The sequence below is a fragment of the Microbispora catharanthi genome, from assembly GCF_006334915.2.
In the GTDB taxonomy this organism is placed as follows: Bacteria; Actinomycetota; Actinomycetes; order Streptosporangiales; family Streptosporangiaceae; genus Microbispora; species Microbispora catharanthi.
Genome location: NZ_VDMA02000007.1, coordinates 228,062 through 342,188, shown reverse-complemented (window position 1 = coordinate 342,188; position 114,127 = coordinate 228,062). Strand labels below are relative to the sequence as shown.

Below are 114,127 nucleotides of genomic sequence, written 5' to 3'. Positions count from 1 at the left end.
GGCCGACCTCACCGTCGAGGGGTACGACTTCGCGCCCTCGTTCAGCATCTGGACCACCATCGAGGAGTGCCTCAACCCGCCGGTCGTCTACGAGGCCGGCCGGGGCTGGTTCACCACCCCGCCCTTCAGTGAGCCGGAGGTGTTCGACTTCCCCGAGGGCATCGGTCCGGTCGAGTGCGTCAACGTCGAGCACGAGGAGGTCCTGCTCGTGCCCCGCTGGATCGACGCCGAGCGGGTGACCTTCAAGTACGGGCTGGGCGAGCGGTTCATCGACACGCTGCGGACCCTGCATCTGCTGGGGCTGGACCGCGCCGAGCCCGTCCAGGTCGCCGCCGAGGGCGGCGCCGCCGTCAAGGTCTCCCCGCGCGACATGGTCGCGGCGTGCCTGCCCGATCCGGCGACCCTCGGGGAGCGCATGCACGGCAAGACGTGCGCCGGCACCTGGGTCAAGGGCACCAAGGACGGCGGCCCACGTGAGGTCTACCTCTATCACGTGGTCGACAACCAGTGGTCCATGCGGGAGTACGGCTCCCAGGCGGTGGTGTGGCAGACCGCCGTGAACCCGGTCGTGGCCCTCGAACTGATGGCGACCGGCGCCTGGTCCGGCGCCGGTGTCCTGGGCCCGGAAGCCCTGCCGCCCCGGCCGTTCCTCGACCTTCTCACCGCGTACGGCACCCCCTGGGGCCTGCGGGAGCAGTAGGCGACCGACGGTCAGGCCGAGCCCAGTTACGAAACAGGCCACTCCGGCCCAGAACCTCCACGAGAGCGGGCCCGAGGGCTCCCGCGTACGAGGCTGCCGGTGAAACGGACCCACGTGGAATGTCGCAGGCGTTCGGCAGGATGAGGCCGCATGGGCCTCAACATCGTCGTCGGCATGCTCGCCGAGTTGGACGAATCAGAGTTGGACACATCAGAGCCGGACGACCTGGCGGGCGAGCTCTGCGACGACTTCAGGGCGATCGGGCGAGCCCTGGCAGCGGCCGGGTTACCGGCGTGGACGGAGCCGGACGCCGCAGCCGTAGAGGCGGCCTATTTCGACATGTACGGCTACGCCGGCCTGCACACGCTCCGCCGTCTGGCCGCCCATCTCGCCTCGAGCGGAGAGCTGCCTCCTCCGGCCCCGATGGAGGTGGCCGTCGCGGATCCGCTGCTGAAGGACACCTATTCGCGGGGACCCCGCTACGGCGTCGAAATCGACGAGGGAACCCGCGTGATCGGCTCCGAGCACGAGGCGGGCTCCGCGTACGACCACCTGATCCACCACAGCGACTGCGAGGGCTTCTACGTGCCCGTCGACTTCGCGGCCGTGTTCTACGACAAGGAGATAAGCGGGGGATGGGTCGGCTCGTCGCAACGGTTGCTGGAGGAGTGCCGGGGCATCGCCGCACGGCTCGGACTGCCGGAGGACCTCGACCCCTGGGGTGACGAGGTGAGCGCGGCGGTAGAGGCCGACACCGAGGGTGCGGAGGGCTGGCGCCGGTACGGCGTGGAGTCGTTCACCTGCCTGCAGGTGATGGCCGCCGCCCGGCACTCCGTCGCGACGGGCGCGGCGATCGTCTTGTGCTGACGTTCAGCGGCCGAGGTGCCGGTCGAGGAAGTCGCGGACGGTCTCGGCGAGTTCGAGGCGCTGATCGGAAAGGGCGTGGTCGGTGACGAGCACGCGGTGCTCCAGGAGCGGCACCGGATGAGCGGTGTAGGCGGCCACCACGGGATCGTGGTGCTCGGCGGCGGGGGTGACGGTGTCGCGCCCGGCCGTGCCGACGAGCAGGACCGGCCGGTCGGCGAGCTTCGGGGCGAGCGCGGACAGGCTCCACGCCTCGCCCGCCGCGATCATCTCGTCCACGAGCGCCGCGCCGCTGGTCCCCTTCAGGGGAAGCAGGTCGTCGCCGAATCCCTCGACGTACGCCGCCCGCAGCGCCGCGTCCTCCCGGCAGGCGACCGCGACAGAGCCGAAGTCGAACGCCGACACCGACGCGACGGCGCTGACGCCCGAGTCGGCCGCCGCGGTCGTCAGCGCGGCGAAGCCGCCGAAGCTGTGCCCCATCAGCGCCAGCCGGTCCGGATCGAGGCGGTGCGCGGCGGCGAAACCCGGCTCACGTACGGTGGCCGCGACGCGGGCGGCATCCTCCAGCGCGCCGGCCCACGACCAGGAACCGCCGACGCCCCAGGAGCCGCGGTAGTGGAAGACGAGGGCGGCGTACCCCGCGCGGCGCAGGTGCTGGGCCAGGTCGAAGTTGCGCTCGTGCCCCGGGAAGCCGTGCAGCAGCACGACGACCGGATGCGGTCCCGGCCCGGCCGGCAGGTGAAGGACGCCCAGCAGGGTCTCGCCGTCGCTGTCGAACGTCACGGCGGCGTTGGCCGCGGGAATCTCGGGGGTCATCCGTCCTCACAGAGATCGAACCGATCGGTACGATCAGAGACTACCGGATTCGTCCGCAGTGCTCCCGTCACCGGAGGGGCGTCACGCGGCTTCCGCGTTGAGGACGCGCCCCGCGGGCTCGCGGGTGTGGACCCACGCCGGGAGCGCGGTCAACACCGCGATGGTCAGCAGGATGGCGAGCGCGGCGGTGAGCAACCACGATCCCGGGGGTGTGATCGGTGTGGCGAAGAACCAGTACAGGCCGAGCCCGACCGGAATGCCCGCCGCCACTCCGGGCAGCGCGGGCAGGAGCTGCGTGACGCAGTGCGCGGCGACGATCTGGCCGGGGGTGGCGCCGAGGGTACGGGTGATGGTCAGGGCGCGCCGGGCCTGCACGGCGGTGCCCCAGCTGAGCAGCACGGTGTTGAGCGTGGACAGCGCCACCAGCGCGAAGGTGACGGCGAGCAGCACCTGGCCGGTCTGGTCGGTTCGCACTTCGAGGGGGCCGAATCGCCTGACGGCGGGGGTCGCGTCGAGTTCGGCGTGGAAGGTGAGCAGCGCGGTGACCATGACGGTGGTGGCGGCCGTGCCGGCGGCGGCCAGGACGGCGCGGCCGGGCCGGCGGGCGAGCAGCCGGACGCCGAGCAGCAGCGCGGTGGGCAGGTAGGCCGTCACGGCGTTCAGGCGCGGGTGGCGCGTGAGCGTGTGCGCCGGGTCGGCCAGGGTCTGGACGGTGCTGCCCCGGGCGGCGCGTACGGCGGGACCGAGCGCACCGGTCACGGCGACCACGACGGCGAGGAAGACCGCGGCGAAGACGGTGACGGAGTCCGGAGGGCCGGCGGTGTCGAGCAGCCCGGCGCTGGGATCGATCAGGTGGGGCGCGGCCAGCGTCCCCGCGGTCAGTCCGAGCGCGGTGGACAGGAAGGTCAGCAGCAGGTGCGGCGCCAGCAGTACGGCGGTGACGGTGCCCGGGCCGGCGCCGACGGCCTTGAGCAGTGCGGCACGCCGGTTGTCGCGGGCATTGCGCGCGGTGGCGAGCGCGGCGAGGGTGACGAGCGCGGCCGCGGCGAGCAGCCAGCCGCCGACGACCAGGGCGGGCTGCATGTTCCTGATCATGACTGCGTCCGTTTCGAGGACGGTCTGCCAGTTGTGGGTGTTCACCCAGGAGTCGCCCCTGCGGTCGTCGGTGAACACGGTGGCGCTCCACCGGTGGGGATCCGCAGGGTCGGTCAGCTTCAGGTGGATCAGGTGGACACCGGGGGTGTGCCCCGCCGCCGCGTGAGCGTCGGCCGTGGTGAGCCAGATCCTGCCGCCGTAGTCGGACGGCCCGGGCCCCTGGGCCCAGTCGCTCCACGGATACACCGGGGTGGCCGCGCTGATCGCGATCCCGACGACCGGATAGCCGCGCTTGCCAATGGTGACGCGGTCGCCGACGCGCACGCCGAGCGCCTGCGCGAAGCCGCGCTCGACCACGGCGCCGCCGGGACGCACCCAGGTCCCGGAGGTCACCAGCGGCCGGTCCACGGCGGACGGTGCGTTCTCACGTCCCTCGACCGAGGAGTGCGCGGCCCGGCCGTGTGCCCGGATGGTGGTGTCGAACGCGAAGATCGGGTCGGCCTGCGCGGCCACGCCGGGCGTGTCCGCGAGACGTCCGGCCAGGCCGGACGGGTCCGTGTCCGTCGTGATGGCGGTGATGTCGGGGCCGGCGGTGGCCGCGCGGGTCTTCAGGTACGCCGTGGCCAGGGCGTTGCGGGCCGTCAGTCCGAGCGTCAGGGAGGCGATGGCGAGGGCGACGGCGATCAGGAACACGAGGGCCTCGGCGGGGCGGCGGCGCACGTCGTGCCGGATCAGACGCCAGGTCAGCAGCAGATGTCCCATGCTCAGTCCTCCCAGCGCAGCAGCGCGCCGAGCCCTGTGCCTCCGCCGTGGCCGTGCCTCGTGCCGCGGCCGTCGCCGTCCAGGCGGGTGTCGTCCGCCAGGGTCCCGTCGCGCATGGAGACGACGCGGTCCGCGGTGGCGGCGACGCGCTCGTCGTGGGTGACCATGACCAGGGTCTGGCCGGCGGCGCGCAGCTCGTCGAAGAGCCGGAGGATGTCGCGGGTCGCGGCGCTGTCGAGGTTGCCGGTGGGCTCGTCGGCGAGGACGACCAGCGGATCGTTGGCCAGGGCGCGGGCGACGGCGACCCGCTGCCGCTGCCCGCCGGAGAGCTCGGAGGGCAGATGCCGGGCGCGGCCGGCGAGCCCGACCTGCTGGAGCAGCTCCGCGGCACGGCGGCGGGCGGCCCGAGGTGAGGCGCCGGCGAGCAGCGCGGGCAGCTCGACGTTCTGCGCCGCGCTGAGTTCGTGCATCAGGTGGTAAGCCTGGAAGACGAACCCCACGGAGCGGCGCCGCAGTCTGGCCAGCGCCCGTTCGCCGAGGTGGTCGATGCGCCGGCCGCCGAGCCATACCTCGCCCTCGGTGGGCCGGTCGAGCCCGCCGAGGAGCTGGAGCAGCGTGGACTTGCCGCAGCCGCTGGGCCCGGTCACGGCGAGCGTCTGCCCGGCGGGAACGTCGAGGTCGACCCCGTCGACGGCCCACACCAGGCTCTCGTCCTCCCCGTACACGCGCGTCAGGCCGACCGCCCGCAGCGCCGGCCCGGCCACCCCGGCGGGCCGGTGGCCGGCCGGTCCCCAACCCGGGCTTTCGTCCGTGTCACTGTGCAACGACCGGCCCGTGACCCGCGGCACGACTCTCTTCATCCGTTCCCTTTGCCTTCCCCGCGTGGGGCGCGGGCGGACCAGGCCCGCTCGCACGCCTCCAACCAGCGCAGATCGGCCTGCAGCCGGAGCGCGATGCCCTCCAGAAGCAGTCCGGCCTCCGAGTCCGTGTCGTGAGCAAGGGCGGCGTGCTGGGCCTCGGCGAGGCTGCGCATCAGCTCCCGCCGCCGCGCGTCCACGAGCGCGAGCGGATCGGCCAGACCCGACTCCGCGGCGGCCACCAGCTTCAGATGGAACTCCGCCACGTCCGCTCTGGGCCCGGCGCTCTCGGCCATCCATGCGGCCACCCGCTCCTGCCCGGCCGCGGTCAGCGCGTACACCTTGCGCCGCGGGCCGCGCATCGGCGCGTCCTCACGCTCCTGGACGACCAGGCCGGCCTTCTCGAGCCGGGTGAGCGTCACATAGATCTGCCCCGCGTTCAGCGTCTCGCCCAGCGGTCCGAGCGCGGTCACCAACCGCTGGCGCAGGTCGTACCCGTGCGACGGCTCCTTGGACAGCAGCGCCAGCACCACGTCCTGCATGGGCCACCCTCCTCTGCGACCCCTCAATAGATAGCGGTTAGCCAAAACAGCGTCAACCCGTTCCCGGACCTCGTCGGCGGGGGACGGGAACGGCCCCGCCCGCGCCGAGGCGCGGGCGGGACCGGGATGAGGCGCCTACCGCGTCAGGCCCGTCTCCGGACCGGTCACCTGGGCGTAGCCCGCGGGGCGGCTGGTGAAGGCGCCCCTGCCCTGGGTCCGGCCGCGCAGCCGGGTCGCGTACCCGAACAGCTCGGCCAGCGGCACGGTCGCGGTGACCACGACCGTGCCCGCCCGCGTGCCCGCCCGCGCCGCCGAACCGGTGACCCGGCCGCGTCTGGCCGCGAGGTCGCCCAGCACGCCGCCGACGGCGTCGTCGGGCACGGTGACCGTGACCTCGGCCAGCGGTTCCAGCAGGGCCATCACACCGGCACGCAGCGCCTCCCGCAGCGCGAGCCGCCCGGCCGTGCGGAACGCCATCTCCGAGGAGTCCTTCGGGTGGGTCGCACCGTCGGTCAGCGTGACCCGCAGGCCGGTCACCGGATGACCTCCGAGCGGGCCCTCGGCGAGGGCGTCCCGGCAGCCGGCCTCCACCGCCCCGACGTATTCGCGCGGCACCCGGCCGCCGGTGACCGTGGACCGGAACACGAAGCCGGCGTCGTGCTCAAGCGGCTCCACGTCGAGCACGACGTGGGCGAACTGCCCGGCGCCGCCGTCCTGCTTGACGTGCCGGTACAGCAGGCCGGACACCCCGCGGACGACCGTCTCCCGGTAGGCGACCCGGGGCCGTCCGACGGCGACGTCGAGCCCGTGGGTGCGGCGCAGCTTCTCCACCGCGACCTCCAGGTGCAATTCGCCCATCCCCGACAGCACCGTCTGGCCCGTCTCGGGGTCGGTGCGGACCGACAGCGAGGGGTCCTCGTCGGCCATCCGGGCCAGCGCGGTCGCGATCCGGTCGGCGTCGCCGCTCCCGCGCGGCTCGACGGCCACGGAGACCACCGGTGAGGCCGTGACCGGCGGCTCGAGGACCAACGGCGCTCCGGGAGCGCAGAGGGTCGCTCCGGCGCGGGCCGCCTTGACCCCGGCCACCGCGACGATGTCCCCGGCCGTGGCCCGGTCCGTCTCGGTGTGCCGGTCGGCCTGCACCCGGAGGATGCGCCCGATCCGCTCGGTGCGCCGGGCGCCGGCGTCCAGCACGACGTCTCCTCTCCTGATCGTCCCCGAGTACACACGCAGGTAGGTCAGCCGCCCGGTGGGAGCGGCCTGCACCTTGAAGACCAGCGCGGCGAACGGCGCCGCCGGGTCGGCGGGCCGCTCCTGCTCGGGCCCGTCCCACGCGGCGCGTACAGGCGGCACGTCGGACGGTGCGGGCAGGTAGGCGACGACGGCGTCCAGCAGCGGCTCGACACCCCGGTTGCGGTACGCCGACCCGCACAGCACCACCACCGCCTCGCCACGCAGGGTCAGGTCGCGCAGGGCGGCGGTCAGGGTCGGCGTCGAGATCTCCGGCCGGGCGCAGAACTCCTCCAGCGCCGCCGGATGGAGCTCGGCCACCGTCTCCTCCAGCAGGCGGCGGCGTCGGCGGGCCTCGTCCCCGAGGGCTTCCGGCACCGGGCCCTCCGTGACCGTGTCACGGCCGGCGTCCCACACCAGCGACCGCATCCGCAGCAGGTCCACCACGCCGGTGAACCCGTCCTCCCGCCCGATGGGCAACTGGACGACCAGCGGGGTGACCCGCAGCCGCTCGCGGATCGACTCGACCGCCGTGTCGAGGTCGGCCCCGGCGCGGTCCATCTTGTTGACGAACGCGATGCGCGGCACGCCGTAACGGTCGGCCTGCCGCCACACCGACTCGCTCTGCGGCTCCACGCCGGCGACGGCGTCGAACACCGCGACCGCGCCGTCGAGCACCCGCAGCGACCGCTCCACCTCGTCGGAGAAGTCCACGTGCCCCGGGGTGTCGATCAGGTTGATCCGGTGGCCGTCCCACAGGCAGCTCACGGCCGCGGCGAAAATGGTGATCCCGCGGTCGCGCTCCAGAGGGTCGAAATCGGTGACGGTGGTCCCCTCGTGCACCTCGCCGCGCCGGTGGACGGCGCCCGCGAGGTAGAGGATCCGTTCGGTGACGGTGGTCTTGCCCGCGTCGACGTGGGCGAGGATGCCCAGGTTGCGGATGCCGGTCGGCGGGACGAGGTGAGTGCGGTTCAGGTCGGCGCGCATGGCCATGCCCTTCGGGAAGTGTTCCTGCGGTGGCGGGCGCGATTGGCCTGACGAGAAGCACCGGCCGGATTCAGGCCGGGCGGCGACCCCCCGGGCGACGCGATGGCAGGACCGCCGGGGAGACCGGCGGACGATCTGCGGAGCGGGCCACGTGGAATCGGCGCGCGAACCTACGTGCGGCACAGAGTGACCCAGAGCGGCACAGGGCAGCACAGGGCAGCACAGAGCGGCACAGAGCGGCACAGGGCAGCACAGAGCGGCCGCACGGCCAGGGGTGCGAAGTTCGTCAGGAACGTCCGGTGCCGGCCGCGCGGCGGGCACCGGGAAGCGACGTAGACACCAGGATCACCTCGTACCGTGACCGGAGGACGACGACCGCGATGCGCTGGCGCACGGTCAACTCCCCTCTCGTGGTCATGGCGCGCGCCGCGCCGTGGCGGCGCGCGTGATCAGTGGCGAGTGTACGGAAACCGCCCCGAGCCGGAAAACGGTTTTCCGCGCCGGCGCCCTTGCCCTCGCCTGACGCGGTCAGGCGAGCAGGGCGGGCGCGTGGTACGTCAGATGACGGTGGTGTCGCGGCTTTTGGTCGGACCGAACGATCCGACGGGCGGCCGCGAGGCCGTCATAGTGCGGCCGCCATGGCGCGCAGCCGGGCGTGCGTCCCGCCCATGGGGGCGGCGCCCTTCAGCACGGCCTTGGGCAGCTTGGCGGTCATCGTGTAGACCGTGTCCACGACATTGGCGACCGGGGTGAGCGCCGCCTGCGAGACGAGCTGGTAGGCGTCGAGCGTGGACAGCCCGGTCTCGGCGGCCAGCCACTTCGTGAGCTCGGCGTGGGCGATGCGGAACGCGTCCTCCAGTGGTTTCGCGGAGCCGGTGGCGATGATGAAGTCGTCGCTCTCCAGCCGGGGCCAGGGACAGGGCATCCCCTTGATCAGGTCGACGATCACGACCGTGTCCATGGCCGTCTCGACCGCGACCCCGCAGGTCTCGCCCTCGCCCTGGCGCGCGTGGCCGTCGCCGAAGGAGAACAGCGCGCCCTCGACGTTGACGCCGAGGTAGCAGGTGGTCCCGGCGCGCATCTCCGGGGTGTCCATGTTCCCGCCCCAGTCGCCCGGCGCGAGCGAGTTGCGCACCTCGCCCAGGGCCGGCGCCACGCCGACCGTGCCGTGCATGGGGTCGAGCGGCAGGTCCACCTCGTACGGCGACTCCAGCGCGCTGTAGCGGACGAGGCGGGCCTCCCGGTCGATCTCGTAGATCCAGGTGCGCTCCGGCAGTGCCTCGTGCAGCAGCGCGGTGGTGCCGGTGCCGGTGAGCGCGCCGAAGAAGGGCACGGTCGTGCTGACGCCGCGCGCCTCCCTCGGCTCGATGGACACGAAGTGGACGGCGAGGGTGTCCCCGGGCTCGGCCCCTTCGACGTAGAAGGGGCCGGTCTGGGGGTTGATGAACCGCGGGTCGCAGACCTCCGAGACCCGGTCGCTCGCCGACCTGACCCGGCCGGCGAAGCAGTCGCGGGTCCAGGTGGACAAGGCCGTGCCCGGTTTGATCGACATCACGGGCGCGGCGCCGCCGAAGGTGTAGGTCAGGCCCGCCGGGTCCGCGTCGGGATCGAGGTCGTACGACACCACCATGATGTGCTCCTTCAGTCGCGCTCGACCGTGTCCTCGAGGACGATCCGGCCGATGATCTCGTACTTCACCGGGTTGCGGACCTTGAGATAGAGGGCGAAACCGCCGCCGATCATCGCGACGGCGAGCACGATGTAGGGGATCAGTTTGAAGAACAGGGTCTTGGACGCGTCGCCCGCCGCCGCCTCCTGGTTCTGGAAGAGCAGGAAGACGACGTACAGCATGGCGAGGCCGCCGACCAGCGGGGCGAGCAGCGTGCGCCAGAAGCTCTTCGTCTCCGGGTGCTTCTTCCTGAAGTGGAAGTAGCCGATGACGGAGAACGAGCACATCGACTGCACGATGAGGATCGCCAGCGTGCCGAGCACGGCGAGCAGCGTGTAGATGTGGATGTAGGGGTCCATCCCGGCGAAGAAGAACGCCAGCACGATCACGACCGAGATGCCGGTCTGCACGAAGCCGGCGATGTGCGGCGAGCCGTGCCTGGGGTGGGTGGCGCCGATGGTCTTCGCGGTGCCGGGGAACAGGTTCTCGCGGCCGAGGGCGTAGAGGTAGCGCGAGGCGCAGTTGTGGAACGCCATCGAGCAGGCGAACGACCCGGTCAGGATCAGGATCTTGAACAGGTCGACGGCCCAGGTGCCGATCATCTCCTGCGTGGGGTTGAAGAAGATGCCGGCGAACTCCTTGGCGGCGATCTCCGGCGCCTTTACGCCGTTGGCCGCGACCACCATCCACGACACGAACGTGTAGAACAGGCCGATGCCGACGACGGAGACGAGCGTGGCCCGGGGGACGATGCGCTTGGGGTCGCGCGACTCCTCGCCGTACATGGCGGTGGACTCGAAGCCCACCCACGACCAGAAGCACATGAACAGGCCGAGGCCGACCGCGCCGGCGGCCAGGCCGTTGGTCGTGAACGCGTTGATCGGGTTGATCGAGGAGGCCATCAGCCCGTCGGGGCCGCCGCCGTGGAACAAGGTCACGACCGCGGTCAGGCCGAGCATGAAGATCTCGGTGACCAGGAAGAGGCCGAGGACCTTGGCGGTCAGGTTGATGTCGAAGTAGGTGAGGATCGCGTTGAGCGCCAGGCCGAGGAAGGCGAACCACAGCCAGTGGATCTCGACCCCGCCCATCGTCTTGAAGGTGTCGCTCGCCTGGTAGGCGAAGAACCCGATGATCGAGGCCTCGAACACGACGTACGCCATCGTCGCGAGCATCCCCGCGACCATTCCGGCGACCTGGCCGAGGCCGTGGGAGATGTAGCCGTAGAAGGCCCCGGCCGCGGTGATGTGCTTGGCCATCGCGGTGTAGCCGACCGAGAAGACGGTCAGCACGATCGTCGCGAACAGGTAGCCCGCCGGCGCTCCCAGGCCGTTGCCGAAGCCGAGCGCGATGGGCACGTTGCCCGTCATGGCGGTGATGGGGGCGGCGGTGGCGACCGCCATGAAGATGACGCCGACCAGTCCGACGGCGTCCTTGCGCAACCGGCTGACGCCCTGGGTCTCGGCGGATGTCGTCACCGCCTGTGTCTCAAAGGTGCTCAAAGCAGTGCCTCCGGGAGACCATGGTGGGGGTGGGGGAGATGTGCGACATGTCACACAAGGTGCGCAAATCGTGCCACTCCATGGTTTGCCCAGGCAAGACCCTTGGTGTTTCGTAGTCCTCACAACGAGAACCGTTGACGTTTAAGGTGTGACCGGTGTCTTATTTGGTCCTACCGATTCACAGACCGATGGGACCGGGATGCTGGACTACGGGCTGTTCACCTATGCGGACAAGGACGAGGTTCTCGAGAAGTCCTCGGCGTACTGGAACCCGGGGAAGACCCAGTTCTGGATCGACTCCGGTGTTCCGCTGGTCATCGACCGCAGAGAGGGCTACTTCCTCTACGACGTCTCCGGTAAGCGCCTGATCGACGTCCACCTCAACGGGGGCACCTACAACCTGGGGCACCGCAACCCGGAGGTCGTGGCCGCGCTGAAGCAGGCGATGGACCACTTCGACATCGGTAACCACCACTTCCCCTCGCTCGCCCGCACCGCGCTGGCCGAGGCGCTGATCACGACCGGGCCCGAGGGGCTGAGCAAGGTCATCTACGCCAGTGGCGGCGGCGAGGCCATCGACATCGCGCTCAAGACGGCCAGGCACGCCACCGGCAAACGCAAGATCGTCTCCATCGTGAAGGCGTACCACGGCCACACCGGCCTCGCGGTCGGCACCGGCGACGAGCGCTTCTCCCGGCTGTTCCTGTCGGAGCGGCCGGAGGAGTTCGTCCACGTGCCGTTCAACGACCTGGCCGGCATGGAGGAGGCCCTGAGGGGCAGGGACGTGGCCGCCGTGATCATGGAGACGATCCCCGCGACGTACGGCTTCCCGCTGCCCGATCCCGGCTACCTGGAGAGCGTCAAGCGGCTCTGCGAGACGTATGACGCGCTCTACATCGCCGACGAGGTGCAGACCGGCCTGATGCGGACCGGCGAGCTGTGGGGCATCACCAAGCACGGCATCAGGCCCGACATCCTCGTCACCGGCAAGGGCATCTCCGGCGGCCTCTACCCGATCGCGGCGGTCCTGGTCAGCGAGCGCTGCGCCGGCTGGCTGACCGAGGACGGCTTCGCCCACATGGCGACGTTCGGCGGCGGCGAGCTCGGCTGCTTCGCCGCCATGAAGACGCTGGAGATCTGCAACCGGCCCGAGACCCGCTCGATCGTCCACCACGCGTCCGACGTCATCGGCCGCGGACTGGAGCGGATCAGGGACGACAACCCGGGCTGGTTCACCGGCATCAGGCAGAACGGCCTGATCTTCGGCCTGGAGTTCGACCACCCCGAGGGCGCCAAGTTCGTCATGCGGCAGCTCTACGACAACGGCGTGTGGGCCATCTTCTCCACCCTCGACCCCCGGGTCCTGCAGTACAAGCCGGGCATCCTCATCGATCCCGTGCTCACCGAGGAGTTGCTCGACCGTACGGCCGTCGCGATCGCACGGGCCGCGAAGGAGGCTGGAAAGTGACGTCCGGGATGCTGGAGCGGGCACGCTGGGCCGCCCGGGCCTTCGCCCGGTACGACAAGGCGAGCGTGGACCGCATCGTCGCCGCGGTGGCCGGGGCCGGCGCCGCCAACGCGACCCGGTACGCCGAGTGGGCCGTGCGCGAGACGGGCTTCGGCGTGGCCGAGCACAAGGCGCTCAAGAACGTGGCCTGCTCCACCGGCCTGGTCGAGGAGTACGCCGGCCACGACTACGTGTCCCCGCGCACGGACGCGGCTCAGAAGATCGTCTCGATCCCGCGGCCGGCCGGGGTGGTGTTCGCGCTGACCCCCTCGACGAACCCGGTCGCCACCGTCTACTTCAAGATCCTGCTGGCGCTGATGACCAGGAACGCGATCGTCATCAGCCCTCACCCGATGGCGAAGGAGTGCTGCGCCGACGCCGCGCGGACGCTCGCCGCCGCGGCGGCCGAGGCGGGCGCGCCGGACGGCGTGATCCAGGTCGTCGAGGAGCCGGCGCTGCCGCTGATCGAGTCGATGATGGCCGACCCCAGGGTCGACGTGATCGTCGCCACCGGCGGCACTCCGGTCGTCCGGGCCGCCTACCGCTCGGGCAACCCGGCGCTCGGCGTCGGCCCCGGCAACGTCCCCGTGTTCGTGGACCGCACCGCCGACCTGGAGCCGGCCGCGCGGCTGATCGTGGACAGCAAGGCGTTCGACAACTCGATCCTGTGCACCAACGAGTCGGTGCTCATCGTGGAGGACGCGGTCGCCGACCGCCTCGTCCCGCTGATGCGCGGCGCCCACCTGCTGTCGCCCGCCGACCGTGACCGGGTGCGCGAGGCGGTCTTCCCCGGCGGCCGGTTCGACACCCGGTTCGTCGGCAAGGACGCGACCTGGATCGCCCAGCAGGCCGGCGCGCGGGTGCCGTCCGGCACCCGCGTGCTGCTCGCGCCGATCGACCGGCCCATGCCGGAGGAGCCGCTGGCGCACGAGAAGCTCTGCCCGGTGCTCGCCCTGCTGCGCGTGCCGTCGACGCGAGCCGGGATCGACGCGGCCAGGGCCGTGCTGCGCATCAGCGGCGCCGGCCACTCGGCCGCGATCCACAGCACCGACTCCCGCACGATCATGGAGTACGGCGCGGCCGTGCCGGTGCTGCGTGTCTCGGTCAACTCCGGCAACAGCCTGGGCGGCTCCGGCGTCCACACGAACCTGCCGATCTCCATGACGATCGGCACCGGCTACGTCGGCGGCTCGTCGGCGGGGGAGAACCTCCAGCCGGGCAACCTGGTGAACTGGACGAAGCTCGCCTACCACGTGGACGCGCCGTTCGGCGACTTCGCCGGGCTCGATCCGTGGTCGCCGCCAGACGGCCCGGTGCCGCGCTACCCCGAGCCGTCCAACGCGCGTACGGCTCCCGCCTCCCCGGCGGCCCCGGCGCCACAGGGCGACGTGCTGCGCGAGGAGATCAGGCGGCTCATCCTCGAAGAGCTCGCGTCGCTGGTGAGGTCGTGACATGGCCGAGCTGCGCTCCTTCATCTTCATCGACCAGCTGCAGCCGCAGACCATGTGCTACCTCGGCACCTGGATGCGCGGCGCGCTGCCGCGGCTGAACCAGGCCGCGCAGATCATCGAGATCGCCCCCGGGCTCGACATCGAGCCGCTGACCGACGTGGCGCTCAAGCACGCCGACGTGAAGGCCGGCGTGCTGGTGGTCGAGCGGCAGTTCGGCTACCTGGAGTTCCACGGGCAGATCGGGGAGGTGCGGGCGGCGGCCGACGCCGTGCTCGGCGCGCTCGGCGCGAGCGCCGCCGACGCCGTGGCGCCCCGCATCCTGGCCTCCGAGATCGTCTCCAGCCTGGACGGGCAGCACGCCTTCCTCATCAACCGCAACCGCGTCGGGTCGCTGGCCCTGCCGGGCGAGTCGCTGTTCGTCCTGGAATGCCAGCCCGCGTCGTACGCGATCCTCGCGGTGAACGAGGCGGAGAAGGCCGCGGAGATCAAGGTCGTCGACTACCGCATGATGGGCGCGACCGGCCGGGTGTACCTGTCCGGCCGCGAGTCCGACGTCCGCCAGGCCGCCGACGCCGCCCGCCGGGTGCTGGGCGACAGGGCGGGAGTCGTGCGATGACCGCGCTCCCGGCCGACGAGCTGCGGCTGCTGGTCCGCGAGGTCCTGCGCGACCTCCTTCCCGCGATCTCCGCCGCGACCGCGCCGACCGCGCCGGCCGGGAGCGCGCCGGCCGGACATGTGCCCGGTGCATCCGCCGAGACCCTCGGCCGGACGCCCGCGGCCGAACCTGTCGTGATCGGCGGCGACGACGACCTCAACGCGTTCGCGCTGCGGGTCCTCGACCTCGCGGCGGACCCGGCCCGCGCCGCCGCCCTGCGGTCGGGACGGCTGCGGTTCCGCCTGGCCGCCCCCGCACCCGAACCCGCCCCCGTGCCTGCCGCACAGCCCGCCCAGGAGGCCGTACGGCAGGAGGTCGTGCGGCACGAGAAGGGGGCCGTCACCGAGCGGCACGTGGCGGCGGCCGCCGCTGCGGGCGCCCGGCTGGTCCTCGGGCGCCGCGCGGTGCTCACGCCGCTCGCCAGGGAGCGGGCCCGCGCCTGCGGGCTCGCCGTGGAGAGGGAGGACTGATGCTGCGCGGCACCGTCACGTCGAGCGTGTGGTCCACCAAGCGGGTCGAGGGCATCCCGGCCGGCGCGTTCCTCGAAGTCGAACTCGACGGGGGAGCCCGGCTGATCGCCTTCGACGTGCTCGGGAGCGGCATCGGCGAGCGGGTCCTGATCGTGCAGGGCTCGGTGGCCGCCTCCTGGTTCCCCGCTGAGAAGTCCCCGCCGATCGACGCACTGATCATCGGCTCCATCGACGAAACCGTCTAACCGAAGGAGAGGCACATGGCCAACAACGCGATCGGCCTGATCGAGACCAAGGGCTACGTGGCTGCGCTCGCCGCCGCCGACGCCATGGTCAAGGCGGCCAACGTCACGATCGTCGGACGCGAGCAGGTCGGGTCGGGACTGGTGGCCGTCACGGTCATCGGCGACGTCGGCGCGGTCAAGGCCGCCACCGAGGCCGGGGCGGAGACCGCCTCGAACGTCGGCGAGCTGGTCTCCGTGCACGTGATCCCGCGCCCGCACGCCGACCTCGCCCGCGCGTTCGACCTCTCGACCGGTGAGTAGCGCCGCCCCTGCCCCCCGTTCCCGCGCGCGTGCCGCCGCCAAGGCGGCTCCCGCGGAGCGGCGTACGGCCGAGCTGCGGGTCTACCTGCTGGTGGAGAACCTGCGGCGGCAGTTCACCGCGGCCATGGCCGCGCCCACCCGGGCCCGGGGCTACCCGCCGTACGAGGGGCAGCACGCGCTGATCGTGGAGGTCGCCCCCGGCCTCGCGATCGAGCGGGTCATCGATCTCGCCCTGCGCGCCGTGCCGTCCGTCGAGCCGGGCATCCTGTTCGTCGAGCGCCAGTTCGGCGTGCTGGAGGTGCACGGCTCCTCACTGGAGCACGTACGGCGGGCCGGGCAGGCGATCCTCGACGGCATCGGCGCCTCGGCGGGCGACCAGTTGCGGCCCCGGATCCTCTACACCGACGTCATCGAGGACATCACGGACCAGCACGCGGTGCTCATCAACCGCAACCGGCAGGCCTCGATGGTCCTGCCGGGGGAGACGCTGCTGGTCTGCGAGATGACCCCGGCGCTGTTCGCGACCGTGGCGGCCAACGAGGCCGAGGCGGCGGCGCCGGACATCACGCTCGTGGACGTGCAGATGATCGGGTCCGCCGGGCGGCTCTACATCAGCGGCCGCTCCTCCTCGGTTCGTACGGCCAGGGACGCCATCGTCCGCGTGCTCGAGTCCGTCGAGGGCCGCGACCACTAGGAATCCGGGGGCGCGGGGGAAGATCTGACGGACACTTCCACAGGACCCTTTAGGAGAACGCATGCAGGTCCACGACCTGTCCGGCGGCGACGACGTCCTCGCCCGCATCGAGGGGGTCGCCCGCCGCGCCCTTCGGCACTACGACGTTTCCCCCGACGCCTCCGTGACGCTGCTCAACGTCTCGGAGAACGCGACCTTCACGGTCGGCGACGGCGGGCGCCGGGTGATCCTGCGGGTCCACCGGCTCGGCTACCACTCGCTGGAGGCCATCGCCAGCGAGCTCGCCTGGCTCGACGCGCTGCGCGACGAGGCCGGGATCGTCACGCCGCGCGTGCTGCCCGCCCGTGACGGGTCGCGCGTCGTCACCATGCGGGAACCGGGCTCCGAGCCCCGTCACTGTGTGATGTTCGAGTTCCTTCCCGGTGCGGAGCCGGCCGAGGACCGGCTGGTGGAGGAGTTCGAACGGCTGGGCGCGCTGACCGCTCGCATGCACCGCCACGCCCGCGCCTGGGCGAGGCCGGCGTCCTTCACCCGCTTCCACTGGGACCTGGACGCCGCCTTCGGCCCGCGGGCGCGGTGGGGCAGGTGGCAGGACGGCGTCGGCGTGGACAGGGAGGCGCACGCCGTGCTCGCCCGGCTTGAGGCCGAGCTGCGCCGCAGGCTGGAGCGGTTCGGCAAGGGCCCCGACCGGTACGGGCTCATCCACGCCGACCTGCGCCTGGCCAACCTCCTCGTGGACGGCCAGGCGGGGACGAGCGTCATCGACTTCGACGACTGCGGCCTCGGCTGGTACCTCTACGACCTCGGCGCCGCCGTCAGCTTCATCGAGCACCGGCCCGAGGTGCCGCACATGGCGGAGTCGTGGGTGCGCGGCTACCGGTCCGTGCTCGACCTCCCGAAGGAGGACGAGGCCGAGATCTGGACGTTCATCATGTTCCGCCGCCTCCTCCTCGTCGCGTGGATCGGCTCCCATTCGGCCGCCGACATCGCCGGGGAACTCGGCGCCGGCTACACCCAGGGCAGCTGCGAGCTGGCCGAGCGCTATCTCAGCGGATCACTCTAAGGAGTCCATGTGTTCACCCCAGTGGCCGGGCGGTCGGTCGTCGTGACCGGCGGCAGCAAGGGCATCGGCAAGGGCATCGCGCGGGTCTTCGCCCGCGCCGGCGCGAACGTCCTCGTCGCGGGCCGCGACGAGGAGGCGCTGAAGGCCGCCGCCGCCGAGATCGGCGCGTCGTACGTGGTCGCGGACGTGTCCAGGGCCGCGGACTGCGAGCGCATCGCCGAGACGGCGGCCGAGCGGCACGGCGGCGTCGACGTGCTGTGCGCCAACGCCGGGATCTTCCCCGACAAGAAGCTCGCCGAGATGACCGAGGCCGACATCGACGAGGTCGTCGGCGTCAACCTCAAGGGCACCATGCTCTGCGTCCGCGCGTCCCTGCCCGCGCTTGAGGCGTCCGGCCACGGGCGGGTCATCCTCACCTCCTCCATCACCGGTCCTTTCACCGGCCTGCCGGGCTGGTCGCACTACGGCGCCAGCAAGGCGGGGCAGCTCGGGTTCATGCGCACGGCCGCGATCGAGCTGGCGCCGAAGGGCATCACGGTCAACGCCGTCCTGCCGGGCAACATCCTGACGGAGGGACTGGCCGACCTGGGGGACGACTACCTGCGCGGGATGGAGGCCGCGATCCCGATGCGGCGTCTCGGCTCGGTCGAGGACATCGGCAACGCCTGCCTGTTCCTCGCCACCGACGAGGCGGCGTTCATCACCGGGCACTCGCTGGTCGTCGACGGCGGCCAGGTCCTGCCCGAATCGCAGGATGCGATGAGCGGATTGTAATTCGTTCTTAACCGCAGGGACCCGGCATCAGCCCTGGATAAGCGCATTCCCCACGATCCTCAGATATTAGATAGCTCTAAGCTGCATACTGTCTGTCGTGGCTGCAACCCTGCGGTCGAACAGCAACGTCATTTTCCGGTGCGCATTCCGTGTCGTGTGGTGCCCGAAGTACCGGCGGCGCATACTGGGCGGCCGGATCGAAGAACGCTTGAAGGAACTCATCCGCGAGGTGGTGGACGAGAAAGGGGCATGGCTGGTGCGAATGGAGGTCATGCCCGACCACGTTCATCTGCTGGTCGAGGTCGATCCGCAATACGGCGTTCACCGGCTGGTCAAGGCCATCAAGGGTCGCTCGTCCCGCGTGCTGCGTGAGGAATTTCCCCACCTGAAGTCCCAGCTCCCGACGTTGTGGACGAACTCCTACTTCGTGGCCACGGTTGGCGGCGCACCCCCGGCCATGGTGAAGCGGTACGTCGAGCAGCAGAAGGGCCGTTGAATGCTGACCGGCCGCCGCTACCTGCTGGCGTTCACCCCAGAGCAGGAGACCCTCGCCGAACTCATCGGCGACGCCTGCCGTGCGGTGTGGAACACCGCGTTGGAGCAGCGCCGGGCCTACCGGCAGCGTGGGGCGTTCACCGGCTATGTGGAGCAGGCCAGGCAACTGGCCGAAGCAAAGAAAGACTTCCCATGGCTGGCCGAAGCCCCATCGCACACGCTTCAGCAGACGCTGCGCGACCTGGAGAAGGCATGCAAGACGCACGGCACGTTCAAGGTCCGCTGGCGTTCCAAACGCAAGAGCCCGCCGTCGTTCCGGTTCCCCGACCCTAGACACCTGGCTGTCGAGCGCGTGTCACACCGGTGGGGCCGGGTGAGATTACCCAAACTTGGCTGGGTCCGTTTCCGGTGGACGCGTCCGCTCGGCGGTCGGGTCCGCAACGCCACAGTGCGGAAGGACGGCAGACGCTGGTACATCGCGTTCTGCGTGGAAGACGGGCTGGTGGAGCTCGCGCCGAACGGCAAGGCGCCTGTCGGCGTGGACCGAGGCGTCAAGGTCGCTGTGGTCACCTCGGGCGGATGGATGTGTGACCGCGAGTTCTTCACGCCCGGGGAGACGATTCGGCTGAAGCGGCTTCAGCAGCAGCTCGCCCGGCAGCGGAAAGAGTCCACGCGGCGCGCGGCCACACGGGCGAAGCTGGCGAGACTGAACGCCCGCATCCGCAACCGGCGCGCCGACTTCCTCGCCTGGACGGCGAATCGGCTGACCCGTGACCACGGGCTGATCGTGGTCGAGGACCTGAAGGTCAAGAACATGACGGCCAGTGCCAAGGGCACCATGGAGCGGCCCGGGTCCCGCGTTCGTCAGAAAGCGGGGCTGAACCGGGCCATCCTCGCCAAGGGCTGGGGCGGGCTGCTGACCGCCTTGGAGCACAAGGCGCGGTACAACGGCTCCCGCGTCGTGCGGGTGCCCGCCGCGTACACCTCGCAGCGCTGCTCGGCGTGCGGGCAGGTGGATGCGAAGTCCCGCGAGAGCCAAGCGGTCTTCGCCTGCACATCCTGCACCTACGCGGGCAACGCTGACGTCAACGCCGCGAAGAACATCCTCGCCGCTGGGCTGGCGGTGACAGGGCGTGGAGACCTCGCCATTGGGCGGTCTGCGAAGCGCCAACCACCCGAGACGAGGGCAGCGTGAACGCGCCTCAGCCACGGGAATCCCCGCCTTCGGGCGCGGGAAGGAAGTCAACTAATCGGGCCGATCCATGCTCTGTCATGGTTCGTCCCTGTGAGGCGGAAAGGGTGAGCAGGTGTCCCGCGACCTGGATGGCGAGAGCGCGGTCGAGGCGGTGCGGCGGGAGGTCCTTCGGCTCATCACGAGTGGCGAGCTCCGGCCCGGCCAGCGGCTCGGCTCGGAGCGCGAGCTGTCCACGCGCATGGGAGTCAGCCGTACGACGCTGCGCCAGGCGCTCGGGCTGCTGGAGCAGGCGGGCGCGGTGCGCCGGGTGCCCGGCAGGGGCGGCGGGACGTTCGTCAGCGGCGGCAAGGTGGAGCGCGACCTGTCGAGCGTGGTCGGCGTGCCGGCGCTGCTGCGCGAACAGGGCTTCACCGCAGGGTCCCGCGTGGTCAGGGCCACGATCGCGGGCGCCGACGAGGCGACCGCCGCGGCCCTGGGCATGCAGCCGGGCGACCTGGTGACCGAGATCGTCCGCATCAGGTTCGCCGACGGGGTGCCGCTCTCGCTGGAGCAGGCCCGGTTCCCCGCGCTGCGCTTCCCGGGACTGCTGGAGCAGCCCCTCGGCGGGTCGGTCTACGAGCTGCTCGCCGAGCGGTACGGCGTGCGCCCCGCCGACGCGCTCGAACGCATCGAGGCGGTGGCGGCGGGAGAGGAGGAGGCGGCGGTGCTCGGTGTGGAGCCCGGCGTGCCGGTCCTGGCCATCACCCGCACGACCTCCGACGAGCAGGGCCGGGCCTTCGAGTTCTCCCAGGACGTCTTCAGGGGCGACCGCACCCGCGTCCTCGTCCACGTGAGCGGCGCCACCGGCGCCACGCACTCCGCCCGCGAGCAGGGCAGGCTCGTGCGCTTCCCGGAGGTGACGGGATGACGGCACGCACGGATCCCTGGGCGGTGCGGGTGGCGAGCGCGCCCGTCAGCTTCGGCGTCTACCGCGCCGACGGCGCGCCGCTGGGGTCGCGGGAGTTGCTCGCGACGATGCGCGAGGCCGGGTACGACGGCACCGACTCCGGGCCGATCGGATACCTGGGCACGGCGCCGATCCTTCCCGAACGGCTCGCGGCGCACGGTCTCGGGCTGGCCGGCGGCTGGGTGGACCTGCGCTACGACGACCCGGACGGCTTCCGCGAGGACCTGGCCGCCCTCGACGCCGCCCTCGACGTGTTCACCGCCGTCGGCGACGCCGGGGCCGGGGCGGCCGATCCGCGGTTCGCGCCGCGGCCGACGCTCGCCTGCCCGGACCGGCCCGAGCGGTTCGCCCGTCCCGGTATGCCGGCCGACCCAAGGCTCTCCCTGCCCGACGACGACTGGCCCGCGTACGCCGGGCGGATCGGTGAGGCGGCGGCGCGCTGCCGCGACCGCGGCCTGGAACCCGTCTTCCACCACCATCTGGGCACCGACGTGGAGACACCCGAGGAGATCGAGCGGCTGCTCGGCTCGACGGACGTCTCGCTGTGCCTGGACACCGGGCACCTGTGGCTGGCCGGGGGCAACCCGGTGGCGGCCATCCGCGACTGGTCCTCGCGCATCCGCCAGGTGCACGTCAAGGACGCCTCCCGAGACGTCCTCGCCCGGATCCGCGCGGGCGGCGGCGACCTGTGGGACCTGGTCGCGGCGGGCGGCTTCCCGCCGCTCGGTCGCGGCGACCTGGACCTGCCCGCCGTGCTGGCCGAGCTGCGGCGGTCGGGTTACGAGGGCTGGATCGTGATCGAGCAGGACGTCCCGGCCTTCCGCGCCTCGGACACCGAGGCCCTGGCGCGGGCCGTCGCCGACCAGAGGGCCAACCGCACCGCCTTCGGCGAGGCCCTCCGCGCCGCCGGCCTCGCCTGATCGCGCCCCGTCTGAACCCGCCCCGCCCGGGCGCGCGCCAGAGGCAGGACTCGACGACGATGGCGGTATGACGACCGCCGCGAATTACGCCGAGTTCGCCGCACGAGAGGCCAACGGCGTGTCCCCGGCGTACGAACGCCTGGCGCTCGCGGTCTCCCGCCACCGCGAGACGCTCGCGCTGCTCGGCGCGCTCCCGCCGGCGAAGCGGCAGCCGAACCTGCTGTTCGCCGTCGTACGGTTCCTCGGCGGCCCGGTCGAGGACCCCGCCGCGTTCCTTGACTACACCGTGGGCAACTGGCCGGCGGTCGAAGCGGAGATGCGCACCCGGGCCACGCAGACGAACGAGGCCGGGCGGTGCGCGGTGCTGCTGCCGGTGCTCGCCGCGCTGCCGCAGCCGCTCGCGCTGCTGGAGGTCGGGGCCTCGGCCGGGCTGTGCCTCTATCCCGACCGGTACGCCTACCGCTACGGCGACCACCTGGTCGGCTCCGGCGAACCGGTCCTGGACTGTGCCGCGACCGGGGTGGCGCTACCGGCCCGCGTACCCGACGTGGTGTGGCGGGCCGGTCTGGATCTGAACCCGCTCGACGTGACCGATCCCGCCGACGTCGCGTGGCTCGACGCCCTCATCTGGCCGGAGCACGAGCGGCGGCGGGCCCGGCTGAGGGCGGCGGCGGCCGTCGCCGCGGCCGAGCCGCCGCTGCTCGTGCGCGGCGACCTGGCGGACGACCTGCCGGAACTGGCCGCGAAGGCCCCGGCAGGCGCCACGCTGGTCGTTTTCCACACCTCGGTGCTGTATCAGGTGCCGGCGCCGCGGCGGGTGGCGTTCGCCGAGGTGGTCCGCGGGCTGCCGGGGCACTGGATCGCGAACGAGGCCCCCGATGTGCTGCCGCACCCTGGTCTACCGCACCCTGGTCTACCGCACCCTGGTCTGCCGGAGCCGCCCGGCGCGGCGCTGTACAACGTGCTCGCGCTGGACGGGACGCCGCTCGCCTGGACCCTGTCGCACGGGCAGGCGATGGTCTGGTTCGCGTGACCTCGCCCACCGCCCGCCGCCCGCCGCCCGCCGCGGGGCGGCTTGTTTGTCGCCCGTCACTGCTATGAATTGCGCCATCTCCTGATCTTCACGGAAACGAGTCGTTCGATGGCGTCAGTGATGTTTCGCGACGAGACCGCGACAGGCCGCGCTCTGGCCGAGTTCTCCCTTCCGGACCTGCCCGACCGGACCACGGCCCGTGAGCTGGTGCGTCTGCGCGTCCGCGAGGAGGTGGCCCGTCACAACGCCTCTCCCGCGCCGTGCTTTCGCGGTCTGGTCACGCCGACGGACGCCGAGGCGGAGCTGAACGGCTACCGCATGCGCGCCACTCGCACGCTCGACTGGGAGAAGCAGGCCGACGCCGCCGAGGCCGCCTTCGCCCGCAACGGCTTCCTGCTGCTGGTCGGCGACTGTCAGATCGAGGACCTCGACACGGAGATCGACCTGACCGCCGATCCTGTGGTGTCGTTCGTCAAGCTCGTCCCCCTGGTCGGAGGCTGACGTTGGACGCGTGGGGCTACCTGAGCCAGGCCGACAAGGACGAGTTCGAGAGGCTGGATACCCGAGATCACCGGCCCCACGATCACCAGGCAGGTCCTGTCATGAACCTCCACGGCACGCCCCTGTCCCCGCGGGCGCGGTTCCTGCACGACCTGATGACGGGGGCCGCGAGGCTTGTCCAGCGGGAGCGGCTCCTGCAGGACCTGATGGCGGGCGTCACCACGCGTGCCGCCCAGGGGCTCGACGCCTCGCAGCTCAGCGCCTACGAGCTGGGAGCGCTGCTCCCCGTGGCATACCGCGTCGACCTGGAGTCCCGCGATGCCGTTCTGGTGCGGTGGGAGGTCGAAAGGGAGGCGAGTGAGCGTCAGCCGCTGTTCACGCCGGAGGCGTGCGCCGACCTGTTCGACGCCCTGGTCTGCCGACGGGCGGACATCCGGGTCTCAGTGGGCGCGCTGGTCCGGTGCCCCGCGGGCGCGCCGCTCGACCGGCTCGCCGATCCGGCCCGCGTCGTGGTGGAGCGCCTGCTCCGGGAGGATCGGCTCAATGAGCCCTTCTCGCTGCTGGCGGCCGCCGGGCTCGCCGGGCTGGACGCCCAGGCGGCCGAGCGGCTCACCGCCGGGCGCGGGCCACTGGGCGTGGCCGAGGTTGAGCTGCTGCTCGGCTGGGACCCCACGCAGCGGGCGCTGTTCGCCGAGTTCGCGCGGGAAAGCTCCCGCAACGCCCCACCGCCGCTGCCCGACGCCCGGGAGCGGTTGAGCGTCCTTCCGGGGTATGCCGCTTTCGCCCGCACCACCGTGGAGGCGGCCGCGGCCCGCGTCGACGCCATCCACGCCGGGGAGCTGCCCTACCGCGCGGAGAAGGCGTTCGGCGTGGGGGAGAAGCAGACGATCGGCCGCGCCGTACGGATCGCGCTCCTCCGGGACGAGCCCTGGCTGCCCGAGCCGCTGGAGCGGCTGGTGCGCGGTGTCGCGGTGGCGCCAACCAAGGCCAGGACCCTGCCCTCGCAGGGGGTGCTGTTCGAGATCGCCCGCGCGGCCGAGGACCACCCGACCCCGGAGGCCGTCACGGCCCTGCGTGCCGCCAGGGGCCTGACCAGGCACGCGGGGGTGCCCAAGCAGCTCGACCGCGTGCTCAAGCGCATCGAGCCCGCGCTGGCCGACCGGGTGGAGGTCGCCTTCCGGCTGCCCGATGGGCGCGTACGCGAGACGCTGGGCGAGCACACCGCGGTCATCGCGATCGAGGGCGAGGTCGAGCTGTCGTGGTGGCACGGCGACAGGAAGCTCAAGTCGGTCCCGGCCGCGGTCAAACGGGAGCACCCCGACGAGGTCAAGCGGCTGCGCGAGCTGGCCAAGCAGGTCCGCCGGCAGCAGAAGACCCTGGTCAGGGCGCTGGAGGCCGGGTTCGCCCACCAGGTCGCGCCGCCCTACCGGCGGCTCGAGGGACATCCGGTCGCGGACCGGCTGATCTGGGAGTTCGAGGTGTCGCCCGGCGTGTGGCGCAGCGAGCTCGGGCTGACCGTGCCGGACGTCCCCGTGCGGCTGTGGCATCCGGCCCGCGCCACGCCGGACGAGGTGCGGGCCTGGCGCGAGGTCGTGCAGGACAAGGAGCTGCGCCAGCCGTTCAAGCAGGCCTTCCGCGAGGTGTACCTGCTGACGCCCGCCGAAGAGGCGACGGCGACCTACTCCAACCGGTTCGCCGGGCACGTGGTCGGCTACCACAAGCTGTACGCCCTGCTCAAGCAGCGTGGGTGGCAGGCCCCCTATCTGGGGCCGTGGGACGGCGGCGGCGACGGGGGGGCCATGCGGGTGCTGGGCGGAGGGGGCTGGCGGGCGACGTTCCTCCACGACTACCTCTGGCACGAGGACGGATACGCCACCACCGGCGAGGTCCGCTTCCACCGGATGGCCGGGGACGGCTGGCGTGAGGCGCGGCTCGCCGAGGTGCCGCCGCTGGTGTTCAGCGAGGCGATGCGGGACGTGGACCTGTTCGTCGCGGTCGCGTCGATCGGCGCCGATCCGGAGTGGCTCGACCGGGGAGTCGACCGGCTGCGGGACTACTGGCAGTCCTACGGCTTCGGGGACCTGTCCGAGAACGCCCGAGTGCGGCGTGACGCGCTCGCCCGGTTGCTGCCGCGGCTGGCGATCGCCGATCGGTGCGCGCTGACCGATCGTTTTCTGGTGGTGCGGGGTGAGCTACGTACGTACAAGATCCACCTGGGGTCGGGCAACATTCTGATGGAGCCCAACGACGCCTATCTGTGCGTCGTTCCGCGGGGGTCGGGTGACCGGGTCTTCCTGCCCTTCGAGGAGGACGGCGGCATGCTGTCGGTCATCGTGTCCAAGGCCTTCCTGCTCGCCGCCGACACCGAGATCGCCGACCCCACGATCGTCCGGCAGATCCGTCCGTGACTCACTGCACGCGGCGCAGCCTGCGCAGGACCGCCAGGAGACCGGACCTCGGGCGCCCGTCGCCGTCGTCCTGCGCGACCGGCGGTGACGGCTCGCCGCCGGTCTCCGGTGCGGGCCGGGGCGTGCCGGCGAAGCTCGCGCTGAGCTCGTAGTTCACGGGCAGGGAGCGCAACGCGCGGACGAAGGGGGAGGGACGCCAGGGAAGCTGGTCGGCCGGAATCGCCGGCTTCAGCGCCGAGAACCGGTCGAGCAGGCGGCGCACCGCGATCGAGGACATCTGCGTGGCCAGCCGCTGGCTCGGGCACCTGTGCGGGCCCGCGCCCCACGCGAGGTGGGCGCGGGTGCTGCGGACGCTGTCGCGGGTGAGCGCTCCGGCGAACCGCGGGTCGGTGTGCGCGCCCGCGATGGACAGCATCACCGGGTCGCCGGCCGCGATCGTGAAGCGGCCGAGCTTCACGCTCGTCCTGGCGTAGCGGAAGGTCAGGTTGGCCAGCGCCGGGTTGGCCAGGGCGACCCGGTTGACCACCTCCTCGATCGCGCCGACCGACACGCTCTCCCTGAGCCGGGGATTGGTGATCACCTCGAGGATGACGTTGCAGATCAGGCTGCCGGTGAAGTCCAGGAAGCCGGACAGCATCATCAACTCGCGGGCGAGCTCCTCGTCGGTGAGATCCGGCTTCGCCTCGATCATGTACGACGGCAGGTCGTCGCCGCGCCGCTGCCGTTTGACCGTCGCCAGTTCGAGGAGGGCGGCACACAACCGCTGGTACGCCCCGGCGGAGTCGGGGCCGTCCAGCAGGCGCCACTGGTCCTCCACCATGTCCTCGCCCCGCTCGATGGTGACGCCGAGCAGGTGGTTGGCGACGAGCAACGGGAACGGCCGCCCATACTGGGCGGCGAGATCGGCCCGCCCGGTGGGCCCGGCCTCCGCCATCACGCCCACGAGGTCGTCGCAGTACCTCACCATGGCGCGTTCCAGCCGCTGCGCCTGCTCGCTCCCGGGATCCTGGAACGGCCGCAGGCCCGCGATCCAGGCGCCGCGCAGACCCCGGTGCCTCTCCCCGTCGTGGAAACCCGAGTTGTCGGCCTGCAGGAGGGCGAGCAGCGGCCAGTCGGCGGGAACGCGTCCTTCCGCGTACGCCCGCCAGTGGCCCACGCGCTTGCTCCACACGTCGCGCGCGTTCTGCATGATGTGCAGCACCTCGTCGTAGCCGAGCACGAACCAGACCGGCACGCCGAGGACGTCGACCGGGGCCACCGGGCCATACCTGGCGCGCAGGCGCTCGCGGACGAGGGCGGGATCGGCTTCGTAGTCCCCGGTGAGCAGGGACTCCAGCGGCAACGAGATGAGACCTTCCACGGCCGACGCCGACCATCTTTCGGAGACCAAGGCCTGCGCCTGCCTTTCCTGCCATATGTGGGGTACGGGCGGCGATCTTAGAGCGTCCGCCCGCGAATGTCAGCGCCCCCGGCCCCACGCGTGCTGCCGGATGGGGGCGGAGCGGCGACGTAGTGTGGCGGCATGACGCTGGAGCTCGACGGCAGGATCGTGAAGATCACGAATCCGGACCGCGTGGTCTTCCCGCGGACCGGGCACACGAAGCTCGACCTGATCTCCTACTACCGGGTGGTCGCGGAAGGGGCGGTGCGCGGAGTGGCCGACCGGCCGGTGATACTCAAGCGCTTCGTGCACGGCGTCGACCGCGAGGCGTTCTTCCAGAAGCGCGCGCCCGCCAAGCGACCCGAGTGGGTGGAGGTCGTCGAGCTGAGCTACCCCTCCGGCCGCACGGCGGACGAGGTGGTGATCCGCGACCTCGCCCACCTGCTGTGGACGGTGAACCTGGGTTGCGTCGACCTCAACCCCCATCCCGTACGGGCCCATGACCTCGACCATCCCGACGAGCTGCGGATCGACCTCGACCCCGTGCCCGGCGTGGGCTGGGAGCAGATCGTCCGGGTCGCCCTGGTCGCCAGGGACGTGCTGGAGGAGCACGGCCTGACCGCCTGGCCCAAGACGTCGGGCTCGCGCGGATTTCACGTCTACGCCCGCATCGAGCCGCGCTGGACCTTCCGCGAGGTACGGCGGGCCGCCGAGGCCGTGGCCAGGGAGATCGAGCGCCGGGAGCCGGACGTCGCCACCAGCCGGTGGTGGAAGGAGGAACGGCAGGGCGTCTTCGTGGACTACAACCAGAACGCCCGCGACCACACCGTCGCCTCCGCCTACTCCGTACGGCCGACCGGCCTCGTCTCGGCCCCGCTGGCCTGGGACGAGGTGCCCGGGTGCCGCCCGGAGGACTTCACGCTCGCGTCGATGCCCGACCGGTACGCCGAGGCGGGCGACCCGTGGGCCGGGATGGACGAGCGGGCGGGGTCCCTGGACGCCCTGCTGGAGCTGGCCGAGGCCCAGGGGCCGCGGCCGGACAGGCCCGCTGCCCCGCCCGGAGGGGGGCGGCGCCAGTCCGTCATGCCGCTCGTCGAGATCGCCAGGGCCGCCACGCGGGGCGAGGCGATGGCCGGGCTCGAACGATGGAAGGCCCGTCATCCCGGGGTGGCCCGCCTCCTGCAGCCGGCCGACGTCCTGGTCGACTCGATGCGCGGGCGCAGCTCGACCTGGACGAGGATCAGGGTCAACCTCCGGCACGTCCCCGAACCCGACCGCCCCGGCCAGGAACCGCTGGAGGTCGACTACGACCCCTGGGCGGGCCCGTAGACCTCCCACAGCTCGCCGAGGAAGAACCGGCAGAAGCGGGTCACGGCCGCCGTGCCGTCCGGCCCGGCCGTACGGAAGGTCGTGAGCATCCGCACGAGGTCGGACGGCATGATGCGCAGCGTCCCCGCGGCGACCACGGCGGCGTCCTCGTCCCCGTCCTCCTCGACGTGCCCCTCAAGCAGGCGGGCGTGCAGGGTGGAGGTGTCCAGCCACAGGCGGGTCGGCGCGCCCGGCAGGATCTCCTTGTGCCCGGCCAGCGTGCGGGGACGGCCGTCGGCGTCCCAGAAGCGCAGGCGGTAGCACATGCGCCGCTGCCCGGCCGTCTCCCCGGGGACGAACAGGTTGAACGAGCCCCGGGCGATCGGCCGCCTGCCCCCGCACAGGTCGGCCTCGATCCAGCCCTCGGCCCTGGCCTCGTGCTCGGGCTCGGTGAGGAAGCGGTCGATGTCGTCGATCGTGATCGTGAGACGGAAGGCGAACGGGCATCCTCCGGCTCCACTCCCGCGGGCCGTGCGGCCGGGCGGGCCGGGCGTCAGGATCCCCCGCATCTCCTCCACGAACCACAGCGAGGTCCGGCCCTCGAACACGCTCGGCTCGTCCGCGCGCCCGGCGGCGAAGGGACGGCCGCCGGAGACGGCCGTCGGCTCCGGGGCGGCCTGTGTTTCCGGTGTTCCCATCGTCTCCTGAACCTCCACCGAGCCGACCGGCACCGCACAGTCAGGCACCGCACAGTCAGGCACCGCACCGGCCTGTGCCGCCGGCCGCGCCGCCGCCGTTCCCACCGGCACGGCCTCCGCCCCCACCTCGATCGGCGGCACGGCGGACAACGCCACGGTCTCGACCCCCACGGCCTCGGCCCCCACGGTCTCGACCCCCACGGTCTCGACTGCCGCCGAAGGCGCGGCGAGGGACGCGCGGGACTCCAGGATCCGGGTGCTCATGCGGTCGGCGAGCGCGGCGATCGTCAGCGACGGGTTGGCGCCGACCGGCCCCGGCAGCGCCGCGCCGTCCGCGACGTACAGCCCGGGGAAGCCGAAGACCTCTCCGTACGCGTCGCAGACCCCCTCGCCCGGATGACGGCCCATCGGCGCGCCGCCCAGCGGATGCACGGTCATGACCCGCCTGCGCCACCACGGCGGGCTGTCGGCGTACTCCGCGCCGAGCACGTCGCCGATCCTGCGCATGATCGCACGCAGCCGCTCGTAGTAGTCCTCGCTGGTCTCGGTCGTCCAGTCCACGTCGAGGCGGCCGTCGCGCAGGCGCAGCCTCCCGTCGGGGACGTCGCGGCCCATGCCGAGCAGCGGCAGCGAGGTGCCCGACAGCTCGCCCCGGCCGATCAGGTCGGCGAACTCCGCCGACAGGTTGGTGTCGTGGGTGAGGATGTTGCGCAGCCGCCGCAGCAGGAACCGGGCGACCCTGCCCGGCCCCATGTCCGCGCCCTCGACCAGGTAGTCGACGAACTCGGGGTAGCCGCCGTCCTCGATGTAGGCGCCGCGCCCGTCCGCGCCGTCGTCGAGCCGGATCGCGCTGGTGATGACCGGTCCGCGGCTCGCCCGGATGGGCCGGGTCCTGCTCCGGTCGGTGGCCCGCAGCAGGAACGCCAGCATGTCCCCGTTGCCGCAGAAACGGCTGCCGATCGTCCCGCTCAGACCGGGGAAGGCCGCCCGGTTCTTCAGCAGCAGGTATGACGTGCCGTACGTGCCGGCGGCCAGGACGAGCCGGTCGCAGCTGATCGTGTGCGGCCCGGTCCACCGGGGCGGCCCGTCGCCGTCCTCGCGCGCCTCGTCCCCGCGCGGCATGTGCTCGACATACTGCACGTCGTAGCCGCCGCCCATGCGCGGCCTGATGCGCCGCACCTCGTGCAGCGTCCGCAGGTCGGCGCCGTGGTGCCGGGCGGCCGACAGGTAGGTGTGGTCGAGGCTGTTCTTCGCGCCGTCGTTGCAGCCGAGGTCGCACTCGCCGCACAACCGGCACGTACGGCGCGGCACACCGTGCAGGTTGCCGTACGCCGGGCCGGTCAGCGGCGCGCCCTGGCAGGGCTGCGCCCCCGGCGACGGCGCGAAGCTGACGGCCAGCGGCGGAAGCCGCCAGTCGAGCCCCAGCTCGGCCGCCGCGTCCCGCATGGCGAGCGTCTTCAGCGTGTCGTCGAAGCCGGGATGGCTCAGCGGGTAGGGCGAGACGCCGATCATGCGCTCGACCGCGTCGTAGTGCGGTTCGAGGTCGGCTCTGGTCACCGGCCACGACTCGTAGCCGCCGCCGGGCAGCGCCTGCTCGTGGACGAACCAGTCCTCGTCCTTGCGCAGCATCACGTTGGCGTAGATGAGCGAGCCGCCGCCGAGGCCGCTGGCGACCACCGAGTCGCAGTCGGAGAAGCTCCAGATGTCGAACATCCCGTACAGGCCCTCGGCCGGGTCCCAGAAGGCGCGGCCGAGCTGGGCCGGGCCGCGCGGGAAGTCGCCCGGCGCGTACGCCCTGCCCCGCTCCAGCACCACCACAGACAGCCCGGCCTCGGCGAGGCGGCAGGCGGCGACCGCGCCGCCGAAACCCGAACCGACCACGACCGCGTCGACGTGTTCCATAGATGTCTCTCAGTGACGCGGTCAGCGACCGCTGTGTCGCTTCAGGAAGTCGAGGATGTGCGGGAAGACGTCCCGGTGCGCGTTCTTTCCGATCAGGGGGTCGATGTGCCCATAGCCGGGCAGGATCCGCAGCTCGTGCCGCCCCGGCGCCGCCTTCGACAGGACGTGGTGGCAGACGATGTTGGAGTCGGTGAAGACGTCGTTGTGGTCGCCCGTCACGAACAGGATCGGCGTGTCGACGTCGGCTGCGTTGACCAGGTAGTCGTCCGGCAGCGCGGCGAACCTCGGGTCGCCGGTGTCGTACTTCACCGCGCGACCGGCCGCCACCATCTTCCGCACGTGCCGGTAGTAGTGCAGGTCGCTGGCGCCGTTGAGGTCGGCGAGCCGCTCATGGAGGTGCGTGCTCGGCGTCAGGTTCCCGTGGCGGTACATCGCGGGCCTGCCGCTGCCCCACATGAAGCTCTGCATGTGGCAGGCCGCCTCCCGGCACTCGGGATGGAAGTAGGAGACGGCGCGGGCCAGCAGCCACCGCCGCGTCAGCGAGGGCGCGTCCCTGAACCGCGGGTCCAGGTAGGACAGGCCCGTGCCGTACTCCAGCAGCGCGGGACCGAGGGCGAGCTTGAGGCGGGCCCAGGGGTGCACCCGGGGCGTCAGCGCGACGCTGTTGGCCACCACGCTGGCGATCCCGCTCACGGCCCCGGAGAACAGGCTCATGTGGAAGGTCACCGACCCCAGGCAGTGGGCCACCACGTGGATCCGCCGCGCCCCCACGTGGCGGCGGATCTCGCGCAGTGCTGCCGGGTGGTCGTACTGGGCGATGTCGTCCAGCGTGTGCCTGCGGGTCTCCATGGTGTACGGAAACCTGTTGCTCATCCGGAAGTCCAGCGCCCACACGTCGCCGAACCCGCTGTCGTGCAGGAACCTGACCAGGTTCGTGTGTTCCGGCATGATGAACATGTCGCTCGACGAGGTCAGTCCGTGCACGAGCAGCACGACGTCGTCCTGCGCCCCCTGCGCCGGCGTGTCGTGGCTGCGGAACCGGGTGAGCTGTAACCCCAGCTCGTCCTCGGTGGCGAACGGATGAACCGTGACCTCGGCGTCCCGCACGCCGTCGAGCGTGAACCGGGGTATGCGGTGTTCCATTCGATCGCCTTTCTGCCGGGGCTACGATCCCAGGACCAGCCATAGCGGCGACATCGTGGAAAACCCGTACTTGTCGGCACTCACCGCGTGAGGGCGGTCGCCACGCCGACCCGGGAGGTGACCTCCAGCTTGGTGAAGATCCGCGACAGGTGCGTCTCCACCGTACGGACGCTGAGGAAGAGCCGCTCGGCGACCTGCTGGTTGGTCAGTCCCTCGGCGACCAGCAGCGCCACCTCCAGCTCCCGGGGGGACAGCCCGAATCTGGCCGCCTCCCCGCCCGCGGCCGTGGTCGCGCCGCCGCCCACCCGTACGCCGAGGCGGCGCAGCTCGCGCTCGGTGCGCGCCTTGAGCGCGCGGGCGCCGCAGGAGTCGAAGACCTCGGCCGCGGCACGCAGGTTCTCCCTGGCGCGGCTCCGGCCGCCAGGCGTCCCGAGGTGCGCGAGCCCGGCGGTGAGCAGGGCCCGGCCGGCGTCGAGCCGCCGCTCGCCCGCGGCCAGCAGCCGGGCCGCCTCCTCCGCGGCCGCGGCCGCCGCGGCCGGGTCCTGACGGGACAGCGCGTGCGCGCGGGCGAGCGCGGCGAAGCCGCAGTAGGCCGGCAGGCGTGGTTCCTCCAGCCGCACGGCGAGCGCCGCCCACTGCGCCGCCCGCGCGGACGCCTCCGCGCCGGCCTCCCTGCCCGCCTCCGTGCTCGTCTCTTGGGAGGCGTCCGCGTAGGCGAGCGTCTCGCACGCCTGGAGCAGCGTCCCCGGGTCCACCCGCGGCGACTCGAACCGGTTGCACGCGTCCAGCACCGCCTCGACGCCGTCCGCGAACCGGCCCGCGTTGACCAGGGCCTGTCCCCGCGCGTAGCGGGCCGTGGCCTCCCAGGTCTCGCCCGCCCCGACGCCGCACCGCACGGCCTCCTCGCCGGCGCGCAGGGCCGCCTCGTCGTCGCCGCTCCACGACTCGGCCAGGCAGAGCTGGGTGAGCGCGAAGACGAGCTGCTGGCCGGAGTCGAGCAACCGGGCGCCCTCGACGGACTCCTCGGCGGTGGCCCTGGCCTCCGCCAGGCGGCCCGTCGCCACCAGCGTCTTGGCCCGGCCCGCCAGCAGGTTGGTCAGGATGTAGGTCTGCCCGGTCGACCGCGCGACGGCCGCCGCCCGGTCGAAGTGGCGCAGCGCCTCGCCGTACCGGCCCAGGTAGGACTCGGCCCAGCACAGCCAGGCGATGGCGTCCAGCCACTCGGACAGGTGCTCGTCAGGGGCGTCGGCGAGCAGCTTGCCGGCGATCTCGGCGTAGCGCAGCGCGTCGTCGGTACGGCGGGCGGCCAGGGCGGGCATCGGGCGCAGCGCCGCCACCGCGACCGCGAGCCCGGGCTCCCAGTCGTCGGCGTTGTCGGGCATCAGGTCGAGCACGGCCTGGGCGGCCCGGAAGTCCACCCGCATCATGCTCTCGGCGATCAGGCGCATCCGCATCGGCACCGCGGCGGCCGCCCGCGGGTTGGGCATGCGGCTCAGCTCGTCGAGCAGCAGCGCCCTGGCCTCCTGCGGGCGGTCGAGCTGGCGCTCCATCAGCGCGCAGACACGGGCCGCGCGACCCCTGCGGGGGTAGTCGTCGTCGGGCAGCATGCGCAGCAGCGCGCGGGCGGTGTCGCGGCCCTCGGCCAGCCTGCCGCTGATCCCCTGGGCCCAGCTCAGCTCCAGCATCAGGGCGAGCCGGTCCTCCCGGGCCGCGGCGTCGTCCGGCATGAGCCGCAGCGCCGCCTGCAGCCAGTGCGCCGAGGTGGCAGGCGCGTGCGCGGTCACCGCGCGGGCCGCGGCCACCAGCACCTCAACCGCCGGCTGGTCGCCGAACGACCCGGAATGCTCCACGTGGTGGGCCTGTACGGTCGCCGGGGCGCCCAGCTCCGCCAGGTGGGCCGCGATCCTGGCATGGGCGCCCAGGCGCCAGCCCGCCGCCGCCGACTCGTAGACGGCGCGCCGCACGAGGGGGTGGCGGAAGCGGAACCGCGCGCCCACGCTGCGGACGATGTCGCGTTCGACCAGTTCGTCCAGCGCGGCCAGCGTGGCGGCAGGCGGCACCTCGGCGGCCACGGCGGCCACGGCCGGCTCGAACTCGTCGGCGGCGACCGCGGCGGCCTGGGCCACCAGCAGCGCGCCGGGGGACAGGTCGCCCAGCTCGACCTGAAGGGCGGCGAGCACGGTCGGCGGCAGCTCGGTCACGTCGGTGCCGTCCATCCGGGCCAGCGCCTCCAGGTAGAACGGGTTTCCGCCGCTGGCCTCGTACAGCGCCATGCCGCGTCCCCTGCTGACGTCGGGGCCGAGGAACTGCCGGACCTCGGCCGCGCTGAGGGGACCGACCACGACCTCGTGCCCGCGCGGGCCTGCCGCCGCGGCCAGCCTGGCCACGCGCGGGGCGGCCTGGGCCGGACGGTAGGCCACGGCCATCAGCACCGGGCCGGCGGGCGGGTGCCGCACGACGTGGTCGAGGAACTCGAGCGTGCCGTCGTCGGCCCAGTGGACGTCGTCGAGGACCAGCAGGAGGCCGGTGGGCCCGGCCAGCGCGCCCACCAGGTGCCGTACGGCCCGGTAGAGCCGATATCGGGCCAGGCCGCTGCGGTCGTCGGCCAGCGCGGGCTCGTCGCCGGCCGGGGCTCCGTCAGCGGCGAGGCCGGGGAAGACGCCGGACAGCAGGGCGGCCTGCCCGGACCCGACGGTCCGGGCGACCTCCTCCCGGCGCGCGTCGAGATGGTCGTCGAGCGCGTCCACCAGTGCGCTGTAGGGGAGCATCTGCTCATACTCGGCGGCGCGTCCCCACAGCGGGGTGAAGCCGTCCCCGCCGGCCATCGCCGCGAGCTCGCCGAGCAGCCGCGTCTTGCCCGCGCCCGGCTCGCCGGCCAGCGCGAGGAACTGGAACCCGTCGCGGCGGCTCGCGGCCATCGCGCCCCGCAGCGCGGTCAGCGCGTCCCGCCGTCCGACGAGTGGCACGGACGTGCCCGTGACGACCGAACCGGCCGTGCGTCCGTCCATTCGCACCCCACACGCGAACGCGCGGGCCGCCCCCGCCGGCCGCGCCGACAACACCCAGTAAATGCACTTTACAGATCACGAGACCCGGACAGGGGGCCGGTCCGGCATTGACACCCTATGGAAAGTATTCGAAAAGGAACCGGTCAGTTCGGGCGATTCCGGGATCAGGGGCGCATGGCACCGGGTACGGGACGCGTCGTTCACACATCGTCACCGCGGAGGTGCCAGGTGCTGGACCGGATCGCCGATCCCAGGGGGCGGCGCACGCCGTACGGACCTCCCGACGCGGTGGAACGGCTGGCCGCGGCCCTGCCGAGCCACATGCGCGACGCGCTTCCCCCGGTCATCCGCCTCGGCAGCCCCTGGCCGGTGCGTGTGGACGTGTTCCCGGAGGACGGCGTCGCCGAGCCGGGCGTCGAGCGCTGGGTTCCCGCTGTCTCCGCGGCGGGTTCCAACGGCGACGCCCTCGACCTGGCCGTTCGCGGCGGACGGGTCGTGGGCGTGCGCGGCCGGGCCGGCGACCGCGTCAACCACGGCAGGCTCGACCCCCGGGAGTGGCACGCCTGGCAGCCGCGCGCGGCCCGGCTGACCCGCCCCCTGGTTCGTGAAGGCGGGGCTCGTGAGGACGGGCGGCTGGTGGAGACGACGTGGGACGTCGCGATGGACCGCGTCGCCGCGAGGTCGCGGGAACTGCTCGCCCGCCCCGGCGGCTGGGGCCGCCTCGCCTTCCACACCGGCACGCGGCTGTTCCTCGAGGAGCACTACACCCTCGCCGTCATCGGCAAGGCGGGGATCGGCACCCCGCACATGGACGGCGACACCCGCTGGGGCGCGGCGGCGGCCGCGGCCGCGCTCGCGGCGAGCTTCGGCACCGACGGTCAGCCGGGCTCGTGCACCGACGTGGACCACTGTGACGCGCTCGCGCTGTGGGGACACGACTGCGCCGCCACCCATCCCGTGCTGTGGGAGCGCATGCTCGACCGGCGGCTCGGATCCAGTCCGCCCGCCATGATCGCGGTGGGCCCGGAGGGGACGGCGGCGGCAAGGGAGGCCGACGTCCACCTCGCCGTGCGTCCCGGCACCAACGTGGCCCTCCTCAACGGCCTGCTGCACGAGCTGATCGCCGGCGGCTGGCACGACGCGGCCTACGTCGCCGCGCACACCGTGGGGTTCGAACGGCTGTGGCGCATCGTCGAGGCCTACCCCGCCAAGCGGGCGGCGGAGATCTGCGCGGTGCCGGTCGGGCAGATCGAGCAGGCCGCCGAGATCCTGGGCGCGGCCGAACGGCTGGTGTCGGCCGTGGGCCCGGCCTTCCTGGGCTCCAACCAGGCGACCGCCGCCGCCTGCCAGGTCAACAACGTCCACCTGCTGCGCGGCATGCTCGGCCGTCCGGGGGCCGGGCTGTTCCAGCTCGGCGGGCCCGGGTGCGACGCGCTGGAGGCGGGTTCGGCCGCGGACCTGCCCGGGCTGCGCAACTGGGCCGACGCGGGGCACGTGCGCGAGCTGGCGGACCTGTGGAACGTCGACCCCGCGGTCATCCCGCAGTGGGGGCCGGCCACGCACGCGACCCAGATCCTCAGGTACGCCGAGGAGGGGTCGGTCGGGCTGCTGTGGATCACGGCGTCCGATCCGGCGGCCACGATGCCCGGCCTCGACCGGATCCTCGCGAGGGAGGATCTGTTCGTCGTCGTCCAGGATCCGTACCTGACCGAGACCGCGCGGCTGGCCGACGTGGTGCTCCCGGCGGCGGTCTGGGGCGAGAAGACCGGCACCGTCACCGGCGCCGACCGCACGGTGCACCTGTGCGAGAAGGCGGTCGAGCCGCCGGGAGAGGCCAGGGCGGACCTCGACATCCTGCTCGACTACGCGCGGCGGATGGACCTGCGCGACCGGGACGGCCGGCCGCTCGTGCGCTGGACAGACGCGGAGTCGGCGTTCGAGGCGTGGAAGGCGTGCTCCAGGGGCCGTCCCTGCGACCACACCGGGATCACCTACGACCGGCTGCGGGCCGGCGGCGTCCAGTGGCCCTGCACGCCGTCCAGCTCCCACGGCATCGAGCGTCTGTACGCCGGGGGCCGCTTCGCCACCGGGCCGAAGGACTGCCAGACGTTCGGGGCCGACCTCGCCACGGGGGCCGAGTACGGCGAGGAGCGGTATCGCGCGGAGAACCCCGGGGGACGGGCCTTCCTCCACGCCGCCGACTTCGAGCCGTCTCCCGAGGTCGCCGACGACGAGCACCCCCTGGTCCTCATCACCCGCCCGGGGCCGCGCCGCTTTCCGGCCCGGCCGGCCCGTCTCGGCGACGCCGTGCCGGAGCCGTTCCCGGCCGAGCCGCGCCTGGAGGTCCACCCCGGCGACGCCGCGGCGCTCGGCGTCGAGGACGGCGACCTCGTCCGGGTCGAGTCGCCTCTCGGCATGCTGGAGGCCGTCGCGCGCCTGTCGGGCGTACGCCCGGGGGTCGTGGTCCTGCCGCTCGACGGGCAGGGCGAGGCCGCGACGCGGGCGGTGGCGGAGCTGACGCTCACCGCGTGGGACCCGGTGTCCCGCCGGCCGCTGCGCACGCCCGCGGCGGTCCGGCTGGTGAAGGCCGGGCGGTGCGGGGAGGCCGCCGTGGGGGAGGGACTCTACTCGGCCGCCGCCACGCGCCTCGGCTGTGGTGTGACCGCGCGGCCCGAGGTGACGGCCGCAGCCGGAGGAGGGGAGGCGCCGGAACGATACGAGGAGGTCTGACGTCCGCGATCGCCGGAGACGAGGTGGGTCGGCCTACCGGAAGGAAGCGACGAGACATGATCCTTGCAGGCACACGCACCGCTTGGGGGGACGCCGCCCGCGGGTGGGACGATCCGTGAGCGAGCATCTGGCGCGCTACCTGGAGACGCTGTCCCGCACGCAGCACGTGCTGTCGTCCGGGTTCCGCGCGCTGCGGCGCGGCCATCCCAGGGAGTCCGACCTGTGCGGCGTCTGCGAGCGCCTGGCGGCGCAGTGCCGTGACCACGCCGAGCGGCTGGAGCCCTTCCTGCGGAGGTACCGCTCGGGGGGCCTTCGCGATCCGCGTTCAGCGCAGTCGCGGGCGCCCGGGAAGCCGCCGGGGCTGGAGGTGCCGCACCTGGAGACCTCCGGTTTCGACGCCGGGGGATTCGATGCCGGAGCTTTCGACGCCGGGGGTTTCGATGCAGCGAGTATCGACGGCGGGGGTTTCGACGCAGCGAGTATCGACGGCGGGGGTTTCGACGCGGCGGGCCTGGAGCCGGCGGAGCTCCAGCGGGTGGTTCGCGGGGCCGTGGAACGGGAGTGGGCCGGCGCTGAGGGCGCGGACGCCGGGGCGGCGCGCCGCCCCCGCGTGACGCCGGGACGGGGCGGCGGGGACGGCGGTGGCCTCGCGCTGCTGCGGGACCTGCACGGGCTGTACCTCCTCGGCACCGAGTGCGACCTGTCGTGGAGCGTGGTCGCGCAGGCCGCCCGCGGACTCAGGGACGACGACCTGCTCGGCCTCGCGCGCCACTGCGCCCCCGAGACGGCCATTCAGTTGCTCTGGCTGCGCACCCGGATGCGCCAGGCCGCGCCGCAGGTTCTCGTCGTCCCACCCTGATAGTTCGAGGAAAGGGCGACAAAGCCCGTCATTAAGAGGAAATCCAGACAAGCGTCGTATGATTTCCGGTTAAATGGATTGTGTCCGAGTGGGGGTAATTGATAGAAGATTATCTCGGCGCCGGCGACCAGCAGGGATCGGCCGTGCCCATCGTGATACCGGTGCTCGTGGCGGGGGCGTACCGGTGGTGGCGGGAATGCTTCGCCGGAAAAGGCGAGCGCCGTGCCACGATTTCACGGCGGCGCCGGCCGCATTCGGCGGCCGGCGCCCTTGTGGATCATGCGACGCCCTGAGGACAGAGGCCGGCACAGCCCCCAGGCGCGTCCGTCCGTGGACGTCAGGCGGGTGGGTGAGGGATTCAAGCTGATTGAGGGAAGGCGGACCAATACGCCATGTGAGCCTTCCAGGTGAAGTCGAACCGGCTTCGACGGCGCGCCCCGGCTCGCGCTATTCGCCGGCCGCATCCCCCCTTCTCGGCGATGGCCTTGTAGCCGAGGAACTCCCATTCCGGCGCGCTGCCGGAGACGACCGGCAGGTCCGTGAACCGGATCGGCGGTGTCGGCCGCCCGCGTTCTCCTTCATATCGGCTTCCGAATAGAGGAGTCGGGCGCTGCCGGCCGCGCTGCCCGAGTCGTACGGGTCCGCCTTTTCCGCCTGCGCACTCGGGACGGCCCGTCCCTTGGGAGCCCGGCTCCGCAACTCGTCAAGCGACCGCCGCTCGGGCGCGATGGAGCCCGGCGACCCGTTGACGACGCTGGTCGTGCGATCGCGACGCGACCGGCTCCATGACGATCCGGGGACGGCCGCTCCATGCCGGACCCGCGTACGCCGCCCGATGTGACCAGGTGGGGAAACGACGAAACCCCGGCCAAGGCCGGGGTTTCTGTAGGTGGTGGACGATACTGGGATTGAACCAGTGACCTCTTCCGTGTCAGGGAAGCGCTCTCCCGCTGAGCTAATCGTCCGTGCCCGGATCTCGTCCGGACTCCGAGCGGAAGACGGGATTCGAACCCGCGACCCTCACCTTGGCAAGGTGATGCTCTACCACTGAGCCACTTCCGCAGCCATCGCTCGGGGTTTTTCCCGGCGACGCGTGAACAACTCTAGCGGATCCCGGAGGGTGCCGGTGCCAACTGCCTTCAATCCCCTGGCGCGCACGCGGCACGTGACCGAAGCGGGGCGAGACGTTGACCTGCGGGGGAGGCCGCGCGCAGGATGAGGCGGCAACCGTACGGAGGAGGGGGTTACGCGATGGCGAAGGTGCTCATCATCACCGGTGACGCCGCCGAGGACCTGGAGGTGATGTACCCGTACCAGCGGCTTCTCGAGGAGGGCTACGAGGCGCACATCGCGGCGCCGTCCGCCAAGAAGCTGCAGTTCGTGGTGCACGACTTCGTCGAGGGCTTCGACACCTACACCGAGAAGCCGGGCCACTCCTGGGCGGCCGACGTCGCCTTCTCCGAGGTGAACCCGGACGAGTACGCCGCGCTGGTGATCCCCGGCGGTCGCGCCCCCGAGTACATCCGCGGCGACCGGGACGTCCAGGAGATCGTCCGCCACTTCGCGGACGCCGGCAAGCCGATCGCCGCGCTCTGCCACGGACCGCTGATACTCGCGGCGGCCGGGGTGCTGAAGGGCCGCGAGAGCAGCGCGTACCCCGCCTGCGCGGTCGACGTCGAGAGCGGCGGCGGCACATGGGTCGACAGCGAGGCGCACGTCGACCAGAACCTCGTGACCGGGCGGGCCTGGCCGGACCACCCGGCGTGGATGCGCGAGTTCATGAAGGTGCTGCGCGCCGCCGCCCCGGCGGCCTGATCGTCGCGCTGACCCGCGGGGGCGGCTCTCCCCGGATCCGCCCCCCATAGCCTGCGACCCCGCGCGCGAGCCGTGCGGCGGTCCGCGTGGCGTGGGGCGAGGCGCTAGAGTCACCCGCCATGACCGGATCCGCCCCCTATCTCACCATGACGGCGGAGGCGTACGACGCCGTCGCCGTCCTCTACGCCGAGCTCTTCCGGGACTCGCTCGACCGTTTGCCGCTGGACCGCGCCGCGCTTGCCGCGTTCGCCGAGTCCGTGCGAGCCGACGGCGCCGGGCCTGTCGCCGAACTCGGCTGCGGTCCCGGCTATGTGACGGCGCACCTGCGGGGCCTGGGGCTGGACGCCTTCGGCATCGACCTGTCGCCCACGATGATCGAGCTCGCCCGTGAGGCGTATCCGGATCTGCGTTTCGAGATCGGTTCCATGCACGCTCTGGATCTCGCGGACGGCGAGCTGAGCGGCGTCGTGTCGTGGTATTCCGTCATCCACACGCCACCGCGGGAACTGCCGCCGTATTTCGCCGAGTTCCGCCGCGTCCTGGCTCCGGGCGGCCACCTCCTGCTCGGTTTCTTCGAATCCGAGGGCGACCCGGTGACGGAGTTCGACCACAAGGTGGCGCCCGCGTACCGATGGCCGATCGACGACCTCGCCGAGCTGGCACGCGAGGCGGGCTTCGCCGAGGTGGGACGGATGCTGCGCGAGCCTCTCGAAGGTGAGCGCTTCCGCCAGGGCCGTCTGCTGATGCGCAGGCGATAGATCCAGCTGGGGTCCGCCGCGGTGTGGCTACCACTCGCGCGCCGAGGCGAGCAGCACCTCCCGGACGAGGGAGACATGGGGCCGCTCCGGCGCGCCCGCGCGGCGGGCGAGAAACGGGGTGTTGATGGGCGGGTCGCCGGGGTCGAGGAGTGGCACGACCTCCCCCGCGCGCAGCTCACGAAGGCACAGGTAGCGGGGGAGGACGCTGATCCCGGCACCGGCGGCGACCGCGGCCAGCACGCCGCGAAGGTCCGGCACGACCACGGCCGGTGACATCGGCGGGCGCGTGCGGAACACGTGCCTCCAGTACCTGCGGATGATGGGCAGGTCCTCGGCGTAGGCGACCAGCGGGGCATCGCGCAGGGGGCCGGGATCGTCGCAGCCGACGGGACCGATCCGCGCGGCCCAGGACGGCGCTGCCACCAGTACGAACTCCTCGTCCATAAGCGGTTCTGCGACGACCGATCGCCCTCGCGGACGTACGGCGGACAGGACCAGGTCGAAGCGCCCGGCGCGCAGTCCGTCGAGCAGGTCGTCGGCGAGGCCGGTGGTCACCCGCAGCCGCACGCCCCGATCCACCAGCGGCGCCAGGGCGGGCAGCGCCCGTACGCACAACAGTTCGGCGGGACCGCCCAGATGCACCGGTTCGGAGGAATCGCTTCCCGACTGGCCCCGTTCCGCGACCGCGGCCAGCGCGTCGAGAGGCCCGGCGACCTGTGCGGCCAGTTCGTCGGCCACCGGGGTGGGCGCCACCCCTCGGGGCAGCCGTTCGAACAACTGGCGCTCCAGTTGCTGTTCGAGACTGCGTATCTGGGCGGTCACGGTCGGCTGGGACAGCCCCAGCAACTGCGCTCCTCCGGTGAGGGAACCGGCCCGGTGCACGGCGAGGAACGTGCGCAGCAGCGTGAGATCCAGCGGGCCCCGATCGTGGATGGTCCCATCGGAATCCCTATGGGTCATAGTGAGAAGGCTATTGGTCTTCCGATGGTGCGGCGACTTACTGTCCGACTGTCGTCGTCGGCGAGGCCGCCGACTCACCGCGCCTCGTGTACATGCCGAGGCCCGTCGAGAGAGTCACAGCAATGGCACAGATCCTTTTCGTCATGACCGGCACCGGCCAGTTGAGGCTGGCCGACGGCACCTCGCACCCCACCGGCTACTGGGCGGAGGAGTTCCTCGCGCCGTACCGCGCGTTCACGGAGACGGGGTACGAGGTCGTCGTCGCGACTCCGGGCGGTGTCGTGCCGCCGGTCGACCGGGCCAGCTTGGCGCCGGAGTTCAACGGGAGGCAGGAGGGCGCGGACGCCGTCGCCGCGGCGCTGGAGACCGCCGTGGAACTACGCCGTCCGATCGCATTGGAGAAGGCCGACCCGGGCGAGTACGCGGCCGTGTTCTACCCGGGCGGGCACGGGCCGATGGAGGACCTCGCGTCCGACGCCGACTCGGCCCGGTTGCTCACCGTGGCGATCGAGTCCGGCACGCCGCTCGGCCTCGTCTGCCATGGTGTGGCCGCCTTGGCCGGCACCGCGGACGGTGACGGGACCTCGCCCTTCGTCGGCTACCGCGTCACCGGCTTCACCAGGGCGGAGGAGGAGCAGGCCGGCCTCGCCGACCGGATGGAGTGGGTGCTGGAGGACCGGCTGGTGGCGCTGGGCCTGCGCTTCTCCGCCGGCGCGCCGTGGGCACCGCACGTCGTCGTCGACCGCACCCTGCACACCGGGCAGAACCCGGCTTCGTCCGCCCCGCTGGCCGCCGCACTGCTGAAGACGCTGAACTGACCCGGCCCCGGTCCTGTTGTGGCACTGCCTGCCGCCGACGCTCACGACACTGCCTGGCGCGGGACAATCTGACGATCAGGCCGTCATGCCAGTGTCCAAGTCATGTGATCACGTCCCGGAACACGGGCCGGTTCTGAGCGGCGGGAAGGACATACCCCTCCCGCCGCCTCTGTTCTTGCTGGACCTGCCGTTTCCTGTACGAGGCGCCCTTCTCCGTGCTCGCCTCGTTACGGCGAGGGAAGTTTGCGGGACTATTCAATTTCCCGAATTTGGCGACGTTTGCCGCCGGGCCGGAGCCTATCTAGATTATTCGCCCAGGTGTTGTGCGGACCAGTGTATTGCTGATACAAGTTCACGTGACATCCCGCATACTCGCGAACGGGGTATTTGTGAGAAAGTCGCAAAGCGTTCTCCTGGCATCACCGACGGTTTCTGCACGGTGACCAGGGAGGGGCAAAGCGCTGGTAGCCGCCCTGGTCGTGGTGGTGCTCGAGACGGGGGGCCTACCAGTGGCGACAGTCCGGACTGTTGGATAGTCGTGGTGGCGGCGGAGTGAGTCTCCGGTATCACCACGACCCGCGTCACATCTGACGATAGGGACAGTCGTGCGGGTTGATCCCGGCTCCTGATGAGTGTCGCGGCCGGTACGCACCCTGCCCTTCGACCGCGGGCGAGTGATTCAGCATGTCGCGAACCGCGCCCCGGCGGCGTCTCGCGAAACGTTTCCTGGCAACGCCTTCAGCATCCAGTCGGCATCGGTGCCGGTGGCGCTTGAACGAGTGCAGATCGTGCCGCTCGGGCCTTGGTATACACGCTGACGGGCGCGCAGCGGGTGAAGGTCATTGCTTATTGTGGCTAGGGCATCGTCACGGCAATCGGAAAGGCTGGATGTATGGCTGGTCCAACCGATGGGCGTACGCGGGGCATGCGGATGACCGGCCTGATCGGCCTGGCGATATGCATGACGCTGGCCGGGGTCGCCGTGTGGTTCCTTTCGACGTCCGCGCGGCGGGCGCACCGAATGCTGACGGTTCTCGGGAATGCGACGCAGGTCGCCCACCCGGAGTACCGGATGCGCTTACAACCTCCGGATGGAGTGTTCTCACTCACCCTCCCGCTGTCCTTCGAGCGGCAGTCGTCCGGTGACTCAAACGGCCGGCAGGAGGTGGTGGAGAACGCGCTGGGCGACCTCACCGTCGTCCCCTCGTTCCCCAGCACGGATATGACCGGTTATCTGCGGGAATTTGCCGGCGGCAAGGGGGTGGATCCTGTCGTGCGGGAAGCGGCGGAGCGAGAGGTCAGAGGACTCGGGAAAGCGGTGCGCGCGACGGCTCTCGTGGAATTGACGAGGCCCCTCGCCGAGCCGGAGCTCGTCGAGGAGATGAAGCCGTACGGCTTCGGTCCACAGGACATGGACAAGTACTTCTTCATGTCGTCGGCGGTCCCGGCGGTGGCGAAGCCGGTCTTCTGGTCGGCTCTCGGCGGTTGCGCCGAACGCGGATTGGGCGATTGCGACGAGCGCTCCGCGACGAAGCAGTTCCAGCAGTGGGTCGGCTCGCTGGCCGATGACGACCGGCACAACCTGCGCAGGCTCGGTCTTGATCTGAAGGTCTTACGCGACGCCGCCGCCGACGGCCATGTGTACGGTTTCGTCGTCAACTGGATGACGAGGGAAGACCTCTTGGGCCTGCTCGGGAAGCCGGATGTGCGCAACGTCTACGTCGTTGAGGCGGTGCCCCACTCCGATCGCGTGCCGCACTGAGTAGGAGGCGCCGATGACAGGGCGAACACGCAGGAAGCGGCCACTGGTTCTTCCCGTCGTCCTGATCGGGATGCTCGTGGCCGGGGTCGGCGGGTGCTCCGCGCGCACGGATGACGGGCACGCGATGGCTGTCTGGAGGAACCTCCTGGCGGTGACGAATCCCGATTACCGGGTCGTCCAATTCGGTGGAGCCGGCGACGACTACCGTGAGGGTTGGACCACAGTCGAAGCCCGGCGGCCGTCGCCCTCTACTGGCTCGGAATACGGGGGGTGGAGCACTCGGGTCGACGATGCCGAGGGCGCGGCGGACGTCTCGAGGAACCTGAGCGGGTGGAGCCTGACGGCCGCGCTCGTGAAGCTCGATGCGGAGCCGCTGCAGGACGAGGACGAGAGACGGCAGGTGAAGCGTGTGCTGCGGTCGCTCGGTTCGTCCGTGAAGGTCGAGGTGGTCGTCGGGTTGCGCGAGTCGCTGCCCGAGCCCGAGGTGACGAAGCTCACCGTCAGGACGCCGGACGTGCTGCTGTTCTCCACCGGGCCGAACGGAAAGCCCCTGTCCTGGGACGGCTCCAAGTACTGCGACTCCCGGGGCTTCGACGCCTGGTGCTCGTCGGGCGTCAAACCGTCACTCACCCAGGAGTTCGAGACCTGGGTCTCTCTGCTCGGGCCGGGCGACGAGAAGGCGCTGGCCGCCTTCGGGCTGCATCTGGACGAGCTCAAATCCGTCCCCGATCGTGGCGTTCACGGCTTCGTCCTCAGCGGGTGGCCCGCGGACCTGCTGCCCCTCGCCGACGATCCCAGGGTCATGTCGCTTCGCGTGGCCGACATCGTCCTGGAGGAGTGAGGCGCCCAAGAGGACGCGACCCGGGGCGATCTCCGGACTGATCCTGCCCGAAAACGGGCAGGAAACTTGTTAGTCGGCGTCCTTGCTGCGTTAGGGTCCTGCTCTGTGTCCACGGCACGGCATCCCTTCGAGGATCTGATCGGCCACCTCACCCGGACCACTTCATTGGGGCCGGGGGAGGCGGCTCGCGTGGTGGCCGACGTCCTGACGTACTTCGGCGAGCCCGCGGAAGAGTACGTGCGGCGCCGCCACGGCGAACTCAAGTCGAGGGGGCTGACGAACGACCAGATCTTTCCCAGAATCTCCGCCGAGCTCGCGGGAAGACGTGTCGCGGCACCGGAGCTGACCCTGCGCCAGCTCCGGCGGATCGTTTACGGATAGGAGCGGTTATGTGCGGAATCGTCGCTTACGTCGGGCCTAAGGATGCGGCGCCCATCCTGCTCGAAGGTCTCCAGCGGCTGGAGTACCGGGGCTACGACTCGGCCGGCCTCGCCGTCGTGAACGCCAAGAGCCTCAAGACGCGCAAGGTCAAGGGCCGGGTCGCCGACCTGGCGGCGGCGGTGCCCGCGAAGTTCAAGGGCACGAGCGGCATCGGCCACACCCGGTGGGCCACGCACGGCGCGCCCAGCGATGTGAACGCGCACCCGCACCTCGACCAGGAGCAGCGGATCGCCGTCGTGCACAACGGCATCATCGAGAACGCCGACGAGCTGCGCCGCCGCCTGGAGGGCGAGGGTGTGAAGTTCGAGAGCGAGACCGACAGCGAGGTGCTCTCGCATCTCATCGGGCGCGTGGTCAAGGACACCGACTCGCTGCGGGAGGCCGTCCTGCGGGCGCTGAAGAGCGTGGTCGGCACGTACGGCATCGCCGTCATCGACGCGCAGCGGCCCGGCGAGATCGTGGTGGCCCGCAACGGCAGCCCGATCGTGCTCGGCCTCGGCGAGAAGGAGATGTTCGCCGCCTCCGACGTCGCCGCGCTCATCCGCTACACGCGCCAGGTCGTCCACCTGGAGGACGGTGAGCTCGCGGTCATCAAGGCCGACGGGTTCAACACGTTCACCGGCGACGCCAGGGAGACGGCCAAGGAGCCGTTCACGGTCGACTGGGACGCCGGCCACTACGACAACGGCGGCTACGAGCACTACCTGCTCAAGGAGATCTCCGAGCAGCCCGACACGGTCGCCCGCACGCTGCGCGGCCGGCTCGACGACCGGTTCCACATCGCCCACCTCGGCGGCCTGAACATGGACGCCCGCGAGACCCGCTCGTTCCGCCGGGTGAAGATCATCGGCTGCGGGTCCGCGTACTACTCCGGCCAGATGGGCGCGCAGCTCATCGAGGAGCTGGCCCGCATCCCCGCCGACGCCGAGCCCGCGTCGGAGTTCCGCTACCGCAGCCCCGTCGTCGAGCCCGACACCCTGTACGTCGCGATCAGCCAGTCGGGGGAGACCTACGACACGCTCGCCGCCGTGCAGGAGCTCAAGCGCAAGGGCGGCCGGGTGCTCGGCATCGTCAACACCGTCGGCAGCGCCATCGCCCGGGAGACCGACGGCGGCATCTACCTGCACGCCGGTCCCGAGGTCTCGGTGGCCTCCACCAAGGCGTTCATCTCCACGGCCGTGGCGTTCGCGCTGCTCGCCCTGCACCTCGGCCGCGTACGCGACCTGTCGCCGGCCGACGGCCGCAGGATCTGCGAGGGCCTGCGCCGGCTCCCCGAGCAGATCAAGGAGATCCTCACGCTGGAGGACCGGATCAGGGAGCTGGCGAAGAAGTACGCCGACTCGCCGGGCATGATGTTCGTCGGCCGGGTGCGCGGCTACCCGGTGGCCCGCGAGGGCGCGCAGAAGCTCAAGGAGATCTCCTACGTCCACGCCGAGGCGTATCCGGCGAGCGAGCTCAAGCACGGCCCGCTCGCGCTGATCAGCCCCGAGCTGCCGACGGTCGCGATCGTCCCCGACGACGAGCTGCTGGACAAGAACCTCACCACGCTGGGCGAGATCCGGGCCCGGCACGGGCGGATCCTCATGGTCGGCCACCGCACCTCCGAGGCGGCCGACGACTGCATCGTGGTGCCCAAGAACGAGGTCGAGCTCGACCCCATCCTGCTCACGATCCCGCTGCAGCTGTTCGCCTACCACGCCGCCGTCGCCCTGGACCGCGACGTCGACCGCCCGCGCAACCTCGCCAAGAGCGTGACGGTCGAGTAGCCCCTCCGCTCCCCGTCCGGCTCGCGCCGGGGACGCGAGCCGGACGGTCCGGGGTTCGGCGCAATGCCGCGCGGCCCGGCGCCGATGTACGGGTATGCATGTGACCTACTTCGCGATGGCGCTGCCCGTCGTCGCCGTACTCGTGTTCACCCTGGTGCGGGCCGCACGCCGGAGCCGTGAGCAGTTCGGGCGCGTACGGCAGATCGCCCGGCAGCAGTTGCCCGAGTCGGCGCCGCAGCGGACCGAGCTGGAGGAGCTGGTGAACCTTCTCCAGGCGCGTCTCAATCGGACGCAGTGGGCCCAGTTGCTCCTTGGCGCGGTGATCGGATACGCCGTCCAACTCGTGGGCGACGCCCTGCTCGGCAAGTGAAGGGAAGGGGAGGGCCGGCGGAGTCCGGCGCGGCGTGACGAGCCGGTGAAGGGGTCGCCGCAGTCTTGTACGGGTGCCGGGTCTGACGAATCTGACATCTCTCGGGACGCGTATTCTGACGTCGGTCTCACGCCTGGCGACTTTTGTTGGCGGCGACGGCGGCGGAGACGATCGCGTCCTGCGTGCCCGCGCCCCTGACAGCAAGCGGAACCCGCCCGAAAGCGGGACGGCGCCCTCAGTCGAACCAGACGACCAGACGCACGCCTTCGGGCCCGAACCGCTGCGCCAGCGCCCGCATCACCGCGAAGACGTGCTCCCACCCGGTGCCCGGTCCCAGCACGTCCAGTCGCGTCACCGGGCCGTACTCGAGGGTCTGTCCCGAGATCTCCCAGCGGCCCGCGGGGGCCCCGACGGGCGAGGTGCCCAAGGGCGGCATGCCGTACCGCTCGACGACCTCATCGGGCCACCGGTCGTCGATCCGATACCGCGTGATCGAGTAGCCGCCTTCCGAGTGCACATCGAGCACTCCTCGGGCGGCGGGGCGGACGGTCATGTCCAGATCACGAAGCTCCGCCCATGAGACCCATGTGCTGCCATGAATGGCGGCATCCAACCGCGCGCAGTTCTCATAGTGGGTACGGACGGGTCCTGAAACGTCGGCCGGCAGGCCACGGCCGGCCGCGACAGGGGCCCAGTCAAGCCGGTTGCGAATGCCGAAGAGGCAACCGAGCGATGCGTAGTCATTGACGCCATAGAGCGGGTAAAGAGGCAGGGAAACGCTCCACGCGTCTCCCTCGTACCAGTCCTCGTCGGCGTGCGGGTGACGCATCTCTATGAATCCGTAGATGTCGGTGCCCATCCGGACAGGCTAGGGGTGTGGGCGCGAGGCGCGGGCTTTTCTGTGGGCTGTTTCGTCCTCGCGCAATCAACTGTGCGCTTTTCATAGCCCCGGAACCAGGCAATTCGGCGGCAGCATGTTGCCCGGGGATTGCAGCTTCCTGCCACCGCCCTCCCGCATGTCCACGTCCTCTGGCAGCAAGCGGCACGACCCTCGTGCTCCCGCAGGCCACCGCCGCGGCCCGCCTACCGATCACCGCAGCCGTAACGTCCGTTATGTGGTGACATGGTGTAGTTACTCATAGTCTGTGCGTGTAAGGGGCTCTTCGGGTAGGAGGGTGCCGACATGCGACGCCGTACGGTCCTCGCGCTGGGGGCCCTGGCCCTCGCGGGCGCGTGCGGCGTCCAGGCGCCGCCACATCGCCGGGAGCTCTCCCTGGCCGTCCCGGGCCCGCCCGGAGGCTGCGGGGACGGCGTCGCCGCCGGGTTCAAGTCGCTCGTCGAGGGGCGTGGCTGGGCCCGGGCCGTACGGATCAGGCGGGAGGCCGGCGACGGCGGGACGGCTCTCGCCCGGACGGGCGGGCCGCGGACCGACCTGGTGATCGCCGATCCCGCACTGCTGGCCGCCTGCGCGCTGGCCCGCGACCCCCTCCTGGTCGCCAGGGCCGTCCCGCTCGCGCGACTGACGGGGGAGTGGGAGGTGCTGGTCGCCTCGCCCGACTCGGGTTACCGCACGTTCGAGCAGTTCGCCGCCGCGCTGCTACGCGATCCCGGAGGGCCCAGGGTCGCGGGCGGCGCCGACCGCGGCCCGGAGCACCTGCTGCTCGGCATGACCGCGCAGGGCCTGGGAGCCGACCCGCGCCTGCTCGACTACGTCGCGTTCGGCAGCAGGGCGCAGGCCGTCGCCGCGGTCCTCGACGGGCGGCTCGCGCTCGGGTTCGGCAGCAGGCGCGAGGTCGCCCCTCACGTGCGCGCAGGACGGCTGCGGCCGCTCGCGGTCTCCTCCGCCGAGCGGCTGCCCGGGGTGGACGCGCCGACGCTGGCGGAGTCGGGCGTACGGGTCGTGTACGCCGACTGGACGGGGCTGATCGCCCCCCGCGGCACGCCGGGGCGGGACGCCCTGCTCGACCTGTGCCGGGCCGTCACCGGCACTCCCGGCTGGCGGAGCCTGTGCGACCGCAACGACTGGACGCCGATGTGGCTCGACGGCGACGACTTCAGCCAATGGCTCGTCGGCGAGGCGCGCCGCACGGCCCTGCTCCTCAATGATCTCGGACTCCGCTGAAAAACACAACTTGTAGGGGCGCTTGCGGGAAGGGCCACAAGATGTAGGATCCATCGCGTTGCTGGTTCACCCCAGGTGAGGCAAGAGGGAACCCGGTGCGAATCCGGGACTGCCCCGCAGCGGTGAGCGGGAACGACCGCCGTGAGCACCGTGCCTTGAGCACTGTGTTTGTCAGCACTGGGCGCGAGCGCGCCCGGGAAGCGACGGCCAGTAGGACCGGTGGGCGCGAGCCCGTCCGGACGCCCGCGAGTCCGAAGACCTGCCAGTGACGCGCGCGCATGGGCGCGCGCCCCGCGCCGGGCCCCGAGGGCGGGCTCGCCGCAACGTCACGGCACGGTTCCCTCTCGTGCGCGTGCGCCGCGGCATGCCTCCCCTCAGGTCCGGCCGGGACACGGAACGACGAGGAGAGGGCATCTGATGACCATCACCGACCCGGCCTCCGCGTCCGCGGACCCCGCTTCACGTGAGCGCGGCGGGCCGCGGGCTCCGGCGGGAGACCGCGGACCCGACGCCCCGCACGGCTCCGTCCCCGCCGGCGGCGCCCTGCGGCAGGCCGAGGCCCGCGCGGACGACGCGTGGGACGCGGCGGCCGTCCGGCAGGCGATCGAGGAGGCGGCGGCCGGGGTCATCGCCGACCCGGAGAACTCACGCCGGGCGGCCCGGCTGCTGAGCGGGCTGATCGCGGAGGAGACGGCGGCCGAGGGGGTGCGCACCTTCTCGGAGTCGGTCGCCGCCGCCCACGCCGCCGGGCTGCTGGGCGACGCCGTCGCCGCGTTCGTGGCCGGCGAGGCCGAGGCGCTCGACGCGCTGATCGACCCGGCGGCCGACGACCGGTTCGAGTACTTCGGGCTGCGCACGGTCTACGACCGCTACCTGCTGCGCCACCCGGTCACCCGGCGCGTGCTCGAACGCCCGCAGCACTTCCTGCTGCGCGTCGCCTGCGGCCTGTCTGCCACGGTGGCCGAGGCGGCCGAGCTGTACGGCCTGATGTCCACACTGGCCTACCTGCCCAGCTCTCCGACGCTGTTCAACTCGGGCGCGCGCCGGCCGCAGCTGTCGTCGTGCTTCCTGCTCGACTCGCCCCGCGACGAGCTGGAGAGCATCTACGAGCGGTACGGCCAGGTGGCGCGGCTGTCGAAGTACTCCGGCGGCATCGGCATCGCCTGGACGCGGGTGCGCTCGCGCGGATCGCTGATCCGGGGCACCAACGGCCTGTCCAACGGCATCGTCCCCTGGCTGCGCACGCTCGACGCGTCGGTGGCGGCCGTCAACCAGGGCGGCAGGCGCAAGGGCGCGGCCTGCGTCTACCTGGAGACCTGGCACGCCGACATCGAGGAGTTCCTGGAGCTTCGCGACAACACGGGCGAGGAGTCGCGCCGCACGCACAACCTCAACCTGGCCAACTGGGTGCCCGACGAGTTCATGCGCCGCGTCGAGGCGGACGGCACGTGGTCGCTGTTCGACCCCAAGGAGGCCCCCGAGCTGACCGACCTGTGGGGCGAGGCGTTCGACGCCCGCTATCGCGAGCTGGAGGCCGCCGGGCGATACGTCCGGCAGGTGCCGGCCCGCGCCCTGTACGCCCGGATGATGCGCACCCTCGCCCAGACGGGCAACGGCTGGATGACGTTCAAGGACGCCGCCAACCGGGCCTCCAACCAGACCGCGCGGCCCGGCAACGTCATCCACCTGTCCAACCTGTGCACCGAGATCCTGGAGGTCACCAGCGACGGCGAGACCGCCGTCTGCAACCTCGGCTCGGTCAACCTCGCCGCGCACCTGACCCCCGAGGGCGACGCCGTCGACTTCGGCGGGCTGCGCGCCACCGTCCGCACCGCCGTACGGTTCCTGGACCGGACGATCGACCTCGGCTTCTACCCGACGCCCGAGGCGGAGGCGGCGAACCGGAAGTGGCGGCCCGTGGGGCTCGGCGTCATGGGCCTCGCCGACGTGTTCTTCGCGCTGCGCCTGCCGTTCGACTCGCCGGAGGCGCTGGCGCTGTCGACCCGCATCGCCGAGGAGATCGCGCTCGCGGCGTACGGCACCTCGGCCGACCTGGCCGCCGAACGCGGGCGCCACCCCGCCTACGAGGAGACGCGGGCGGCGGACGGCGTCCTGCACCTCGACCACTACCCGTGCGCCCCGGCGCATCCCGAGGAGTGGGCCGCGCTGCGGGCCAGGATCGCGCGGACCGGGCTGCGCAACTCCCTGCTCGTGGCGATCGCGCCGACGGCCACGATCGCCTCGATCGCGGGCTGCTACGAGTGCGTCGAGCCGCAGGTGTCCAACGTCTTCAAGCGTGAGACGCTGTCGGGGGAGTTCCTCCAGGTCAACCGGTATCTCGTGCGGGACCTTCAGGCTCTCGGCCTGTGGACCAAGCCGATGCGCGACGCGATCAAACTCAACGACGGCTCGATCCAGGAGATCGCCGCCGTCCCGGACGAGCTCAAGACGCTCTACCGCACCGCCTGGGAGCTGCCGCAGAAGGCGCTCGTCGACCTGGCCGCCGCGCGGCAGCCGTACGTCGACCAGTCGCAGTCGCTCAACCTCTTCATGGCCGCCCCCACCATCGGCAAGCTCTCCTCGATGTACGCCTACGCCTGGCGGTCGGGCCTGAAGACCACCTACTATCTGCGCTCCCGTCCGGCGACGCGGATCGCCCAGACCACCGTGCCGGCCGTCACCCCCGCCGAGGCGGTCGCCTGCTCCCTTGAGAACCCGGAGATCTGCGAGGCATGCCAATGAGAACGATGCTGCTCGACCCCGGTATGGACCTGACTCTGCGCCCGATGCGCTACCCGGGGTTCTACGAGAGGTACCGCGCGGCGATCAGGAACACCTGGACGGTCGAGGAGGTCGATCTCGCCTCCGATCTCGCCGACCTCGCGACCCTCGACGAGGGGGAACGGCACCTGATCAACCGGCTCGTGGCGTTCTTCGCCACCGGCGACTCGATCGTGGCCAACAACCTGGTGCTGAACCTCTACCAGCACGTGAACGCCCCCGAGGCGCGCCTTTACCTCAGCAGGCAGCTGTTCGAGGAGGCGGTGCACGTCCAGTTCTACCTGACCCTGCTGGACACCTACCTGCCCGACCACGACGAGCGGGTGAAGGCGTTCGCCGCCGTCGAGCACATCCCGTCGATCCGCGCCAAGGCCGAGTTCTGCTTCCGCTGGATCGACTCCATCAGCGAGCTGAACCGGCTGGAGACCCGGGAGGACCAGCGGGCCTTCCTGCTCAACCTCGTCTGCTTCGCCGCCTGCATCGAGGGGCTGTTCTTCTACGGCGCCTTCGCGTACGTCTACTGGTTCCGCTCGCGCGGGCTGCTCGGCGGCCTCGCGACCGGCACCAACTGGGTGTTCCGCGACGAGTCGATGCACATGGAGTTCGCCTTCGAGGTGGTGGACACCGTACGCCGCGAGGAGCCGGACCTCTTCGACGACGACCTGGGGGCCCAGGTGACGCGGATGATGGAGGAGGCGGTCGCCGCCGAGCTCGCCTTCGCCCGCGATCTGTGCGGCGACGGGCACGGCGTCATGAGCGCCGGCAACATGCGGCGCTACCTGGAGTACGTCGCCGACCGCAGGCTCACCCGGCTCGGCCTGCCCGCGCGATACGGCACGGACAACCCCTTCCCGTTCATGGAGTTCCAGGACGTGCAGGAGCTGGCGAACTTCTTCGAGCGCCGGGTCTCGGCCTACCAGGTGGCCGTCGAGGGTGACGTCAGTTTCGACGAGGCCTTCTGACTCATCCGGTTTTCGGCGCTCCCGTAAAGGGCAAAGGGAACGCCATGACGACGACAGGGGGCGCCGTCACAGCGGCAGCGTGGAACTGGGCGACCTTGGCGATCGCCGTGGCCGCCGCGATCGTCGCGGTGGAACTGGTCCGGCGGGTGCTGAAATCGCGCCTGATAGGGGAGCGGTGGGCGCTCGCCGGGCCGTTCGTGCGCAGGTGCACCTGGCCGGGCTTCGCCTCGGCCGTGGTGGGCACCGTCAAGGCGGCCTACGACCCCGACATGCCCGGGTCGGACTCCAACGGCTTCCAGCGCGTGCTCGCGCTGCTGCTGATCGCCTGCGTGACCTGGTTGATGATCCAGGCGGCGTACGCGGTGACCGACGTCGTCCTCGACCGGCTGACGCGGGTCGAGGGCGAGCGCAACCGCCGCGCCCGGCGCATCCGCACCCAGATCACACTGGTGCGCCGGGTGTCGGCGGCGGTCGTCGTGGTGCTCGCGCTGGGGGCGATGCTGTTCACCTTCCCGCAGGTGCGGGCGCTCGGCGCGGGACTGCTCGCCTCCGCGGGGATCGCCGGCGTGGTGGGCGGCATCGCGGCCCAGTCCACGCTCGGCAACATGCTGGCCGGGCTGCAGCTCGCCTTCAGCGACGCGCTGCGGCTCGACGACGTGGTCGTGGTGGAGGACGAGTGGGGCCGCATCGAGGAGCTGACCCTCACCTACGTGGCGCTGCGCCTGTGGGACGAGCGGCGGCTCATCCTGCCCGTGTCCTACTTCACCACCAATCCGTTCGAGAACTGGACGCGCCACGAGAGCCGCATCCTCGGCAGCGTGTACCTCCGGGTGGACTGGTCGATCCCGGTCGAGGAGGTGCGCACCGAGCTCTACCGGGCGCTGCGGGAGAACCCGCTGTGGGACCAGAAGGACTGGACGCTCCAGGTCACCGACATCACCCCGGAGGGGCTGGTCGAACTGCGCGCCCTGATGAGCGCGGCCGACTCGGCGAGCGCCTTCGACCTGCGCTGCGACATCCGCGAGCACCTGGTGAAGTTCATCCGCGAGAAGTACCCCGAGAGCCTCCCGCGCCTGCGCGTCGAGACCCCCGCACGCTGAGCGTCGCATCCGCCCTTGCCCGCCGGCCGCCAGACCGGTGACGGGTGTCAGGGGGCGTTGGACGGCCGCAGGAGCCTGCTCGCGCCGGCGATGAGCGCGGTGGCGAGGATCCAGCCCGCGGCGATCAGGCCGTTCGCCAGCCACTGGGTCAATCCGGCCGGCTCCCAGGCGCCCCGCTGCTCGAACACGCTCACCGGCACGAGCAGGTCGAGCGTGTAGACGAAGGCGTTGAAGTGGCGCGACTCGTCCAGCCCGATCTGGTGCGGCGGCCACTGCGTGAAGATCGCCGTACCCGTCGCGAGGAGCAGCGCGGCCCACAGGCCGGCGAGCCAGGGCCGGTAGCCGTAGCCGACGAGCCCGTCGAGCAGCCGGCCCCACAGCCGCCCGGGCACCCGCAGCGTCCGCCGCCGCGCCCGCTGCCTGGCCAGCAGCACCCGGCGCGCGTCAGGCTCGTGCCCGATCCGCCGGCAGTAGGCGGCCAGCTGCTCGTACGGCTGGGGGCGGTAGCCTCCGGGGTCGCGCCGCAGCCAGGAGAGCCGGTCCGCCAAGGTCGCGGGCCCGCGCAGCGACTCGTACGTCAGCCCGTTGAGCCGTACGTCGCCCGGGTAGCTCTCCGGACGGTCGAACAGCACACCGAAGCGGGAGTAGCCGAGGTTGACCTCGCCCTCGATCGACTCGGGCAGCAGGATGAGCTCGTCCGCCTGCATGTGGCTCAGGTGCAGCACCCGGCCCCGCGCCCGCAACACCGCCCCGTGGAACGACAGGACCCCGCCGATGCGCGCGCCGCGCAGCCGTACGGTTCCGTGGGCGGTGAAACCCGCGCCGAGCTCGGCCGCGGCGGCCTGCAGGTGGTCGGCGTGCACGGCGGGGCTGCCGTCCGCGGTGACGACGGCGCCCTGGAGGTAGAGCCCGCTGGAGAAGCGGGCGCCGATCAGCCGCAGGCCGCCCGTGGCCCGCATGTCGCGTAAGAAGGCGCTGCCGTCCACGACGAGCCCGCCGGCCCACAGCGCGACCGACTCCCAGGTCCGCGGCTCCTCCGATCCCTCGGGCCCGTTCCAGGAGCCCGCCTCCGGCGGGTCCGCCCCCGGTTCCCGGTATGGCGCCTCACCGGGGGTGCCCACCCGCGTGCCGGAGAGCCGGAGCTGCCCGGTCACGTGGGCGTTGTCCAGGCGCACCCCCGCGCGGACGACCGATCCGTCGAGGTCGAGGAGCCCGTCGACCGTGGCCCGGCTGGCCCGGAAGCGGAAGATGTCGCAGCGCCGCAGCCGCACGCCCCTGGTCCTGGCGTCGTTGAGCGAGACCGTTCCGGCGATGTGGCAGTCGAGCAGGTGGACCTTCGCCTCGATCGTGGCGTCGGACAGGTTGAGATCGCCGACGATCCGCGCTCCGGCGAGCCGGACGCCCGGCACCCGGCCCGATCCGCCGATGCCCCGGTCGAGCACCAGGGCGGAGATCACCTCCGCCCGGACCACCCGGGAGCGGCCCCACAAGCCTTTCGAGCCCCACGCGCCGCCGGAGGAGGCGTCCGTCTCCCGGCCATGGCGCAGGTCGACCCAGCCGCCGGTGGGGTAGGCGTCCCAGAGCCGTCGCTCGGCGGGGGTGAGCCGGCGGAAAGGGGGCCGCGATCTTCCCATAGGCCGACGATATCGCCGATCTTCGAAGGGGCCGGCGCTCCGGCGGACCGGCCCGCGAACGCTCCGCGTACCGCGGGGTGTGACACCGACAAGAGGAACGTCATGGACAACCACCTGAACGGGCGCGCACGGGCGCGCTCGCTGGGCGTCGTCGTCGGCGGGTTGCCGACCGGGCCGCTGAACGCGATCACCGATGTCGAAGGGGTCCTGGTGGGTCACACCACGATCGACGACGGCGCCGATCTCCACACCGGGGTCACCGCCGTCGTCCCCCGGCAGCTGACCGCCGGGCGGCGGAACCTGCCCGCGGCCGTCTACGCCGGCAACGGGTACGGCAAGCTGGTCGGCTCGACCCAGGTCGACGAACTCGGCGTGCTGGAGTCACCCGTCGTCCTGACCGCCACGTTGTCGGTGTTCCGGGCCGCCGACGCGCTGCTCACCTATCTGATGGGCCGCCGCCCGGACGGCATCTCCTTCAATCCCCTGGTGGGCGAGACCAACGACGGCTTCCTGTCCGACATCCGGCGCCGCCCCGTCGCCGAACGGCACGTTCTCGACGCGCTGGAGGGAGCGTCCGGCGGGCTGCCCGGGGAGGGATGCGTGGGGGCGGGCACCGGGACGACGGCCCTGGGGTTCAAGGCCGGCATCGGCACCTCCTCCCGGCGGCAGGTGGTGGACGGGGCTCCGGTCACGGTCGGAGCGCTCGTCCAGGCCAATTTCGGCGGCGTGCTGACCGTCCGCGGTGTCCCGATGCCGGTCGGCGAACTCATCCCGGGGGCTCGTCATCACGAACAGGCCGGTGGCTCCTGCATGATCGTGGTGGCCACCGACGCGCCGCTCGACGCACGCCGGCTAGGCCGCCTCGCCCGCCGGGCGGTCTTCGCGATGGGCCGTGTGGGCGCGTCGTACTCCAACGGCAGCGGCGACTACGCGATCGCCTTCACGACGGCGCCGCCGCGGCTCCCGCCCCTGCCCGACGAGGCGCTGAACCCCGTCTTCGCCGCGGTCATGGACGCGGTCGAGGAGGCGCTGCTCAACTCCCTGTTCACCGCGACGACCACCACCGGATTCCGCGGCCGCACGAGCCATGCGGTCCCCTACGACCGGCTCCCGGGCACGGACGGCCGGACCGCGCTCGCGTGAGCGCCGCCGGGCCCCCGGCGTCAGGAGCCCGGCGTCGGGAGCCCGGCGGTCAGGCGCCGCAGTCGCAGCAGCAGCCGTCCCCGCAGCAGCAGCCGTCTCCCGAGCAGCAGTCGGAGCAGTCGGAGCACGACGAGCAGCAGTCGCAGCATCCCGAGCAGTCGGGGCAGCCGTCGCAGCCGCTGCAGAAGCAGCGATCCATGCACTGCTCCTGCCGATACTCGCTCCACGGCGGGCGGTAGAGCCCGCAGGTCAGGAAGGTCGTCATCCCGGCCACCACCGTCAGCGCGATCCCCGGGCGCCCGCCCGACGGCTCCTCCGGCGGCCCGCCGGGCGGGGCGTCGAAGGGCGCGGGGGAGGTGTCCCCGGCCGGCATGCGGTGCGCCGCGCAGGCGGCGCCGTGGGCGCGCGGCCCGAACGCCCGGTCGACGGCGCGGCGGGTCTCGCCGCACAGCAGCGCCTCGACCAGGTGCCGCTCCTCCAGGTCGAGGTCGCGTACGGCCAGGCGCAGCCCGTGCAGCGCCTCCTCGCACACCCGCCGGGCCTCGGCGGGCGAGGTGCCGGTCGCGTCCAGCGGGTTGTACGCCCCGCGGGCCCGGTCCTCGGCGAGGTCCTCGACCGCGTCGATCAGGTGCGCGATCCGGCCGAAGAAGCGGCCGGCCTCGCGCAGGCTCTCGGCGTTGCCCGGCCGGCCCGCGAGCGTGGCGGTGTGCGCGAAGGCCGCGGCCACGGCGGTCTCGGTGGGCTCGGTGACGTCGAGCAGCCCGCACCCGGGGGACGCCTCCAGCAGCGCCTGGCGGGCGGAGACCTCGGTCAGGACGGCCGTGTCGAAGCCGATCGACTCCGCGCCGCGCCGGGCGGCCGAGGCCCAGGCGGCGGCCGTGGCGCGCATCGGGGCGCCGGTCACGCGCCGGGCCGCGATCCCGTCGCCGTCGGACGCGTGGTCGCGGATCTTGCCCGAGGCGAGGGCCAGCGAGACCACGGCGGCCAGGCGGGCGCCCCGGTCGTCCGACCGCACCACCTCCGCCGGCCGGAAGCCGCGCAGCGCGCAGGGCCCGGCGGTCCGCCGGTTCGGCCCGGCCCCGGCCCGTGACCGGGCCTGTGACTGGGCCTGTGACTGGGCCTCGGTCAGGACGGACAGGATGAGGCCGTCGTAGTTGGTCGCCATGCGGGCCAGATGTCCGTGCCGGTCCCGCAACGTCAGGCAGAGCCCGCACAGGTGCGCGCGCCAGGCCTCGTGGACGGACGGGCAGGAGTGGCGGGCACACGGCCGGAGGATCCCGAACACCCAGAGACTCCTTGGGGGTCATGCGTACGGGATCATCCCGTTGCGCGGCGATTATGCCACTTCGGGGCGGGACCCTGCCGGAGTAGTCGGGCGGGCGAGCTGGACAATCGATGGATGGAAGTTACCGACGGGTTCGAGCTGACCCTCGACGAGCACGTCGCCACCCTCACCCTCAACCGGCCCGCCAAGCGCAACGCCGTGACCGCCGCCATGTGGCGGGCGCTGCCGGGCATCCTGGCGGACCTCGCCGCCGAGCCGAAGGTACGCGTCCTCCTCCTTACCGGAGCCGGCGGAACTTTCTGCTCCGGTGCTGATATTTCGGAAATTCATGAGCTTGGCGATAACGACGATGACACCGGTCTTACTGTTGTCGCGGAGCGCGCACTGATGACCTTTCCCAAACCTGTGATCGCGATGATCGAGGGATACTGCGTCGGCGGCGGATGCCAGCTCGCGCTCGCCTGCGATCTGCGCGTCGCGGCGGCCGGGGCCCGCTTCGGCGTCACCCCGGCCAAGCTCGGGATCGTCTACCCGCTCAGCTCCACGCGGCGGCTCGCGGAGATCGCCGGGCCCGCCACCGCGAAGCTCCTGCTCTTCTCGGCCGAGCTCATCAGTGCAGATCACGCCTTGCGCACCGGTCTCGTCGACGAGGTGTGCCCGCCGGAGGACCTGCGCCGGCGCGTCCACGGCCTGGCGGCCACGATGGCCGGCAGATCCCGGCTGACGCTGGCGGCGGCCAAGCAGATCATCGACGGCCGGGCCGGGGAGGCCGAGGTGCGCGCCTGGCAGCGGGAGGCCAGGGAGAGCGGCGAAATGGCCGAAGGTGTCCGGGCATATCGGGAGGGGCGTTCCCCTGGATTCTCTTGGGATGCAAAATAGGCATAAACGGGACTCGCAGTGGTAATGACCCTGTGAGGTGTGAGATGTCGCAGAATCCATTCGCCAGGTTCGCCCGATGGCTGGGGCTTGATAGGAATCCGCTTCGACGCCGGTGCGACCGGGCCGAAGCGGTGGTCCGGCTTGCCGCCGTGCTGGGAGTCGTGGCCGCGATCGTGTTCGGCGTGATGCTCGGCATGCGCGAGTACGGCAACGGCCTGCGGACCGAGGCCCAGCAGATGCGCAGCCGACATCAGGTCGCCGCCACCCTGACGGGCGACGTGACGACGCCCCGGTTGTCGGTGGCCGGAGCGGCGGTCGGGCATGCCCAGGCCACCTGGGTGGCCCCCGACGGCACGGTGAGGGCCGGTGTCATCGAGGTCTCGCCCAGCAGGCACGCGGGTGAGACCGTGCGCATCTGGACCGACGGCAGAGGCGTGATCACGCCCAGGCCGCAGGACCGGGAGACCACGGCGGTCGCCGCGCTGACCGTCGGCACGGGCGTCCCGCTGGCCGCCGCCGCGATCCTCGCGCTGCTGGTGACCTGCACCCGCCTGGTCAACCAGCGCAGGGCCCGCCGGGTGTGGGAGGCCCAGTGGACCGTGGTCGAGCCCATGTGGCGGATCAACGGCCGCTGAGCCGCTCACACGCGGGCCGGCTCAGCGGTCGACGATCTCGTTCTTCCCGATCACGACCACACCGCTGCGGGTCACCGCGAAACGCTGGCGGTCGTACTCCAGGTCGAAGCCGATCCTGGCGCCGTCGGGGATGACCACGTTCTTGTCGATGATGGCCTTGCGGACGATCGCGCCCCTGCCGATCTTGACCGAGCCCATCAGCACCGAGTCCTCGACGTGCGAGTGGGAGTGCAGCACCACGCCGGGGGACAGGATCGAGCGCAGCGCGGTGCCGCCCGACACGATCACCCCGGGCGACACGAGCGACTCCAGCGCATGCCCCACCCGGTCGCCCTCGTTGTGCACGAACTTGGCCGGCGGCAGCGGATCGTTGCCGGTGTAGATCGGCCACCGGTCGTTGTAGAGGTTGAAGACCGGCTGCACCGAGATGAGGTCCATGTTGGCCTCGTAGTAGGCGTCGAGCGTCCCCACGTCGCGCCAGTAGCCGCGGTCGCGCTCGGTGGAGCCGGGCACCACGTTGTCCGCGAAGTCGTACACCTCGGCGCCGCCGCTCTTGACGAACATCGGGATGATGTTGCCGCCGAGGTCGTGCTTGCTGCTGGGGTCGAGGGCGTCCTCGCGCAGGGCCTCGATGAGGGACTGGGTCTTGAAGACGTAGTTGCCCATCGAGGCGAAGATCTGGTCGGGCGCGTCGGGCAGGCCCACCGCGTCCTTCGGCTTCTCGCGGAACGCGACGATCCGGCGGCCCGAGGGGTCCGCCTCGATGACCCCGAACTGGTCGGCCAGTTCGAGGGGCTGGCGGATCGCGGCGACGGTCACGTCCGCGCCCGAGTCGATGTGCTGGTCGACCATCTGGCGGGGATCCATCCGGTAGATGTGGTCCGCGCCGAAGACGATCACATGATCGGGCAACTCGTCGTAGATCAGGTTGAGGTTCTGGAACAGCGCGTCCGCCGATCCGGCGAACCAGCGCGGCCCGAGCCGCTGCTGCGCGGGCACCGGGGTCACGTAGTTGCCGAGCATCGACGACAGCCGCCACGTCCGGGAGATGTGCCGGTCCAGGCTGTGGTTCTTGTACTGCGTCAGCACCACGATCTGCCAGTAGTGCGCGTTCGCCAGGTTCGACAGAACGAAGTCGATGAGCCGGTAGATGCCGCCGAAGGGCACGGCGGGCTTGGCCCGGTCCGCGGTCAGCGGCATCAGCCGCTTGCCCTCTCCACCCGCAAGCACGATCGCCAGGACCTTCATAGGCAGGACCTTAACCCGCGAAATGGCTAACAAACACCAGGGACACCGGCAAACAGTGCGGATCAGGGACTCTAAGCTCACTCGTATGCGTGTCGATCTGCTGAGCCGTGAGTATCCGCCCGAGGTGTACGGCGGCGCCGGAGTCCATGTCGAGTACCTCGCGCGGGAGCTTCGCGGGCTGGCCGACGTGCGGGTCCGCTGCTTCGGTGCCCCTCGCGAGGAGCCCGGTGTGCGGGCCTACCCGGTCCCCGGGGGACTGTCCGGCGCGAACGCCGCCCTGCAGGTGCTCGGCGTCGACGTCGAGATGGCGGCCGGCTGCGAGGGCGCCGACGTCGTGCACAGCCACACCTGGTACGCGAACTTCGCCGGCCACGTCGCCAAGATGCTGTACGGCGTGCCGCACGTGATGACCACGCACAGCCTGGAGCCGCTGCGCCCGTGGAAGGCCGAGCAGCTCGGCGGCGGCTACACGCTCTCGTCGTGGGCGGAGCGGACCGCGCTCCACGCGGCCGACGCGATCATCGCGGTGTCCGAGGGCATGCGGCGCGACGTCCTCACGGCCTACCCGGAGGTCCCCGCCGAGCGCGTACGCGTGATCCACAACGGCATCGACACCGAGGAGTACGCGCCGTCCCGGGGCACCGAGGCCCTGGTCAGGCACGGCATCGACCCGGCCGTGCCGTACGTCGTCTTCGTGGGGCGCATCACCCGGCAGAAGGGCCTGGTGCACCTGCTCCACGCGGCCCGGTCGTTCGACCCGGCGGCGCAGCTCGTGCTGTGCGCGGGCGCGCCCGACACGCCGGAGATCGCCGAGGAGGTCACGGCGCTCGTGCGCGAGCTGTCGGCCTCCCGCAAGGGCGTGGTGTGGATCTCCGAGATGCTGCCCAGGCCCGAGGTGATCCAGATCCTCACGCACGCCACCGTGTTCGTGTGCCCTTCGGTGTACGAGCCGATGGGCATCGTGAACCTTGAGGCGATGGCGTGCGAGACCGCCGTCGTGGCGACCGCGACCGGAGGCATCCCCGAGGTCGTCGCCGACGGCGAGACGGGCCTGCTCGTCCCGATCGACCAGGGCGGGGACGGCGAGCCGCGCGACCCGGAGGCGTTCGCCGCGGCGCTGGCCGAGCGGGTGAACGCGCTGCTCGGCGATCCGCGCCTGGCCGCCGCGATGGGCGAGGCCGGGCGGGTGCGGGCGATCGACCACTTCTCCTGGCGGCGGATCGCCGAGCGGACCCACGAGCTCTACGCGTCGCTCACGGGCCAGGGATGATCATGGTGACGCCCGGATGCGCGCCCGGCCGGGTCAGCGCGTCCGGCGCGTCGTCCAGGCCGATGGTGTGGGTGACCAGCAGGTCGGGGCGGAGCACGCCCGCCGCGATCAGCTCCAGCATCGGGGGATAGGCGTGGGCGGCCATGCCGTGGCTGCCCGCGATCTCCAGCTCGTGCGCGATCACCCGGCCCAGCGGCAGGGTGGTGTGCCCGGGGAGCAGGCCCACCTGCACGTGGCGGCCCCGCCTGCGCAGGCTGCCGATCGACGCGGCGCAGGTGGCGGGATCGCCCAGCGCGTCGAGGGAGACGTCGGCGCCGCCGCCCCCGGCCGCCGCCCTGACCCGCGCGGCCGACTCCCCGGGAGAGTCTTCCTCGCCGATCCGGACGCACTCGGCCGCGCCGAACCGCCGGGCCAGGTCGAGCGCGGCGGGGGACACGTCCACCGCGACGACCCGCGCCCCCACGGCGGCGCCGATCATCACGGCCGACAGTCCGACCCCGCCGCAGCCGTGGACGGCGAGCCACTGGCCCGCCCGGACCCGCCCCTGCTCGACGACGGCGCGGAACGCGGTGGCGAAGCGGCAGCCCAGGCTCGCCGCGGTGGCGAACGCCATGCCGTCCGGCAGCCGCACGAGGTTGACGTCGGCGTGGTCGATCGCCACCAGTTCGGCGAACGATCCCCAGTGGGTGAAGCCGGGCTGGGTCTGCCGCTCGCACACCTGCTGGTTGCCGGTCGTGCACTCGCGGCAGCTTCCGCAGGCGCAGATGAACGGCACCATCACCCGGTCGCCCGGCCGCCAGCGGCTCACCCCCGGGCCGGCCGAGTCCACCACACCCGCCAGCTCGTGCCCGGGGACGTGGGGCAGGACCGTGATGTCCGCGTCGTGGCCCATCCACCCGTGCCAGTCGCTGCGGCACACCCCGGTCGCCTCGACCCTGATCACCACGCCGTCCGGCGGCGCCACCGGGTCCGCCACCTCGCGCACCTCGGCCCGCCCGCCGAACTCCTCGTACACAACCGCGCGCATGTCACGCTCCTTTCCCAGGCCGTACGCTAATCGGGTGATTGCGATCGACCGGGTACGGATGGCCTTCACCGACCGGCACGGCGGCGTGAGCGCCGGGCCGTACGGCACGCGCAACCTCGGCGGGGCGGTGGGGGACGACCCGGGGGCGGTCGCCGAGAACCGGGCGAAGACGGCCGCGGAGTTCGGGCTCGACCGGGTGGTCTTCATGCGTCAGGTCCACGGGACCGACGTCGCCTACGCGGAGCAACCGTTCGGGGACGAACCGCCCGCGCTGGACGGGGTGTTCACCGACCGTCCCGGGCTGGGCCTGGCGGTCCTGGTCGCCGACTGCGCGCCCGTGCTGGTGGCCGATCCGGTGGCCGGCCTGGTCGGCGGCGCGCACTCGGGACGGCCGGGCACGGAGGCGGGCGTGGTCCCCGCCCTGGTCGAGGCGATGGCCGCGCGGGGCGCACGGCCGGAGCGGATGGTGGCCGTGATCGGGCCGTCGGCCTGCGGGCTGTGCTACGAGGTCCCGGAAGACCTGCGCGAGCGCGTCGCCGCCCGCGTGCCCGAGACCTGGTCGCGGACCCGGCACGGCACGCCCGCGCTCGACATCCGGGCCGGGATCGCGGCCCAGCTCGCCCTGGCCGGCGTGGCCGACGTCCGTCACGACGACCGCTGCACGATCGAGACGGCGGACCTCTACTCCTACCGCCGTGAGCAGCGCACCGGGCGATTCGCCGGTTACGTCTGGCTCACCGGCGCCTGAGACCGCTCCGCCGCCTGGGACCGCTCCGCGACGGCCGCCGGAGGCCTCTCAGGCCCGTGCCCGCGGCTCCAGCCCGGCGTACGCCTTCCTGAGCAGCGCGTGCAGGGCCGCCCGCTCGTCCTCGTCCAGCGCGGCCAGCAGGTCGTCGCGCACCTCGCCGGCCTCGCGCAGGGCCGCCTCCAGCGTGGACCGCCCCGCGGGGCTGACGGCGACCCGGTATCGCCGCCGGTCCTCGGGGTCGCGCTCGCGCTCCACGAGGCCGAGCGGCACGAGCGTGTCCATCACCGCCACGAGGTCGCTGGGGTCGATGCCCAGTCGCGCGCCGAGCTCGCGCTGGGACGCCGGGCCGAAGTCGCGCAGCGCGGCCAGCACGGCCATGTCCCACAGGCCGATGCCGTGCCCGCGCAGCCGGTCGCCCATACGGCGTCGCCCGGCGATGCCCACCTTCGACAGCAGGAACGCGGTGATCCCGAGCAGGGACGGGGGAAGTTGCGGCACGTCGCTCACGAGAGCAGGATAGGGCACCACCAATAGTTGGTACTTGCCAAGGGATTTCCATGGACGCTCTCTATCCTCGCGTGCTCGCCTCCCGGTTCGCCGAGTGCTTCCGCTTCTACGACGGCCTGCTCACCGCGGTGGCGGGCGCGCACCTCGTCAAGGGCGCGGAGGCGGGGCCGTACGCCAACTGGGACCGCGACAAGGAGGCGGTGCTGGCCCTGCTCGACCGCGAGATGCTCGCGAAGGTCACCGGTGTGGACCTCGACGGCGGACGCGACGGGACGATGCTGGTCCTGACCGTGGACGACGTCGACCGGGCCGCCGCCGTGGGGGCCGCCAACGGCGGCCGGGTCGTGGCGCCGCCGAGCGCCCGGCCCGAATGGGGGCCGACCTGCCGCACCGCGCACCTGCGCGACCCCGACGGCAACCTGCTGGAGCTCCAGTCTTACTAGACCTCGTTTCACTTGCTGGGCACGATGATCTCGGAGTTGCCCGGGGCGTAGACGGTGATGCCCTGGGGAAGTGACTTGAGCTTGTCGATGTCGGCGCAGGCCGGGCACCGCTTGTACCCTGACTGGCGGGCGCGGTCGGCCTTGGCCCTCGCCTCGGCCGAGTCGACCTCCGCGAGCGCCTCGGCGACCCGGGCGCTCGCGGCCAGCGCCCTGGTGACCGCCTGCTGCACGTCCTGGGGCAGCGCGACCCGGACGAGGTTGAAGCGCATGCCGGTGAGGAACCGGCCGCCGAGCGTCTGGGCGAGGTCGTGCTCCAGCGTGGTGTTGACCGCGTTCTGCACCCGGGCGATGCCGCCGTTCGCGTCGTGCGGCTCCAGCCTGACCCCCTGCCGCGCCTTGTCGACCAGGGCGCAGGTGGGGACGAGCTCAGCGCACCGCATCGCGCCGATCTGGGCGCGCAGCGCGTTGTCGACCACCGGGCGCACGGCCTGGCCGAAGAAGGCGGCCCAGCCCTCGTCGCCGTCCCAGGCGTGGCGCTGCCCCCCGTCCTGCCCCCGGAAGGTGCGGGTGCCGAACTTGTCGTCGAACCGCTTGAGCGTGTCGTGGTCGAGGTTCAGCGTGAAGTACAGCGTGCCCTCGATGCCGAGGTCCACCCCGTCGCTGCTCGGCACCGTCACGACGTCCACGCCGAGGGTCGTGGCCCGCTTGGCGTCGGCCGTGATGGTGTAGAAGCGCTGCTGGGCGGGGTAGCGGTGCGCCGACGACCACAGGCCGGTCCACGTCAGGCCCGACGCGGGATCGACGATCTGCCGGATGCCGCTGTCGTCGAGCGGCCCGCCGTCGCGGATCACCGCGACCTCGCCGCCGTCGGTGCGCTCGAAGCCCGTGACCGCGCCGAAGAGCGTGACGAGCGCCGACGCGACGGCGGCGGCGAGACCGGTGACCCCGAGTGCCCGTATCAGTCCCATGGAGATCGCTCCTCTGGAGTGGGGGGTTTCCCTCCAAAGTAAAAATCGTTCAACAAGTCGACAAGAGACTTGGAGGGTGATTTTTGCGGGCGCCTTGCGAGGGGCTTGCAGCGGTTGCGGAAAGCCTGCGGCAAGAGGCGTGCAGGCGAGCGGGCCTATCACTGAGGTGCACGGCCCCGGCGGCGACGGCCGGACCGGGACCGCCGATCAGCACCCTCGTCCCGCAGCAGCACAGGAGACTGACATGAAGCGCACCCTGCTCGGTCTGGCCACCGCCACGATCGCCGGTCTGGCCGTCACCGCCCCCGTCACGCTCATGGCCGGCCCGGCCTCCGCCGGCGGCGACTTCGGCCCGAACACCTGCCTGGAGGGCTACGTCTGGCGCGAGGCCCGCACAGGCGACGTCGTCTGCGTGACGCCCGCGACCCGCACGCAGACCCTCGCCGACAACGCCGCCAAGGCGTCCCGCTGGACCTCCGGTCCGTTCGGCCCGCACACCTGCGTCACCGGCTACGTCTGGCGCGAGGCGTTCACCGGCGACGACGTGTGCGTCACCCCCGCGGCCCGCGCGCAGGCCAAGGCCGACAACGGCAAGGCGGCCGACCGCAGGGTCTCGGCCAAGCTGTGGATCACTCGCTACACCGTCCCGCCCGTGGACAACGGCGACGGCACCGCCACCAGCACCTCGGTCGACGACATCCCGCGCCTCAAGATCAACGGCGACCACTACAACTTCGGCCAGGTCAGGCTCTACATCCGGTACAACACCGGCAGGCTCTACTGGAGCGGCACGGTGAGCGCGAGCGCGCACAGCGGCTACGTCGGCGGCAGCTTCGGCAAGAAGACCGGCGTGTTCGACTGCTCCGGAGGCGGCAAGGCGGCCAACGCCTACGCGCAGGCCCAGGACGTCGTGTCCGGCCGCTGGTCGCCCCGCATTCCCGTACGCGTCGGCTGCGCCGTCCTGTAACCGGCGGCGCGAAAACGGCGACCCGGAGGACCGGCCCGGTCGGGCCGGTCCTCCGGCGCGTCGCGGGAGAGCCGTCGCCCAGGTCAAGGGATCTTCTGAAAGGCCTGGCGTTCCAAGCATCGTGATCGGGGTAGTCGGTGGTTCTGCGGGGACCCGCCGAGGCCGGCCCGCGACCCGGCCCCGGCGGGTCCCCACCCCCTGACGATGTGAGGACTGACATGGGAACCGCGACCCCGGTGCCGGAGACCAGGAGCATGAGCGGCGACGAACTGTCGGCCGACGACGCCTACGCCGCCATACGACGGTACGGCGGCTGGCACCTCATCCGTGACGCGTACGTCCGGTTCAGGTATGGCGACGGCACGAGCAACGCCCGCTCCTTCGCCTTCCAGACCTGCCTCGCGATCATTCCGGGAGCGATCGCCGTCGTGGGTCTGAGCTCGGTGCTGCACCAGGAAAGCTTCGGCCGGCTCCTCGAGCTCACCCTGCGGCAGCTGACCCCCGGCGCGGGCTCGCAGGTCATCCAGGAGACGCTCGACCAGAGCCACCACGCCTCGGGCGCGGGGGAGAAGCTGGCCCTGTGGCTCGGCCTGCTGACCGCGCTGGTGTCGCTGACGACCGCCATGGGCCAGTTCGAACGCGGGGCCAACCGCATCTACGGAATCGAGCGCGACCGCCCCTTCCTGGCCAAGTACGGCAGGGCGCTGCTGATGGCCGTCACTGCGGGCCTCTTCATGAGCGTCGGCTTCGTCATCCTGGTCGGCGGCGCCGCGGTCGGGGAGGCCGCGGCGCACGTCTACGGCTGGAGCGACACGGTGCAGCGGCTGTGGGGCTGGCTGCGCTGGCCGATCGGCTTCCTGCTCGCCGTCCTGTCGATCTCGGTGCTGTTCCGCTCCTCGCCCCGGCGCAAGCAGCCGGGGCACACCTGGCTCGCGGTCGGGGCCACGGTCGCCGTGCTGCTGTGGACGCTGTTCACCTGGCTGCTCGCGCTCTACACCGCCAGCAGCCACACCTTCGGCGCGACGTACGGCCCGCTCACGGCGGTCATGGCGCTGCTGCTGTGGTCGTTCCTCAGCTCGATGGCGCTCTTCCTCGGCCTTTCCTTCTCGGCACAGCTGGAGGCCTGCCGCGCGGGCCGCGGCGAGCCGGCCGAACCCGACCCCGGCCCCGCCCCGGCATCGCCGCGGGAGCGGCAGCCGGTCGGGAGCGGCCGATGAGCTGGTGGCGCAGGCGGCTCGACCCCGAGCACGGACTCGGCCTGCGGCTGACGGTGGCGACGGCGGCGCTGGCGCTGATCGGGGTGCCGTTCACGGTGCTGCTGGTCTTCGTCAAGACCTCCTTCGGCCCGCTCACCGAGATCGACGAGGGCGCGGCGCGGGACCTGCACGCCTACGCGATCGGCAACCCCGGGTTCGCCCGGTTGATGGAACTGGTCAGCGACGTCTTCGCGCCGCTGACCTGGCGGATCGCGGTCGGCGCCGCGGTCGCCTGGCTGGTCTGGCGCCGCGCCTACAACCTGGCCCTGTGGGCGGCCACCACGATCACGGTCGGCGGCCTGCTCGGCCTCGCCCTGAAGGTCATCGTCGCGCGGGCCCGGCCCAGCCTGCCGGACCCCGTCGCCATCGCCCCCGGCGCGTCGTTCCCCTCGGGACACACGGTCAACGCCGTGCTCGGCGCCGGGATCCTGCTGCTGCTCGTCCTGCCCCTCGTGCGGGAGCGCGGGCGGGTGCTCGCCTGGACGCTCGCCGTGCTGATCCCGCTGGCGGTCGGCTTCAGCCGGATCGCGCTCGGCGTGCACTGGTTCAGCGACGTGGTGGGCGGGCTGGTGTTCGGCGTGGCGGTGGTGACCGCCACGGCCGCAGCCTTCGAGACCTGGCGCCGCCGCGACGTGGGCCGCCGGCCCGCCCAGCCGTTACGCGAGGGCGTCGGGCCCGAGACGAAGAGGGAAATCGCCCCCGAAGGAGGACGAATTGGACGCCGTTCGTAATCGTGGCACGGCCCGGAGCGCCCGGTCCTCCTCGGCGCCCGCTCGAGGAGTGGCCGCGGAGGCGGCGCGGCGGGTCCTGCTCCCGCTCGCGCTCATGGCCCTGGTGACCCTCGGGCTCGGCCTGCTGCTCACGAAGGTCCTGGAGCACTCGACGCTCGTCGCGCAGGACGAGGCGGTCAGCCGCGAGATCGCCCAGGAGCGCACGCCGTTCTGGAACGAGGTGACCCACTACGGCTCGATGTTGTCCGACACGCCCGTGATCATCGTGGTGACGACGATCATGGCGATCCTCTTCCGGGTCGTCTACCGGCGCTGGCGGGAGTCGGTCTTCCTGGTGGCCGTCGTCTGCGCCCAGTCGGCGATCTTCCTGCTGGCGACCGTGTTCGCGCAGCGGGCCCGCCCGCACGTGCCGCATCTCGATCCCGCGCCGCCCACGTCCAGCTATCCGTCGGGGCACACCAGTGCCGCCGTGGCGTTCTACTGCGGCACCGCGCTCGTGCTGACCCTGCACACACACCGCCACGCGATCCTGAACGCGCTGTGGTGGCTGCTCGGCGCGGGAGCGGCCCTGGCGGTCGGCCTGTCCAGGCTTTATCGGGGCATGCACCATCTGACGGACGTGAGCTGGGGCTACGTGCTCGGGATCTTCTGCGTGGTCGTGCTCGCCCAGGCCCTGCTGCTGCGGCCGATCACGGCGTCGCGGCGCGCCGCGCCGAAGCGGGCCGTACGCGGGGCCGCGCTGACCTGACCGGCCCACACGGTCACCGGCTCACGGCCACCTGCGTACGGCCACTGCTCTCGGCCACCGGCTCAGCGGCGAGCCGGTGGCCGGGGTGGTCAGGCCGACATGCCGGTGAGGCGGCAGGCGTCCGCCCAGCGTGCGGGATCGATCGCAGCGGGGGCGGGTTCGGCGCCGGCCCTTGTGGCGGATTCGACGGCGGAGTCGACGGCGGTCCCGGCGTCGAATCCGGCAGCGGGACGCAGCAGGGCCCAGCAGTCGTCGATCGCGTCGGCCAGCAGGTCGCGCAGCAGCCGATCGGGGTCGGGCACGCACGCCTGAGCGATGCCCCGCACCGCGAGCTGCACGGTGTTGGGCGCGGCGTACCTGCGGAAGCCCTTGGGTGAGACCCGCACGCCACGCCCGAAGGTGTAGGCCCAGCGGGCGGCGTCCGGCACCTGGGCCAGCGCCTGCCTGCTGCGCTCGTCCAGATCCCCGGCGGAACGGCCCTCCAGCTCGGCGAGCACGTGCTCGGCCGACAGGATCGAGACCGCCATCGCGAGCTGGCGCTCGTGCGCGACGACCGGCAGCGCGGCCCTGGCCGAGCACAGGGCGATCCGCGCGTCGAGGCACGGATCGTCGCCCGTCAGGCCGATCACCGACGGGATCAGCTCGGCCAAGCGGGGCCGGGCGGCGTCGGAGGTGTGGTCGTTGACGAGGCGGGCGAGCCCGGCGAGCAGCGGGTGTGTGCACGACGGATGGTCGCTCCACCGCTCACCTGCGAGGTAGGACGCGAACTCCATGAAGCAGGCGCCCTTGCTGGGATTGCGATGCTTGCCACGAGAGAGCATGGGCATCGCTGGAGGCATCTGACCGTGCACGAGCTACTCCACGCTGAATCGCCTGTTGTGTCCCTTTCAGTGTGCGCCCGTTATCGGACGTTGAGAAGAAGCCTTACCTCGACTTGTCCCTCGCATGCCGGAACGCGCCGCGCCCTTCGGGTGCGGCGCGCGGATGCCCTGGTCGCCCACGTTGGGGAAGTACGTGTGGCGCAGGCCGACGCTGTACCCGCCCCTGCCGGACGGCCTGCTCGCCAAGGTGCTCACGATGGCCCGTCACCAGCCCGCTCGGAGGGCCGACGCTGGTGGAAGCGGAGGTGTCGGCACGCATGACATGCGTGCCGACATCCGGAACCGGATCGGAAAACAGAGGTGGAGACGGGATTTGAACCCGTGTACGCGGCTTTGCAGGCCGCTGCCTCGCCTCTCGGCCACTCCACCAGAGCGAGGCCCATAATCGTGACCTCTCGGAGCGGAAGACGGGATTCGAACCCGCGACCCTCACCTTGGCAAGGTGATGCTCTACCACTGAGCCACTTCCGCGTCCGCCTTGCGGCGACGTGGCTACTGTACCGGGTTTTCGGCTGCGGTGTGTACTCAGAACGGCCGGGCGCTCGGTCTGCGAAACGCGCGGTCGGCTCCCCGCTCGATCGCGGGCAGGGTCAGGAAGATCTCCAGGATCCGCGTGAGCCGGTGCACCTCGTTGCGGTGGAAGTCCGGCCCCTCCGCCCTGGCCAGCATCAGCGACAGCGCCAGCGGCGGCAGCGGCGCGACGATCACGTGCAGGCCGGACGGCAGCGTGGCGGCCGTCGGCCGGGGCGGGGTCTCCTCGGGGAACGGAATGTCCTCGGGTGCCCGCCAGCTCGCGTACACGGTGACGCGCGGGTCCTTCTCGGTCGCCGCCGCCGCCCAGTCGGCGCTGAACAGCACCGGCATGGAGTCGATCAGCGTGCCGAGCGCGCGGTCGCCCGCCGTGGTGAGGAACTTCAGGATCTCGAGCTCCGGATAGGTGCCGGGAGCCTCCCTGGTGCCCCAGATGCCCTCGATCCGGACCTCGTCCACGCCGTGCAGGGCCCGTACGAGGTCCTCGCGGGGGGCGGCGTCGGGCCAGTAGACGGTGAAGTCGTCGAGGGCGCGGCCGCCGCCCCGGTCGAGCACCGTCACCTGCGTGATGTCGGCACCCGCGGACCCGAGGACCCCGGTCACCTGGCTCAGCGAGCCCGGACGATCCGGCAAGGCGATTCTCAGCCGCAGCAGCATGACGACCTCCCCCACCGTTGGTCCAGGTCAGATTAACCGGGGCAAAAGCCTCACGTCCATGATCTTGTACGGCTCACCGCCGGCAGCGGGGACAATGAATGAGTGAAAGTCGGCGCGCTCGAGGTCTGGCCCCCGGTGGTGCTCGCTCCCATGGCGGGCATCACGAACATCGGTTTCCGCACGCTGTGCCGGGAGCAGGGCGGCGGCCTGTTCGTGTCCGAGATGATCACATCGCGGGCGCTGGTCGAGCGGGTGCCGCTGACGTTCCAGATGATCCGGTTCGGCGCGGACGAGTCCCCTCGCAGCATCCAGTTGTACGGGGTCGATCCGGCCGTCATCGGCAAGGCCGCGCGGATGATCGCCGAGGAGGACCTGGCCGACCACATCGACCTGAACTTCGGCTGTCCCGTGCCCAAGGTCACCCGCAGGGGCGGCGGGTCGGCCCTGCCGTACAAGCGGAACCTGCTGCGCGCGATCCTGCGCGAGGCGGTGGCCGGTGCCGGGCCGCTGCCGGTCACGATGAAGATGCGCATGGGCATCGACGAGGACCACCTGACCTACGTCGAGGCGGGACGGATCGCCGTGGAGGAGGGCCTCACCGCCGTCGCCCTGCACGCCCGTACGGCCCGCCAGCACTACGGCGGCACCGCGCACTGGGACGCGATCAAGCGGCTGAAGGACGCGGTGCCGGAGATCCCGGTGCTCGGCAACGGCGACATCTGGAGCGCCGACGACGCGCTGCGCATGGTCGCGGAGACCGGCTGCGACGGAGTCGTGATCGGGCGGGGCTGCCTGGGGCGGCCGTGGCTGTTCCGCGACCTCGACCTGGCCTTCCGGGGCTCGGCCGAGCGCGTCCGTCCCCGTCTGGGGGAGGTCGGCGCGATGATGCTGCGCCACGCCGAGCTGTTGTGCGAGGTCATCGGCAGTGAGTCGCACGGGCTCGCCGACTTCCGCAAGCACGTCGGCTGGTATCTCAAGGGCTTCGTCGTCGGAGCCGAGACCCGACGCGCCCTCACTTCGGTCACCCGCCTGCCGGAGATGGCCGAGCGGGTGGCCGAGCTCGACGCGGACCAGCCGTGGCCGGAGGAGGCCGACGGCCCGCGCGGCAAGAGCGGCGAGAGGTCGAAGGTGTCGCTGCCGCACGGCTGGCTCGACGACCCCGACGACATGACGATCCCCGGCGCCGGAGCCGAGGACCCCACCTCCGGCGGCTGAGCGCGCGGCTCTACGCTCCGTCGGGCGTCCCCCGTGAGGCGGGCCCGCGGCGGGCCCCCTCCCGCCACAACCACCGCGTGAGCAGGAGGACCGGCGGCACGATCGCGAGTGCGATCCCCGCGTGGGCGGCCCAGGCTCCCGCCAGGGTGGTCCCGCCCCACGACCCGTTCAGCTCAGTAGCACGCGCACTGCCCGACCTCCACCGATCCTCTGGAAGATCCACGCTAGGCGCTCCGGCCCGGAGACGGGCGGACAGGGGTGCGGCGCCCGCGCGTAGGCTCGGGGCATGACGAACGCGATCATCACGGCCCGCGGGGTCGGGCTGGATCTGGGCGGCGTGCCCGTGCTGCGCGACGTCGATCTCACCGCTGCTCCGGGCGAGGTCGTCGCCGTCATGGGGGAGAACGGCGTAGGGAAGTCGACGCTGCTGCGATGCCTGGCCGGCCTGCACCCCTCGCCGCGCGGCGAGATCGACGTTCTCGGCGGGCCGCCTGCGGACCTGCCGGACTTCTGGCGGCGGGTCGTGCAGGCCGGCGACGAGCCCGCCTGGTATCCGGGTCTGAGCGTCCGCGAACACCTGGAGCTGATGAGGGCCGTCCAGCAGGACGCCCGCCTGACGGCCGACGAGGCGCTGGAGACCTTCGAGCTGAGCGCCCGGGCCGATCTCGCCCCGTTGTCGCTGTCCACCGGCCAGCGGCAGCGGCTGTCGCTGGCGATGGCGCTGCTCCGGCCGAGCCGCCTGCTCCTGCTCGACGAGCCGGAGCGCGGCCTGGACGCCGGGTTCAGGCAGCGCCTCGCGGGGATCCTGCGCGGTTACGCCGCCGAGGGCGGCACGGTCGTGATGGCCACCCACGACGCGCGGCTGGCGCAGGACGCGGGAGCCCGTGTGATCACGCTGCGGGCGGCGTCGTGATCCCGGCGGCCGCGCGGACGCACCCCGCCCTCGCCTACCTCCGCGCCCGCCGTGGGCGGCCGGCGACCTTCTCGGACCGCTACACCGGCGTTTTCGGCCTGCTCGTCGCCGCCGCGGTGCTCGGCCGCCCGGTCGCGGAGGCGCTCGCCGGGCTGGCCCACCACGCCGACCCCGCGCGGCTCGGCCCCGGGCTCGCCCTGGTCGCGGCGGCCTACGCGGGCTTCCTCGCCCTGGCGCGGGCGCTCGGACCCGTCGTGCTGCCCGCCGCCGACGCCTCGTGGCTGGTGACGTCGCCGCTGCCCCGCCGGGCCGTGCTCGGCCGTACGGCGCTGCTCCTGCTGTCGGCGGCGGTGCTCGCCGGGGCGGCGCTCGGGCTGACCGCGCTGTCGGTGTTCGGAGCCCCCGATCAGCTCGGTGTGCGTCTCGCGGCGGCGCTGGTGCTCGGTGTCGCGGCGGGCGTGGGCGGCATGGCCACGGCGGTGCTCGGCCAGCAGTCCCCGGCGTCGGACGCCCGGCTGCAATTTCTGATCGCCGGGGCTCTTTCCGTGGCCGTGCTCGCGGCCGTCCTCGGCGCGGGCCCCGGCCGCCGGATCCTCGCCGCCGTCGCGGAGGCGCCCGCGTCCCTGGGCGTGGCGGCCGCGGGCGTCGCCTCCGTCGTGGCCGCCTTCCTCGTACGGCAGGCCTGGACGGCGCTCGCCCGCATCCCCGCCCACCGGATCCTGGCCTCCTCTACCAGGACGGCGCGGGTGACCTCGGCGGCGACCACGCTGGATCCCGGGATGCTCACCTGGGTCGCGGAGGACGCCCACTGGCGCGGCCGTGCGCTGCGTTCCCGCCCCTGGCCCCGCCTCCTGTCGCGGCTCGGCCCGGCGCCCGCGCTGGCCTGGCAGGAGTGGCTGCGGGTGGGCAGGCGGCCGGGCCGCCTTGCGGCGCTGCTCGGTGCGGCGGCCCTGCCCGCCGTCTGCGCGAACGCCATCGGAGGCGGGTCCGGAGCCGCAGGGATGCTGTTGTGCGGGGCGCTGACCGCTGCCGCGATGTGCACCGGAGGGGTCCGGCGCGACGGCGGCGACCCGGCCCTGGCCCGGATGCTGGCCGTGGACGGCAGGGCGGCGACGGCCGCCCGGGCCGTGCTGCCCGCGCTGCTGGCCGCCTCCTGGTCGGCGCTCGCCCTGGTGGGCCTCCAGGCCGCGGGCACGCTGCCGGCGGGGGCCTGGTGGGCGCTCGGGCCGGCCGCCGCCCCCGCGCTCGCGGCGGGCGCGCTGCGGATGGCCCGGCGGCGGCCCGTCGACCACTCCATGCCGGTCATCGACACCCCGGGTGGCGCGGTGCCGACGGGACCGCTGATCTGGGCGTTGACCGGCGTGGACCTCGCGCTGTTCGGGTCCCTGCCCGCGCTCTCCGCGCTGGCGTCGCGGCCCGCCTCGGTGGCGCCGTACGTCGCGGCGCAGGCCGTCGCCGGGGCCGCGGTGCTCGCCGCCTACATCCTGCGGCCGAGCCGCGGGAACCGCCCGTAGACGCGACCGGCCGGTAGGAGCGGGACTACGGCCTGTGACCGGACTGTGATCCGGATGATGACTCCGCGAAGTCAACTTCGGCGTACCTTGCGGTCAAGGGCTTGCCGCACCGCAGGGGAGACGCGTGACCGAGACCCGGCACGAGACGTCGGCGGAGAACCTCGTCGCCGAGTTCGACGCGGAGCGTCCCGCCCGGCGCCTGTCCGGACGCCCGGCGGCGCTCGTCACGATCGTCGCGCTGGCCCTGTCGCTCTACGCGCTCTACCAGACCTTCCGGCCGGGGGCGGTCCTGCCCTACCGGATGGCGTTCCTGGCCGTGGTGCTGCCGCTGGCCTTCGTCTGCTACAAGGCGCGGCGCCGGGGCGGTGGTGATCGGATCAGCCCGCTCGACTGGGGGCTCGCGGCGCTGTCCCTGGCCGTCTGCGTGTATCCGCTCGTCGTCTTCGACGACCTCATCCGCCGGGCGTACGCGCCGACGCCGCTCGACGTGGCGGCGGGAGCGCTGCTCACGCTGCTGCTCCTCGAGGCGTGCCGGCGGACCGTGGGCTGGATCTTGCCCGTCGTGTGCGCGGTCTTCTTCGCGTACGCCTACTACGGCGGCTACCTGCCCGCCGACTGGGCGCTCGGCCACCGGGGCTACGACCTGGACCGGATCGTGGCGGCCTTCACGATGGGCACCGAGGGTGTCTACGGCGTGCCCCTCGACGTCGCGGCGACGTACATCATCCTGTTCACGATCTACGGCGCGGTGCTCGACCACTCGGGGGCGGGGCGGTTCTTCGTCGACGTCTCCTTCGCCGCGTTCCGCCGCTCGCGCTCCGCGCCGGGGCGGACCGTCACACTCGCGGGGTTCCTGCTCGGCACGGTGAGCGGTTCCGGCGTGGCGACCACGGTGAGCGTGGGCAGCGTGGCCTGGCCGATCCTGCGCCGGGCCGGCTATCCGCGCGAGCAGGCCGGAGGAGTGCTGGCCGCGGCCGGCATCGGTGCGATCCTGTCGCCCCCCACGCTGGGCGCGGCGGCGTTCATCATCGCCGAATACCTGCGGGTGAGCTACCTGACCGTGCTCGTCTACGCCACGATCCCGACCGTCCTGTACTACCTGGGCGTCTTCCTCGCGATCGAGATGGACGCCCGCAGGTACGGCACGCGGGCCGTTCCGGTGGACGTGGGCGGTCCCTGGCCGCTGATCAGGCGCTTCGGCTACCACTTCAGCTCGCTGTTCGTGATCATCATCCTGATGGCCCTCGGCCAGTCGCCGTTCCGTGCGGTCGTGTACGCCACGCTGCTGGCCTTCGCCCTGTCGTTCCTGGACCGCACTACCGGCGGCGAGAACCGGCTGACCCCGCGTCGTGCCGTACGGGCCCTGGCGGCGGGCGCCACCGGCGTGCTGCCGGTCGCGGTCACCTGCGCGGCGGCGGGCACGATCGTCGGCGTGGTCACGCTCACCGGGCTCGGGCTCAAGGCCGGCTCGCTGATCGTCGGCCTGTCCGGGGGGAACCTCGCGGCCACCGCCGTGGCCTGCGCGCTGGCCGTGCTGCTGCTCGGGCTGGCCGTGCCGGTCACGGCGTCCTTCGTCATCGCCGCCGTGATCATCGGTCCCGCGTTGCTGAACCTCGGCGTCACCCCGGCCGAGGCGTACATGTTCATCTTCTATTACGCCGTGCTGTCCGAGGTGAGCCCGCCGACGGCGCTGTCGGCCTTCGCCGCCTCGGCGATCACGGGCGGCAACGCGCACCGCACGATGTGGGCCACCTGGAAGTACACGCTCCCGGCGTTCCTCGTGCCCTTCGCGTTCGTGCTCACGCCGTCCGGCGCGGCCCTGCTGGCCCAGGGGCCGATCGGCGAGATCCTGCTCGCCGCGGTCGTGTCCGCGCTGGCCGTGGCCGTCCTCGCGGTGGCCACCGGCGGCTGGCTCGCCGGCCCCGCCGGTCCGGCCGAGCGGGGCCTGTGCGCGCTGGCGGCGGTCCTGCTGCTCGTCCTGTCGCCCTGGCCCGTGCTGGCCGGGCTGGGCGTCGCGGCCCTGGCACTCGCCGTCCACTTCATCCGCAGACACAGGGAGGCGCATCCGTGAGGTTCAGGCTCGTGACGGCGCTGGCCGTCACCGCGGCACTGCTGGCCGCCGGTTGCGGGGGCGACCGGTCGGGCGCGGGGGGCGGCACGGGCGGCGGGACCCGCCTGTCGATCGCCACCGGCAACACCACCGGCGTCTACTACATGCTGGGCGGCGGGCTCGCCGAGCTGATCGACAAGCACCTGCCGGGCCACCGGGCGACCGCGGAGGCCACCGGCGCCTCGGTGGAGAACATCCAGCGGGTGGTCAGGGGACAGTCGGACATCGCCTTCACGCTCGCGGACACGGCCGCCGACGCGGTCAAGGGCACCGGCGCCTTCACCGCCCCGCAGCCGATCCGCGCGCTCGCCCGGCTGTACGGCAACTACACGCACGTGATCGCGCGGACCGACGCCGGGATCACCTCCGTCGCCGCCCTGCGCGGCAAGCGCGTGTCCACGGGCTCGCCGAACTCGGGAACGGAGGTGATCGCGCTGCGGCTGCTCGCCGCCGCCGGGCTCGATCCCGGCAAGGACGTCAAACGGCAGGCGCTGTCGCTGCCCGAGACCGTGCAGGGGCTCAAGGACGGCACCCTCGACGCGCTGGTGTGGTCGGGCGGGCTGCCCACCTCGGGCATCACCGACCTGGTGACGAGCATGGGCGACGAGGTGACCTTCGTGCCGCTGAACGACGTGCTGCCCGCCATGCGCGCCGCCCACGGCCCCGTCTACGCGGAGGGCGTGATCCCCAAGGCGGCGTACGGCACGCCGTCCGACGTGCCGACCATCGTCGTGCCGAACCTTCTCGTGGTGAACGCGGCGATGGACGCGAAGCTCGCGGAGGACCTGACCCGGCTGATCTTCGACCACAAGGCCGACCTGGAGAAGGTGCACGCGTCGGCCAAGGAGATCACCCTCGCCGACGCGCCGAAGACCGACCCCGTGCCGCTCCACGAGGGCGCCAGGAAGTACTACGGCTGACCGGGCGGGCACTGCGCTCGCCGCTCCGCGCCTGCCATCCCGCATGACGACGTCTTGAACCTGACATCGATGTCAACTTCTACCCTCTCGGCATGACGAACAAGCCGTCAACGAAGGAGGCGTCGATGAGCGACCTGACGGGCAAGGTGGCGCTGGTGACCGGCGGCAGCCGCGGGATCGGCGCGGCGATAGCGAAACGGCTGGCTCAGGCGGGGGCGGCGGTCGCGCTGACCTACGTCGAGGCGGCGGACCGAGCGCGTGAGGTCGCCGAGCAGATCGAGGCCCATGGGGGGAGGGCCACGGCGATCCAGGCAGACCTGACCCAGCGGCAGGCGGCGGCGGAGGCGGTGGAGCAGACGGTTCGGGAGCTGGGCCGCATCGACATCCTGGTGAACAACGCGGGCTTCCTCGCCTACGGCCCGCTGGCGGAGGTGTCCCCCGCGGACCTGGATCGGGCGCTCGCCGTGGACGTCCGGTCGGTGTTCCTGGCCGCCCAGGCCGCCGCCCGGCACATGGGCGACGGCGGACGGATCATCAGCGTCGGGTCGTGCTTCAACGGGCGCGTTCCCGGCTCGAACTTCGTCCTGCAGGCGACGGCCAAATCCGCGCTCGTCGGGCTGACGAAGGGGCTCGCCCGGGAGCTGGGACCGCGCGGGATCACCGCCACCATCGTGGACCCGGGCCCGATCGACACCGACATGAACCCGGCCGACGGCGAGACCGCCGGCTTCCAGCGCTCCCTCACGGCCCTGGGGCGTTACGGCGAGGCCGAGGACATCGCCGCCGCTGTGGCCTACCTGGCGGGCCCCGGCGGCCGCTACATCACCGGCACCGCCCTCGCCGTGGACGGCGGGTACACCGTCTGACGCCGGAGCCGTCCCCGGCCTCCACGGCTAGAGGCGGGTGAGGCCGGTGACGTGGAGGACGGCGTGTCCCTCCTCGTCGGAGGCGGCCAGGTCCACCTCGGCGCCGATGCCCCAGTCGTGGTTGCCGGCCGGGTCGTCGATGATCTGACGCACCCGCCACAGCTCCTTCTCCTCCTCGATGAGCAGGAGGGCCGGGCCGCGGGCGGCCGGGCCGGTGAGGACCTCGTCGTGCTCCTCGTAGTAGGCGTCCAGGCCCGCGCCCCAGTCGACGTCCGGGTAGAGCTCGACCAGCTCCTCCTCGCGGTCCAGTGCGGCGAGCTCCACCATCCGGAACATCGCGTTGCGGACCAGCACCCGGAAGGCGCGCGCGTTGGCGGTGACCGGGCGGGTCCGGGTCTCCAACTGCTCCTGCCCGGCGGCCAGCGCCTCGGCCGGGTTGGCCAGCTTCTCCCACTCGTCGATGAGGCTGGAGTCGACCTGGCGCACCAGTTCGCCCAGCCATTCGATGAGGTCCACGAGGTCGTCGGTCTTCAGGTGCTCGGGCACGGTCTTCGACAGCGTGCGGTACGCGTCGGCCAGGTAGCGCAGCACCGTGCCCTCCGAGCGGGCCAGCTCGTAGAACTGGATGTACTCGGTGAAGGTCATCGCCCTCTCGTACATGTCGCGCACGATCGTCTTGGGGCTCACGACGTGGTCGCCGACCCAGGGGTGCCCGCGCCGGTAGGTCTCGTACGCGCCGAAGAGCAGGTCGGCCAGCGGCATCGGGTGGGTGATCTCCGCGAGGCGCTCCATCCGCTCCTCGTACTCGATGCCGTCGGCCTTCATTTGCGCGACCGCCTCGGCCCTGGCCTTGTTGAGCTGGGCGTGCAGGATCTGCCGGGGGTCGTCCAGCGTCGACTCGACGATGGAGACCAGGTCCAGCGCGTACGTGGGGGAGGCCCGGTCGAGCAGCTCGAAGCTCGCCAGCGCGAACGTGGCCAGCGCCTGGTTGAGCGCGAAGTCCTCCTGCAGGTCCACGGTGAGCCGGGCCATGCGGCCGTGCTCGTCGGGCTCGGTGAGCTTCTCCACGATGCCGCCGGCCAGCAGCGAGCGGTAGATCGCGATGGCGTGGCTGATGTGGCGGCGCTGCGCCTTGCGGTCCTCGTGGTTGTCGGTCAGCAGCCGCTTCATCGCCTGGAAGCAGTCGCCGGGGCGGTTGATGATCGACAGCAGCATGGCGTTGCTGACCTTGAAGCGGGAGGTCAGCGGTTCGGGCTCGGCCGTCTGGAGCTTCTCGAACGTGTCCTCGCTCCAGCCGACGAACCCCTCCGGCGGCTTCTTGCGCGCGTAGCCGCGGCGCCGCTTGGGATCGTCGCCGATCTTCGCCAGCGCCCGCTCGTTCTCGATGACGTGGTCGGGGGCCTGGCAGACGACGTAGCCGACCGTGTCGAAGCCCGCCCGGCCGGCCCGCCCGGCGATCTGGTGGAACTCCCGCGCCCGCAGCCGCCGCACCTTCGTGCCGTCGAACTTCGACAACGCGGTGAACAACACGGTGCGGATCGGGACGTTGACCCCCACGCCGAGCGTGTCGGTGCCGCAGATGACCTTCAGCAGCCCCGCCTGCGCGAGGCGCTCCACCAGGCGGCGATACTTCGGCAGCATGCCCGCGTGGTGCACGCCGATGCCGTGCCGTACGAGCCGGGACAGGGCCCGGCCGAACCGGGTGGTGAACCGGAAGTTGCCGATCAGGGCGGCGATCTGTTCCTTCTCGGCCTTGGTGCACATGTTGATGCTCATGAGCGCCTGGGCGCGCTCCATCGCCGCGGCCTGCGTGAAGTGCACGACGTAAACCGGGGCCTGCTGGGTGGACAGCAGCTCCTCCAGCGTCTCGTGCAGGGGAGTGGTCCGGTAGGAGTAGATCAGCGGCACCGGGCGCTCGGCGTGCTTGACCACGCTGGTGGGGCGGCCGGTGCGGCGGGTGAGGTCGGTCTGGAAGCGCTCGACGTCGCCGAGCGTGGCCGACATCAGCACGAACTGCGCCTGCGGCAGTTCAAGCAGCGGCACCTGCCAGGCCCAGCCGCGGTCGGGCTCGGCGTAGAAGTGGAACTCGTCCATGATCACGGTGCCGACGTCGGCGTCCGCGCCGTCGCGCAGCGCGATCTGGGCGAGGATCTCGGCGGTGCAGCAGATGACGGGCGCGTCGGCGTTCACGGTGGCGTCGCCGGTCATCATGCCGACGTTCTCGGTCCCGAACAGCGCGCACAGGTCGAAGAACTTCTCCGACACCAGCGCCTTGATCGGCGCGGTGTAGAAGCTGATCTCGTCCCGGGCCAGCGCCGCGAAGTGCGCGCCGGCGGCGATCAGGCTCTTGCCCGACCCCGTGGGCGTGGACACGATCACGTTGTTGCCGGAGACGACCTCGATCAGCGCCTCCTCCTGCGCAGGGTAGAGCGTGAGCCCGCGATCGGCGTTCCACGACACGAACGCGTCGAACAGCGCGTCCGGGTCGGCGCCGGATGCTGAGCCGGACGGAAGACGGCGGAGGAGGCTCATGCTTTCGCTCACGCCTCTTATCCTGCCCAAGACGCACGACTGTTTCGACCGGCCCGACGTACGGCAAGGTGTGGCACAGCTACGTCAAAGGGGCGTGGCGCTGCACGAAGCCGCAGGTCAAACCCACAAACTAGCGGTATGGGGGAGAAGTGGGCCGGGCTCGCGGCGCGCCGGGAGGCGGCGGCCGACGTGCTGCTCGCCGTCGCCGTCCTCGCCTTCGCGGTGCCGGCGGTGATGTTCGGCCGCTCCTTCCCGGCCCTGCCGTTCCTCGCCGTGCCGTGGTGGGCCCAGATCGCCGCGGCCGGCGCGGCGGCCGCGTCCATGCTGACCCGGCGCAGTGCGGCCTGGCCGGTGATCGTGGCCACCGTCGCCTGCGCCCTGCTCGCGGGCCAGACGATGCCGCTGATGCTGGCGGCGTACTCGATGACGGCGCAGAACACGGTGCGCCGATGGCCGTGGGTGACCGCCGCGCTCGCGGGGGTCTACGCGCTGGCCGACTACGCGAGCCCCTACACCGACCGGCTGCCCGTCGCCGTGACGGTGCGGGCGGCCACGCTGATCTTCCTGCCCGCGCTGGTGGGCACCTGGGTGTGGCGCTACCGCGCGATGATCCGGGAGCTGCGGGCGGGCGTGCGGGCGCGCGAGGAGCGCGCCGCAGCCCAGGAACGCCGCCGCATCGCCGGTGAGCTGCACGACACGGTGACGCACGCGGTGACCGTGATGGTCCTGAACGCCGGCCTCATCCAGGACGCCGACGAGCTCGACGAGATCCGCAAACTGGCCAGGAACATCGAGGACAAGGGCGTGCGGGCGCTGACCGAGCTGCGCGAGCTGCTCACGGCGCTGCGGCGAAGGGACCTGCCGCCCTCGGCGGAGAGCGTCGAGGGGATACCGCGCCTGGTCGAGGAGGGCAGGGCAACCGGCCTGCGCGTCGCCCTGCACTACGACGTGCCGGAGGAGACGCTGTCGCGGCAGGCCGGCCACGCCTGCTACCGCGTCGTCCAGGAGGGCCTCAACAACGTGCGCAAACACGCGCCGGGGGCCGACGTGCAGGTGGTCTGCGAGGCCCACGGCGGCGTGCTGAACGTGTCGGTGGTCAACAGCGGCAAGAGCCGGGCCGTTCCGGTCCGGGTGCCCGCTGACGCGGGGGGCGGCTACGGGCTGCCCGGCCTGCGCGAGCGCGTCACCCTGGTGGGCGGGCGGCTCACGTTCGGCCCGACCGCCGAGGGCGGGTTCGCGCTCACCGCCAGCATCCCCTGCCATCCACCCGACCACCCCGAGCCCTGACCGTATGGCCGCGGAAAGACGCGCACAGCGGCCCGATCAGCAGACGGTCCCGGCAACCCGCGGAAGGAGTCGGCGGAGTGGGGCTCGGGCCGGGCTTTGGATCGGGGACACATCGGTAGCCGCCATCTGCCGGTCAGCCTCCTTCACGGGCTTGTCGTGCAGGTGCCGATCGCCGCGGACACGGGGCGGTCGCGCACGGGCATGGGCCTACAGGCCGAGGTCCTCGATCTCCTTAAGCAGGGCGGATCGGGAGTCGGGCGGAGCGGCACTGGCGGGAGGCGCACTCCCGGTCGTGCCCTTGGCCCGCCGGTCGCGGAACAGGTAGCCGCCGAGGATGCCGCCCGCGAAGCCGAAGACGTGGGCCTGCCAGCCGATGCCCTCGGCCGGCAGCAGCCCGGCGAACTGGTAGGCGAAGCACAGGCCCATGACCAGGCCGATGACGATGTCGATCAGGTGCCGGTCGAAGGCTCCGCGCACGAGCACGTACCCGAAGTAGCCGAACACCAGTCCGCTCGCGCCCGCGCCGACCGTGGAGGAGTCGGCGGTGAACCACGAGCCGAGCCCGCTGGCGACGGCGATCAGCCCGGTCACCCCGAGGAAGCGCCGTACGCCCCGGTAGGCCGCGAGGAACCCGAAGATGAACAGCGGCCCGGAGTTGCCCTCGATGTGCTCCCAGCTCCAGTGAAGGAGCGGCGCGGAGACGATCCCGGGCAGCCGCTCGACGTCCCAGGGCCTGATGCCGTAGCTGTAGCTGAGCGAGTAGCCCGAGGCCCAGTTGGCCACCTGCACGACCCAGATCAGCGCCAGGAAGCCGACCATGACCCACAAGGCCTTCCGGGCCTCGGCGATCATGATTTCGGCGGTGCGGCCGTCGCTCACAGAGCCTCCCCCGTCACTGAGGATCATGCGGGAAAGATACCGCCGACGGCCGCACGAGTCACTGGGTTCGCCGGGGGCGGCGGGCCGCCCAGACGGATGCGGGCGGCGGAGGCCGCCGACGAAGCGCCGCGTGCGGACGACGGGGCGAGCCGGGGGCCGGCTGGTTCCTGACCGCCCGTGCCCGGCGCGCCCCCGTGTGCCTACACGCGTTCGATGACGACGACCGGGATCTCCCGGTCGGTCTTGGTGGCGTACTCGTCGTATGCGGGCCAGGTCGCGGCCATCGTCCGCCACATGTCCGGTCGTTCCTCGGAGGTCGCCGTACGGGCGCGCGCCTTGAACCTGTCCCCCTTGATCTGGAACTCCACCTCGGGCTCGGCCTGGAGGTTGAGGTACCACAGCGGGTGCTCGTCTGCCCCGCCCTTGGAGGCGATCACCAGGTAGGCGTCGCCGTACGGCTGGTAGATCAGCGGGGTGCTGCGGAGCCGGCCCGACTTACGGCCCTTGGTGGTGAGGATGGCCACCGTGGTGCCCTGCCAGTCGTGGCCTTCCTCGCCGTCGGTCTCGATGTAGCGCTTGACGTGTTCCTGTCCGAAAAGCATGGTCGTTCACCTTCCCATCAGAGGGGGATCAACCGTCCGAGCCCTCGGCCAATTCCAGGGCGACCTGCAGTCCCGCCGCGGCCCGCTCCTCCTCTGTCGCCGATTCGTCGCGGATGAAGAACCAGGCCGCGTGCATCGCGAACAGCGCCATCGAGCGCCTCAGCCTGACCGGCAGCGGGTCGTCCGGCTCGCACAGCGTCTGCATCAGCTCGCCCATGCGCTCGCGCATCAGGTCGACCTTGGCATGGCCCTGCAGCGCCGTCTTGTTGCGGTCCATGAACTGCATGACCTCGTGGTGGCGTCCGCTGGTCATCTGGGCGGAGTAGCGGCGGATGACCTCCCCGCGGGTCTCCGCGGTGCGGGGGTGCCCGTTCGCCCACGCGATCAGCTCGTCCAGTGCCTTGACGCGGTCTTCGATCAGGCTGGCGACGATGTCCTCCTTGGTGCGGAAGTGGTAGTAGAGTGCCGCCTTGGTCACGCCGAGGGCCTCGGCTATCTCCCGGAGCGACGTCGCCTCGTATCCCTGCTCGGTGAAGAGCCTGATCGCGACCTCCTGGATGCGGCTGCGTGTGTCGGTATGAGCACCCATTCCCTGCTGTCCCCAAATAACTTGACGGCCGGCAAGTAAGGACAATACCGTGCCTCGGGCACTAGCCTGTCGGCAAGTAAGTAAATTCCTTTCAAGGGGGCACCCATGACCACGGAGACCGCGGCCGCGCCCGGCCGGTCCCGGGAAGTGATGATCGTCTTACCCGGTCTCATGCTGGCGATGATGCTGGCGATGCTGGACAACATGATCGTCGGCACGGCGATGCCGAGGATCGTCGGGGAGCTTCAGGGCCTGGACTACTTCACCTGGGTCACCACCGCGTACGTGCTGGGCACCACGGTCTCGACGCCGATCTGGGGCAAGCTCGGCGACCTGTACGGCCGCAAGAACATCTTCCTGAGCTCGATCGCCATCTTCCTGATCGGTTCCGCGCTGTGCGGCATGGCCGGCTCGTCGCTGTTCGGCGGCACCGGCGACGGCATGATCGAGCTGATCGCCTTCCGCGCGCTGCAGGGCCTCGGCGCCGGCGGGCTCATCGTCGGGGTGATGTCGATCATCGGGGACCTGGTCCCGCCCCGTGAGCGTGGTCAGTACCAGGGCATCATGGCGGCCATCATGTCGCTCGCCATGATCGCGGGGCCTCTCGTCGGCGGTTTCATCACCGACAACCTGAACTGGCGCTGGGCCTTCTACGTGAACCTCCCGCTCGGCGGCGTGGCGCTGATCTGGCTGATCCTCAAGCTGCACCTGCCCAGGCACCGCACCGAGCACCGCATCGACTGGCTCGGCGCGGCCATCCTCACCGTGGCGATCACCGCGATCGTGCTGATCACCTCGTGGGGCGGCCAGAAGCACGGATACCCGTGGGGCTCGTGGCAGATCCTGGGGCTGGCCGCCCTGGCGGTCGTCGCGCTGGCCGTGTTCATCCCCGTCGAACGGCGGGCGGCCGAGCCGATCCTGCCGCTGCACGTGTTCGCCAACCGCAACTTCACGCTGATCAACGTGCTCGGCTTCCTGCTCGGCTTCGCGATGTTCGGCGCGATCACCTTCCTGCCGATGTTCCAGCAGATCGTGCAGGGCTCCACGGCCACCAACTCCGGGCTGCTCCTGCTCCCGATGATGGCCTCGTCCATGGTCGTGTCGCTGTTCGTCGGCAGGGCGATCACGAAGACCGGGAAGTACAAGAGCTTCCCGGTGATCGGCGGCGTGGTCATGGCCATCGGCGTGTGGCTGCTTTCGACGCAGGACGTCCACACCCCCGCCTGGCGGACCGGCGTCTACATCGCCGTCCTCGGCCTGGGCATGGGCTTCCTGATGCAGACGACCATGCTGATCGCACAGAACAGCGTCGAGCAGAAGGACATCGGCGTGGCCAGCAGCGCCTCCACGTTCTTCCGCTCCATCGGCGGTTCGTTCGGCATCTCGCTGTTCGGCGCCATCTTCAACAACCGGCTGGCCGACGAGATCACCACCAGGTTCGGCGCCAAGGCGGCCACCCTGCTCGGCTCCGGTGGCGGTCAGATCGACCGGAAGGTCCTCGAGCAGCTTCCACCGCCCGTCAAGACGGGCTTCCTGGAGGCGCTCGCCAGCACGATCGGCACGGTCTTCCTGTGGTCGGTCCTGTTCGCCGCGTTGGTCCCGGTGATCGCCGCCTTCATCAAGCACGTCCCGCTGCGCAGCGGCGCTCCCGGCGCCGCCGACGGCGAGAAGGCGGAGCCGATGGCGGCCGCCGCCTTCGAGTGACCTGATTCGGAGCCGGCACGGCGCACGCCCCCGCGCGGGCGTGCGCCGTACCGCGTTTTCCGGGTCGGTCAGGCGGGCCGCTCGGCCCGGTCAGCCGACCAGTCGGTGTGGAAGGAGCCCTCCCGGTCGACCCGCCGGTAGGTGTGCGCGCCGAAGAAGTCGCGCAACCCCTGCAGCAGCGCCGCAGGCAGCCGGTCGCGGCGCAGCCCGTCGTAGTAGGCGAGCGCCGAGGAGAAGCCGGGCGTCGGCACCCCGATCGTCGCCGCCGTCGCCACAACCCGCCGCCACGACTCCTGGGCGTCTTCCAGCGCCTGGGCGAACGTCGGGTCCACCAGCAGCGTCGGCAGGTTCGGGTCCGCGTCGTACGCCGCCCGGATCCGGTCGAGGAAGCGCGCCCTGATGATGCAGCCCCCGCGCCAGATCGTGGCCATCGCGCCCAGGTTCAGGTTCCAGCCGTACTCCGCGCTCGCGGCGGCCATCTGGTCGAACCCCTGGGCGTAAGCCACGATCTTGGAGGCGTACAGTGCCCGCCGCACGTCCTCGACGAGGCCGGAGTCGCCGGCCTTGCCCGAGGGGCCGGTGAGCGAGCGGGCGGCGGCCCGCTGCTCGGGGTGACCCGACAGCGCCCGGGCGAACACCGCCTCGGCGATGCCCGTGACCGGGACGCCGAGGTCGAGGGCGCTCTGCACGGTCCAGCGGCCGGTGCCCTTCTGCTCGGCCTGGTCCTGCACGACGTCCACGAACGGCTTGCCCGTGGTGGGGTCGGTGTGGCCGAGCACCTCGGCGGTGATCTCGATGAGGTACGACTCCAGGTCGCCCTGGTTCCACTCGCGGAAGACGTCGGACAGCTCCTGAGGGGTCAGCCCGAGGGCCTGCCGGAGCAGGTCGTAGGACTCCGCGATGAGCTGCATGTCGGCGTACTCGATGCCGTTGTGCACCATCTTGACGAAGTGGCCGGCGCCGTCGGGGCCCACGTGCACGCAGCACGGCACCCCGTCGACCTTCGCCGCGATGTCCTCGAGCAGGGGGCCGAGGGTCTTGTAGGCCTCGGCGTCGCCGCCGGGCATGATGCTCGGGCCGTTGAGCGCGCCCTCCTCGCCGCCCGAGATGCCGGTGCCGACGAAGTGGATGCCCCGCTCGCGCAGCGCGGCCTCCCGGCGGCGGGTGTCGATGTAGTGGGCGTTGCCGCCGTCGATGATCATGTCGCCCGGCTCCATGACGGCGGCGAGCTCCTCGATCACGGCGTCGGTGGGCGCCCCGGCCTTGACCATGATGATCGCCTTGCGGGGCCGTTCGAGGGAGGCCACGAACTCCTCGATCGTGCCGGCCGGAAGGAACGCGCCCTCGTCGCGGTGCTCCTCCATGAACCGGGTCGTACGGCTCTCCGTGCGGTTGTGCACCGCGACCACGTGACCGTGGTGGGCGAAGTTCCGGGCGAGGTTGCGACCCATGGTCGCCAGGCCCGTCACTCCGATGTCTGCCTTGTCCATGACTACAGTCATACCGTTCCCAGGTAGGGGCGACCGGCCTCGGGTGGGCGTGTCCCGCGGCCGATCGCGGTGAGCTGCACCTATCAGTAGCCGATCAGTAGCCGTAGCCGCCGGACGGGTGGGAGTGTGACGGCGCCGGTCTGGCCGAAGTCGTGGCCGTGGACGACGGCGTGGGCGAGACGGCGCCCGCGGACGTGGCCGGGCGGATCAGGCCGAGCAGGCCGTGCCGAGCGCCTGAGATGCCGGCCGAGAACCACACCGCGTCGGTGCCGCCGTTGCCCGCCGTGCCGGGTTCGAGGTCCCACAGCCCCTCGACGGCGATCGCCCTGCCGTCCGCCCCGCGCAGCGGGCCGAGATAGCGACCCGTCCTCGGGTTGTACGCGTTGATCCATCCGGCGCCGAAGTTGCCCACCAGCAGCGCACCGGCGTACGCGCCGAACCCGGCGGGGGCGAGCGTCATCGCCCACGGCGCGTTCAGCGGGCCGCGGGAGGCGAGGCGCCGCACGAAGCGGCCGCTCGGGGTGAACCGGCTGACGAACCCGTTGCCCCGGCCCGCCACCGGCCTGCCGGTCTCGGGGTCCCGCTTGGCGTACGCGACGAGAACCGAGGTTCCGGCGATCTCGACGTTGAAGGGGGAGTAGCGCGCGGGCAGGAACGGGTCGCGGAACGCGCTGCGCGCCGGCCGCACCCTCCGGAAGTCGTCGTCGAAGACGTGGACGGCGCCGTGGGAGAAGGACGGCGCGAGCAGGAACGTGCCCCGGTCGGTGTTCATCAGCGCCAGGCCCTTGTAGTCGGCGCCGCGGGTGAACGCGGCGATGACCGCGTTGTGTGGATCGGCCTTGGCGCTCCAGGCGGTGATGGCGCCGCTCGGGCTGGAGAAGATGAACGAGGCGGGCGCGGCGCCGGCCTTTCCCTTGACCGTGAAGGCGTCGCCCGTGTACGCCACCTGGCCGGTCGGGGTGCCGCCGGGGATCGTCACCGTGGTGAGGGCCGCCCTGCCCGCCACGTCGGAGACCAGGTCGACCTCGGCGAACCGGGCGGGCGTGTGCGCCGTGTTCGCGGCCGGGTGCACTGGGTGGCCGGAGCCCTGCCCGGAGCGGGAGGCGTAGGGGGACGAAGCGGGATGGGCCGGTGCCGCTCCGACCAGCGCCAGCGCGAGCGGAGCGGCGCAGAGCGTGACGACACGTGCCCGCAGGGGGCCTCCTGAGAGTGGTCAGAACTGTGTCGGCATGCCCTTACGCCCGGAGATACGCCGCCGCCCCGTTCCGGGTTCACCCGACTTTTCCGCAGGTAGGGGGCGCGGGCAGGAGCAGGTCTGCCCTATCCTGACAAAACCCGCAAAGCAAGCGGGTTTTGTATAGACATGGTCGTCCGATGGCGAGGACACTTGGCCTCCCGCCGGGCCGCTGGTAATTCACTACAGCCAAGAGGGGCCGGTGCTGAGCCGGCCCCGCCCACCGTCGTCGCTCACTACGGAGAAGAGACGTGTTCGCACCGAAGCCGGAACGGTCAGTCGTCGCGGTTCCTCCGCCCGGAGACGGGCCCGGATTCTGGGCGGGCGCGCCCAGCGCCGTGAGCAGGGACGGATGGATCTACCTGGCCTACCGGCTGCGCCGGCCGCTCGGTGATGGGCGCGGGTACGCCGTGGAGATCGCCCGCTCCGCCGACGGCGAGCGGTTCGAGAAGATCCTCACGATCACCAAGGAGGAGATGAAGACCGAGTCGCTGGAGCGCCCGACGCTCGTGGTGACGCCGGAGGGCAGGTGGCGCCTGTACCTCAGCTGCGCCACGTACGGCACCAAGCACTGGCGGGTCGAGATGATCGAGGCCGCCGGGCCGGCGGAGTTCGACCCCGCCGACGCGCGGGTGGTGCTGCCCGGCGACCTCAAGACCGGCGTCAAGGACCCCGTGATCCTCCGTCACGGCGGAGTGTGGCACCTGTGGGCGTCCTGCCATCCCCTGGAGGACCCCGACGAGGCCGACCAGATGGTGACCGACTACGCCACCAGCACCGACGGCGTCGAGTGGACCTGGCAGGGGACCGCGCTCGACCGGCGGCCGGGCGAGTGGGACTCGCGCGGTGTGCGGGTGAGCGCGGTCACGTTCAGCGGCGAGACCGTCATCGCGTACTACGACGGCCGCGCGTCGGCGGAGGAGAACTACGAGGAGCGCACGGGCGTGGCCATCGGCCCCGACCCGTCCACGCTCACCGCCACCGGAACCGCCCCCGTCGCCCAGTCGGAGCACGCCGGGGGAGGACTGCGCTATCTGTCGATCGTGCCCGTGGCGGGGGGCCACCGCCTGTACTACGAGCTGACCCGCGCCGACGGGGGCCACGAGTTGCGCACGGAGCTGCGCTGACCGTCCCGAGAGCGATTCCGGCGCCAGGGGTGGCCATCGCCGTGAACATCCGCGGTGGTAGAGCGGGAGCCGAGTGGCGCGGGCGGCGGGCGGGGCCCGAGTGGGGGGTCACGCCCCGAGGGGATCGCCTCCCGGCGGGCCGTCCATGCCCGGCGGCCGGGCGGCCGGGTCGGAGGCGCTTCTGACGCGGCCGTTGCGGGCCTGCCGCTGGCCGGACGGCCGGGCTCCGACCAGGCCGCCCGACCGCTCCCGGGGGCGCAGCCAGTCGCCGAAGTCCTCGCCGAAGGAGTCGCCGCCGAGCAGGTCGCGCAGCAGCGCGATGTCGGCCGCGAAGTAGGCGAGCAGCTCCTGGCGCTGTGCCCAGGTGAGCGGCCGCCGGGGCTGCCCGTCGCGCTGCAGCACCCGTTCCAGCGGTGCGGTGAGCCGCTGGCCGAGCACCGGATCGCCGAGCCGGGCGAGCCGGGCCAGGATCCGGTGCCCGCGGCTGTGCCGTGGATGGGCCGTGACGTTCTCCCTGGGCACCTCGCTGACCAGCCCCTGCTCCACCCCGAGGAACGCGCAGATGCGATCGAGCGTGGCGGCGGGGCGGTCCACGAGGTCCCGGTAGCGGAAGACCAGCACCTGCTCGCGGGGGAACAAGGCGAACAGGTGCGCGAGCTGCTCGCCGTACCGGCCGAGGCCGACGTAGTGCCAGAACGGCGACCAGCCCTCGGCGATCCGCCGCTTCTCGGCCGCGCACGCCTCGATGACGTCGCCGATCGGCTCCAGGCCGGCCGACCACAGGTGGGTCCAGTTGGAGTGCGCACGCTCCACGGGGTCGCGCAGCGAGACGATGAGCTTCGCGGCCGGGATCGCCTCCCGGATCCGCCGCTGGGCCGCGCGGTCGTACAGGTAGAAAGGGGTGGACTCGCCGCGCAGCGCCCCGGGCGCCGCGTCCGCGAACAGCGCCTCGTAGTCGGCGCGCCGCCACACGTGCTCGCGGTAGGTCTCCGCGTCCCCCGGCCCGCCCTTCGCCGGAGGCGGGCCGTCGGTGAGGAAGAACTTCGGCTCCTTGACGGGAGACATGAACAGCCGCGGATGGCGGGCCAGCGCCGCGTGCAGGGCAGTGGTGCCGGCCTTCGGCGCCCCGATGACCAGGAAGTCGGGCAGGGCCATGGGAGTCCTCCTACTTTCCCGATTTATTTAGTTGGTTTTGCCCCTTCCTTGCCTTCGGAATCACCCGACGTCGGTGTAGTACCACCGAAACAGCCACCGATGCCGTATCGCGGCACGTATCTGGGCGCCACGGCTCCCCGCCCGGCGTCCGGAGGGCCGCCCCCCGGCGGGGAAGCCCGGGAGGATCGGGTCAGCCGGAGGTCGCGCCGGCCGAGCCGCGCGCCGCGACCACCGGCCCCACCCATGCGGCCGGCCGGCGACGGGCGAGCGCGGCGGCCCGCCGGTCGCCGTCGGACCAGAACTCGAACCACACCTCGTTGCGGCCGGCCTCGCGGACCAGCCCCCACCGGTCGGCCAGCAGGTCCAGCAGCGGCAGGCCGCGACCGCCCTGGCTCGACCCGCTGGGGAGCGGATGACCGGCGCACGGCGGCCCGGCCGAGCCGTCGTCCTCCACGCAGACCCGCACGCGGTCGGGCAGGCACGAGACGGTGACGGTAAAGGTGCCGCCGTCCCCGGAACGGGAGTGGACGACCGCGTTCGTCGCGATCTCGCTGGTCAGCAGCACGCAGTCGTCATGCCGGGGATGGCCGCGCCCGAGCGCGGCCGACACGAGCCTGCGCGCCCGCCCCACCTGGTCCCGCCCACCCGCGAGCCGGGCCACGCGGTTTCCCGCGCCGTCCCCCGAGATCTCCATGAGCTCCTCCCAACGCGTGACGGTGTGGCCGCCGCAGGAGAGGACGTCCGCCCCCGCGCCCGCGATGTCACGGGAAAGTAGGAGTGTCCTTGCCCCGCTATGCCGGGAAAGCGACCCCGCCACCCTCGTCCTCCGGGCGGCGACCAGAAGCCGGCCGCGCTGGAACCACGGGAAGGCCCGGCACAGGGGGGCAGACGACCCGGTCGGGAACGGTGTCGCCCCCACAGCGTGCGCACGGCAATGACGGCGTTTCGGCCGGCAACCTGCCCTGGCTGATGACCGCCGCCCTGACCATGGGACTGGTCGGCGACGTCTACCGGCCCGCCGCCTCGGCGCTGGTCGCCGAGACCACTCCGCCGCACCTGCGGCCGAAGGCATTCGGGCTCATGCACTGGCGGTCAACGTGGGCACCGCCGCCGCGGGCGCCATCGCCGGACTCCTGCTCGCCCACGGCTTCTGGCTCCTGGTCATTCTGGACGTGACCACCAGCCTCGCCTTCGCCGTGATCGTGGCCGTCGGCGTCCCCCGCGGCTACGACACCGCGAGCGCCAAGCCCGCCCGCGACGGCTACGCGATCCCGGCACGCGATCGGGTGCTGATGGCAGCGCTCGTCTTCCTGCTGATCGGCCTGATCCTTTACGCCAGGCCGCCTACGCGCTGCCCCTGGCGCTGGTCGCCTTCACCCTGATGCCGGCCGTCGCCCGTCGCGAACAGGCCATGGCGTCGCCGGCGTGAAATCCCGGCTCATACAGGCCGGCGGGACCGGTCCGTCCGGTCCCGCCGCCCCCTTCCCGTCGGTGAAGCCGGGCAGACTCCCCGTCAGGAGTCGTGCGCGGCCGCTCCCGATGCGGAGCCGTTCACGACGAGCACGCGCTCGCGCTCGGGCACCTCGATGGCCGGGAACGTGCCGGTGTCGACGATCCCGTGCTCCCGGTACGCCGCCTCGATCAGCGCGTACGCCTGGGGTTCGAGCTTCCACAGCGCCCGCCACTCCTTCGCCGCGAGGAGCGGGATGCCCACCTCCTGGGCGATGTCGGCGGCGCGGGGGACGTACTTGCGCGCGATCTGCTGGTCCCAGTACTGCCGGGCGGCCCGGAACTGGGCCGCGCGCTGGGCGGTGTCGACGACGGGCGGCGCCGACTCGGCCGGGACGTCCTCGTCCTCGTCGTCGATCAGCTCGGCGATGGTCGCGGCGGGCAGCGCCGGGGGAGCGGGCTGTTCGGGCTCGGGCGCCCAGGGGACCGGCGGAGCGAGGTCGATCAGCGCGGAGGTGTTGTAGAGCGCGCCGATCTGGGACAGCAGGGCCTCCTGCCGCTTCTCGTCCACGGCCAGGCCGGTGTACTCCACCGCCTGGTCCATCGCCTTGTCGAGCCTCGCCATCGCGGCGCGCAGCTTGCGGTCGGACGCCCCGGCCTCGCGCAGCGCGCGGAACCGCTTGGCGGCCAGCGCCACCCTGGTCAGCCTGCGGTGGGCGTCCACCTCGCTCGCCGTACGGTCGCTCGCCTCGGCCAGGCCGATCCGGACCAGCACGCGCTCGGGGGTGAGCCGCCAGTTGATGCGGCCCCGGCCGGTGATGCGGACCCGCTCGATGGCCATGCCGCGCTCCCACAGCCAGGCGGCCACGAGCGGCGCGGCGAGACGGAAGACGGCCTCGGCGACGCTGCGGGCGTCCATGCTCGACAGGACGGCCGACAGGGACGTCAGCACCCACACGGCCAGGCCGTCGATGCCGGCCGAGTAGTTCTCCCGCATGTTGCGGCGCGCGCGTACTGCGCTGGTGATGACGGCGACTTCGATGAAGGCGAACAACAGGAGCCGCAGCGGGCCGTCGAACCCGAGGACGTCGCCGGAGAAGCGCCACATGCCCTGGGCGGAGACGCCGGTGGCGATGCTGGCGGCGACGATGGTCAGAATGTCCTCGGTGGGCCGGCCGGCCGCCCAGCGGCGGAACAGGCGGATCAGGGCGCGCAGGGCGAAGAAGGCCAGGACCAGCAAGACCAGGGCGATGACGCTGATGATGATCGTTTCGACCGTATGGGCCGACGCGAAGGCGGTTATTTGGTCAATGGGGGGCATCAGTCACGGTCTCTCGACGTCCGATGGTTTTCCTCGAGATCATTCCAGAACCGCGTCGTCCTTTGGTGCGAAACACGTCTCTCCGTGAACACTCCGTCGCCGGGGGTTCGGAGCCGTTCTCAGATGTCCAGGGTTCTCAGATGTCGAGGTTGAGGCGGGCGATGGGCTCCACGAGCTCCTCCTCCTCGTAGCGCAGGTGCGACAGCAGCACGTCCGACAGCAGGTCCACCCGGTCGCGCACGGCGTCGAGCCGATCCGGGTCCTCGATCATCGCGACGAGGGCGGCGTCCAGCTCCGTCAGCACGCCGGCGATTACCTCGTGCTCCTGCTCCAGGCGGGCCACGACCGGCGCCAGCGACTCCTGCGCCGCCGCCAGCATCGGGAACATGTGCTCGTCCTCGATGGTGTGGTGGGTGGTCAGCAGGCGGCAGTACGACGCGCAGAACGTGCCGAGCGTCCAGTAGTTCTGCCGCAGGGTGAGCTCGTTGATCATGGAGCGGAGCGCGGCGGCGTCGGAGCGTCCCGCGGCGACCTGCTCCAGGGCGTCCCTGATCTGGGTCAGCTCCCGGCGCAGGTGGTCGTGGATGAGCACGAGCCGCCGGCCGTTCGCCTGCTGCCGAGCCGGGAGCGCGGCGATGTCCCGCTTGGGCAGCCGTGGCCGGGTGGCCTCGTCGAGCACCGCCCTCGCCGGTGTCGCCTTCGCGAGCTCGATCGGGCCGTCGGCGTCCTCCCGTGGCCCCCGGGCGCGCTCCCGCGACACCGCCTCGCGTACGGCGGGGGCGACCTCCTCGGCGAAGACCTTGAGGTCCCTGTCGTCGTCCACGGCCAGCACGAACACGCTCATGCCGTGGCGGAGCGCGAGTCCGGTGAGCTGCTCGGCCCACAGGGCCGGCGGCCCGTCCAGGAACCCCTTCCCGGCGACGCCGGAGAACCGGCCCTCGATGTTGTAGACGCGGCGGATCCCGGCGGGGTCGCGCCCGGCCCGCTCGGCCGCGGCGTCCAGGATCGCGCTCATCGCGCCCAGCTCGCCGGGCGCGGCATACCCGGAGGAGGGCACCCATCCGTCGCCGAGCCGCCCGGTCAGCTCCAGCATGCGCCGCTTGTACGCGCCGAGCCACAGCCCGATCGGATGCGGGGGGAACGGCCCCGGCCGCGCGCCCTCCAGCCGGTAGTGCCTGCCGTCGAGCCGTACGCCCTCGTCACCCGGGGTCCACAGCGCGCGGAGGACCGCGATGGCCTCCTCCAGCGCGTCCACGGCCTCGCCGGGGCTGTGGCGCGGGCCGCCCATGGCCGCGATGCCGTCCCAGAACGCCCCGGAGCCGAGCCCCAGCTCGACCCGGCCCCCGCTCAGGATGTCGAGGGACGCGGCGGCCCTGGCGAGCACCGCCGGCGGCCGCAGCGGCAGGTTCACCACGTCGGGGAACAGCCGCACCCGCTCGGTGCGCCCCGCGAGCGTGGACAGCAGCGTCCAGGTGTCGAGGAACGCCGGCAGGTAGGGGTGGTCCTGGATGCCGATGATGTCGAGCCCGATCTCGTCGGCCAGCACGGCCTGCCGGACGATCCGGTGGTGCCCCGCCGCGTCGGGCGTGAGAAACGCCCCGAACCACAGCTCATGTCCGAAGTCGGCCATTAAATCGCTACCTTTCCGCGTCCCGGACCGGGAGCCTACCTTCGTGACAAGATCCGGCGACATGACCCCGATGGCCCCCGGCGGCACCGTCCTGTCGGTCGTCATCGGCTCGCGCGCGTACGGGCTGGAGACCGAGCAGTCGGACGTCGACAGGCGGGGCGTGTTCGTGACGCCCACTCCGTTGTTCTGGCGGCTCGACAAGCCGCCGGACCACGTGGAGGGGCCGCTGCCCGAGCAGTTCTCGTGGGAGGTCGAGCGGTTCTGCGTGCTCGCGCTCGAGGGCAATCCGGCCGCGCTGGAGTGCCTGTGGTCGCCGCTGGTGGAGCTGGTCACCCCGGTGGGTGAGCGGCTGCTGGCGCTGCGCCGCGCGTTCCTCTCTGGGAAGGCGGAGCGGGCGTTCGCGGGATCGGCCGCCCGGCAGTTCCGCCGTCTCGGGCCGGAGGACCCGCCCCGGCCGGGCGGCGACGTCAGGCGCTGGAAGATGGCCATGCACATGATCCGGCTGCTGCTGTGCGCCGCCCACCTGGCCGGGCACGGGGAGCCACTGATCGAGGTGGGCGCCCACCGCGACCGGCTGCTCGCCGTACGGCGGGGGGAGACGCCCTGGCCCGAGGTGCTGGAGTGGCGTGGGCGGCTGCTCGCCGAGCTGGACGAGCGGCCCGGGAGCGCGCTGCCCGGACGACCGGACCGGGCGGCCGTGGAGGAGTTCCTGATCGACGTGCGGAGGTCGGCTCTATGAGCATGATCGAAGGAGGGGCGCCGTGACCGCCGTCCTGCCGTCCTGGCTGCCCGAGGTGGCCGCGGGTGAGCGGCACCCGCTCGCGTTCGCCACCGTGAGCGGCGCGCATCTGTACGGGTTCCCCTCGGTGGACTCGGACGTGGACCTGCGGGGCGTGCACATACTGCCGGCCGAGGAGGTCGTCGGGCTGCGCACGGGTGAGGAGACCGTGACCCGCTCGTGGATTCGCGAGGGCGTGGAGGTCGACCTCGTGACCCACGACCTCGCCAAGTTCTGCCGGCTCCTGCTCGGCCGCAACGGCTACGTGCTGGAGCAGCTCTTGTCGCCGCTGGTCGTGACCACCTCCCCGCTGCACGAGGAGATGCGCGCCCTCGCGCGGGGCTGCCTGACCCGGCACCACGCCCACCACTACCTCGGCTTCGCCCGCACCCAGCGGCGGCTGTCCGACCGCACGGGGGAGCTGAAGCCGCTGCTCTACGCGTTCCGGGTGCTGCTGACGGGCATCCACCTCATGCGTACGGGCGAGCTCGTCGCCGATCTCACCCTGCTCCTCGACGGCGGGCCGCCGTACCTGCCCGGCCTGGTGGAGGCCAAGCGGGCGGCCGAGCACGGCGGGCTGCCGGACGGCGCGCCCGGCGGGGAACGGCTCGCGGCCGACCTCGACGCGCTCACCGCCCGCCTGGAGGACGCCCGGGACGCCTCCGCGCTGCCGGACGCCCCGTCGGCCCACGACGCCCTGCACGACCTCGTCGTTCGGAGCCGCCTCGCCGGACGCCCATCGGGGGAGTGAACGGCGAAAAAGGACGGGGACACGCGAACAACGCGGGGTGCCGCACCGCGCGCGGGGGCCATCGCGGATAATGGGCCAAGCCGCCATCATCCCAGGAGAACGCTTTGACCACTAAGTTCGGCAAAGACAACCTCGACCTGGCCGCGAGCGCGGAGGCACTGGCCGACAGCGCGCCAACCGGATCGCTGCGTCACGCCGCCGCCAAGTCTGTCGCGATCACCTTCGCCACGACCCGTGACGCCGCTCAGGCCCGCAGCACCCTAGACGGCATCTCACCCGCAGACGTTCGTCAGGCGGCGCTGGAGCTCTTCGACGAGCTCTCCGCCAGCGCCGACTGACCGCAGGCCCACCAGAGGCCGCCCGACCAGGCCATGGCGGGCGGCCTTACGGCCGCGCCCTGCGACTGCCGCCTCGTCCCGGTAATGCGGCCATAACAACAAAAAGATGTTTTATTCGGCGGTCGGGCGTAAACTATTAGAAGCGAAATCGAGCACTTCATGGCGTGACGACCCGACGCGTGCGAACAGGTGGCAGTGGACCTCGCGGCATCCCCCCCGGGCGCGGAATGGCCAGCAACTCTCGACGTTGCCGGACTTCATGATGAGGGCTGGCGTCCCACGCCGTTCCAGACCTTCGTGCTGAAGATCCACAGCAGGTGCGACCTCGCGTGCCGCTACTGCTACATGTACGAACTCAAGGACTCGCGCTGGGTGGACCAGCCCCGCTCCATGTCCACGGCGGTGGCGAGGTGGACGGCCGGCCGGATCGGCGAGCACGTCCGCGCACACCGGCTGTCCTCCGTCGAGGTCGTGTTCCACGGCGGGGAACCGCTGCTGGCCGGGTCCGAACGAATAAGGGCGCTGGTCGAAATCCTGCGAACCGGCGTCGACTGCCCCGTACGCATTACCATTCAGACGAACGGGCTGCGCCTCTCCGATGAGTACCTCGCCTTATTCGACGAATTGAATGTCCGAATAGGCGTGAGCCTGGACGGAGACGCCACGGCCACCGGCCGCCACCGGCTTTTCCGCAACGGGGAGTCGAGCCATGGCCGGGTCGTCGAGTCGTTACGGCGGCTCACGGCCGATCACAGCCGTCTGTTCGCCGGCCTGCTCTGCACGATCGATCTCAGGAACGACCCGCTCTCCACATACGAGGCGTTGCTGGAGTTCGAGCCGCCGAGCATCGACTTCCTGCTGCCCCACGGCACCTGGTCCGATCCCCCGCCGGGACGGCCCCCCGACGCGTCCACGCCCTACGCCGACTGGCTGATCGAGATCTTCGACCACTGGTACCGGCGCCCGCGAACGTCGATCCGGCTGTTCGCCGAAATCATGCACCTGCTCCTGGGGGGCGCGTCCGGCCTCGAAAGCATCGGTCTGTCGCCCGTCGGAGTCCTCGTCATCGAGACGGACGGCTCGATCGAGCAGTCCGACTACCTCAAGGCCGCGTACGACGGCGCCACCGTCACCGGTCTGCACGTGCGCACCGACCCCCTCGATCGAGCGCTCGCCCTCCCGGGCTTCGCCGCCCGCCAGATCGGATTGACGGCCATGTCAGCGGAGTGCCTGGCCTGCCCTGTGGTGGAGGTGTGTGGCGCGGGCCTCTACGCGCACCGCTACCGGGCGGGAAACGGCTTCAAGAATCCGTCCGTCTACTGCACCGATCTCCGCGCTCTGATCGACCACATCCGGCGGACGATGGAACGCGACCTGGAGGCGTGGAGATGAGCCTTCCCTGCCACGAGCTGTCCGAGGACGCCCTCATGCTCCTCGCCACCGGGGATTCCACGCCGGAGATACTCCGCGAGCTCGTCGCGGCCCAGCGCAGCAAGCAGGCGCTCCTCCTGTGGGGCATCGAGCGTCTCACCCGCGGCATCGATCACCCCGACGCCCCGATCACGGCGCAGGCCTACGATCTGCTGACGCACTTCCTGCGCCGCCACCCCGCGATCGCCATCGACGTCGTCTCCAACCCCGCCGTCTCCGCGTGGGCGCTGAGCACCATCCGCGATCTGCGGGCGGGCGCGTCGTGCGCCCGCCCCGGGCAGCTCGCCGCCGTGGTGGCCGCGATCGCCGTACGGACCGGACGGCCCTGCCGGATACGGGTCCCGACCATGGCGGGCCGGGTCCTCCTTCCGACGGTGGGCTCCACGACCTCGGTGGCGACCGACCGGATGGGCATGGTCACGGTCGAGCACGGCAGGGCTCTCGTGGAGGTGGGCGAGGAGCGGATCCGCATACCCGCCGACGCGTCCTGTGACGCGCCCGGCTGGCTCGGCATGCGGACGCTCGGGCTCGGAGACACCGACACGCGGATCTCCCTCCTCCTGGACGACCTGCACCCGGCGCGGATGCCCGGGGAGGACCTGGAGGACCGGCTGCCCGGCGACGTCGTGGCCGGCTGGCGTGAAGCTCTGGACGACGCGTGGGGGCTCCTCACCGAGCATCACCCCGTGCCGGCCGAGGAGGTCCGGTCCCTCGTGACCACGATCACCCCGTTGACGCCCGTGCCCGTCGGGCTGCGCAGCGCGAGCTCCCGGGAGACGTTCGGCTGTGTCGCGCTGTCGTTCACGCGGGACCGTCTCATGACCGCGCTGACGCTCACGCACGAGGTGCAGCACGTCAAGCTGTGCGCCGTCCTCGACATCGTCCGGCTCATCGGTCCCGATCGGGGCACCCGCTACTACGCGCCCTGGCGGGAGGACCCGCGGCCGGTCGAGGGGCTGCTCCAGGGCAGCTACGCGTTCCTCGGCGTCACCCGGTTCTGGCGCCGGCAACGCCACCTGCAGGCCGGGGAGGCGGCCGAGGCGGCGCATTTCGAGTTCGCCCGCTGGCGGGAGGCGGCCGAACTGGTCGCGACCACGCTCCTCGACACCGGCGACCTGAACCACGAAGGCAGGATCTTCGTCTCGGTGATGCTCAAGACGCTGGAGTCCTGGTCCGCGGATCACGTGCCCGCGACCGTGGCCTCCGCCGTGCGCCGGGTGTCCCAGGAGCATCGGCGCCGGTGGCTGGAGCGCAATCCCGGCTTCGACTGAGGGCGAGGCCGGGGTCGCGCGGGCGGAGTCAGAAGCGAGGGGGATCGAAGTCGAAGTCCAGGCGGCCGCCCGACCTCGCCAGGACGGTGTCGGGATGCCGGACGCCCAGTCTCCTGTCGTAGACGGCGAGTGTCGCCCTGTGAAGGGCGTGCGCGTCCTCGGTCTTGCCCGCCGTCCTCAGGCTGTCGGTCAGGTTCGCGGCCGACCCGAGGGTCATCGGATGCTCGGCGCCGAGCAGCTCCTGCAGGAGTGCGTGGGTCTGCGTGTCCAGATCGAGTGCCGCTTCGTGCTCACCGAGCTCGTGCCGATCATTGGCCAGGTTCATGGCGACGGTCAACGAGTAGTGGTGCTTTCGGCCCAGGGTCTCGTCGAGGCTCTCGAGGACGTGCTCGTTGAGCGTCCTGGCCGCCGCCGGGTCGCCGTTGACGCGCTGCAGAAGGGCGAGGTTGCCGCGCGCCGCCACCGTGAACGGGTGGCCGGGCCCGTAGATGCGCGGCAATCCGTCCGCGATGACCCGGGTCAACGCCAGGGCGTCCTTGAGCCGGCCGTCGGTCCGCAGCGCGTTGGCCAGGCAAATCGCCGCCGACACCGTGTGCGGGTGAGCGGCCGTCAGGATCGACTCATACCGGTTGTAGGTGTCGCGGGCCAGTTCCAGCGCGTCCTCGATCCGGCCCAGCCGTCGCATGGCGATGGCGAGGTCGACCGCGACCGCCAAGGTGTGGACGTGGTCCACGCCTACTTCGCCCCTGCCGTACTCCAGGGCGTCGACGCCGAGGTAGTACGCCGCCTGGTAATCCCCGTTCAGGCGGACGGCCTGGCACAGGCCTCCCAAGGAGACGAGCAGGTCCAGCTTGCTGCCGACTCCCGGCCTGTTGCGAACCTCGTGGACCTGCGTCTGGAGCTCGACCGCCTTGTCGTAGTCGCTCACGAGCGCGTAGCCGAGGGCCAGGTTGTTGATCGTGCGCAAGGTGCGGGGGTCGTCCTCCCCGTACTTCTTCGCATGCCGGCGCCGTGAGTCCTCGTCGTGGGCGACGGCCTCCCTGAACATGCCCTTGGCCCGCAGGCTGGCCCCGAACGAGTTGGTCAGGAGCAGCACCACGTCGTCGTCCTCGCCGAGAACGCGCCGCCCCCGTTTCAGCGTCCCCTCGAGGAGGGTGAACGCCTCGTCGAAACGCCCGTCCTGCCGGAGGCTGTTGGCCAGGTGGTGTTCCGCGGTCAGGACGTGGCGGTCGTCCACGCCGGACAAGTGGCTCCAGTCGTCCCTGAACCTGGCCGCGAAGCTCCGGGCCGACTCCGTGTCACCGATGAGGTAGAGGTAGCGGACGACGTTGAGGGCGAGATCGCGCAGTCGGCCGTTCGTCGTGGTCGCGGCGCCGACGGGGTCGAGATGGGGCACGAACCTGCTGAAGACGCCCCAGTTGGCCTCGTCCTCCGGCTGGAGCCCGCTCGCGGCGGCGAGCAGCATCTGCGCCTCGCGTACGTACACCTGCTTCTGCTCAGGCTCGAGGTCGGCCCTGAGCAGCCTCTGGACCAGCCGGTGGATCTGGATGGCGCGGTCGTCGATCCGCCCGAGGGCGAAGTTGTTGATCGCGCGAAGCGCCCGCGTGCGGAGGATCGGGTTGCCGAGGATGGGGGCGAGCAGCGGGCCCACACCCCCGGAGCTTCCCCAGCGGAACAGGTCGATGGGAATCGGCTCGGGGCCGAAGAAGGCGGCGCACCTGAGAACCTGCAGGGCCTCCGGCAGCTGGTCCTCGAGGGCGTTGATCGACAGACGCCACGCCGCGGTCATCGACCGCGGGTACTCCATCGGCTGGTTCTCGTCCATCACCTCGAGCGGCTGCCTGCGCAGCAGATCCAGGTACTCCTCGGTGGACATGCCCGTTTCCACCTGCAACGCCCCGGCCTGCTCCAGGGCCAGCGGGAGATCGCCGAGCTCGTGGGCGAGCTGCCTGGCCTCCTCCGGCGTCATCCTCCCGGCGCGCTTGCCGAGGAATTCGATGCTCTCCTCGCGATCGAAGACGTCGATCACCATGGTGTTGGCGACGCCCTCCCAGCGAGGGTTGCGCGAGGTGATCAGTACATGTCCCTGTTCCGGTCGCCCGGCCGGGATCAGCTCCATGATGTCCTCGGCCTTGTTGACGTTGTCGAAGATCAGGAGCCAGCGCTTGTAGGGGTCGCCCCTGCGCAGAGCGTCCAGCACGGAACGACTCGCCTCGTCGATGCCGACGACCTTGGCGGGCGGGAGGCCCAGCTTCTCCGCCAGCGCGCCCAGCGCGCCGGGAATGAGCAGGGGGATGTCGGAGGCGATCCACCAGACGACGTCGTAGTCGCCCTTGAACCGATGCGCGTATTCGATGACGAGCTGCGTCTTGCCGACGCCCCCCATGCCGCGCAGAGTATGCGGGAGGATCGCGGTCGGCCCCTCGAACATCTGCTCGCGCAACTCACGGAGAGCCGCCTCGCGGCCCGTGAAGTTCGCGTTGCGAAGCGGAATGCGACTTCCCCAGATGCGAGGTTCCGGACCAGGGGTCTCAAGCGCCGGCACCAGCGTCCTCCTACCCGTGAAGAAGTCTATTGTTCTTCAGTATGCAACCTTTGCCGCCCACATTCTTGGATCGCTTTTTTCGGCCTCTGTAGACAATGCAATAGGGTCGGCCAAATCGGAGCGTTCCTGGTGGACGCCCGTCTCGACACCCGCGGGAAGGATGCCTATAGTTTAGATACGGTCTATGAGATCTCAGGACCTGTGAATCGGATTAATCGGGCGGGAGTGGCGTGGTGTTCGAACAGGCCGTTATTCAGCGCTCCGGGACGATCGGTCTGCCGAAACTCGATCCGAAAACGCTGGACAGCTGCGACGACTCCGCCCTGTTCCTCGCGTTGCAAAGGATCCTCGCCGACACCAAGTCGGCGGCGCCCGTCGCCGGCTTCCAGTCCGTCGCGGGTCCGGCGCGGCGTGATGGGGCCGACCCGGCCGATGAGCGCTCATGACGCTCCTGGGAGCCGACGGCATCCCTATCCCGGAGCCAGCCCTTTCCAGACGGCCGACGCCGCGGTCTTCTTCGGCCGGGCCGAGGAGTCACGGGAACTGACCCGGTCGTGGTCACGGTTTCCGTTGACGGTCCTCAGCGGCGACACCGGATCGGGCAAGACATCGCTGCTCCAGGCAGGCGTGCTCCCGGGACTCCCGCACGCGCGCGTCGGGCGGGTGGGCCGATTCATCGGCGGTCCGGTCGCGGCCCTTCCGCCCGGCCACAACCCCTGGACGCTCTCGTTGCTCACCACACTGGCGCCGCTGGAACCCGTCGGCGTTCTGGCGGGCATGAGCCTGACGGACTATGTGACCCGCCTGCTCCGCCGGCAGCCCGGCCCGCTGCTCGTCGCCGTCGACCAGTTCGAGGAGTTCTTCCTGGGCGGCCCCTATCGGGCGCAGTTCCGGGAGCCGTTTGTCGACGAGCTCGTCGACGCGCTCGACAGCCATCCGGAGCTACGGCTGCTCCTGGTCGTCCGGGAGAGCCGGCGCGACGACCTGGGTCACTACGGCGCTCTGGTCGGCCGCGCCGAATGGCTGACGATCGGACCCCTGGGCGCGGAGGCCGCGCTCGACGCGATCCGCCGTCCAGCCGAGGGGACCGCGCGGAGGTTCACCTCGGAGGCCGCCGCCCAGCTCCTCGACGTACTGGGCGGTGACGCGGTCGAGCCGGTCGTCCTGCAGATCGTCTGCCAGTGGCTCTGGGCGAGGCTACCCCCGACGCTCCAGCTCATCCGCCCCGAGCACGTCTTCAGGCTCGCCGACTCCGGGAACGCCCTCGCGTATTTCCTGAGCGGCGTGCTCGCCGAGGTGGGGGGCGCCTTCGGGCAGGATCCCGCCTCGCTGCACGCGTGGGCCGTCGCGGCCTTCGCGGACGGGCACTCCGTCAAACAGGGGACGGCGGAGACCGCCGGGATGAGCAACCCGATCGTGCACGCCCTCGAGGACCGGCATCTCCTGCGGTCGGTTCTGGGTGACGGGATACGCCTCCTGCACGACGACTTCCGGTCCGCCCTCACCCGCCTTCAATCGATCGCTCCTCCCGGCACAAGGGCAGGCGTGGGATCCGCCGTGACCGCTCTCACCGCGGGAGATCTGGACGGCGCGGAAGAACAGGCCTTCAACGCCCTGGAAGTCGCCGAGGCGACATCGGTGGCGGAGATCCACACCCTGCTCGGCGACATCCAGATCGAACGCGCTCGTGCCGTGCAGGCGATCCTTTCCGAGGCGGACAGTCCTTCGGATCGTGCGCACCAGGAAGAGACGGTCCGGCAGCATCTCGACAAGGCGCTCTCCTGGTATCGGCTGGCGCTGCAGTGCCATGCCGACCTCGGCGACTCCGCGGCGGCGGGCCGGATGCTGAGCGCGATCGGGCAGGTGATGGCCCAGATGGGCGAGCTTTCGTCGGCGGTGCGCAAATTCGAGGAGGCCAAGAGCCTCCTGCCGCGGGACCTCGCCCTGCGCACGGAGCTGGCGCGTGCGCTCTGGCTGACGGATCACCGGAGCCGGGCGATGACGGAACTCGACAGCGTCCTGCGGGACGAGGGCGATCAGTTGACGGCCCTGCGGGCGCGCGGGGAGTTCAACGCCGAGCAGGGCCGTGCCGAGGCCGCCATGCGCGACCTGCGGCGGGTGAGCAGCCGCACCTGGCCCGCGACCCGGGCCGCCCGTGCGCTGGCCCTGGCCACCCTCGAACAGCTCGGCCCCGCGGAGGCGGAGCGTGAGGTCGACGCCATCGTGGCGGAGGGGCCGACGAACGGGCCCGCCCTCCTCTACGCCGCCCGGGTCGAGACCCTCAGCGGCGACTGCGACAAAGCGGCCGAGCTGGCCCGGCAGGCGATCGCCGCCACGGAGCCGCCCCTGTCTCCCCGGCAGAAGGAGTCGGCCAGGCGCCTACTCGACCAGGGGCACGACCGCTGAGCCGCGGCCTGCCAGCGCGAGGAACTCGTCCAGCCGTTCATCGAACGGCCCGAAGGGGATGAGGCTGCGCAGTTCCCCTTCGGGACCGACGGCGGCGGCCACCTCGGCGGCCAGCTCGACGGCGATCTTCGACAGAGCGCGTGCCGCTCTGATGGTGTCCGGGTCCTCGTGCCGGGCGGTGATCCCCGACGCGACGGAGACCTCGGTGGCGAGTTCCTCCAGCCGCGCGAGCCGCGCGTCCATGTCCGGCCAGCGTGATCTTCCGATGAACTCCAGGTGGGCACGCAGCTTCATGGCCGCCTCGATCAGCCGCTCGTGCCGCCCCCTGCGCTCGCGATCCGCGGCGTCCTGCCGTTCTCGCTCCCTGGCCGCCGCTTCGCGTCGCGTCGTGGCCGACTGAGTCGCGATCACCGCTAAGACGGCACTCGTGCCGGTGATGAGCGACGTGATAAGGCCGATCCAGACAACCACGGGCCAATGCTCCTATCCGAGCCCTCCCGGCACAACGGTGCCTGCCCGGGTTTGTGCAGGCTCTGGTCGCTCCACTGCAAGTTGTGCCAGCCCCTGGCGATGTTCAGCACCAGGAGAGCGGTCGCCGTCCCGGCGGTGGCCACGGCGATCGTCGTCGGGCCGAGGGCCTCGATCGCACCGCCGCCGAAGATGTGCGCCAGCGGAAAGACGGCGCCATGGGTCAGGAACTGGTTGAAGCCGCTCACCAGGCCCTGCCATTCCGGCCGTACGACCGTCGCCTGATAAGTCCCGCGCAACACGCTCATCTGCGATCCGGTGAATCCCACCGCCGCCCAGGCGAGAAGCCATCCCAGCGGATGATGCACAGCCGCGAAGAGGCACAAGGCGAACCACCAGCTGATGACACATGCGCTCACGGCCCTGCCGGGCTGTTTCAGCCAGCCGAGAAGCCTGGGCGCGAACGAGGCGCCCAGCAGACCGCCGACCCCCGAGGCCGCGAGCAGAACGCCCACCAGGGCCGGCGAGACCTGATCCTGCCTGGCCATCACGATCATGTCGAGGGTGACGACCTGGAACAGGAAGTTGGTGAGCGCGCAGATCGCCACCGTACGGCGGAGCAACGGGTCGTCCCGGAGGATCCCGAAGCCGACCAGTGCCCGACGCCGGAACCCCGTGGTGCGGTCGCGCGGCGGGAGCGGAACGAGGGGATCCCGCCGGCCGAGCCGGTAGAAGAGACCCGTCGAAACCAGCAGCGCCCCCGCCGCGGCGAAGAAGGGGAAACCCGCGCCCAGCGCGCTGAGCGCGCCGCCGAGGGGACGCCCGGAGAGGGTCGCCACGAAATTGCGGCCCTCGTTGCGTGCCGAGGCCTCGTCGAGATCGTCCCTCCGGACGACCTGCGACACTATCGACATCTCCGCGATTTCGAAGAAAGCGGCGAAGGAACCTTCGAGGACGACCCCCACGATCAGCCACTCGATCGTGCAATTCCCGGACAACAGCGCGAATCCGACCGATACGGCCACCACAAATCGCCCGAGTTGGGCAAAGGCCAGCACCTTGCGTCGGTCCACCCGGTCGGCGATGAAGCCGGCGGGAATGTGCATGACGAGGCGTGGCAGCGTTCCGGCGAACCCGGTGAGACCCGCGTCGAACGCGGACCCGGTGAGCATGAGCGCCACAAGGGGGACCGCGACGGTGGTGTTGACCGTTCCGACCAGGGATATGACGGACCCCGACCACAGTAGCCCGAAGTTGCGCCCCAACTTGGGGCGGCCAGGCCGCCGGGCCACACCGTGCATCGCTGGATCCCACCGCTTCGCTCATAGTAGGTGGGCTGCCTGCCTCACGGATCGCCACCCAGTTAGGGAAGTGTAGCGATAGTGGTCATCCCCAAAGACGTGTTCGTGCCTCGCGAGGTTGCTATTTAATCAACCTCGATGTCCTACTTGGGCCGAATAGGGATGTTTTTGCGACAGCGTCCCGCAAATGGTGCAATCGATTTACATGGGCTGGATCGGGTATGTAGCGGTGGATCTTGGTTCCAGAACCGGTGCGGGCCGCAGGGGCGTCGCGCTTCCGCGGGCGCGGAGGTGGGAGTCCGGCGGGGCGGGCACGCGGATGCCGGGCGTATGACCGAAAGGCCGGATTCCTGGGGAATCCGGCCTTCGTCGTACTTTCTGGTGGGCGATACTGGGATTGAACCAGTGACCTCTTCCGTGTCAGGGAAGCGCTCTCCCGCTGAGCTAATCGCCCTTGGACGAACCAAGAGGTGGAGACGGGATTTGAACCCGTGTACGCGGCTTTGCAGGCCGCTGCCTCGCCTCTCGGCCACTCCACCGTGTCAAGCTCCGAGCGGAAGACGGGATTCGAACCCGCGACCCTCACCTTGGCAAGGTGATGCTCTACCACTGAGCCACTTCCGCATCCCCGGCTCTGTCCGGCCGGGCTCACGGGAAGACTTTATCCAATCTCCCGCCGACTCCCCAAATCAGCGGCGTTCTCCCTGCTCACGTCGCGAGTTCCGGCCGATGCTTCCAGCTCCGTCGAACCGTCCCCGCGTTAGCGTCGAAGCATGTCCGTGACACATGACCGCACGCACGCCGCTGTCCCCGGCACCGCCGGGGACGCTCCTGAGCCCGGGACGGCCGGGATCGGAGGGGACGCCGAGATCGCGGGGGACGCCGACATCGCCCCCGTCGCGGCCCTGATCGCCGACGGCGCCCGCGCCGCCATGCTCACCGCGCTGCTCGACGGCAGGGCGCTGGCGGCGGGGGAGCTGGCCAGGATCGCGGGCGTGAGCGCCCCCACCGCGAGCTCCCACCTGGCCCGGCTCCTCGACGGGGGCCTGGTGACCGTGGTCAAACAGGGACGGCATCGCTACTACCGCCTCGCCGGCCCCGACGTCGCCCGCACCCTGGAGGTGCTGGCCCGGATCAGCGGGCGCGTCGCCGTACGGTCCCTGCGGCAGTCGCGGCAGGCGCGGCTGCTGCGGGAGGCCCGCAGTTGCTATGACCACCTGGCCGGCCGGGCGGGGGTCGAACTGTACGACGCGCTGGTGCGCGAGGGGGGGTTGATCGAGGCCGACGGCGGCTGCCTGCTGACCGCGAGCGGCGCGGAGGCGCTGACGGAGCTCGGCGTGGACGTGGAGCGGGTGCGCCGCGCCCGGCGCAGGTTCGCCCCCGACTGCCTCGACTGGCTGGAGCGCCGCCCGCACCTGGGCGGGGCGCTCGGCGCCGCGGTCCTGGACCGGCTCCTGGCACGGGAGTGGCTGGTGCGCGGCACCGTGCCGCGCGCCCTGCGGCTGACCGGCGCGGGGCGGGAGGGACTGGAAAGGATCTTTGGATGTAAGGACCTAAGCTGAGATACGCTGGTTACTCGCCACGCGCGCACGGCGCGAGCGGTACGACGTGAAAGAGTGGGACGATGCACGACAACGAGGTCGTGGCCGTCGGCCCGGGACCGCTCGCCTTCGACGACGTGGTCCGGGTCGCGAGGTACGGCGCACAGGTCCGTCTGACGGACGACGCGATCGCCGAGATGGCCGCCTCGCGGGGGCGGGTCGAGGAGCTCGCGGAGGCCGACACCCCGGCCTACGGCGTCTCCACCGGTTTCGGCGCCCTCGCCACCCGGCACATCGACCCCTCGCTGCGCGCCCAGCTCCAGCGCAGCCTCATCCGCTCGCACGCGGCCGGCTCCGGGCCCGAGGTGGAGACCGAGGTCGTGCGGGCCATGATGCTGCTGCGCCTGCGCACGCTCGCCACCGGGCACACCGGTGTGCGCCCGGCCACGGCCCGGGTGCTGGAGTCCCTGCTGAACGCCCGGCTCACCCCGGTCGTCCACGAGTACGGCAGCCTCGGCTGCTCGGGAGACCTCGCCCCGCTCTCCCACGTCGCCCTGACGATCATGGGTGAGGGCGTCGTGAGGGACGCCGAGGGGCGCCTGCGGCCCACCGCGGAGGCGCTCAAGGAACACGGCGTCGAGCCCGTCGAACTGGCCGCCAAGGAGGGGCTCGCGCTGATCAACGGCACCGACGGCATGCTGGGCATGCTGGTGCTCGCGCTGCACGACCTGTCCCGGCTCCTCACCACCGCCGACATCAGCGCCGCGATGAGCGTGGAGGCGCTGCTCGGCACCGACTACGTGTTCGCGGCCGACCTGCAGGCGCTGCGGCCCCATCCCGGCCAGGCCCTGGCGGCGGCCAACATGCGGACGCTGCTCGCCGGATCGGGCGTGATGGCCTTCCACCGCGACGGCTCCTGCACCCGCGTCCAGGACGCCTACTCCCTGCGCTGCGCCCCCCAGGTCGCCGGCGCCGCCAGGGACACCCTCGCCCACGCGTCCGCCGTCGCCGCCCGCGAGATCGTCAGCGCCATCGACAACCCCGTGGTGCTCGCCGACGGGCGGGTGGAGTCCAACGGCAACTTCCACGGCGCCCCGGTGGCGTACGTCCTGGACTTCCTGGCCATCGCGGCGGCCGACCTCGCGTCGATCGCGGAACGGCGCACCGACCGCATGCTGGACGTGGCGCGCAGCCACGGCCTCCCGGCGTTCCTCGCCGACGACCCGGGCGTCGACTCCGGCCACATGATCGCGCAGTACACGCAGGCGGCGATCGTGTCCGAGCTCAAGCGGCTGGCGGTGCCGGCGAGCGTGGACTCGATCCCGAGCTCCGCCATGCAGGAGGACCACGTCTCGATGGGCTGGTCGGCGGGCCGCAAGCTGCGCCGCGCCGTCGACGGGCTCACCCGCGTGCTCGCGATCGAGCTGCTGACCGCCGCCAGGGCGCTCGACCTGCGCAGGCCGTACGCGCCCGCGCCGGGGACGGGCGCGGTGGTCGAGGCGCTGCGCGAGCCGGTGGCGGGGCCGGGGCCGGACCGCTTCCTCGCACCGGAGATCGAGGCGGTCGTCCGGCTCGTCGAGACCGGCGCCGTGGTCGCCGCCGCCGAGTCCGCCGTCGGCCCCCTGGGCTGAGGCCTCAGAGGGCGGCGACCACCTCGACCTCGATCATCAGTCCGGGCCTGAACAGCCGTTCGACCTCCACGGTGGTGCTGGCGGGCGGCTCGCCGGTGATGAACCGGCTGCGGACCGCGCCGTACTCGCGCAGCCGGTCCATGTCGGTCAGGAACGTCCTGATGTGCAGGATCCGGTCGAGCGACGAGCCCTGGTCGGCCAGGATCCGCCCCAGGTTCTCCATCACGACCTCGGACTGCCGGGTCATGTCGCCCTCGCCGAGGACCTTCCCGTCCTCGTCCAGCGCCACCTGCCCGGACACGAACAGCAGGTCCCCGAAGCGTACGGCGTGGGAGTAGAACCCGTTGGTCGCCGGAACGGAGGGCGGGTTGACCGCCCGCACCTCCTTCGGCGTGGGGGTTCGTACCGTCCGGGACGCCGCGAACGGGACGACGGCGGTGAGGTCGTGCCCCGCCAGCCCGGCCGTGACCGCCTCCGCGAGCAGGTCACGGGCGGCGGCGGTCACCGTCTGGCGACTCCCCGGCCCCTCCGTGGCCAGCCGCAGGTCCTTGGCGGCCAGGCCGAGGGCGTACCTCGTCTCGAACGGGCCCGACTCGACCACCGGCCGCAGCCGCTCCGCGAGCCCGGCCAGCGGCGTCGCCCGGAGGACGTCCAGGAGGGCGGTGCGGCCGACCCCGAGGTCGTCCGCGTAGGCCAGCGTCTCCGCCAGCCCCACCTGGGCGGTCACCAGCGCGCTCATCACGGCGAGCTTGGTCGCGGCGCCCGCTCCCGGCCCGCCCGCCTCGTGGACCGTCCCGAAGACCCGCAGCACGTCCGACACGCGGTCGAGGTCCTCTCGGCGGCCCCCCGCGAGCACGGCCAGACTGCCCTCGGCGGCCGGGCCCACGCTGCCCAGCACGGGGGCGTCGACCAGGCCCGTGCTCTCGGGCAGCAGGCCGCGCAGCCGCCGCACCGCGTCGGGGCCGATCGTGGACATCTCCACCAGCACCGACCCCGGCCGCAGCCCCGGCAGCGCCGCCCGCACCACCTCGGACACGGCGTCCGGATCGCTCAACATGGTGATCACGACGTCCGCTCCGGCGACGGCCGCGGCGGGGGAGGGGGCCGCCTCCGCGCCCGGCACGTCCCGTGGCGTACGGTTCCACACGGTCACCTTGTGACCGGCGGCGACGAGGCGGCCGGCCATGGGGACGCCCATACGCCCCAAACCAAGAAAAGCAATCATGTCCTGGACGTTATTGGAGGAAGAAACCATTCCACCAGCGACTAGATTGCATGGCGTCCATTCCCCTCGCTCATGGATCGGAGCATGTTCGACACCGACGCGCTTGTGCTGCTCGACGTCGTGGCCCGTACGGGGTCGTTCACGGCCGCCGCGATGCAGCTCAACTACACCCAGTCAGCCGTGTCCCGGCGCATCGCGTCCCTGGAGGCCCAGGCGGGCGGCCCGCTGTTCGCGCGGCTGCCCCGGGGGGTGCGGCTGACGCCGGCGGGCCGTACGCTGCACCGCTACGCCCGTGAGGTGCTGGAGCGGCTCGGCCGGGCGGGGGAGGAGCTGGCCGCCATCCACCAGGGCAGCGGCGGGCGGCTGCGGGTCGGCGCGTTCGCCACGGCCAACGCCGTGCTGGTCCCCGCCGCCCTGCGCGAGCTGCGGGCCTCCCGCCCTGAGGTGGCGGTCAGCATGGTGGAGGGCCTGAGCACCGTGCTCATGGACGGGCTCGGCCGCGCGGAGATCGACATCGCGGTGGTGAGCGACTACCCCTCCGGGCTGGGGGCGGGTCCCGAGGTCGAGGTCACCCGCCTGATGGAGGACGAGCTGCTCGTCGCCCTGCCCGCCGACCACCCGCTGGCCGGATGCGAGAAGGTGGACCTGCGGGACCTGCGCGACGAGAGCTGGATCGAGGGCGCCCCTCCCGGCACCGTGACCATGCTCGGCGCCGCCTGCGCCCGGGCCGGCTTCGCCCCCAGGGTCGACCTGCGGATCGGGGAGTGGACCGGCAAGCTCGGCTACGTGGCCGCGGGGCTCGGGGTGACGCTGGTGCCCGCCATGGCCGCGCCCGCCGTACGCGGGGACGTGGCGCTGCGGTCGCTCGGCGAGTTCGCGCCGCGCCGCAACGTGTACGCCGCCATGCCGCGTACGGCTCCGCTCCCCGCCGCCCGCGCGCTGCTCGGCCTGCTGGCGCGCCGGGCCGTCTGATTCACGGCTTCGGCCGGGGAACCACGGGATGGCCCAGGGGCGCGAGAATGGACACGTGTACGACGCCTTCGCCCACATCGGGGGGCATCTGGCCACCGGCCTGCGGGAGGTGACCACCGACCTGGCCGCCCTCGACGGCTCCGGCTGGTGGGCGGTGGTCGTGTCGTACGA

General features: G+C 71.9%; 99 protein-coding genes, 7 tRNA genes and 1 riboswitch (2 of these 107 cut by a window edge). Of the genes, 64 read left to right on the top strand and 42 right to left on the bottom strand.

Features of this window, described 5'->3' with window-relative positions:
- Together FH610_RS16240 and FH610_RS16235 are read left to right on the top strand one after the other, a co-directional pair.
- Positions 1-700 carry the 3' portion of a saccharopine dehydrogenase family protein gene (locus tag FH610_RS16240; protein ID WP_139575278.1) on the top strand. 524 nt of this gene lie to the left of the window's left edge, so only the last 700 of its 1,224 coding nucleotides appear in the window; the start codon falls outside the window, past its left edge; its stop codon occupies positions 698-700.
- A 150-nt stretch (positions 701-850) separates the two neighbouring features.
- Positions 851-1,567 carry a hypothetical protein gene (locus FH610_RS16235; protein WP_139575277.1) on the top strand — a complete coding sequence of 239 codons (717 nt, stop codon included), beginning with the start codon at positions 851-853 and terminating at the stop codon, positions 1,565-1,567.
- A 3-nt stretch (positions 1,568-1,570) separates the two neighbouring features.
- On the opposite strand, the gene FH610_RS16230 is transcribed toward FH610_RS16235, so the two are convergent.
- From FH610_RS16230 to FH610_RS16200, 7 genes are all read right to left on the bottom strand, one after another.
- Positions 1,571-2,380 (bottom strand): alpha/beta hydrolase family protein, encoded by an 810-nt coding sequence (locus tag FH610_RS16230; protein WP_139575276.1) that lies wholly within the window; start codon positions 2,378-2,380, stop codon positions 1,571-1,573.
- A gap of 81 nt (positions 2,381-2,461) precedes the next feature.
- Entirely contained in the window at positions 2,462-4,237 is a 1,776-nt protein-coding gene (locus FH610_RS16225; RefSeq protein WP_139575275.1) for an FtsX-like permease family protein, read from the bottom strand.
- 2 nt (positions 4,238-4,239) lie between these two features.
- The gene (locus tag FH610_RS16220) at positions 4,240-5,097 is read right to left on the bottom strand and encodes an ABC transporter ATP-binding protein (RefSeq protein WP_139575274.1); all 858 of its coding nucleotides are present in this window, start codon (positions 5,095-5,097) and stop codon (positions 4,240-4,242) included.
- A complete protein-coding gene (locus FH610_RS16215; RefSeq protein WP_139575273.1) occupies positions 5,094-5,636 on the bottom strand; it encodes a PadR family transcriptional regulator in 543 nt (180 codons plus the stop codon). Before FH610_RS16215 ends, FH610_RS16220 begins: the two co-directional genes overlap by 4 nt.
- A 135-nt stretch (positions 5,637-5,771) precedes the next feature.
- The gene (gene fusA, locus FH610_RS16210) at positions 5,772-7,853 is read right to left on the bottom strand and encodes an elongation factor G (protein WP_139575272.1); all 2,082 of its coding nucleotides are present in this window, start codon (positions 7,851-7,853) and stop codon (positions 5,772-5,774) included.
- Positions 7,854-8,475: 622 nt separating this feature from the next.
- Complete coding sequence (locus FH610_RS16205; protein ID WP_139575271.1) at positions 8,476-9,483, bottom strand: acetamidase/formamidase family protein; 1,008 nt, start codon at positions 9,481-9,483, stop codon at positions 8,476-8,478.
- An 11-nt stretch (positions 9,484-9,494) separates the two neighbouring features.
- Positions 9,495-10,997, bottom strand: a complete 1,503-nt coding sequence (locus FH610_RS16200) for an APC family permease (RefSeq protein WP_205825809.1) — start codon at positions 10,995-10,997, stop codon at positions 9,495-9,497.
- 223 nt (positions 10,998-11,220) lie between these two features.
- Here FH610_RS16200 and FH610_RS16195 point away from each other — a divergent pair, with 223 nt between their 5' ends.
- The 16 genes from FH610_RS16195 (at position 11,221) to FH610_RS16120 (ending at position 25,678) form a co-directional block, all read left to right on the top strand.
- Entirely contained in the window at positions 11,221-12,489 is a 1,269-nt protein-coding gene (locus FH610_RS16195) for a class-III pyridoxal-phosphate-dependent aminotransferase (RefSeq protein ID WP_139575270.1), read from the top strand.
- Positions 12,486-13,979: an aldehyde dehydrogenase family protein gene (locus FH610_RS16190; protein ID WP_240808996.1), complete on the top strand. Its 1,494-nt coding sequence runs from the start codon at positions 12,486-12,488 to the stop codon at positions 13,977-13,979. Before FH610_RS16195 ends, FH610_RS16190 begins: the two co-directional genes overlap by 4 nt.
- Position 13,980: 1 nt before the next feature.
- Positions 13,981-14,595 (top strand): BMC domain-containing protein, encoded by a 615-nt coding sequence (locus tag FH610_RS16185; RefSeq protein ID WP_139575269.1) that lies wholly within the window; start codon positions 13,981-13,983, stop codon positions 14,593-14,595.
- Positions 14,592-15,104 carry a hypothetical protein gene (locus FH610_RS16180; protein WP_139575268.1) on the top strand — a complete coding sequence of 171 codons (513 nt, stop codon included), beginning with the start codon at positions 14,592-14,594 and terminating at the stop codon, positions 15,102-15,104. The genes FH610_RS16185 and FH610_RS16180 overlap by 4 nt, the downstream gene beginning before the upstream one ends.
- Entirely contained in the window at positions 15,104-15,349 is a 246-nt protein-coding gene (locus FH610_RS16175; RefSeq protein ID WP_139575267.1) for a EutN/CcmL family microcompartment protein, read from the top strand. Before FH610_RS16180 ends, FH610_RS16175 begins: the two co-directional genes overlap by 1 nt.
- Positions 15,350-15,364: 15 nt before the next feature.
- On the top strand, positions 15,365-15,649 hold the full coding sequence (locus FH610_RS16170; protein WP_139575266.1) for a BMC domain-containing protein: 285 nt from the start codon (positions 15,365-15,367) through the stop codon (positions 15,647-15,649).
- The gene (locus FH610_RS16165) at positions 15,642-16,343 is read left to right on the top strand and encodes a hypothetical protein (RefSeq protein WP_240808995.1); all 702 of its coding nucleotides are present in this window, start codon (positions 15,642-15,644) and stop codon (positions 16,341-16,343) included. Before FH610_RS16170 ends, FH610_RS16165 begins: the two co-directional genes overlap by 8 nt.
- A gap of 61 nt (positions 16,344-16,404) precedes the next feature.
- Positions 16,405-17,406 (top strand): phosphotransferase enzyme family protein, encoded by a 1,002-nt coding sequence (locus FH610_RS16160; RefSeq protein ID WP_139575265.1) that lies wholly within the window; start codon positions 16,405-16,407, stop codon positions 17,404-17,406.
- Positions 17,407-17,415: 9 nt separating this feature from the next.
- Entirely contained in the window at positions 17,416-18,180 is a 765-nt protein-coding gene (gene fabG, locus FH610_RS16155) for a 3-oxoacyl-ACP reductase FabG (RefSeq protein WP_139575264.1), read from the top strand.
- A gap of 97 nt (positions 18,181-18,277) precedes the next feature.
- On the top strand, positions 18,278-18,676 hold the full coding sequence (gene tnpA / locus FH610_RS16150; protein WP_139575263.1) for an IS200/IS605 family transposase: 399 nt from the start codon (positions 18,278-18,280) through the stop codon (positions 18,674-18,676).
- Positions 18,677-19,870 carry an RNA-guided endonuclease InsQ/TnpB family protein gene (locus tag FH610_RS16145; protein ID WP_139575262.1) on the top strand — a complete coding sequence of 398 codons (1,194 nt, stop codon included), beginning with the start codon at positions 18,677-18,679 and terminating at the stop codon, positions 19,868-19,870.
- Positions 19,871-19,982: 112 nt separating this feature from the next.
- Entirely contained in the window at positions 19,983-20,777 is a 795-nt protein-coding gene (locus FH610_RS16140; RefSeq protein ID WP_139575261.1) for a GntR family transcriptional regulator, read from the top strand.
- Complete coding sequence (locus tag FH610_RS16135) at positions 20,774-21,736, top strand: sugar phosphate isomerase/epimerase family protein (RefSeq protein WP_139575260.1); 963 nt, start codon at positions 20,774-20,776, stop codon at positions 21,734-21,736. Before FH610_RS16140 ends, FH610_RS16135 begins: the two co-directional genes overlap by 4 nt.
- A 67-nt stretch (positions 21,737-21,803) precedes the next feature.
- The gene (locus tag FH610_RS16130) at positions 21,804-22,769 is read left to right on the top strand and encodes a DUF2332 domain-containing protein (protein WP_139575259.1); all 966 of its coding nucleotides are present in this window, start codon (positions 21,804-21,806) and stop codon (positions 22,767-22,769) included.
- 108 nt (positions 22,770-22,877) lie between these two features.
- Entirely contained in the window at positions 22,878-23,270 is a 393-nt protein-coding gene (locus tag FH610_RS16125) for a hypothetical protein (protein WP_139575258.1), read from the top strand.
- 101 nt (positions 23,271-23,371) lie between these two features.
- Positions 23,372-25,678, top strand: coding sequence for a DUF4132 domain-containing protein (locus FH610_RS16120; protein ID WP_139575257.1), 2,307 nt, complete (start codon positions 23,372-23,374; stop codon positions 25,676-25,678).
- A 1-nt stretch (position 25,679) separates the two neighbouring features.
- On the opposite strand, the gene FH610_RS16115 is transcribed toward FH610_RS16120, so the two are convergent.
- Positions 25,680-27,038, bottom strand: a complete 1,359-nt coding sequence (locus tag FH610_RS16115) for a cytochrome P450 (protein WP_240808994.1) — start codon at positions 27,036-27,038, stop codon at positions 25,680-25,682.
- A 162-nt stretch (positions 27,039-27,200) separates the two neighbouring features.
- Between FH610_RS16115 and ligD the strand changes: the two genes are divergently transcribed.
- On the top strand, positions 27,201-28,388 hold the full coding sequence (ligD, locus tag FH610_RS16110; protein WP_139575254.1) for a non-homologous end-joining DNA ligase: 1,188 nt from the start codon (positions 27,201-27,203) through the stop codon (positions 28,386-28,388).
- Here ligD and FH610_RS16105 read toward each other — a convergent pair.
- From FH610_RS16105 to FH610_RS16095, 3 genes are all read right to left on the bottom strand, one after another.
- Positions 28,364-30,967, bottom strand: coding sequence for a GMC oxidoreductase (locus FH610_RS16105; RefSeq protein WP_139575250.1), 2,604 nt, complete (start codon positions 30,965-30,967; stop codon positions 28,364-28,366). The two genes, ligD and FH610_RS16105, sit on opposite strands and share 25 nt — an antisense overlap.
- 21 nt (positions 30,968-30,988) lie before the next feature.
- Positions 30,989-32,110, bottom strand: a complete 1,122-nt coding sequence (locus tag FH610_RS16100; protein ID WP_139575244.1) for an alpha/beta fold hydrolase — start codon at positions 32,108-32,110, stop codon at positions 30,989-30,991.
- An 80-nt stretch (positions 32,111-32,190) separates the two neighbouring features.
- The gene (locus tag FH610_RS16095) at positions 32,191-35,118 is read right to left on the bottom strand and encodes a helix-turn-helix transcriptional regulator (protein WP_139575239.1); all 2,928 of its coding nucleotides are present in this window, start codon (positions 35,116-35,118) and stop codon (positions 32,191-32,193) included.
- 228 nt (positions 35,119-35,346) lie between these two features.
- On the opposite strand from FH610_RS16095, the gene FH610_RS16090 reads away from it, so the two are divergent.
- Both FH610_RS16090 and FH610_RS16085 read left to right on the top strand, forming a co-directional pair.
- Complete coding sequence (locus FH610_RS16090; protein ID WP_205825808.1) at positions 35,347-37,848, top strand: molybdopterin oxidoreductase family protein; 2,502 nt, start codon at positions 35,347-35,349, stop codon at positions 37,846-37,848.
- A 115-nt stretch (positions 37,849-37,963) separates the two neighbouring features.
- On the top strand, positions 37,964-38,707 hold the full coding sequence (locus tag FH610_RS16085; RefSeq protein WP_139575233.1) for a hypothetical protein: 744 nt from the start codon (positions 37,964-37,966) through the stop codon (positions 38,705-38,707).
- An 890-nt stretch (positions 38,708-39,597) separates the two neighbouring features.
- Here FH610_RS16085 and FH610_RS16080 read toward each other — a convergent pair.
- Positions 39,598-39,672 (bottom strand) — tRNA-Val (locus FH610_RS16080).
- A gap of 25 nt (positions 39,673-39,697) precedes the next feature.
- A tRNA-Gly gene (locus FH610_RS16075) sits at positions 39,698-39,769 on the bottom strand.
- A gap of 189 nt (positions 39,770-39,958) precedes the next feature.
- Here FH610_RS16075 and FH610_RS16070 point away from each other — a divergent pair.
- Together FH610_RS16070 and FH610_RS16065 are read left to right on the top strand one after the other, a co-directional pair.
- Positions 39,959-40,522 (top strand): DJ-1/PfpI family protein, encoded by a 564-nt coding sequence (locus FH610_RS16070; RefSeq protein WP_139575229.1) that lies wholly within the window; start codon positions 39,959-39,961, stop codon positions 40,520-40,522.
- A 119-nt stretch (positions 40,523-40,641) separates the two neighbouring features.
- Positions 40,642-41,280, top strand: a complete 639-nt coding sequence (locus FH610_RS16065) for a class I SAM-dependent methyltransferase (protein ID WP_139575224.1) — start codon at positions 40,642-40,644, stop codon at positions 41,278-41,280.
- Between the two features lie 27 nt (positions 41,281-41,307).
- Here FH610_RS16065 and FH610_RS16060 read toward each other — a convergent pair whose 3' ends face one another.
- Positions 41,308-42,240, bottom strand: coding sequence for a LysR family transcriptional regulator (locus FH610_RS16060; RefSeq protein ID WP_139575220.1), 933 nt, complete (start codon positions 42,238-42,240; stop codon positions 41,308-41,310).
- A gap of 122 nt (positions 42,241-42,362) precedes the next feature.
- Between FH610_RS16060 and FH610_RS16055 the strand changes: the two genes are divergently transcribed.
- The 6 genes from FH610_RS16055 to FH610_RS16030 all read left to right on the top strand — a co-directional run bounded on the left by FH610_RS16055 (position 42,363) and on the right by FH610_RS16030 (position 48,238).
- Positions 42,363-43,058 (top strand): type 1 glutamine amidotransferase domain-containing protein, encoded by a 696-nt coding sequence (locus tag FH610_RS16055; protein ID WP_139575216.1) that lies wholly within the window; start codon positions 42,363-42,365, stop codon positions 43,056-43,058.
- A gap of 931 nt (positions 43,059-43,989) precedes the next feature.
- Positions 43,990-44,820 (top strand): hypothetical protein, encoded by an 831-nt coding sequence (locus tag FH610_RS16050; protein ID WP_139575214.1) that lies wholly within the window; start codon positions 43,990-43,992, stop codon positions 44,818-44,820.
- Between the two features lie 352 nt (positions 44,821-45,172).
- Positions 45,173-45,661 (top strand): hypothetical protein, encoded by a 489-nt coding sequence (locus tag FH610_RS16045; protein WP_139575213.1) that lies wholly within the window; start codon positions 45,173-45,175, stop codon positions 45,659-45,661.
- A 105-nt stretch (positions 45,662-45,766) separates the two neighbouring features.
- Positions 45,767-46,042, top strand: a complete 276-nt coding sequence (locus tag FH610_RS16040; protein WP_079319166.1) for a hypothetical protein — start codon at positions 45,767-45,769, stop codon at positions 46,040-46,042.
- A gap of 8 nt (positions 46,043-46,050) precedes the next feature.
- Positions 46,051-47,868, top strand: coding sequence for a glutamine--fructose-6-phosphate transaminase (isomerizing) (glmS, locus tag FH610_RS16035; protein ID WP_139575212.1), 1,818 nt, complete (start codon positions 46,051-46,053; stop codon positions 47,866-47,868).
- Between the two features lie 94 nt (positions 47,869-47,962).
- Positions 47,963-48,238 carry a hypothetical protein gene (locus FH610_RS16030; RefSeq protein WP_139575211.1) on the top strand — a complete coding sequence of 92 codons (276 nt, stop codon included), beginning with the start codon at positions 47,963-47,965 and terminating at the stop codon, positions 48,236-48,238.
- 235 nt (positions 48,239-48,473) lie between these two features.
- Here the strand turns inward: FH610_RS16030 and FH610_RS16025 are convergent, their stop codons facing one another.
- Positions 48,474-49,097, bottom strand: coding sequence for a hypothetical protein (locus FH610_RS16025; RefSeq protein WP_139575210.1), 624 nt, complete (start codon positions 49,095-49,097; stop codon positions 48,474-48,476).
- A gap of 324 nt (positions 49,098-49,421) precedes the next feature.
- Between FH610_RS16025 and FH610_RS16020 the strand changes: the two genes are divergently transcribed.
- The 4 genes from FH610_RS16020 (at position 49,422) to FH610_RS16005 (ending at position 55,203) form a co-directional block, all read left to right on the top strand.
- A complete protein-coding gene (locus FH610_RS16020; protein ID WP_139575209.1) occupies positions 49,422-50,360 on the top strand; it encodes a Bug family tripartite tricarboxylate transporter substrate binding protein in 939 nt (312 codons plus the stop codon).
- Between the two features lie 45 nt (positions 50,361-50,405).
- Positions 50,406-50,641: riboswitch (cobalamin riboswitch) on the top strand.
- Positions 50,642-50,777: 136 nt separating this feature from the next.
- Entirely contained in the window at positions 50,778-53,102 is a 2,325-nt protein-coding gene (locus FH610_RS16015; protein ID WP_139575208.1) for a ribonucleoside-diphosphate reductase subunit alpha, read from the top strand.
- Positions 53,099-54,103 (top strand): ribonucleotide-diphosphate reductase subunit beta, encoded by a 1,005-nt coding sequence (locus FH610_RS16010; RefSeq protein WP_240808993.1) that lies wholly within the window; start codon positions 53,099-53,101, stop codon positions 54,101-54,103. The genes FH610_RS16015 and FH610_RS16010 overlap by 4 nt, the downstream gene beginning before the upstream one ends.
- Positions 54,104-54,147: 44 nt before the next feature.
- On the top strand, positions 54,148-55,203 hold the full coding sequence (locus FH610_RS16005; protein ID WP_139575207.1) for a mechanosensitive ion channel family protein: 1,056 nt from the start codon (positions 54,148-54,150) through the stop codon (positions 55,201-55,203).
- A 47-nt stretch (positions 55,204-55,250) separates the two neighbouring features.
- Here the strand turns inward: FH610_RS16005 and FH610_RS16000 are convergent, their stop codons facing one another.
- Complete coding sequence (locus tag FH610_RS16000) at positions 55,251-56,837, bottom strand: oxidoreductase (protein WP_139575206.1); 1,587 nt, start codon at positions 56,835-56,837, stop codon at positions 55,251-55,253.
- A gap of 102 nt (positions 56,838-56,939) precedes the next feature.
- Between FH610_RS16000 and FH610_RS15995 the strand changes: the two genes are divergently transcribed.
- Entirely contained in the window at positions 56,940-57,980 is a 1,041-nt protein-coding gene (locus FH610_RS15995) for a P1 family peptidase (RefSeq protein ID WP_139575205.1), read from the top strand.
- A 49-nt stretch (positions 57,981-58,029) separates the two neighbouring features.
- Here the strand turns inward: FH610_RS15995 and FH610_RS15990 are convergent, their stop codons facing one another.
- Complete coding sequence (locus FH610_RS15990; RefSeq protein WP_139575204.1) at positions 58,030-59,265, bottom strand: DUF5685 family protein; 1,236 nt, start codon at positions 59,263-59,265, stop codon at positions 58,030-58,032.
- Positions 59,266-59,379: 114 nt separating this feature from the next.
- Between FH610_RS15990 and FH610_RS15985 the strand changes: the two genes are divergently transcribed.
- Both FH610_RS15985 and FH610_RS15980 read left to right on the top strand, forming a co-directional pair.
- Positions 59,380-60,144: an enoyl-CoA hydratase/isomerase family protein gene (locus tag FH610_RS15985; RefSeq protein WP_139575203.1), complete on the top strand. Its 765-nt coding sequence runs from the start codon at positions 59,380-59,382 to the stop codon at positions 60,142-60,144.
- A 44-nt stretch (positions 60,145-60,188) separates the two neighbouring features.
- Positions 60,189-60,779, top strand: coding sequence for an Rv1733c family protein (locus FH610_RS15980; RefSeq protein WP_139575202.1), 591 nt, complete (start codon positions 60,189-60,191; stop codon positions 60,777-60,779).
- A gap of 21 nt (positions 60,780-60,800) precedes the next feature.
- Here the strand turns inward: FH610_RS15980 and glgC are convergent, their stop codons facing one another.
- On the bottom strand, positions 60,801-62,108 hold the full coding sequence (glgC, locus tag FH610_RS15975) for a glucose-1-phosphate adenylyltransferase (RefSeq protein WP_276607674.1): 1,308 nt from the start codon (positions 62,106-62,108) through the stop codon (positions 60,801-60,803).
- A 4-nt stretch (positions 62,109-62,112) separates the two neighbouring features.
- Here glgC and glgA point away from each other — a divergent pair, with 4 nt between their 5' ends.
- Positions 62,113-63,297 (top strand): glycogen synthase, encoded by a 1,185-nt coding sequence (glgA, locus tag FH610_RS15970; RefSeq protein ID WP_139575201.1) that lies wholly within the window; start codon positions 62,113-62,115, stop codon positions 63,295-63,297.
- On the opposite strand, the gene FH610_RS15965 is transcribed toward glgA, so the two are convergent.
- Positions 63,281-64,324, bottom strand: a complete 1,044-nt coding sequence (locus FH610_RS15965) for a zinc-dependent alcohol dehydrogenase family protein (protein ID WP_139575200.1) — start codon at positions 64,322-64,324, stop codon at positions 63,281-63,283. The genes glgA and FH610_RS15965 overlap by 17 nt on opposite strands.
- 58 nt (positions 64,325-64,382) lie before the next feature.
- Between FH610_RS15965 and pgeF the strand changes: the two genes are divergently transcribed.
- Positions 64,383-65,072: a peptidoglycan editing factor PgeF gene (pgeF, locus tag FH610_RS15960; RefSeq protein ID WP_139575352.1), complete on the top strand. Its 690-nt coding sequence runs from the start codon at positions 64,383-64,385 to the stop codon at positions 65,070-65,072.
- A 48-nt stretch (positions 65,073-65,120) separates the two neighbouring features.
- On the opposite strand, the gene FH610_RS15955 is transcribed toward pgeF, so the two are convergent.
- The gene (locus FH610_RS15955) at positions 65,121-65,579 is read right to left on the bottom strand and encodes a MarR family winged helix-turn-helix transcriptional regulator (protein WP_205825806.1); all 459 of its coding nucleotides are present in this window, start codon (positions 65,577-65,579) and stop codon (positions 65,121-65,123) included.
- 50 nt (positions 65,580-65,629) lie between these two features.
- On the opposite strand from FH610_RS15955, the gene FH610_RS15950 reads away from it, so the two are divergent.
- Positions 65,630-66,022: a VOC family protein gene (locus FH610_RS15950; protein ID WP_139575199.1), complete on the top strand. Its 393-nt coding sequence runs from the start codon at positions 65,630-65,632 to the stop codon at positions 66,020-66,022.
- 8 nt (positions 66,023-66,030) lie between these two features.
- Here FH610_RS15950 and FH610_RS15945 read toward each other — a convergent pair whose 3' ends face one another.
- Entirely contained in the window at positions 66,031-66,990 is a 960-nt protein-coding gene (locus FH610_RS15945) for an SPFH domain-containing protein (protein ID WP_139575198.1), read from the bottom strand.
- 244 nt (positions 66,991-67,234) lie between these two features.
- Here FH610_RS15945 and FH610_RS15940 point away from each other — a divergent pair, with 244 nt between their 5' ends.
- The 4 genes from FH610_RS15940 (at position 67,235) to FH610_RS15925 (ending at position 70,692) form a co-directional block, all read left to right on the top strand.
- Positions 67,235-67,957 (top strand): hypothetical protein, encoded by a 723-nt coding sequence (locus tag FH610_RS15940; protein ID WP_139575197.1) that lies wholly within the window; start codon positions 67,235-67,237, stop codon positions 67,955-67,957.
- A 218-nt stretch (positions 67,958-68,175) separates the two neighbouring features.
- Complete coding sequence (locus FH610_RS15935) at positions 68,176-69,174, top strand: YihY/virulence factor BrkB family protein (protein WP_139575196.1); 999 nt, start codon at positions 68,176-68,178, stop codon at positions 69,172-69,174.
- Positions 69,171-69,944: a phosphatase PAP2 family protein gene (locus FH610_RS15930; RefSeq protein WP_139575195.1), complete on the top strand. Its 774-nt coding sequence runs from the start codon at positions 69,171-69,173 to the stop codon at positions 69,942-69,944. Before FH610_RS15935 ends, FH610_RS15930 begins: the two co-directional genes overlap by 4 nt.
- The gene (locus FH610_RS15925) at positions 69,928-70,692 is read left to right on the top strand and encodes a phosphatase PAP2 family protein (protein WP_139575194.1); all 765 of its coding nucleotides are present in this window, start codon (positions 69,928-69,930) and stop codon (positions 70,690-70,692) included. Before FH610_RS15930 ends, FH610_RS15925 begins: the two co-directional genes overlap by 17 nt.
- An 89-nt stretch (positions 70,693-70,781) precedes the next feature.
- Here the strand turns inward: FH610_RS15925 and FH610_RS15920 are convergent, their stop codons facing one another.
- The 4 genes from FH610_RS15920 to FH610_RS15900 all read right to left on the bottom strand — a co-directional run bounded on the left by FH610_RS15920 (position 70,782) and on the right by FH610_RS15900 (position 72,761).
- On the bottom strand, positions 70,782-71,519 hold the full coding sequence (locus tag FH610_RS15920; RefSeq protein WP_205825805.1) for a hypothetical protein: 738 nt from the start codon (positions 71,517-71,519) through the stop codon (positions 70,782-70,784).
- A gap of 352 nt (positions 71,520-71,871) precedes the next feature.
- Positions 71,872-71,942: transfer RNA gene (locus FH610_RS15910), tRNA-Cys, on the bottom strand.
- 30 nt (positions 71,943-71,972) lie between these two features.
- Positions 71,973-72,044, bottom strand: a tRNA-Gly gene (locus FH610_RS15905).
- Positions 72,045-72,098: 54 nt separating this feature from the next.
- A complete protein-coding gene (locus tag FH610_RS15900) occupies positions 72,099-72,761 on the bottom strand; it encodes an ACT domain-containing protein (protein ID WP_139575192.1) in 663 nt (220 codons plus the stop codon).
- A gap of 102 nt (positions 72,762-72,863) precedes the next feature.
- Between FH610_RS15900 and dusB the strand changes: the two genes are divergently transcribed.
- From dusB to FH610_RS15870, 6 genes are all read left to right on the top strand, one after another.
- Positions 72,864-73,976 carry a tRNA dihydrouridine synthase DusB gene (gene dusB / locus FH610_RS15895; RefSeq protein ID WP_240808992.1) on the top strand — a complete coding sequence of 371 codons (1,113 nt, stop codon included), beginning with the start codon at positions 72,864-72,866 and terminating at the stop codon, positions 73,974-73,976.
- Between the two features lie 286 nt (positions 73,977-74,262).
- Positions 74,263-74,889 carry a heme ABC exporter ATP-binding protein CcmA gene (gene ccmA / locus FH610_RS15890; protein WP_139575191.1) on the top strand — a complete coding sequence of 209 codons (627 nt, stop codon included), beginning with the start codon at positions 74,263-74,265 and terminating at the stop codon, positions 74,887-74,889.
- Entirely contained in the window at positions 74,886-76,403 is a 1,518-nt protein-coding gene (locus FH610_RS15885; protein ID WP_139575190.1) for a DUF6297 family protein, read from the top strand. The genes ccmA and FH610_RS15885 overlap by 4 nt, the downstream gene beginning before the upstream one ends.
- 124 nt (positions 76,404-76,527) lie before the next feature.
- Positions 76,528-78,474: a TRAP transporter permease gene (locus tag FH610_RS15880; protein WP_139575189.1), complete on the top strand. Its 1,947-nt coding sequence runs from the start codon at positions 76,528-76,530 to the stop codon at positions 78,472-78,474.
- Entirely contained in the window at positions 78,471-79,433 is a 963-nt protein-coding gene (locus tag FH610_RS15875) for a TAXI family TRAP transporter solute-binding subunit (RefSeq protein ID WP_205825804.1), read from the top strand. The genes FH610_RS15880 and FH610_RS15875 overlap by 4 nt, the downstream gene beginning before the upstream one ends.
- A 125-nt stretch (positions 79,434-79,558) precedes the next feature.
- Complete coding sequence (locus tag FH610_RS15870; RefSeq protein ID WP_139575188.1) at positions 79,559-80,299, top strand: SDR family NAD(P)-dependent oxidoreductase; 741 nt, start codon at positions 79,559-79,561, stop codon at positions 80,297-80,299.
- A 27-nt stretch (positions 80,300-80,326) separates the two neighbouring features.
- Here the strand turns inward: FH610_RS15870 and FH610_RS15865 are convergent, their stop codons facing one another.
- Positions 80,327-82,831 carry a DEAD/DEAH box helicase gene (locus FH610_RS15865; protein WP_139575347.1) on the bottom strand — a complete coding sequence of 835 codons (2,505 nt, stop codon included), beginning with the start codon at positions 82,829-82,831 and terminating at the stop codon, positions 80,327-80,329.
- A 138-nt stretch (positions 82,832-82,969) separates the two neighbouring features.
- Between FH610_RS15865 and FH610_RS15860 the strand changes: the two genes are divergently transcribed.
- Positions 82,970-84,118 carry a sensor histidine kinase gene (locus FH610_RS15860; protein WP_139575187.1) on the top strand — a complete coding sequence of 383 codons (1,149 nt, stop codon included), beginning with the start codon at positions 82,970-82,972 and terminating at the stop codon, positions 84,116-84,118.
- A gap of 207 nt (positions 84,119-84,325) precedes the next feature.
- Here FH610_RS15860 and FH610_RS15855 read toward each other — a convergent pair whose 3' ends face one another.
- The 3 genes from FH610_RS15855 to FH610_RS15845 all read right to left on the bottom strand — a co-directional run bounded on the left by FH610_RS15855 (position 84,326) and on the right by FH610_RS15845 (position 86,188).
- Positions 84,326-85,024, bottom strand: coding sequence for a rhomboid family intramembrane serine protease (locus FH610_RS15855; RefSeq protein WP_139575186.1), 699 nt, complete (start codon positions 85,022-85,024; stop codon positions 84,326-84,328).
- A 173-nt stretch (positions 85,025-85,197) separates the two neighbouring features.
- A complete protein-coding gene (locus tag FH610_RS15850) occupies positions 85,198-85,599 on the bottom strand; it encodes a nitroreductase family deazaflavin-dependent oxidoreductase (RefSeq protein WP_139575185.1) in 402 nt (133 codons plus the stop codon).
- 28 nt (positions 85,600-85,627) lie between these two features.
- A complete protein-coding gene (locus tag FH610_RS15845; RefSeq protein WP_139575184.1) occupies positions 85,628-86,188 on the bottom strand; it encodes a TetR/AcrR family transcriptional regulator in 561 nt (186 codons plus the stop codon).
- 105 nt (positions 86,189-86,293) lie between these two features.
- Here FH610_RS15845 and FH610_RS15840 point away from each other — a divergent pair, with 105 nt between their 5' ends.
- A complete protein-coding gene (locus tag FH610_RS15840; RefSeq protein WP_139575183.1) occupies positions 86,294-87,892 on the top strand; it encodes an MDR family MFS transporter in 1,599 nt (532 codons plus the stop codon).
- Between the two features lie 68 nt (positions 87,893-87,960).
- On the opposite strand, the gene gndA is transcribed toward FH610_RS15840, so the two are convergent.
- Together gndA and FH610_RS15830 are read right to left on the bottom strand one after the other, a co-directional pair.
- Positions 87,961-89,382 (bottom strand): NADP-dependent phosphogluconate dehydrogenase, encoded by a 1,422-nt coding sequence (gene gndA / locus FH610_RS15835; protein WP_139575182.1) that lies wholly within the window; start codon positions 89,380-89,382, stop codon positions 87,961-87,963.
- 94 nt (positions 89,383-89,476) lie between these two features.
- The gene (locus tag FH610_RS15830; protein WP_161628010.1) at positions 89,477-90,454 is read right to left on the bottom strand and encodes a TIGR03118 family protein; all 978 of its coding nucleotides are present in this window, start codon (positions 90,452-90,454) and stop codon (positions 89,477-89,479) included.
- A 413-nt stretch (positions 90,455-90,867) separates the two neighbouring features.
- On the opposite strand from FH610_RS15830, the gene FH610_RS15825 reads away from it, so the two are divergent.
- A complete protein-coding gene (locus tag FH610_RS15825; protein ID WP_139575180.1) occupies positions 90,868-91,743 on the top strand; it encodes a hypothetical protein in 876 nt (291 codons plus the stop codon).
- Positions 91,744-91,851: 108 nt separating this feature from the next.
- On the opposite strand, the gene FH610_RS15820 is transcribed toward FH610_RS15825, so the two are convergent.
- Both FH610_RS15820 and FH610_RS15815 read right to left on the bottom strand, forming a co-directional pair.
- Positions 91,852-92,898 (bottom strand): sulfotransferase family protein, encoded by a 1,047-nt coding sequence (locus FH610_RS15820; protein WP_139575179.1) that lies wholly within the window; start codon positions 92,896-92,898, stop codon positions 91,852-91,854.
- Positions 92,899-93,088: 190 nt separating this feature from the next.
- Positions 93,089-93,592 carry an ATP-binding protein gene (locus FH610_RS15815; protein ID WP_139575178.1) on the bottom strand — a complete coding sequence of 168 codons (504 nt, stop codon included), beginning with the start codon at positions 93,590-93,592 and terminating at the stop codon, positions 93,089-93,091.
- Between the two features lie 403 nt (positions 93,593-93,995).
- Here FH610_RS15815 and FH610_RS15810 point away from each other — a divergent pair, with 403 nt between their 5' ends.
- Positions 93,996-94,280, top strand: coding sequence for a hypothetical protein (locus FH610_RS15810; protein ID WP_139575177.1), 285 nt, complete (start codon positions 93,996-93,998; stop codon positions 94,278-94,280).
- A gap of 131 nt (positions 94,281-94,411) precedes the next feature.
- On the opposite strand, the gene FH610_RS15805 is transcribed toward FH610_RS15810, so the two are convergent.
- The gene (locus FH610_RS15805; protein ID WP_139575176.1) at positions 94,412-95,668 is read right to left on the bottom strand and encodes a hypothetical protein; all 1,257 of its coding nucleotides are present in this window, start codon (positions 95,666-95,668) and stop codon (positions 94,412-94,414) included.
- 136 nt (positions 95,669-95,804) lie between these two features.
- Positions 95,805-97,298, bottom strand: a complete 1,494-nt coding sequence (locus FH610_RS15800) for an LLM class flavin-dependent oxidoreductase (protein ID WP_139575175.1) — start codon at positions 97,296-97,298, stop codon at positions 95,805-95,807.
- A 43-nt stretch (positions 97,299-97,341) separates the two neighbouring features.
- Between FH610_RS15800 and FH610_RS15795 the strand changes: the two genes are divergently transcribed.
- The 5 genes from FH610_RS15795 to FH610_RS15775 all read left to right on the top strand — a co-directional run bounded on the left by FH610_RS15795 (position 97,342) and on the right by FH610_RS15775 (position 101,867).
- Positions 97,342-98,037, top strand: a complete 696-nt coding sequence (locus FH610_RS15795; protein ID WP_240808991.1) for a nucleotidyltransferase domain-containing protein — start codon at positions 97,342-97,344, stop codon at positions 98,035-98,037.
- 22 nt (positions 98,038-98,059) lie between these two features.
- A complete protein-coding gene (locus tag FH610_RS15790) occupies positions 98,060-98,827 on the top strand; it encodes a nucleotidyltransferase domain-containing protein (RefSeq protein WP_139575174.1) in 768 nt (255 codons plus the stop codon).
- 104 nt (positions 98,828-98,931) lie between these two features.
- A complete protein-coding gene (locus tag FH610_RS15785) occupies positions 98,932-99,165 on the top strand; it encodes a hypothetical protein (protein ID WP_139575173.1) in 234 nt (77 codons plus the stop codon).
- A 297-nt stretch (positions 99,166-99,462) separates the two neighbouring features.
- Positions 99,463-100,557, top strand: a complete 1,095-nt coding sequence (locus FH610_RS15780; RefSeq protein WP_240808990.1) for an FxsB family cyclophane-forming radical SAM/SPASM peptide maturase — start codon at positions 99,463-99,465, stop codon at positions 100,555-100,557.
- Positions 100,554-101,867 (top strand): HEXXH motif domain-containing protein, encoded by a 1,314-nt coding sequence (locus FH610_RS15775; protein WP_139575171.1) that lies wholly within the window; start codon positions 100,554-100,556, stop codon positions 101,865-101,867. Before FH610_RS15780 ends, FH610_RS15775 begins: the two co-directional genes overlap by 4 nt.
- A 28-nt stretch (positions 101,868-101,895) precedes the next feature.
- Here FH610_RS15775 and fxsT read toward each other — a convergent pair whose 3' ends face one another.
- Entirely contained in the window at positions 101,896-104,412 is a 2,517-nt protein-coding gene (gene fxsT / locus FH610_RS15770) for an FxSxx-COOH system tetratricopeptide repeat protein (RefSeq protein ID WP_139575170.1), read from the bottom strand.
- Positions 104,413-104,642: 230 nt separating this feature from the next.
- Between fxsT and FH610_RS15765 the strand changes: the two genes are divergently transcribed.
- Entirely contained in the window at positions 104,643-104,858 is a 216-nt protein-coding gene (locus FH610_RS15765) for a hypothetical protein (protein WP_139575169.1), read from the top strand.
- The gene (locus tag FH610_RS15760; RefSeq protein WP_139575168.1) at positions 104,845-106,818 is read left to right on the top strand and encodes an ATP-binding protein; all 1,974 of its coding nucleotides are present in this window, start codon (positions 104,845-104,847) and stop codon (positions 106,816-106,818) included. The genes FH610_RS15765 and FH610_RS15760 overlap by 14 nt, the downstream gene beginning before the upstream one ends.
- Here the strand turns inward: FH610_RS15760 and FH610_RS15755 are convergent.
- The 5 genes from FH610_RS15755 to FH610_RS15735 form a co-directional block, all read right to left on the bottom strand.
- The gene (locus FH610_RS15755) at positions 106,792-107,229 is read right to left on the bottom strand and encodes a hypothetical protein (RefSeq protein WP_139575167.1); all 438 of its coding nucleotides are present in this window, start codon (positions 107,227-107,229) and stop codon (positions 106,792-106,794) included. The genes FH610_RS15760 and FH610_RS15755 overlap by 27 nt on opposite strands.
- A 2-nt stretch (positions 107,230-107,231) precedes the next feature.
- On the bottom strand, positions 107,232-108,587 hold the full coding sequence (locus FH610_RS15750) for an MFS transporter (protein ID WP_139575166.1): 1,356 nt from the start codon (positions 108,585-108,587) through the stop codon (positions 107,232-107,234).
- Between the two features lie 379 nt (positions 108,588-108,966).
- A tRNA-Val gene (locus FH610_RS15745) sits at positions 108,967-109,041 on the bottom strand.
- Positions 109,042-109,055: 14 nt separating this feature from the next.
- A tRNA-Cys gene (locus FH610_RS15740) sits at positions 109,056-109,126 on the bottom strand.
- 13 nt (positions 109,127-109,139) lie between these two features.
- Positions 109,140-109,211, bottom strand: a tRNA-Gly gene (locus tag FH610_RS15735).
- Positions 109,212-109,360: 149 nt separating this feature from the next.
- Between FH610_RS15735 and FH610_RS15730 the strand changes: the two genes are divergently transcribed.
- Positions 109,361-110,149, top strand: coding sequence for an ArsR/SmtB family transcription factor (locus FH610_RS15730; RefSeq protein ID WP_139575165.1), 789 nt, complete (start codon positions 109,361-109,363; stop codon positions 110,147-110,149).
- Positions 110,150-110,211: 62 nt separating this feature from the next.
- Complete coding sequence (hutH, locus tag FH610_RS15725; RefSeq protein ID WP_139575164.1) at positions 110,212-111,759, top strand: histidine ammonia-lyase; 1,548 nt, start codon at positions 110,212-110,214, stop codon at positions 111,757-111,759.
- 4 nt (positions 111,760-111,763) lie between these two features.
- Here hutH and FH610_RS15720 read toward each other — a convergent pair whose 3' ends face one another.
- A complete protein-coding gene (locus FH610_RS15720; protein WP_139575163.1) occupies positions 111,764-112,984 on the bottom strand; it encodes an NAD(P)-binding domain-containing protein in 1,221 nt (406 codons plus the stop codon).
- A gap of 84 nt (positions 112,985-113,068) precedes the next feature.
- On the opposite strand from FH610_RS15720, the gene FH610_RS15715 reads away from it, so the two are divergent.
- Positions 113,069-113,956 (top strand): LysR family transcriptional regulator, encoded by an 888-nt coding sequence (locus FH610_RS15715; RefSeq protein WP_139575162.1) that lies wholly within the window; start codon positions 113,069-113,071, stop codon positions 113,954-113,956.
- A gap of 28 nt (positions 113,957-113,984) precedes the next feature.
- Positions 113,985-114,127, top strand: partial view of a chorismate-binding protein gene (locus FH610_RS15710; RefSeq protein ID WP_139575161.1) — the 5' end (the start) only. Its footprint extends 898 nt past the window's final position; only the first 143 of its 1,041 coding nucleotides appear in the window; it begins with the start codon at positions 113,985-113,987; its stop codon lies beyond the right edge, outside the window.

Excerpts from the sequence above, each read along its gene's own strand:
- FH610_RS16130 (WP_139575259.1), top strand. The coding sequence starts at position 21,804 with ATGACGACCGCCGCGAATTACGCCGAGTTCGCCGCACGAGAGGCCAAC.
- FH610_RS16050 (WP_139575214.1), top strand. The coding sequence starts at position 43,990 with ATGACCGGCCTGATCGGCCTGGCGATATGCATGACGCTGGCCGGGGTC.
- FH610_RS15950 (WP_139575199.1), top strand. The coding sequence starts at position 65,630 with ATGGACGCTCTCTATCCTCGCGTGCTCGCCTCCCGGTTCGCCGAGTGC.
- FH610_RS16005 (WP_139575207.1), top strand. The coding sequence starts at position 54,148 with ATGACGACGACAGGGGGCGCCGTCACAGCGGCAGCGTGGAACTGGGCG.
- FH610_RS16225 (WP_139575275.1), bottom strand. The coding sequence starts at position 4,237 with ATGGGACATCTGCTGCTGACCTGGCGTCTGATCCGGCACGACGTGCGC.
- FH610_RS15930 (WP_139575195.1), top strand. The coding sequence starts at position 69,171 with ATGAGCTGGTGGCGCAGGCGGCTCGACCCCGAGCACGGACTCGGCCTG.
- FH610_RS16025 (WP_139575210.1), bottom strand. The coding sequence starts at position 49,097 with ATGGGCACCGACATCTACGGATTCATAGAGATGCGTCACCCGCACGCC.
- FH610_RS16145 (WP_139575262.1), top strand. The coding sequence starts at position 18,677 with ATGCTGACCGGCCGCCGCTACCTGCTGGCGTTCACCCCAGAGCAGGAG.
- FH610_RS15850 (WP_139575185.1), bottom strand. The coding sequence starts at position 85,599 with ATGCTTTTCGGACAGGAACACGTCAAGCGCTACATCGAGACCGACGGC.
- FH610_RS15760 (WP_139575168.1), top strand. The coding sequence starts at position 104,845 with ATGAGCGCTCATGACGCTCCTGGGAGCCGACGGCATCCCTATCCCGGA.
- FH610_RS16180 (WP_139575268.1), top strand. The coding sequence starts at position 14,592 with ATGACCGCGCTCCCGGCCGACGAGCTGCGGCTGCTGGTCCGCGAGGTC.
- FH610_RS16055 (WP_139575216.1), top strand. The coding sequence starts at position 42,363 with ATGGCACAGATCCTTTTCGTCATGACCGGCACCGGCCAGTTGAGGCTG.
- FH610_RS16060 (WP_139575220.1), bottom strand. The coding sequence starts at position 42,240 with ATGACCCATAGGGATTCCGATGGGACCATCCACGATCGGGGCCCGCTG.
- FH610_RS16105 (WP_139575250.1), bottom strand. The coding sequence starts at position 30,967 with ATGGAACACGTCGACGCGGTCGTGGTCGGTTCGGGTTTCGGCGGCGCG.
- FH610_RS16100 (WP_139575244.1), bottom strand. The coding sequence starts at position 32,110 with ATGGAACACCGCATACCCCGGTTCACGCTCGACGGCGTGCGGGACGCC.
- FH610_RS16030 (WP_139575211.1), top strand. The coding sequence starts at position 47,963 with ATGCATGTGACCTACTTCGCGATGGCGCTGCCCGTCGTCGCCGTACTC.
- FH610_RS15855 (WP_139575186.1), bottom strand. The coding sequence starts at position 85,024 with ATGATCCTCAGTGACGGGGGAGGCTCTGTGAGCGACGGCCGCACCGCC.
- FH610_RS15965 (WP_139575200.1), bottom strand. The coding sequence starts at position 64,324 with ATGCGCGCGGTTGTGTACGAGGAGTTCGGCGGGCGGGCCGAGGTGCGC.
- FH610_RS15985 (WP_139575203.1), top strand. The coding sequence starts at position 59,380 with ATGGAAGTTACCGACGGGTTCGAGCTGACCCTCGACGAGCACGTCGCC.
- FH610_RS15805 (WP_139575176.1), bottom strand. The coding sequence starts at position 95,668 with ATGCCCCCCATTGACCAAATAACCGCCTTCGCGTCGGCCCATACGGTC.
- FH610_RS15750 (WP_139575166.1), bottom strand. The coding sequence starts at position 108,587 with ATGCACGGTGTGGCCCGGCGGCCTGGCCGCCCCAAGTTGGGGCGCAAC.
- FH610_RS16170 (WP_139575266.1), top strand. The coding sequence starts at position 15,365 with ATGGCCAACAACGCGATCGGCCTGATCGAGACCAAGGGCTACGTGGCT.
- FH610_RS16175 (WP_139575267.1), top strand. The coding sequence starts at position 15,104 with ATGCTGCGCGGCACCGTCACGTCGAGCGTGTGGTCCACCAAGCGGGTC.
- FH610_RS15730 (WP_139575165.1), top strand. The coding sequence starts at position 109,361 with ATGTCCGTGACACATGACCGCACGCACGCCGCTGTCCCCGGCACCGCC.
- FH610_RS15840 (WP_139575183.1), top strand. The coding sequence starts at position 86,294 with ATGACCACGGAGACCGCGGCCGCGCCCGGCCGGTCCCGGGAAGTGATG.
- FH610_RS15800 (WP_139575175.1), bottom strand. The coding sequence starts at position 97,298 with ATGGCCGACTTCGGACATGAGCTGTGGTTCGGGGCGTTTCTCACGCCC.
- FH610_RS15720 (WP_139575163.1), bottom strand. The coding sequence starts at position 112,984 with ATGATTGCTTTTCTTGGTTTGGGGCGTATGGGCGTCCCCATGGCCGGC.
- FH610_RS16000 (WP_139575206.1), bottom strand. The coding sequence starts at position 56,837 with ATGGGAAGATCGCGGCCCCCTTTCCGCCGGCTCACCCCCGCCGAGCGA.
- FH610_RS16230 (WP_139575276.1), bottom strand. The coding sequence starts at position 2,380 with ATGACCCCCGAGATTCCCGCGGCCAACGCCGCCGTGACGTTCGACAGC.
- FH610_RS15920 (WP_205825805.1), bottom strand. The coding sequence starts at position 71,519 with ATGCCCATGCTCTCTCGTGGCAAGCATCGCAATCCCAGCAAGGGCGCC.
- FH610_RS16070 (WP_139575229.1), top strand. The coding sequence starts at position 39,959 with ATGGCGAAGGTGCTCATCATCACCGGTGACGCCGCCGAGGACCTGGAG.
- FH610_RS16235 (WP_139575277.1), top strand. The coding sequence starts at position 851 with ATGGGCCTCAACATCGTCGTCGGCATGCTCGCCGAGTTGGACGAATCA.
- hutH (WP_139575164.1), top strand. The coding sequence starts at position 110,212 with ATGCACGACAACGAGGTCGTGGCCGTCGGCCCGGGACCGCTCGCCTTC.
- FH610_RS16205 (WP_139575271.1), bottom strand. The coding sequence starts at position 9,483 with ATGGTGGTGTCGTACGACCTCGATCCCGACGCGGACCCGGCGGGCCTG.
- FH610_RS15980 (WP_139575202.1), top strand. The coding sequence starts at position 60,189 with ATGTCGCAGAATCCATTCGCCAGGTTCGCCCGATGGCTGGGGCTTGAT.
- ligD (WP_139575254.1), top strand. The coding sequence starts at position 27,201 with ATGACGCTGGAGCTCGACGGCAGGATCGTGAAGATCACGAATCCGGAC.
- FH610_RS16095 (WP_139575239.1), bottom strand. The coding sequence starts at position 35,118 with ATGGACGGACGCACGGCCGGTTCGGTCGTCACGGGCACGTCCGTGCCA.
- FH610_RS16220 (WP_139575274.1), bottom strand. The coding sequence starts at position 5,097 with ATGAAGAGAGTCGTGCCGCGGGTCACGGGCCGGTCGTTGCACAGTGAC.
- pgeF (WP_139575352.1), top strand. The coding sequence starts at position 64,383 with ATGGCCTTCACCGACCGGCACGGCGGCGTGAGCGCCGGGCCGTACGGC.
- gndA (WP_139575182.1), bottom strand. The coding sequence starts at position 89,382 with ATGGACAAGGCAGACATCGGAGTGACGGGCCTGGCGACCATGGGTCGC.
- FH610_RS15870 (WP_139575188.1), top strand. The coding sequence starts at position 79,559 with ATGAGCGACCTGACGGGCAAGGTGGCGCTGGTGACCGGCGGCAGCCGC.
- glgA (WP_139575201.1), top strand. The coding sequence starts at position 62,113 with ATGCGTGTCGATCTGCTGAGCCGTGAGTATCCGCCCGAGGTGTACGGC.
- FH610_RS15865 (WP_139575347.1), bottom strand. The coding sequence starts at position 82,831 with ATGAGCCTCCTCCGCCGTCTTCCGTCCGGCTCAGCATCCGGCGCCGAC.
- FH610_RS15940 (WP_139575197.1), top strand. The coding sequence starts at position 67,235 with ATGAAGCGCACCCTGCTCGGTCTGGCCACCGCCACGATCGCCGGTCTG.
- FH610_RS15845 (WP_139575184.1), bottom strand. The coding sequence starts at position 86,188 with ATGGGTGCTCATACCGACACACGCAGCCGCATCCAGGAGGTCGCGATC.
- FH610_RS15775 (WP_139575171.1), top strand. The coding sequence starts at position 100,554 with ATGAGCCTTCCCTGCCACGAGCTGTCCGAGGACGCCCTCATGCTCCTC.
- FH610_RS16185 (WP_139575269.1), top strand. The coding sequence starts at position 13,981 with ATGGCCGAGCTGCGCTCCTTCATCTTCATCGACCAGCTGCAGCCGCAG.
- FH610_RS16125 (WP_139575258.1), top strand. The coding sequence starts at position 22,878 with ATGGCGTCAGTGATGTTTCGCGACGAGACCGCGACAGGCCGCGCTCTG.
- FH610_RS15995 (WP_139575205.1), top strand. The coding sequence starts at position 56,940 with ATGGACAACCACCTGAACGGGCGCGCACGGGCGCGCTCGCTGGGCGTC.
- FH610_RS16135 (WP_139575260.1), top strand. The coding sequence starts at position 20,774 with ATGACGGCACGCACGGATCCCTGGGCGGTGCGGGTGGCGAGCGCGCCC.
- FH610_RS15820 (WP_139575179.1), bottom strand. The coding sequence starts at position 92,898 with ATGGCCCTGCCCGACTTCCTGGTCATCGGGGCGCCGAAGGCCGGCACC.
- FH610_RS16020 (WP_139575209.1), top strand. The coding sequence starts at position 49,422 with ATGCGACGCCGTACGGTCCTCGCGCTGGGGGCCCTGGCCCTCGCGGGC.
- fusA (WP_139575272.1), bottom strand. The coding sequence starts at position 7,853 with ATGCGCGCCGACCTGAACCGCACTCACCTCGTCCCGCCGACCGGCATC.
- FH610_RS16195 (WP_139575270.1), top strand. The coding sequence starts at position 11,221 with ATGCTGGACTACGGGCTGTTCACCTATGCGGACAAGGACGAGGTTCTC.
- FH610_RS15860 (WP_139575187.1), top strand. The coding sequence starts at position 82,970 with ATGGGGGAGAAGTGGGCCGGGCTCGCGGCGCGCCGGGAGGCGGCGGCC.
- FH610_RS16120 (WP_139575257.1), top strand. The coding sequence starts at position 23,372 with ATGAACCTCCACGGCACGCCCCTGTCCCCGCGGGCGCGGTTCCTGCAC.
- FH610_RS16215 (WP_139575273.1), bottom strand. The coding sequence starts at position 5,636 with ATGCAGGACGTGGTGCTGGCGCTGCTGTCCAAGGAGCCGTCGCACGGG.
- FH610_RS16065 (WP_139575224.1), top strand. The coding sequence starts at position 40,642 with ATGACCGGATCCGCCCCCTATCTCACCATGACGGCGGAGGCGTACGAC.
- ccmA (WP_139575191.1), top strand. The coding sequence starts at position 74,263 with ATGACGAACGCGATCATCACGGCCCGCGGGGTCGGGCTGGATCTGGGC.
- FH610_RS16010 (WP_240808993.1), top strand. The coding sequence starts at position 53,099 with ATGAGAACGATGCTGCTCGACCCCGGTATGGACCTGACTCTGCGCCCG.
- FH610_RS15815 (WP_139575178.1), bottom strand. The coding sequence starts at position 93,592 with ATGGAGATCTCGGGGGACGGCGCGGGAAACCGCGTGGCCCGGCTCGCG.
- FH610_RS15945 (WP_139575198.1), bottom strand. The coding sequence starts at position 66,990 with ATGGGACTGATACGGGCACTCGGGGTCACCGGTCTCGCCGCCGCCGTC.
- FH610_RS15900 (WP_139575192.1), bottom strand. The coding sequence starts at position 72,761 with ATGCTGCTGCGGCTGAGAATCGCCTTGCCGGATCGTCCGGGCTCGCTG.
- FH610_RS16015 (WP_139575208.1), top strand. The coding sequence starts at position 50,778 with ATGACCATCACCGACCCGGCCTCCGCGTCCGCGGACCCCGCTTCACGT.
- FH610_RS16160 (WP_139575265.1), top strand. The coding sequence starts at position 16,405 with ATGCAGGTCCACGACCTGTCCGGCGGCGACGACGTCCTCGCCCGCATC.
- FH610_RS15715 (WP_139575162.1), top strand. The coding sequence starts at position 113,069 with ATGTTCGACACCGACGCGCTTGTGCTGCTCGACGTCGTGGCCCGTACG.
- glmS (WP_139575212.1), top strand. The coding sequence starts at position 46,051 with ATGTGCGGAATCGTCGCTTACGTCGGGCCTAAGGATGCGGCGCCCATC.
- FH610_RS15935 (WP_139575196.1), top strand. The coding sequence starts at position 68,176 with ATGGGAACCGCGACCCCGGTGCCGGAGACCAGGAGCATGAGCGGCGAC.